We start from the raw sequence: 115,343 nt of genomic DNA, 5'->3' as shown, positions 1-115,343 counted from the left end.
GAATACGATACAAATTCATTGCAGCAGGAGTATCTGCGGGATCAGGAGAAAGGGCTGGATACGGCGCTGCCGCACAATTATTTTACCGATGATTGTGTGGACCAGAGGGTGGTCAATACTTGGCGGGGACATGCACACCTGTTGTATCACAATTGGCTAAATGATGTCTATCAGCTAACTCCTTATAAGCTGGAAGCAATAATCGATGAACAGCTAAAACGTTTGAACAGTCGTAAGAAGAGAGACTAGAGTGGTTTGAAAAGTAGAGAGGCATCCGATTTTTCAGGGCTTATTGTGGAAAACAAGCAAAACCACAATAAGCTCATTTCAGAGTAGTCATTTTTAATACTATTGATTAAAAAATGACGTTTACTTTCGTACGCATACCATTCTGTCAGCAAGTCTTTAGGCAAACAGAACTGGCAATGTGGCGCATAAGCGAAAATTTGTGCCGACGAGACGAGTTCCGTAACTATCTCGGAAATATTCGCCGCTAGGGTTTCAGATACGCTCTAAAATTAGGAAATGATTCTGTTGAGCAGATTCATAAGCGGATGCCGGTCATAACAGAAAAAAATGCTATCGATGCCTGGTTGAGTGATGAAGAATTTGCTGAAGAGTATATAAAGAATAAAATGCCAAAACTGATAAGTAAAGTTGTCTAAATAAAAGTCGATAAAAATGTTTTCGCCAATTAAATTGAATAGATATACAAAATGGACGTGTGAGAACAGTAGAAATACTGGATTCTTATACGTCCATTTTTTGTATGCTCTTATTAAACAAAAACTGGTTCAACGTATACACGCTTTCTGACTGAATCTCATGAACTTTAAGAAGACATGAAAAATCTGATAGTTAATTGTATTTTCTATATGGTAAGATAAATATACAAATAGTGTTTTTCATCTGTATAACAACAAGGGAGTGATTACTTAGTGAGCAATTTGAATGTATCAGGTTCTATTGCTGGAACAGTTTCGTCAAGATTTAGCCAAGCAGCTAGTGCCTTAAATAGTATGTCACAGCCAGGACCAGCTGCTAATAGAACAAATGTCTCCGGTCAGAGCAGCGCACAAAACGTTATAAGCCGGATGAGTGGTGTTGGTGGACAGATTTCAAATGCGTTAACCAGGGATGGAAACAACATTCATTCCGTTGCGAGTGAGTTTGCTGCTATTGACCAGCAGCTAGGTAAAGGATTTAATGGCTTAAGCATTCTTGCGGGACCAGGGAGAAGGTGAGAGAGTGACCATGAATGAAGGTCAAATTAATCGACAGCTTTCTCAGGTTTCGGAGGATCAGGAAGTAAATCGGAAGCAGCGGTGGCAGCTGGAGGAACTGGAAGAGGACTGTCAGCGCTTATCAAGCCAACACCAGGAATATCTTGCTGATGTTCTTCAGTTTAACGAAGAGGAAGAGATACGGCAGTATTTTAGTTTGGAAGAGGATGAAGTAACCGCTGCTCACAAGAAGAATTTCTTTGAACTGGAGGAGCAGAAAGACGCACTTTATAAGGAATCAAAGCAGCTGCTCGTCGCTGAAGAAGAATTACTTCAGGCGAGAAAAGATCAGGTGTTCGAGAATACGAAGGAAAAGGAGAAGGTAGATGGGACTTAGTTTTTTTGTTGGTGAAATTCAGGAACAAACCAATACCGCCGTGACCCTGGCAAACGAATATATTCAGGATGCCGGTCTGTTAAAAGACGCAATGAATGCTTATTTAAATGCACCCTTGTCCGGCAAAACCTATGATTCTGCGAGACGCTATTTTATGGCCGTCTATCCGCCGCTTTCTAATGCCTTAATCCTGGCAGCAGAGTCACTAAGTGAAGCCCACCAAAAATACCCGGCAAGGTTTCAGGAAATCGTCGGTGGCGGGGATATCGAAGAAGACCGGCTGCGTGAACAGATCCAACAAGGACAGAGCTTATTGCGCTCGTATGCAAATGTAATGGATAAGCTGGAGGAACAGAACGTACACCTAGAACGGTGCTATATGAGTGTTCAGGGAAGCATTGCTAAACTAGAAGAACGACTGCAGAAGTTGTATACTTTTGATCGTGTATCTGCCGGTATATTTACTGAAGCAGAGGCAAACATTGAAAACCTGGAGCGAGCGATTGCGGCACTGAATAAAGGTGGAGCATGGAATCCAGCTTCAGGAACCTTTGATGTGACCAGACTAGATATGACCTGGGTAAAACCGATTCAAGAGAAATGGCAAGAGCGGGAGCAGGATTATGGAAAAGAAGCGCAGTTAGAGGTAAGAATAGGTAAAAATGCTTTGGGTGGCACAACATATGAAGTTTACAATAATGGAATTTATGATGAAGATGCCACTGTGGTGTACAATGAACTCTTAAGAATAGAAATGACTGAATTGTTAAGACAACGGATTGCCGAAGATAAGTTTAGTCAAGTTGTTTCTTTCATTGGAACAATGGTCACGTTTAGTGGTGGTATAAAGAAAATTATAAGCGAAGTCGTTGGAGCTGTTGGTGAGCGGTTATTTGTACGATTCAATGATAACTCGTATGGTGTAGTTACGATTTCAGGTGGTGTAGCAATTGAGGGGAATGCAGTATTGTCAGATACGCTTACCTTAAAAGATTTTGTACAGTTTTCAAATAATGGGAAAATAACGAGTAAAACATTTGGAAAACCCATTGAAGTAACAATAAAAAATAAAAAGCTAAAAATTAGAGTTGATGCTGAACCAGATGGCGACAAGATTCAAATACAAGCTGGAGGTGGAAAGAAATCGGACTACGACGAAAGGATAATTGTAGAAGATATTAGTGACCGAGCAAGTATTTATGATCAAATTCCTAAAAATTTACAGCGCAAGTTAAGTAAAGGGAATTTAGAAAATCTGGTTGATTATATTTATCGTGCATGGGTTTGGCTAAAAGCAAAATAGAGAGGTATGAGTATATGCGAGCGTGGATTAAAATAAATCAGTCTGTTATTAATCTGGACTATAGAGAATTAGCTGAAAAGATGTGGTTTAATAGCTACCTTGGTAAAGAATTAGAACTGTCACACGGGGGAAACTCTGAATGGTTGAAAGATAGTTATGTCCTTGATTTAAAATGGGATAAATCACTGAATGATAAGCGATGGATTCAGAAAAAATTTGCCACAGAACACATTTCTTTAAATCCAATAAGAGATAAAAAATATCTATATTTTGAAACAGATCATATTGATATACTGACTGTAGACAAACGAGCTCTATACATTATGGTTCAAGAATTGGCAATAGCTGTCGAAGGTTTGATAAGTGAGGATGGAATGAAGACTTGGTTAACTTTAGAGGAATTTCAGAAAAAACATAAATATTTGCTCACAATCCCTTTTGAAGAAGCAAATGAAATAAGTTTGAAGGAAGCTGAAACAATGGATTGTATTGATGAACCTTGGGATAATGAAGTTATTTATGATTGAATCTAAATAGGCGCTGATTGGTAGTACTCGCCTGTTTGAATGTTGATTTATAATCGGGGTCCCAAGCGCCTGAGGGGAATTTGTATCGATAAGGAATTCTCTTCTATTTCTTTATTTAGGAATCTTTCTCTTTACTGATTTTATTTTGTCTAATATATGAATGTCATATTATAGAAATAGGAGTGGATATTTCCTTTCAAAAAAATGCCTAATGGTCTCTCATTGAATACCAAGGAACTCACCATTGCTTTAGATGGGGAGATACTATGAGCCGTTTAAAAAATATCAAAAGAATAGTGGAAATCAAAAGAGAATGCTGTGTTCAGAACAATGTGAAGTATTTGGAAATTCCTTGGAAAAGAAGATAACAGATGGGACTTAGCTTTTTTTGTTGGTGAAATTAAGGAACAAACCAATGTCACGGTAACCATGGCAAACGATACTTTAAGGAGTGATTCAATGTATAAAAATACCGGCAGTTGTGCATATTGATCAGGAATTCAATTATAAGATAACGTTTTTAGCGAAAAATTTCGAAAGCTTTGTATGCGGCTTAGAAGTGGGCGAGCAGTGAATAAAAACTGAAAATACCCAACTATTTACTGAATGTTTAGATATCCTATGCAAACCAGAAGATGAATAAATAAAATTTGGGAGATCAACGTTATGCATAGTGCGGAGTTACTAATATCGAGCCTCGATATGGCTAAAAGCAAAATGGAGGTGAGAACATGAGGATATATGTTGAAACGAACGGAAAGAAAACGTCTTGGGGATACCGTGAACTAGCTGAAGTCATGTGGTTTAAAGAAAAGAATGGAAAAGAGTTGGAAATATCTCATGTTGGAAACGATGAAACACTGAGAAATAGTTTCTATTTGAGTTTATCTTTAGATAAGTGGTTGAATGATGAACGTTGGGGATTGATTAAATCTCCGATGAAGTTTCAAGATATTGAGTTAGATTATCATAAAGAGAAAAAGATTATTGAAATTGTCTCAAAGCATGTAAAAATACTTACAGTAGATGAACGTGCTATGTATATTCTGACAATAGAACTAGCAAAAGATTTAGGCGGAAGAATAAGTGAAAATGGTTCGGAAAATTGGCAATCAGTAGCAGAATTTGAAAAAAATCATAAAGATATACTGAGCTTAACCTATGATGAAGCTAATGATTTAAGTTTAAAAGAAGCAGTAACAATGGTAGCAGAAGAGGAACCCTGGGAGTATGATGAGGATTTTGAGGACGAGGATGAATAAACATACCTAAATGAAAATTTTGGAGGTCAGCGTTATGTGAAACGTTGATTTGCTGGTGCTCTTTCAATTGATATGGAGTATTTAGATAGTAAAAAAATTGGTGTAAAAGTAGAGGGGAACATTTTGCCAATCTTGAAGACAGAAAAAGAAGCAGCTGTTCAAATCAAAAAACTAAAATAAATTTTTTGGCTGCTGTGTCAAGTTGTGTTGGCAAGGGAAAAACTGAATAAATTGGAAAGCTTGGAGTAAAGATCAGAGATTTACTGGTTTTGTACTGAGCTTCTTTATTAGCAAAAGAGGATTTACCAATCCTGCTGATATTGTTATTTTCATGAGCAGTCGACTTCAATTTAATATTTGAAATGAGTAGCTGCCTATTCAATCAATCACTGCTTGTTTACGATTCGACTAGAATTTTTCAGTTAAGTGGAGCTGGCTCAGTCAGTATTATTACATGTCTGTTATTTCACCGTCTCATTTTTTCGATAGTGTGATTATTTGAACTTTTTATTGCTTGAAGATAGTATTTGTGCCAAACTGAATGAAAGAGGTGATTGCATTGGAAAAGTTATTTATCAGCCCATCTAAATATGTGCAGGGGAAAGGCTGTTTAAAAGACAGTAGTAAATATATAGAAGAATTGGGAAATCGGGTTCTCATACTAACAGATGAGTTCGTCTGGGGAATGATTGGTGAAGGCTATAAGAACTACTTGACTGAAGGCGGATTGTTGGTTGGAACGGCTGTTTTTTCTGGCGAGGTTTCAGAGGAGAATATTCAGGAACTTTTGAAAGGGATAGCAGATAAAGAGATTGAGGTTGTAATTGCACTGGGCGGCGGTAAAGTTATCGATTTGGGAAAGGCTGTGGCGGCAAAACAAAATCTAAAGATGGTTGTATTGCCGACAACAGCTTCTACCGATGCTCCAACGTCTTCAATATCAGTGTTGTATGAAGAGGATGGCCGCTTTAAAGAGTATCAATTCTACCAAAAGAATCCTGACTTAGTTATTGTGGATACGGAAGTCATTGTCAATGCGCCGGCTCGACTGCTGGCAGCTGGGATTGCAGATGGACTCTCAACAGCTGTAGAAGCAAGAGCTGTTAAAAAGAAGCACGGAGAAAATGTTTTAGGGAAAAAACCGACGCTGACAGCGCTGGCAATTGCTGAGAAATGTGAAGAGGTTCTTTTCACCTACGGTTTGCAAGCATATGAAGACAATAAGAACAAGCAAGTAACAGAAGCTTTTGAGGCAGTTGTCGAAGCGAATACGTTGATGAGTGGATTGGGATTCGAGAGCGGCGGACTGGCAGCGGCTCATGCGCTGCATAATGGCTTTTCTGCTATTCACGGCAAAGTCAATCAGCTGATGCATGGAGAAAAGATTGCATATACAATATTAGTTCAATTGGTTCTTGAGAAGCAGCCGGAGGAAGTACTTAAACGCTATCTAGTATTTTTCCAGCAATTGAATCTGCCAACTACTTGTGAGGCACTGGGGCTAGATGTTCAGAATGAAAAAGAGCTTTCAAAAATAGCGGAGCAATCTCTTTCAATCGGAGACAGTTTACGGCAAATGCCATTTACATTGACTAAAGAAGATATTGTACAGGGGATTCGCCAATTGGATGCTTTTGTTCGCAGTTGTTCAGTTTAAAAAAATAAGTCGGGCTTATTGAAAATAGAGGTAGCCCGACTTATGCAGTTTGGATTTTTTCTAAGAACCTGGTGTTAGTACCAGGTTCTTTTTAGTTTAAGAAAAATAAAAATACAACAATCATTCCTGCCAGAAATAATAGATTAAGCAGAGAGAATTTAGTTAAGAATTGTTTGTCTTTACCAGGGTAATAAGCCCTGTAGATTTTAAAGCCAATTAAATTTGCCAGAGAAGCAATTAATGTCCCTAGACCCCCAATATTTACACCAAAGAATAAGGCCTTAATATGGCTGGTAAAAGGAGCAATCAGAATAACTGCTGGTACATTACTGATGATTTGACTAAGAGCAATGCTTCCTAAAAAAGTTCGATAACTGCTTTTAAACTGCTCTTTAATAAAAGCGGCAGCACCTGGAATTTGAGAAAAACCTCCTACTGCAATGAAAAAGAAGAGAAAGGTTGCCAATAAACGATAGTCAACCTGTTTCCCAGATTGAGGAGAGTAAAAAAGCAAAATAGTAACTGCCAAGGGGATACTAACCTCATAAGGAGATAAATTAAAAACTGCAGACAAAATCAAAAGACCAATCAGAGAGAGAAATAGCAGATGTTTTTGATTAAGCGACTTAAGCTTGACAGTTTTCTCAGTAAGTTTCTTTTTCTCAATAAATAGAAAAGAAAGACAAAGAAAGCCTAAAGAAGCAATCAGCAGGATAAAAGACCATTGGAAAAATTCACTAGCGGATAAGGAAAAATGAGACATCAGATATAAATTTTGGGGATTCCCAAATGGAAAGAAGCTGCTGCCCAGATTAGCTGCAATAATCAGTAAGACTGCTCCAGTAAGCGGATCTTTTAAAACCTTTAGCTTTTTGGTAATTTTTAAGTAAATCGGCATTAGAGTAAGGATAGCTACATCGTTTGTTAAAAGCATTGAGCTGAAAAACGAGAGCAGTGTGATGCTAATGATTAAGCTGCGTGTGTCTTTGGAAAAGTGAATAATTTTTTCAGCTAAAAAATTTAAAACTCCTAGATTTTCAATATTCTTGATTAGCAGCATTAACGCAAATAAGCAGCTAAGCATTTTATAATCAATAGTTTCCTTTCCCGGTAGACCAAAGCCTAAGCTAAGTAAAGCGGCTAGGAAAGAAATCGTAAATAAAAGGTCTGTTTTGAAAAACTGAATAATTTTTGTCATTAAGAGATACTCGCCTCGAATCAAAATAGGATAATTTATAGAGTAAAAAAACAGCAGCTGCTTTGACTTCTTTTATGATGCTGAGTTTCACAAAAGAGTTGTAAAATACTTTAGCAGATTATAGACTTAAGACCCGCTTAAATTAAATGTACGGCAGGAAAAAAGAAATTTCAAGCGAGACACTGTAACAGTTCAGAGAAAACTTAGAGGAAACAAACTAATCGAAATGAACTGAGAGAATATTCGGTGGCTGAAAGTAGTCAGAAGCTGAAATAAAAATCAGAAGCTGTTGGGAACTGAGGAATGTCTTGATTTTTTCAAATAAAAGAACTTGAAACAAAACCAGATATTTCCTGCTTTTTGTTCCAAGCTCTACGATTTTAATTAGCTTTTAATCCTGCCAACACTAGTTGATGTTGAAAACTTTTTATCAAATATTCAATACCTTATTCAGGAAGTCCTGAGTCCGTTCATGCTGAGGAGACTCAAAGATTTGCTGTGGCGTACCATCTTCAAGGAAGTTCCCGCCGTCGATGAACATTACGCGGTTTGCCACCTCTTTGGCAAAGCCCATTTCATGTGTAACAATCACCATTGTCATACCTTGTTTTGCCAGCTTTTTCATAACATTCAATACATCCCCAACCATTTCAGGGTCAAGTGCTGAGGTAGGCTCATCGAAAAGCATAATGTCAGGATTCATTGCAAGCGCACGGGCAATAGCTACACGCTGCTTTTGACCACCGGATAAAGATTTCGGATAGCTATCTTTTTTATCTGCCAGTCCAACTGTATCCAGCAGCTTAACAGCTTTTTCTTTTGCCTCGCTTGGAGACATACGGCCTAAATCAACTGGTGCAAGTGTAATGTTTTCCAAAACAGAGAGATGAGGAAAAAGGTTAAAATGTTGGAACACCATCCCGATGTGCTGACGCACCTTATTGATATCTGTATTTTTATCAGTCAGATTCGCACCATCAATAATGATATCCCCGCTGGTTGCCTCTTCCAACTGGTTCAGACAACGTAGAAAGGTACTTTTTCCAGAACCAGAAGGACCAATAACACAAACAACATCACCTTCATTAATTGATACGTTAATGTCTTTTAAAACGGTGTTATCACCATATTTTTTTACTAATTTTTCGACTAGAATTTTTTCTGTCATTTAGTTCACCTTCTTTTCAAGTACTTTAGCCAGCTTAGTTAATGAAGTGATTAGAATCAAATACATTACTGCAATAATCAGATACACCATTGTACTTTGCAGGTTACGGGCAACGATGATTTTACCAGTCTGCAGCAGTTCAATCAGACCAATTGCAGAAAGAATAGTTGTATCTTTCAAAGAAATAACAAACTGATTAATGAAAGAAGGAATCATGATGCGGATAGCCTGCGGCAAAACGATTTTTCTCATTGTTTTATTGTAAGAAAGCCCTAAGCTTCTGGAAGCTTCCATTTGACCAACCGGAACGGCATTAATACCGCCGCGGACAATTTCGGAGATGTAGGCACTAGCATTTAACGTTAATGTAATAATCCCTGCAATAAACACGGGGATGTTGAAGCCTAGAACCCCTGGTAAACCAAAGTAGATGAAGAAAGCAACTACCATCAACGGAATCCCTCGAATAAGATCGACATAAATGGTTGCGACTATGCGCAGGGCCTTAACCGGAGATACACTGAACAGACCAAAGATAACACCAATAATTAGAGCGAGAACAAAAGAAATCAATGTTAGCTGAATGGTCATCCAGAGACCGCTTAACAGTCGTTTCCAGTTGTTTTTAATCATTCCGGCAAATGTAGACTCATCAGCAGTTTCTTTTTTACTGCCGTCTTGAATGTACTTGCTGAGAATCTCGTCGTATTCACCAGTTCGTTTCAGCTCTGCGAGCCCTTCGTTGAACATCTCAACTAATTCCGGATTGTTGCCTTTTTTCACTGCAAAACCATAAGAGCCGCCTTCTTCCCGGGGAATCGGTGTAGCTAAAGGCTGCCCCTGAGCAATACCGTAGCCGATCACAGGGTAATCGTCCATCATGGCATCGATTTCTGAAATTTCTAATGCACTATACAACGCATCAGTAGTATCAAGATACGTGATGGAATACCCATATTTTTCTTTGTTCGCTTCAAGGAAATCAGCGCTTTCCGTTCCAATTTTCGCTCCTACTGTTTTCCCTTTTAAATCCTCATAAGAAGTAATGGAATCGTTATTCTCTTTAACAGCTATTTGGATGCCGCTGTCAAAGTAAGGTGTTGAGAAATCGAAAGCTTTTTCTCGTTCCTGTGTAATAGTCATTCCAGCAATCATTCCATCTGCCTGACCAGATTCTACGGCTTGAACAGCTGAACTGAAACCAATAAATTTAAATTCAATGTTGAAGCCTTGCAGCTCAGCAACGCGTTTCATTAAATCAACGTCGATTCCTTCGTATTCACCATCAGAATTTTGAAACTCAAATGGTGCAAAGGTTGAATCGCTAGCAATTGAATAAACCTCTTTCTTTGGCTCAATCTGCTGCATTTCTTTTCCGTCGTCTTTGGCACCGGAAGAGATATAAGTAGAAACTATTTTGTCATAGGTTCCATCTTCCTTTAGCTTTTTTAAACCTGCGTTGAACTGTTTAATCAGTTCTGGATTTTGTCCTTTTTTCACTGCAAAACCATAGGAGCTGCCTGTCTCTTTTTCTCCGACTAGCTGCAGCTTCTGTCCGTTAGTGATCGCGTATCCTAAAACTGGATAATCATCAAATATAGCATCTGCTTCACCATTTTGGAGAGCTTGATAAAGACCTGTTGCATCATCGAAGTTCTTAATTGTATAATCATATTTCTTTTGATTTTCTTCGAGGAAAGCAGCACTCTCTGTTCCAACTTTAGCAGCAACTGTTTTCCCTTTTAAATCCTTATACGAACTGATTGTATCATTTCCTTGCTTAACAGCCATCTGCAGACCACTGTCAAAATAAGGCTCCGAAAAATCAAATGATTTTTTTCGTTCGTCGGTAATACTCATTCCAGCTATCATTCCGTCAATCTGGTTTGACTGAACTGCTTGAATCGCTGAATCAAATCCTAAAGGTTTCAAATTAACTTTAAATCCCTGATCTTCTGCAATCGCATTAAGTAAGTCAATATCGATACCGATGTATTCATCATTTGAATCCTGAAACTCAAACGGCGCAAAAGTCAAATCCGTTCCGATATCGTATGTTTTTTCTTCAGCCGAGGCCGGCTTACCAACAGTGAAAACAAGCAGGCTGGCAATTACAGCAACTAAAGAAAATAAAAAATACTTCTTCTTCATAAAAGTCCTCCTAATATAATTACATATTCAGTAATTATATAGCAAAATTAAGGTCAAAAACAATTATTTTGACATAGAAAAATAAAAAAATATTTAGAAAGTAACATTTCGTGTGAGAAATCATGACATGTAAAAGAGTTTTTTTCATTAAAAAACGATAAAAGAATCTGATCTATTCAAGTGGCGAAAATATGTTCGGTATGTTAAAATAATTCAGGGAGTAAGAAATTACTCTTTTCCTTTTTTCTAGTGAGAAAAAACTGTATGAAGGGAGTAAGTCAGATGATTGAAAGAACAACAACAAACCAGTTTGAACTGGTCTCTAAGTATCAGCCAGATGGTGATCAGCCGGAGGCGATTGAACGATTAGTAGAAGGAATTGAAGGCGGAGAAAAGGCCCAAATTTTACTAGGCGCCACAGGTACTGGTAAAACTTTTACAATCTCAAACGTGATTAAAGAAGTGAACAAACCAACACTGGTGATTGCTCATAATAAAACCTTGGCAGGACAGCTTTACGGGGAGTTTAAAGAGTTTTTCCCAAACAATGCTGTTGAATATTTTGTCAGCTACTATGATTTTTATCAGCCGGAGGCTTACGTTCCTTCAAGTGATACATATATTGAAAAAGATGCCAGCATCAATGATGAAATTGACAAGCTGCGTCACTCGGCTACCAGTGCACTACTAGAACGAAATGATGTTATTGTGATAGCGTCGGTTTCCTGTATTTTTGGTTTGGGAAATCCTGATGAGTATAGTGATCAAGTTGTTTCGCTGCGGGTTGGTATGGAGATAGACCGTGGAACCTTACTTAGAAATCTAATTGATATCCAGTTTGAACGAAATGATATAGACTTTCAGCGGGGACGCTTTAGAGTACGAGGGGATGTTGTCGAGATATTCCCAGCCTCCAAAGATGATCATGCCTTACGGGTGGAGTTTTTTGGAGATGAAATTGAGCGCATTAGAGAAGTAGATGCTTTAACTGGAGAGGTACTTGGCGATACAGAACATGTAGCGATATTTCCAGCAACCCACTTTGTGACCAATGATGATCATATGGAGCATGCAATTGCTCAAATTCAGGCTGAGCTGGACGGCCGGCTTAAGGTTCTGCGTTCTGAAAATAAACTGCTGGAGGCGCAGCGGTTGGAACAACGGACGAATTATGATATCGAGATGATGAGAGAGATGGGCTATACATCTGGAATTGAGAATTATTCCAGACATATGGATGGACGAAAAGAAGGCGAGCCGCCTTATACATTAATCGACTTTTTTCCAGACGATTTTCTGCTGGTTATTGATGAGTCTCACGTAACCATGCCTCAGGTTAGAGGGATGTATAATGGGGACCGTGCCAGAAAGCAGATGCTGGTGGACTATGGTTTTCGTTTGCCGAGCGCGCTGGACAACCGTCCATTAAAACTGGAAGAATTTGAGAAGCATGTCCATCAGGTAGTCTATGTTTCTGCTACACCGGGACCGTATGAACATGAACAAACAGAGACTGTGATTCAACAAATTATTCGTCCAACGGGTCTGTTGGATCCATTGATTGAAGTTCGTCCGATTATGGGACAAATTGATGATTTAGTTGGCGAAATTAATGAGCGGGTGGCAAATAATCAGCGGGTCTTTGTCACGACTTTGACGAAAAAAATGTCGGAGGATTTGACTGACTACTTCAAAGAGCTGGGATTAAAGGTTAAATACCTGCACAGTGATATCAAGACGCTGGAACGTACGGAAATAATTCGTAATCTTCGTTTAGGTGAGTTTGATGTTCTAATTGGGATTAATCTTCTAAGAGAAGGCTTAGACGTGCCGGAGGTATCTCTAATTGCCATCTTGGATGCGGATAAGGAAGGATTTCTGCGAAGTGAACGTTCGCTGGTTCAGACAATTGGACGGGCAGCCCGGAACTCTGAGGGAAAAGTTATCATGTATGCAGATAAAATCACGGATTCCATGCAGAAGGCGATGGATGAAACTGCCCGCCGCCGTTCAATACAAGAGAAGTACAATGAAGAACACGGAATTGTTCCTAAAACAATTATCAAGGAAATTCGTGACTTGATTTCTATCTCTAAAGTCGCTGAAGATGAAGAAACTTATTCAATAAGCACATCTTATGACAAGCTGACTAAGCAGGAAAAAGACGATTTGTTGATGAAACTTGAGAAAGAAATGAAAGATGCTGCGAAAGCATTGGACTTTGAAGCAGCTGCAACATTACGGGATACGATTCTGGAGCTGAAGGCTTCAGATTAGGAGGTAGAATATGGCTAACGATAAAATTGTGATTCATGGAGCACGCGCTCATAACTTAAAGAATGTTGATGTGACGATTCCCCGCGATAAGCTGGTTGTAGTGACCGGCTTGTCTGGTTCCGGGAAAAGCTCGCTGGCTTTTGATACATTATATGCAGAAGGGCAAAGACGTTATGTGGAGAGCCTTTCGGCCTACGCTCGTCAATTTTTAGGTCAGATGGATAAACCAGATGTGGATAGTATTGACGGGTTAAGTCCAGCCATCTCCATTGATCAGAAAACAACCAGTAAGAACCCTCGATCAACAGTAGGAACGGTCACGGAAATAAATGATTACCTTCGTCTGCTTTTTGCACGCATTGGTCATCCAATTTGTCCGAACGACAATATCGAAATCACCAGTCAGTCTGTTGAACAGATGGCGGATAAAATTCTGGAATTTCCGGAACGTACAAAACTGCAGATTATGGCTCCAGTCATCGTTAAGAAAAAAGGACAGCATAAAAAAGTATTTGATTCTATTCAAAAAGAAGGATATGTCCGTGTTCGTGTAGATGGAGAAATCTATGATTTGAGTGAAGTACCGGAGCTGGAGAAGAATAAGAAGCATGATATTGCGATTGTAGTAGATCGAATTATTCTTAAAGAAGGCATCCGTTCCCGTTTGTTTGATTCAATTGAAGCTTCTCTTCGCTTAGCAGAGGGATACGTATTAGTAGACATTAATGGTGAAGAAGAACTATTGTTCAGTGAACACTATGCTTGTCCTTACTGCGGCTTTACCGTTGGCGAGCTGGAGCCGAGACTCTTCTCATTTAATGCACCATTTGGCGCTTGCCCAGACTGTGACGGCTTAGGTATGCGCTTGGAAGTAGACAAAGATTTAATCATTCCAGACCCTTCAAAAACATTGAAGGAAGGGGCCATCGCCCCTTGGAATCCAATTAGCTCACAATATTATCCTCAAATGCTTGAGCAGGCAGCAGCTGGTTTTGGCATTGATGCGGATACACCATTTAATGAACTGCCAAAGGAACATCAGGATATCATTTTAAATGGTTCAAACGGTGAAATTTTCCATTTCCATTATGAAAATGAGTTTGGCGGCGTGCGTGATGTGGATCTTGCCTTCGAAGGGATTTTAAAGAACATTAAACGTCGCTATCATGAAACCAACAGCGAATTTACCAGAGAACAAATGCGTTCATACATGACAGAGCTGCCTTGTCAAACCTGTAAAGGCTACCGTTTGAATCCACAAGCTTTAGCTGTGAAAATAAATGGTACCAGCATTGGTGAAGTAAGCGAGTTAACCATTCAAAACAGTGTACCTTTCTTTGAAAAACTGAGCTTAACAGAACAAGAGCAGATGATTGCCAAGCCGATATTGAAAGAAGTAAAAGACCGGTTGACCTTTTTGGAAAATGTGGGATTAAATTACTTAACCTTGAGCCGTGCTTCCGGTACGTTGTCAGGTGGAGAGGCACAGCGGATTCGCCTAGCTACCCAGATTGGATCAAATTTATCCGGCGTATTATATATTCTGGATGAACCCTCTATCGGTCTTCATCAGCGGGATAACGATCGTTTGATTGCTTCTTTAAAGAAAATGCGGGATCTTGGCAATACCCTGATTGTCGTGGAGCATGACGAAGATACTATGCGGGAAGCTGACTACTTGATTGATGTAGGGCCAAGAGCCGGAGAACAAGGCGGACAGATTGTGGCTGCTGGAACACCAGAAGAAGTAGCCGCAACCCCTGATTCACTGACAGGACAATATCTGTCGGGCAAGCTTGTGATTCCTGTGCCGGAAAAACGGCGGAAGGGCACCGGCAAGTCCATTAAAGTCACTGGAGCAGCAGAAAACAATCTCAAAAATGTTAATGTGGAGTTTCCTTTAGGGGAGTTTGTTGCAGTTACCGGTGTATCTGGATCAGGGAAAAGTACGTTGGTCAATCAGATATTGAAAAAGGCTCTTGCTCAAAAGTTAAACCGCAACTCAAATAAACCTGGTAAGCATAAAAGTGTAACTGGGTATAAACAGATTGAAAAAGTAATTGATATCGATCAAAGTCCAATTGGCCGAACACCTCGAAGTAATCCTGCTACATACACTAGTGTATTCGATGATATTCGGGATTTATTCGCTAAAACAAATGAGGCGAAAGTTCGCGGATATAAGAAAGGCCGTTTTAGTTTCAATGTGAAGGGCGGGCGCTGTGAAGCCTGCCGTGGTGATGGGATTATTAAGATTGAAATGCATTTTCTGCCGGATGTTTATGTTCCCTGTGAGGTTTGTCATGGGAAACGCTATAACTCTGAAACGCTGGATGTTCATTACAAAGGAAAAAATATTGCAGATATCTTAGAAATGACTGTTGAAGATGCTGTAGAATTTTTCCAGCCTATTCCTAAAATTCACCGCAAGCTGCAGACAATTTTGGACGTTGGTTTAGGGTATGTAACATTAGGACAGCCAGCTACCACATTGTCAGGTGGTGAAGCACAACGTATGAAGCTTGCCAGTGAGCTGCATAAGATTTCGAATGGCAAGAATTTCTATATCTTGGATGAACCTACGACCGGACTTCATACGGATGATATCGCCCGTTTACTGGATGTTTTGAACCGACTGGTTGATGCTGGAAATACTGTACTGGTTATTGAACATAATCTGGATATGATTAAATCAGCCGATCATGTTATTGACTTAGGTCCAGAGGGTGGCGACGGCGGCGGAACGATTGTCGGAATCGGTACACCGGAAGAAATTGCTGAAATTAAGGAAAGCTATACTGGTCAATATTTGAAGCGGGTTTTATAAATTGGTATACTCCATTTCTGTGAAAGTGTTTTCTTTTTTAAGAAATTCATAATTTTTAAGAATAGATTGAAAAATCTTGATTTATAATTTCTCATAGAGTAAAATCAAAGCAGATAGACAGATTATTGGTATGAATTGGTCTATATCTATCTCTCTATAAATAATCCGTTCAAAAAGAAAAGAAAAGCAGTTTGTCTTTTACGACAAACTGCTTTTCTTTTTGCTGTTAAGGATTAGGTAGGAAAAAGTCAAAAAAAAGGAAAAAACATCAGAATATTGAATGAGCATAAAATTTTTTTCATGCTATTCTATAGATAGAAAAGATGTCACAAGAAAGAAGGATAGACAAATGGATAGAGGAAACATTAGAGTCGGTGGTACGTATCTATGCAGTGCTGATCACTTATCTTGGTCATTTATTGGAAAAGCTCTTTCCAAGGAAGATCATGCAGTACAAGTGGAGTTGCTCAAATGTCATCCGATTGACCGTATGGCTTTAGAATCTGATAACCCTGTTTTGGACATCAACTACTTGAGCATTATTGACACAATATGATAAGTGAATTGGCAAGGAGGCGCAAGCCTTCTTTTTTTGCGCTTAGAGCTAAGGCTTCCTTTGACACGCCCGGAATGTTATAATAAGTAAAATGTGTTGGAGGAGCGGTGAATTTTATGGTCGATAATTTACAATTAGTCATTATTACAGGAATGAGCGGTGCAGGAAAAACAGTAGCGGTGCAGTGCTTTGAAGATATGGGATATTTCTGTATTGATAATATGCCGCCAAGTTTGATTCCCAAATTTTGGGAGCTGATTAAAGAATCTGGCAAAGTATCGAAAATTGCTTTGGTCGTGGATCTGAGATCACGTGCCTTTTTTAGAGAAATACAGAATATGCTTGTTGAAATAGAAAATACCAATGTCATTGATACCACTGTCATGTTTTTAGATGCGACCGATGAAGAGCTTGTTTCCCGCTATAAGGAAACCAGAAGAACTCATCCTTTAGCTATGGACGGGCTAGTCACTGAAGGGATTAGAAAAGAGCGGGCAATCTTGGAAGAAATTAAAGGAGATGCCCAACTAGTTATTGATACAACGGCACTTTCTCCAAGACAGCTTCGAGAACGAATCAGTAAGGAATTTAAATCTAGAGATACCCACGAGTTTCGCGTAGAAATGGTTTCCTTTGGATTCAAATATGGTCTGCCGATTGATGCAGATATTGTAATGGATGTACGCTTCCTGCCTAATCCCCATTACATTCCCGAACTGCGGCCGCTTACTGGACTGGACAGCGCTGTTTATGAGTATGTAATGAATTTTCCGGAAACAGAAGAATTCTATACAAAGTTTATTGATTTGGTAGAGTATGTGCTGCCAGGCTATAAAAAAGAAGGAAAATCTAATGTGACTATCGCTATTGGCTGCACAGGCGGACAGCACCGTTCTGTTGCGCTCACTGAACGGATGTCTCATGAACTGGAAAAAAATTATCATGTAAATGTAACTCATCGTGATAAGGACAAACGGAAAGAGACGGTGAATCGCTCATGAAAACCTATCGAATCCGTAAGCCTAAAATAGTCGTTGTCGGCGGTGGAACAGGACTACCGGTTATTTTGAAAAGTCTCCGTAATCAGGGTGCAGAAATTACAGCGGTGGTAACTGTTGCCGATGACGGAGGCAGCAGTGGAGAGATTAGAAAGTCAATGAATCTGACACCACCAGGGGATTTAAGAAATGTGCTGGTGGCACTTTCAGATATGCCCCAGCTGTATGAAGATATATTCCAATACCGCTTCAATAAAGATGATGAGTATTTTGCTAATCATGCCATAGGCAATCTGATTATAGCCGCTGTCTCTGAGATGAGAGGCAGTACCTATGAAGCGATTCAGCTTTTATCGAAAATGATGCATGTAGATGGGCATATTTATCCTTCTTCTGAGCGTCCGCTTACCCTGCACGCTGTATTTAAGGATGGTACTGGAGCTGTGGGTGAATCAAGGATCGGTTTAGCACGTAAAACGATTGATCACGTATTTGTGACAAATACGAACGATGATGAACAGCCAACAGCAGCACGAAAAGTTGTAAAAGCAATTGAAGAAGCAGATATGATTGTGCTGGGCCCAGGAAGCTTATTTACTAGTATTTTGCCGAATCTTGTTATTAGTGAAATTGGGGATGCTATTTTAAAACGAACTGGAGAAGTCGTCTATATTTGTAATATTATGACGCAAAAGGGAGAAACAGAACATTTCACCGATGCTGATCATATTCGTGTGCTCCATGACCATTTAGGAGAGAAATTTGTGGATACTGTTTTGGTGAATACTGAACCTGTACCAGATGGGTACATGGACTTTGAGATTTATGATGAATATCTAGTACAGGTAGTCCACGATTTCCAAGGCTTAAGAAATGAAGGCTGCCGTGTAATATCAACAGACTTTTTAGAATTGAGAAACGGCGGGGTTTTTCATGATGGAGACAAAGTTGTTGAAGAACTATTCCGAATAGTCTTTGGCGCAAAGTATTAAAAGCAACAGTGAAATAGAAAGGAGGCGTACATTCAAATGTCATTTGCCTCAGATGTAAAGAAGGAACTGACAACCTTAGAGGTTCACAGAGAACATGCACGGGCAGAGCTGGCTGCTCTGATTCGGATGAATGGTTCATTGAGTCTGGTGAATCAACAGTTTGTTTTAAATGTTCAGACCGAAAATGCGGCGATTGCCAGACGAATATATACCTTATTAAAGGATCATTATGATGTTCGTTCGGAGCTGCTGGTTAGACGAAAGATGAAGCTGAAGAAAAACAATGTATACATTGTTCGGCTAAAACAGGATACCAAATCTGTATTAGCGGATTTAGACATTATGGACGGCTTGGTTTTTCAGGATCATGTTTCCGATGAAATTGTCGGAAATGCTCAAAAGATGCGCTCCTATTTACGTGGGGCTTTTATGGCAACCGGGTCGGTAAATAATCCGGAAACCAGCCGCTATCATCTGGAAATATTCTCCATTTATGAAGATCATAATAACGATATTTGCGACATGCTGAACTATTATGGATTAAATGGACGAACCTTAGAACGAAGAAACGGCTATATTTCCTATCTAAAAGGAGCAGAAAAAATCGCTGACTTTCTGACCCTGATCGGAGCAACCAATTCTATGCTAAAGTTTGAAGATGTTCGAATTGTTCGTGATATGAGAAACTCAGTGAATCGATTGGTTAACTGTGAAACAGCTAATTTAAATAAAACAATTGATGCTGCCTCAAAACAGATAGAAAATATTCAATATATAGAAAATACAGTCGGTTTGCAGGCTTTACCGGGAAAGCTTCAGGAAATTGCCGAGCTGCGTCTAGAGCATCCAGAAGTTAGCCTAAAGGAACTGGGAGAAATGATTCCTTCTGGAGCGATTTCTAAATCTGGAATTAATCACCGTATTAGAAAAATCAATGAATTTGCTGAAAAGCTTAGAGAAAAAAGTGCATAAAAAAGGTTGGTAGATTTTCCTTTTGGAGTTTCCACCAACACAATATATTTTAGAGTCTAAAAACTGGTTTATTCTGATTACTTGGAGTAGGCCAGTTTTTTCATGTAAAAATCAGGTATATAAAATCATATTTTTAAGGTTTTGCAGGATCTCTAGCGTCTGATACTTGTTTGAAGTGTTTAAAATAACGAAAACTAATACTGGATGAATAAAAAGAGAGTAGAATAAAGACAATTACCTTAGTGACTAGCGCTGGAAGGGGCACATCAACGGCAGCCAGCAGCTGCATTACCGTTTGAAAAATAACCATGATGCCAATAAACGTACACATCAATGCTGTAACGGGCAGCAGCGTATACGCACGACTATCATCAGTTTTCACTAGATATAGTACTAGAAAAATGAAAGGGCTGAGAATGGCTAAGTCGATAACATAAGTAATTTCAGTAGTATAAATCTCAAGCATCGCTAATGGTGAATCTGATATCAAGGCGGATAAAATATCCGGCAGCCAGGCGATAAATAGTGAAAACCCGGAAAGAATCAGAAAAAAATGAACAAAGCGACTATTAAGACTCCGCTCTTGCTGCTGCTTCAGCCATTTATGATCTAATAAAAATAGGCAAGAAATAAAACTGAAAAAGCATAAAGAGAAAAATAAGATATAAATCAAGTGAAGTCGATTATAAGCCACACCGATTGCCAAACTAACAGCATAGTAAAGTAGTGCTGAGAGCAAGCCTGTTAGCAAAAGCAGTAGTTTCTCGCTCCCGCTTTTTTTGTATTTCAGCAAGAACCATGACATTGGCAGCAGCAAAAATAATAAAACAGACCAGTCTGAGCCAATGAGAATAGGTGCTTTAAAATATGAGTCATGGGCATAGATACCGAAGCCCCATAGTTCTACCGGTTCTCCGTATTGATTAAGAACTTCATAGGAGTCGCTGAAATCAAACGAAAAAATACCGGCTAATGTAGTAATGAATCCAAACAAGATTGTCAATCCAAGCAAGATTTCCGTTTTTTGTTTCATGTACTATATGTCCTCCCTTCTTGTTCATTGAGTGCTTGTACGATACTGTCCAGAGCAGATTTATCTAGGTAATGATCAGTTTCATGGCGTGGAAATTCTAAGCGCTGATCATGAAATATTTTTTTTAGAATCAGCTTTTCAAAAAAGTTTAGTTTATCTGGATAAATAATTGATCCAGCAAAAGCAGTCAATTCGGCATGCTCACGAAGAGCAGCGGGAAAAATAGCTTGAAGCTGCTGCGCAATCTTTTCCTCTGAGAACTGTAAACCAGTATTGACAAGAATTAGCGTTTTTTGTAGTAAAGCTTCTTGATGAGAAGCTAAGAATGCAGCAGCTTGTTTTCGCAGCTGACCAGCATAAGCCGGTGCTAAAAAGATAATTTGGTTAAAATCATCTGATAGACTGATAGGTTCCTGAATGTCAGAAAGCTGAACATCAAATTGGAGTTCGCAACCAATCATTTTAGCTATATGTGAGGTACTTCCATGTTTAGAATCGTAGATAATCATAGTTTTCATAGAACGGCTCTCTCCTTTTTTTGAACAATATTCATAAAATGAACATCGTTCATATTTGTGTTATAATAATAACATAAATCGGAAAAATGTAAAGATACTCTGTTGAAAATATCTTCTTTCTTTATTATGATTAGACCAACAGTAGCCAAAAGAGCTAACTATGTGGATTTCAAAAAAGCTTCGATGTTCAAAGCTAATAACTAGTCATGCAGAGTAATCAAGTATTTTTTGCGAAGCGACTTATTTCGCTCGATTATGTACAGACTCACTATAATTTTTTATTTTGACTTGCCTGGAGTGAGTTGACTTGCTAAAAGAAATTTTTCAGTAGTAATACAGATAAAAGCTACGGACTGATGCTGCACTTCTTTTATGGGATATTTAATAGATAGATAGAGGGTGAATGGGAATGGATAGTAAGTCAAGAAAACAAATAGAACGAATAGCAATAGAGGAAAAAATTGTAGATGCGGCTGTGGTAATTATTCTTGAAGAAGGAATCGAGAAGCTGTCAATCCGAAAAATAGCAGAAAGAATCGGTTATGCAGTTGGCACAATCTATAATTATTATAAAAACAAAGATGATATTTTAACAAGCATCTCAACTAGGGTTTTTCAGGAAGTTATGGAAGAGATTACTACGTTATTAGCAAAGTATCCTGAACAGACGCCAGTTGAAAAATTGAGAGCATGCAACAGGACGTTTATTCGAACAATGATAAAATATCCTGAGAAATTTAAAGCCGTAATGATGGCGTCCCGTAATGATCCTATTCCAGAGGAGGGCGAAGAAGAAGCAGGAATTGATTTACTGCAGGCATTAATCAATGAGGGGATAACAGAAGGCTGCTTTACGTCGGCGAATCAGCATTCAGCTGAGCTGATGCTAATTGGACTGATGGGTTTAGTCTATCATATTGTCAGCACTGGTTTATCTGGTGAATCAGCAGAAAGGATGGCAGAACAATATATAGAAATGCTTATTCAAGCATTAAATTAGACTATCAGTGATTTTTTTAAGAAATGTTTAGAGATAAATAGCTTGTATTATCTAATAGCAAATTGTTTTTAAAAGACTTTATATGGTTTGCGCTACTTGAAGAAATAATGAATGTTTTTTCCTGAAACGACTAGAAAGTTAACTGTTGGTCATTCTATTGAGATAGTTCATGACTGTTTTCATCAAGAGAAAAATGCAATTATCAGCAGCCGCCAGCAGTAAAATAAACAAATAAATAGCAATGCCTAATATAAAACAGCTTTCAATTCGTTCTCTAAAAATTGAGGCTTTTTTATTTTTCAGAAAAAAATAAAACTTGGTGATTACCAAATTTTAACAACTTTGCCGAAAATATTCTGTTTTTTTATCCAGCCATTCACATAATTATGATTGTTGGAAATTTGAAACTTCAGTTGATTGTTTCGATTTCTAACAGCTGTTATTAAGTGTGTGTAGTAGTTACCTTTGACTTTGCAAAAAACAATATCATTGACTGCTAACTCAGTATTCATCGTTACTGGTTCTAAGCTCACAGGCTGATTTGATTTAATAATCGGCAGCATGGAATTTCCTGCTTCTTTATATTTTTCAACGGGAATTCCCTGTTGAAGCAATGAAGCAAAATAGCTTGCTTTAGACAAAATAACCCCTCCTTTAATAAAAAGAATAACATAGTTTAGGATTTTCTCCTAGTTAAAATAGGCAGGAGAGCGGTTTGTCGGTATACTAGTTAATATATAGAATTCGACGAGTAATCAGCATTAAATGCTCCAACAAGTAAAACTCCAAAGCGCAGAAAGGATGAAGGATAGAATGAAAAAACAAATACCGGATATAATGACTCAAATGGACGCATTGTCAGTTACTAAAGAAAACGGAACTGCAGTCGGCTATTTTTTGTTTGATACCTTTGAAGTGCATACGAATACTATTCCAGCTGGCTGTGTTCAGGATTGGCATGCCCACAAAGAAATTGAAGAAATTATTGTAGTTAATAAAGGAAGTCTGTGTGTAGAATGGATTGATGACTTATTGCAGTGTCGTCAGGTAGCAGCGGGTGAACTGATTCGAATGAACAAAAGCATTCATCGGATATCAAATCCAGGAAAAACTATCGCTGAATGTACTATCTTCAGATTTGTTCCACCAAAAGAAAATCAAGCAGCAGTTATTAAAAATGATAAGCAGGTTTTTTCTGAGGCAGAAGCAGCAAGGCTGCTAAGAAGAAACAAGGATGAAAAATAAGGCGATTAAAAAAATAGAATTATCATGAACTAATCTTGGGTTGATTTGAAAAGAGTAATTGAATAAAAAACACAGCTAAATAGATGGAAAACAGAATAATAAATGGTGGGTAAGATATTCAATCGAATATCTTACCCACCATTTATTCGGAGCAAGCACAACTAAAGAGCTGAAAATTTATTTATATCCCAGACCTCATAAAACGAATATTTATTTCAGTTGATTTTTTTAACTCCAAATTTTTTAAATGATTGTTACTCTCTGTGTTCAATATAGGCAATTAACTCTTCTTTTGTAACTGATTCATCAAAAATATGCTGGTCAATAATGATGGTTGGCACAAACTGGATATTAGCAGCAACAGCTTCATCAATAACTGCCTGTGAAACTGCCCGATTATCCATTTCCTGCAGTCCCAGATTATTTTGAGCAAATTCCGCAACATGAGTCAGGGACATATCCCCCCATTTATCCTGCGTGGCATAAATTTGCCGTAAGTCTGTCAAACCTTTTAACGGAAGGTCGTAATTGATAAAGCGGTGCATCATATTTCCCCGCTGCAGGCTTTCCTTTTCTTTATCGAACAGTTTGATAATCCGCTGCAGTTTTCCATTGTTCACATAAGTCGTAAGCATATCGTCATATTCATTAAACCACTGTCTACAATAAGGGCAGCGGACATTCATAAACTCAATCATTTTCACTGGAGCGGAGTCTCTGCCGATGATTAAACCATTTTCTTCTGTAACTTTGGAGGCATCGATTTGAGAAATATCCATCATCAATAATCCTTTCTTCCTTTAATTTTCTTTCAACTATTAGTGTACTATTGTTTGTAAGTTAATTTCAAAGAAAAAAGCCTGAAATCTAATGATTTCAGACTTTTGAGATTCTGATTATTAATTCAGAGAACTGCTGTTTTCCATCACTTCATCAATCAGCCCATAATCTTTTGCCTGCTGTGCAGTCATAAAGTTATCGCGATCTGTATCTTTCTCAATCACTTCAATTGGTTGCCCCGTACGTTCAGCTAAGATTTTATTCAAGCGTTCACGTGTATCGAGAATGTGTTTAGCAGCAATTTCAATTTCAGTTGCCTGACCTTGTGCTCCTCCTAATGGCTGGTGAATCATGATTTCAGCATTCGGCAACGCAAAGCGTTTGCCTTTTTGACCGGCTGTCAGCAAGAAGCTGCCCATAGAAGCTGCCATCCCTAATACGATTGTCTGTACATCAGCTTTAACAAAGTTCATTGTATCAAAGATTGCTAATCCAGCAGAAACACTGCCGCCCGGAGAGTTGATGTATAGATAAATATCTTTTTCAGAATCCTGTGCATCAAGGAACAACAGCTGAGCGATAACGGAGTTAGCTACATTGTCGTCGATTGGTCCGCTCAACATAATGATTCTGTCTTTTAATAAGCGTGAGTAAATATCATAGGCTCTTTCGCCGCGAGATGATTGTTCTATGACTGTTGGTATTAAATTCATAAGTTATGTCCTCCTATATAAAAAGCTCATAAAAACATTCTAACATATCCCTGATTGGAATGCCTAAAAAAAGTATACTCTAATGGTCAATAAAGGTCAATTAAATTGCATTGAAATTATGCACCTGTTTTTACACAGAAAAATAGGAGAAGCTATATCAATTATTTTATATAAAGAGAAAAAATCTGATAAGTTGATTTCCAAGGGTTATGATAAACTATATGTAATGAAAAGAATTTTTAATTGGTTATTTTGTCATTTTTATTATGAGACTATTTAGGAGGAAAGTTAATGAGTGATAAAGAGGTTGGATTTGTATCAAGCAGAGAAGGCAAATCATTATCCAGAAAATTGCAGGGCGTGTAAATGGATAGAAAGAAGATTAACCAATGGGATGGCCTGCTGCTGGAAGAGCGAAATGTCGAAAACGCATTAGACGAAGCTATAGAAACACAGAGAAAAATGGACAAGCTTGAGGATAAATATAGTGAACTGTTCTACCGGGTGAATCATCTTGTCAGCCGTTTAGATCAGTTTATCGGCAACGATCAGGAAAAACAAATGACCGAGGAATTGCGATGGCAGGTTCAGCAAAAGAAAAAAGCTGTATTCTTTCATTTGGAGGAGGAAAAAGAAAAGTTTCTTAAAGAGACTAAGGAGCTGCAGGATCAGGAAGACTTAATTTATTATCAAAAGAAACGTCTTCTAATAGAAGAAAAGGTGTAGTTGATTAGAGTAGACAGGTTCATTGGATAAGGAGCAGCAGATGAAAAATTACATGAAGCGAGACAGTCGTTTTATGCAGCAGTACTACGCACTGTTTTCTGATGAGAATATAATGAGCAGTCATCAAGCCTATTACGCAGCACTAGCGGCTTTTGTCAAAAGAAATAATCGATATTTCAGAAAAGAGGTTTTGCAAAACTCGCGCTTGGATATGCTAATCGAGCTTGATCCGGCAGTCTATGTTAATCCAGAGACAACTCTCTCTTTGGAAACAGAGAAAAACATAGTAAGTCAACGTGAATAAAATAAAATCGGCGGGTTAGCGATGATCATCAGCAGTACGTTATGGGAGCTGGCGGCGGTTCCTACAGGCAATGACTGCCCAAAAATTAATCAATATACTATGTATTATGTTCTTGCGAAGCAGCCGAACGGGAAAATTCATTTTTGGGAAGAATGTGAGCAGTGCGGCTATCTGATGGACAGTTATGGAAATGAGTATGAGGGACTAGCTGGCATTATTTTTCCAGCAACGAGAGAATAAATTGCCGTCCACCTCTCTAAAAAAGGTATATTGTAGAAAGTAAAAGAATTATTTGCGGCTAAATGAACACGAAAAAAGGAGTAGTATGATTTGAATGATGTAAATGATATTGAAGAGCTTTATCCGTTGTTGAGAAAGCAGTTGGAAGACTATGTGATTACAGGAGATGTCATAGAGCGGTTGTCGTTTTTGTATAGTCAATGTCTGGATAACACCTCACAATTTGCCTGGTATCTGGGAGGACCGCTTTTTTGGATTATTCATTGGCGGGCGGTGAAGAAAACGGACAAGAAGACAGGTATCTGTCCCACGGAACGAAAGATTATTCATATTCTGCAGGAATATGAAGCTCAATTTGAAAAAGGTGTGACAATCCTAATACGTCGTGAAGCATAACTATAAGTTAGTTCTGCTTTCTATGGTAATTGCTGGAAAATTTGATTTCTACTGAGAACTTGGATAGAGCAAGGATATACCGAGGTGTGTAGCCGTAGTTTTTAATTTCTCTAGAAAGCAGAATGTGCTATACTAATTTACAGACAAACTAACGTAAGAGGTAAATCCAATGCTTGTTTTTTTTGTAGGAATTATAGGGGTTATCGTAGGGGCGGCAATTGTGGTCTTATCGATGGCTTTTCGGCTTTCATATGAAGAACGCAGATATATTCGCCACCGCGAATTGGAAAATTATGTGAAGGAGATTGAGAGTTTAAATCTTCTGAATAAAAAAATTAATGAGATTTTACAGAAGAGAGATATCTATATTGACCGGTCTGTTCATTTTCTGTCAGTTGATGACTGTTATATCAGTATTGATGATTTTATTTATCTGGAATCTTTTTCAGCACAGAATAATTTTTATCTGCCAACTTACCTGATTGATGTGTTTTTTAAAAAAATTACCCATCGAAAGGTAATACTTACGCCAGATGAGGTTGCTTCAATTGGCGGAAACACGTATAAAGGCGGTCGAGTCATTCTTGAAAATTTCTCTGATGAGCTTTTATCAATTATTGAAGATAAAAAACGTCAGATGAAACGTCTGACTAAAAAACCGTTATATTATTTTAGAAATAATTAAACTGTCAACACTAGAACAAAAGTCAAATTTTGTTCTAGTGTTTTTTTATTTCGCAAAACAGCTCCTGTTCCCAAATAGCTTTTTATAACTAAAAGTTAGAAAAGAAAATTGAAAATGTTTTTCGAATTTTCTGAATTTTCTATTGACATTCTCATTTTAAAAGTTTATAGTTAACAAAAGCTTTTCTGATTCACATTAATTTTTAATGTTATGTACCTATGTACAGCGAATAAAGGAGAATCCACTTATGAGAAAGACAGCGAATATTGAATTAGTCATTATTTTATTATCGAGGACTTAGAACACTGAGATTTTTGCAGATGTTTGAGTCCTATTCGTCTTTAGTGAATGGGATTCTTGCTAAAGCATCCCATTTGATGGGATGCTTTTTTTGTAGAAGAAATAGGTGAAGCAAGACTGAAGAGACCGAAAACCAGAATTGGAGTGATAAAAATGCGAAGTGATATGATCAAAAAAGGAATCGAAGCAGCTCCGGCAAGAAGTCTGCTATACGCAACAGGCCAAGTAAAAAGTGCCAGAGATATGGAGAAACCATTTATTGCTATCTGTAATTCTTATATCGATATTGTTCCTGGACATGTCCATCTGCGCGAGCTGGCGGATATTGCGAAGGAAGCGATTCGTGAAGCTGGCGGAATTCCGTTTGAGTTCAATACAATCGGGGTTGATGACGGCATAGCGATGGGGCACATTGGAATGCGCTATTCATTACCCAGCCGGGAAATAATTGCAGACGCGGCGGAAACCGTGATTAATGCTCACTGGTTTGATGGTGTTTTCTACATTCCAAACTGCGATAAAATCACACCGGGCATGTTAATGGCAAGTGTCCGTACGAATGTACCAGCTATCTTTTGTTCCGGCGGTCCAATGAAAGCTGGAGTTGATCCTCGTGGACACACAGCGACGTTATCGTCTATGTTCGAAGCGGTAGGAGCTTATAAAGATGGACAAATGACAGAAGAAGAATTTACCTTTATGGAACAAAATGCTTGTCCGACCTGTGGTTCTTGTGCCGGAATGTTCACTGCAAACTCAATGAATTGTCTGATGGAGATTTTAGGTATGGCACTGCCGGGGAATGGCACAATTTTAGCTGTTTCAGAGGAGCGCAAAGAATTGGTTCGAAAATCTGCATTTCATTTAATGGATTTAGTTAAACAGCAAATCAAACCAAGAGATATTATCACTAAGGAGGCAATTGATGATGCTTTTGCCTTAGACATGGCAATGGGCGGCTCAACCAATACCGTTCTTCACACCTTGGCAATTGCAAATGAAGCAGAGATTGAATATGATCAAGAATCAATCAATGAAATTGCCAAGCGAGTCCCTTACCTTTCAAAAATTGCTCCTTCATCCGCTTATTCTATGCATGATGTACACGAAGCTGGTGGAGTTCCAGCAATCATAAAAGAACTGGTTGATTTAGGCGATGCGATTCATCCTGATAGAATAACTGTATCAGGGAAAAGTCTTCGGGAAAATGTAGCAGATGCATCAATTAAAAATGAGGAAGTCATTCATCCAAAGGAAACACCGTACAGCCCTGTCGGCGGTCTTTCAATTCTATATGGAAATATTGCACCAAAGGGCAGCGTTATTAAAGTCGGTGGTGTAGATCCGTCTATTCAAGTGTTTACAGGAAAAGCGATTTGTTTCAACTCTCATGATGAGGCAGTTCAAGCAATTGATAATCATACGGTGACCAAAGGACACGTGGTGGTTATCCGCTATGAAGGACCAAAGGGCGGACCGGGCATGCCTGAAATGCTGGCGCCGACTTCAAGTATTGTCGGTAGAGGTTTAGGCAAAGATGTTGCTTTGATTACAGATGGACGCTTTTCCGGTGCTACTAGGGGAATTGCTGTAGGACATATTTCTCCTGAAGCTGCTGAAGGCGGACCGATAGCGCTAATTAATGATGGAGACACGATTGAAATTGATTTGACTAATCGAACATTAAATGTTCAAGTTCCAGAAGAAGAACTACAGCAGCGGAAAGAAACGCTGCAGCCGTTTAAGGCTAAGGTTAAAACTGGGTATTTAGCTAGATATACAGCCTTGGTTACTTCTGCTCATACAGGCGGTATTATGCGTATTCCTGATGATTTGCTTGACTAAAAAAATGGGTATGACCAAAAATGCAATGGGTACTTCTTTACTATAATATCCTTTTTTAAAAGAACTGGTTTGTACAGGTTAGTAGGAAAATAATCAAAGAGGATTGGCTTTAGCCAGCAAATAAAGGAGCTATAGAATCAAAAGTTAGGAGGAACGCGTATGACAAATGCAAAGAGCGGTTCAAAAATATTGATTGATGCGCTGCTTCGTCAGAATGTAGAAATGATTTTCGGGTATCCGGGAGGCGCAGTCCTCCCGCTCTATGATGCCTTGTATGATGGAGAGATGCCGCATATATTAACACGGCATGAACAAGGAGCTGTACATGCCGCGGAGGGATATGCAAAGGCAACTGGCAAGCCGGGAGTTGTAGTGGTGACAAGCGGACCAGGTGCTACAAATGCAGTCACAGGAATTGCGGATGCAATGAGTGATTCGGTTCCCCTCGTGGTATTCACCGGACAGGTAACGACTAATGGTATTGGTAAAGACGCCTTTCAGGAAGCTGACGTGGTAGGAATTACGATGCCGATCACTAAAAATAATTATCAGGTAAGAGATACGAGCGAGCTGCCGAGAATCATTGATGAAGCTTTTCATATTGCTTCTACAGGAAGAAAAGGACCAGTAGTAATTGATTTACCTAAGGATATGACAATTATTGAATCAGATGCCGAACACCCGCCTGCATTAGCACTGCCAAGCTATCAGCCGACAGTCTTTCCTAATAAGCTTCAGGTTAAAAAGCTGATGGAGGAGCTGAAGGAAGCGAAGAAGCCGCTTGTATTAGCGGGAGCGGGTGTAGTTCAAGCGAATGCTAGTGAAGAATTAACCGCGTTTGTTGAAAAGCACAAGCTGCCTGTATTAAGTACGCTACTTGGTTTGGGTGCAGTACCTTCTGAGCATGAGCTGTTTTTGGGAATGGGTGGTATGCATGGTTCCTTTGCGGCGAATATGGCACTGACAGATTGTGATTTGCTGATCAACATTGGTTCGAGGTTTGACGACCGCCTAGCAAGTGCGCCGCAGGAATTTGTTCCGAATGCAGTAGTTGCTCATATTGATATTGACCCAGCTGAAATCGGTAAAATAATTGAAACCAAGATTCCGATAGTTGCCGATGCAAAGGAAACATTGAAGGAAATGTTGACTTATGAGCTGTGTGAAAACGGAGACTGCTGGTCAGACTGGCGGAAAATCAATCAGTCAAGGAAGAAATTGCATCCATTTAAATATGACGCAGAACAACAGAAAGAAATCAAACCGCAAAAGGTAATTGAGTACATCGGAAAACTGACAGCTGGTGAAGCAATCGTGGTAACAGATGTTGGACAGCACCAGATGTGGACAGCACAGTTCTATCCATTTAAAAATGAAAAGCAGTTCATTACGAGCGGTGGTTTGGGAACGATGGGGTATGGTATACCGGCAGCGATTGGCGCCAAGCTGGGCTGTCGCGAAAAGGAGGTTGTCCTGTTTGTTGGAGACGGCGGGTTTCAAATGACGAATCAGGAGCTGGCAATTTTAAATGACTACGATTTGCCAATTAAGATTGTTCTCTTGAATAATCAATCGCTGGGAATGGTCCGACAGTGGCAGGAAAGCTTCTTTAACGAACGGCGGTCGGAGTCTGTATTTGCCAGTCAGCCGGACTTTGTTAAGCTGGCTGAAGCTTATGGAATTTCTGCTGTTCGCATTACTGATCCGCAAAAGGTCGAAGCAGAGCTGACCGAAGCATTTAAAGAAAAAGGTCCGATACTGATTGAAGTAGCAGTATCACAAACTGAACATGTACTGCCAATGGTGCCGGCAGGCAAACCAAATTATCAGATGATGGGAGTGGACTAAGATGAGACGAATTATAACAGCTGCAGTTCATAATAATTCAGGTGTCCTGAATCGTTTCAGTGGTGTTCTGACCAGGCGTCAGGTAAATATCGACAGTATTTCAGTAGGACCTACAGAGCAAAGCAATATCTCTAGAATAACGATTATTGTGCAAGTGGAAGATCTCAATGAAAGTGAGCAGATAACCAAACAGTTGAACAAGCAGATTGATGTGATTAAGGTTTCCGACATCACTGATGAACCACATCTGGAAAGAGAGCTGGCTTTGATTAAGCTAAATGCGCCGGCTGCTGTTCGTTCAGAGCTTTTCTCAGTCATTGATCCATTTAGAGCCAATGTCATCGATGTGGGCACAAAAACAGTAGTCATTCAGGTAACTGGTACCAGTGAGAAGATTAGCGCCTTTGTTGATGTTGTTGCTCCTTATGGGATAAAGCAGCTGGCAAGAACAGGTGTGACAGGATTTACCAGAGGAAATAATAGCTGAAGGAGAGACCGACAGCTAGCCGCAAAAAAATATATTTTCACTTTACTAATAACGTCTGGCATTACAGATTCCGCTTGCTGAATAGATAAGAAGGTTGTAAAACAGTCTTTCACAAAAAGGCAGCTAAATTTGGATTGCTTTTCTAATAAAAATATGGAGGGTTTATGATTATGGCAAAAGTATATTACAATGATTCAGTTGAAAAAAATGTGTTGGAAGGAAAAACAGTAGCAATTGTGGGCTATGGCTCTCAAGGACATGCTCATGCTCAGAACTTGAGGGATAATGGTAATCAGGTAGTTATCGGAATTAGAGAAGGAAAATCAGCTGAAGCAGCTAGAAATGACGGCTTCGAAGTACTGCCGGTTGGAGAAGCTGCTAAAAAGGCACAGGTTGTCATGATTTTAGCTCCCGATGAAATTCAAGGTGCGTTATATGAAAATGAAATTGCACCAAATCTGACAGCAGGAGATGCACTGGCTTTCGCTCATGGTTTTAATATCCATTTTGATGTAATCAAGCCTCCCAAAGATGTTGATGTCTTTCTGGTTGCTCCTAAAGGACCCGGACATCTGGTTCGCCGGACATTTACGGAAGGATTTGCTGTACCTGCTTTATTTGCTGTTTATCAGGACGCAACAGGAACTGCATCAGATGTCGCTCTTTCTTATGCCAAAGGAATTGGAGCTACTCGTGTAGGTGTTCTGGAAACAACCTTTAAAGAAGAAACTGAAACAGATCTTTTCGGAGAGCAGGCTGTTTTATGCGGAGGCTTGACTAGCTTGATTGAAGCGGGCTTTGAAACACTGACAGAAGCTGGATACCAGCCTGAGCTGGCTTACTTCGAGGTATGTCATGAACTGAAGCTGATTGTCGACCTGATCTACGAAGGAGGCTTCGAGAAGATGCGTCATTCTATCTCTAATACGGCGGAATATGGCGATTATGTATCTGGACCTAGAGTAGTAACAGAGCAGGCAAAAGCAAATATGAAAGATGTTCTGACTGATATCCAAAACGGGAATTTTGCTAAAGGCTTTGTGGATGACAATAAGAACGGCTTCAAGGAATTTTATAAAATGAGAGAAGAAAACGCCGGACATCCGATTGAAAAAGTTGGTGCAGAGCTTAGAAAAATGATGCCCTTTGTTTCAAGAAATGACTAATTGTTCGTTAATGAGGTGAAATGATGGCAAAGCTCACAAAAGAAAAAATAGAAGACGCATATGGACTACTTAGCAAAGTAGTGATGAAGACGCCGCTGCAGTATGATGTATACCTGTCACAGAAATATCAGTGCAGTGTATATTTAAAGAGAGAAGATCTGCAAAAGGTACGCTCATTCAAACTTCGAGGCGCGTATTATGCGATTTCGCAAATTGCACCTGAAACGTTAGCGAATGGTGTTGTATGCGCCAGTGCGGGAAATCATGCTCAAGGAGTGGCTTACACCTGTCAGGAAATGAAGGTTCCTGCAACGATTTTTATGCCGACAACTACACCTCAGCAAAAAATTACTCAGGTTCAGTTTTTTGGTGGAAATGAAGTAACAATCCAATTGGTAGGAGATACCTTTGATGCCTCGGCGGCAGCAGCAAAAGCATATGCTTTAAAGAACGGTCAAACGTTCATTGATCCTTTTGATGATTTGGATATCATGGCAGGGCAGGGAACGGTGGCTGTAGAAATCTTTAACAAGGCACGGGAAGAAGACATTCAAGTGGATTACTTGATTGCTGCGATTGGCGGCGGCGGTTTAATTAGCGGAACAGGCGTCTATACTAAAAGCGTCAGTCCTGTAACTGCTGTAATCGGAGTAGAGCCTAAAGGTGCTCAGTCGATGAAAGCGGCCTTTGATTTAGGAGAGCCAATTGAATTATCTCAGGTTGAGAAATTTGTCGATGGTGCAGCAGTAAAAAAAGTTGGCGGGAAAACATACGCTCACGCAGTGGAATCAGTCGATGAGTTGTTGGCGGTTGACGAAGGTCAGGTATGTTCAACAATTTTAGAGCTATACTCCAAACAGGCGATTGTAGCAGAACCAGCGGGTGCACTGAGCGTTGCGGCACTTGAACAGATGAAAGACGCAATTAAAGGGAAAAATGTCGTTTGTATCATTAGCGGCGGAAATAATGATATTAATCGAATGGCTGAAATTGAAGAGCGTTCGCTGATATTCGAAGGACTGAAACATTATTTTGTAATTAACTTCCCTCAGCGTCCGGGAGCGTTGAGAGAGTTTGTAAATGATGTTTTGGGACCTGCTGATGATATTACACGGTTTGAGTATACCAAGAAAGTGAACCGGGGAACTGGACCGGTTATCTTAGGGATTTTGCTAAAAAATCCAGAAGATTTGGCTAAACTTACTGAAAAGCTGAATGAATTCGATCCAACTTACATTGATTTAAGTCAAAATCCTTCACTGTATACGTTATTGGTTTAAATGTTCCAAAAGAAAATGCAGAATCATAAAAAAGACTCGTGAAATATATATAATATTTTTCGAGTTTTTTTGTTATTTAAAAATATAAACATAAAATTAAATTTCATGAAATTTAACAGTTCCTAGGAAAAAGAAAAATATCAAATTCGGTAAAAATTTTTTTAGTTGAAAATTTATTTTCAGCTACTATAAGAATTTGTAAAATTTTTAAGAAAATCGTAAAACTATTCTTGCCATTTCTATAGAAAGGACGTATATTTAATTTATTGCTTTAAAAAGCATCTTAAAATTAAAAATAACCTTTATAAAAATAGATTATAGTAAAGTTGGTATATAGATGGAACAGAAACAAAGGCTGAAAAACAGCCGTTATATCACTGGTTTCGATGGCATTCGAACACTTGCAGTTGTCGGGGTTATCCTCTATCACTTATTTCCTCCTATCATGAGTGGAGGCTATCTGGGGGTCCCGATATTTTTTACTCTTTCGGGCTATTTAATCACCGATTTACTTCGCCAGGAATGGCTTCAAAATAATGAGATAGATGTTAAAGGATTTTACATACGAAGGATGAAGCGACTCTATCCAGGACTAATTTTTATGCTTATCTCCACATCCGCTTACATCGCTCTGTTTCAGAGGGATCTGCTCAATAATCTTCGGGGCGTTGTAGCCAGCAGCATGTTATATTATAACAACTGGTGGCAAATATTTCACGGTTTTTCCTACTTTGATCGTTTCGCAACACAATCACCATTTACCCATATCTGGTCTCTGGCTGTAGAGGCTCAAAACTACCTAATCTGGCCACTCATATTTATTCTTTTAAAGAAATATTTGAAGAACAGAGTAAAAATTACCACAGCAATTTTCGGTGCAGCACTTGGTTCGGCGCTGTTAATGGCTATCTTATACACACCAGGCGCAGATCCTACAAGAGTCTATTATGGAACGGATACGCGATTGTTTTCAATACTGCTGGGCAGCGGGCTAGCATTCGTCTGGCCGACCTTTCGATTAAAAAAAGAAATACCTGAAAAAGCTCGTTATCTTTTGAATATCGTTGGAGGTGTTTCACTGGCGGCAGTTATTCTTTCGTTTATCTTCTTAGCAGACCATTATACCTTTGTCTACAGAGGAGGCATGCTGCTGGTTACTGTATTTGCCACATTACTTGTTGCAATCACTGCTCATCCAGGCGCAGATGTCAATAAGTGGCTGACAAATCCAGTCTTCACCTGGATTGGCAAACGGAGTTATGGCATTTATCTGTATCAGTTTCCAGTGATGATTTTCTACGAAGCAAAAATAAAAAATATTAGCGAACATCTGATTATTCACTCGCTGATTGAACTAGCGTTGATTTTAGGTATTAGTGAACTCTCTTATCGATTTATTGAAAAGCCCCTTGGCAAGTTCTATTACAAATATATCTGGTACGCTCTGAAGGATTTGGTGAAAAGACCATGGATTACTATTCCTAAAGCTACTTTTCTAATTGGCACAGTTTTATTTGGTTTTGCAGTATATGGCTGGGTTGAAGCACCGGTTAATTATGTGACGGCGGAACAAAAGCAGCTTCAAGAAACCATTGCCAATAATAAGAAGAAGGCGGAAGAACGAAAGCAAGCAGAAAAAGATAAGACAGCAAGCTCTTCCAGCAGCGAAGCAGAACCTGTAGATCCGACGCATTATGGACTAACCGAGGACGAATGGAACCAGGCCCAGGCTCTAGAGGTAACAGCATTTGGTGATTCTGTTATTTTGGACGGCGCGGCTGACCTGCAGGCGATTTTCCCTAAGATGATTGTAGATGGCGAAGTTGGACGGCAGCTGTATAGCAGCGAGGAACCACTGGAAAAATTGAAGACGGACAATCAGCTGAAGGAGACTGTCTTAATCGGTTTGGGAACAAATGGCTCTTTTACCGAAGATCAATTTGATAATCTAATGAAAATTATTGGAGAAGAGCGACAAGTCTTCTGGCTGAACGTTCGGGTACCAACGAGGCGTTGGCAAAATGAAGTCAATGCCATGCTTGAATCCATGACAAACAAATACAAAAATCTGACAATTATTGATTGGTATAGTCTTAGTAAAGATCATGACGAATGGTTCTACGAAGATTTAGTCCATCCTAATATAGATGGTCAGGTGGAATACGCCCAGCTGATTGCTAAAAGTCTAGTAGCTGGCAGTCAAGCCAAGCAGGACAAATAAAAAAAAACGCACTTATTCTGTAGCTGTTCTAAAACCAGCACAAAATAAGTGCGTTTTTTTTCATTTCAGCGTACTCTTATCAGTAAGAGCTTGAATTATTGTGAGGAGGAAAAGTTATGAAGACGATGAAAGCTGTTGTATTAAGAGAAACCAATCAGGAAAATCATTTTGAAGATGGATTACTGTCTGTTCCAGAGCTGCAAAACCCTAAGGATGTATTAATTGAAGTGAAGGCTGTATCAGTGAATCCTATTGACACAAAGACGGCAAAACAAAAGATAGATAATGACTATCGGATTTTGGGCTGGGATGGTGCGGGAATTGTGAAGGAGACTGGAGCAGAAGTCACTTCTTTTAAAATCGGAGATGAGGTTTTTTATGCTGGAGACTTTAGTAGAGCCGGCAGCAATAGTCAGTATCAGTTAGTGGATGAAAGACTGATAGCTAAAAAGCCCAAAAACCTTAGCTTTGAGGAGAGTGGCGCAATTCCTTTAACTGGTTTGACTGCGTGGGAATCTCTTTATGATCGTTTAGGAATTAGTGAAGCAGACAAAGGTAAACAAATTCTGATTATTAACGGAGCCGGAGGCGTAGGTTCAATAGCTATTCAGCTGGCAAAAAAAGCTGGATTACAGGTAATTACTACAGCTTCCAGAGAAGAAACAATGACTTGGGTTCAAAAGATGGGTGCCGATTTTGTCATTAATCATCGGAATGCTCTTTCAGATGAGTTGGAAAAAATAGGCATTAGAGAAGTACCATATATTTTATGTTTGTATAATACTAGTATGTATTGGCAGGAGATTGCAAAGATAATTCAGCCTCAAGGGAAAATATGCTCTATCGTTGATGGCGGAAGCCCGGTTGATTTAGATTTGCTGAAAAATAAAAGCGTGACATTCAGCTGGGAGTTCATGTTTACCCGGTCCCTCTACCAAACCGCAGATATGAGTCGTCAAGGTGAAATATTGAAGCAGCTGGCTGAGCTGTATGACTCGCATGAATTGGAAAGCACTGTAACGGAGTCTATTCAGCCGATAAATGCAGAAAATTTGGAGAAGGCACATCAGCTGGTAGGAAGGGGTAAAATGGTTGGCAAGCTTGTACTAAGCGGGTGGTAAAAGGAGCAACCTAAGTAATAGAAAAAAGTGATGGGGATATAACTCAATGAGTTATACCCCCATCACTTGGAATCTGGATAAATGGTGGGTGCAGAAGCAACCTCTTCGGAAATAAACACTTCTGCCCATCCTCGCCTTAAAGTCAAATTTTACCGACATCTAGTCATCCAGCTTTAATTTATAAATCTTTGAAGGACGGCCAATCCCAACAGGACGTTCACCAATCTCTTCAAAATATTGAAGCATGGCCTTTTTAAAGTTGGAATGATCGATGGACTTGTAGTCCACCCCTAAAAATTTGGCAAATACTTTACGTGCTTCTGTTATTGTAAAGTCCTTTCCTAAAACCTGCAGCACCTGCGGTTCATGCTCCATCTTGTTAGCTACTCGATTAAAGGCCTTTAAAAGAATCTCACTATGGTCAAAGGCTAACAGATGATGATCACTGGCACTTGAATCGTTTAGGTCAAGGGTTATTTCGGCTTCTCCGTTTGCCAAAAGCAGCTTGCTTCCCACCCGCTGCATAGTGAACCAGCTGACTTCTTTCGCATCGTCTCCGGCAATCAATGGTTCTTCACCGATAAACGCCAGATAGCTGACCGTTACAACCCAGCCGCGGGGATCACGATTAGGTGTACTAAAAGTATGGAGCTGTTCAATATTCTGTTTAGAGATTACGACGCCGGTTTCTTCCTTTGTTTCTCTCAGAACACTTTCGCCTGTGGATTCATTCGGCATAACAAATCCGCCTGGCAGTGCCCATGAGTTTCTATAGGGGTGACCTTTTCGCTTAATTAGAAGCAGCTTTAACTGATCCTCTTCTTTGTTATAGCACATCAAAACAATATCAACTGTCAATGAAGGCTTTTCATACTCAGGATGATCCTGCTGGTGATACCACTTTAAGAACTCTACTTCACTGGCTATCTGCTCATAATATTGGCGTTCTTCTTTTTTAGAAGCAAAGTGAGACAAAAGCACTCATCCTTTCTATATTAATGGTAATAGTAATTTTTACTTTATTGTATCACGAAGAAGAATAAAAACAACTATAGGCAGAAAGTATTGAAAAAATAAAAGAAATTTGTTAGACTATGGTTAATGTTAAGAAAGGGAAAGGTATTCAGACTATGCGTATTACATCTACTATTCAATAATTTAATACAATTATTAAATTCTGTAGTGGATGAGTGTGCCTAAATAGTCATGACAAAATATCTTTCGTTATTCAAAGCCGGACCTAGGGTTTATTTTGGTTGGTTTTTGAGTGTTCGTTATATTTAGGTCAATAAGGCATCTTCTTCAGGATTGAAGGAGGTTTTTTTGTTATGTCAATAGAATTAAAAAATATAAAAATGTACTTTGGAGATAAGGATTTGTTTACAATCGACCATTTGGTAATTCCTGATGGAAGTAGAGTGGGAATTGTAGGAGACAACGGTTCAGGAAAAACAACACTCTTTTCTCTTATAAAAGGCGAAATTGAACCAAACCAAGGGCAAGTGTTCTGTAGTGACCAGACAGCGTCTATTGAACAGTTGATTGATACTGAAACAACAGATAGCGGCGGTGAACAGACAAAACGGCGAATACAAGAGGCGCTGAAATCACCTACCAATATTTTGCTTGCTGATGAGCCGACGAACCATTTAGATAAAAAAGGAATTGCCTTTTTAGAAAAGAAACTAAAGCGATATGCAGGAACACTGCTGGTTATCTCTCACAATCGTTCTTTTTTGAATAAGGTTGTTAATAAAATTTTAGCAATAGAAAATGGTAGAGTGAAGCTGTATGAAGGAAACTACGATACGTACTTTGCTCAGAAAAAAATTGAAGAGACAGAGCAGCAGAGAGCATATGATAGCTATCAACAGGAAAGGCGGCGGTTAACTCAGTCAGTCGGCGTGGTGCAGGAAAAGAGCCGCCAGACTAGAAAAGCACCAAAGCGTATGGGAAATTCTGAGGCAAGACTTCATAAAATGGGAGATCAGAGAGCGAAAAAAAACTTAGATGATCGGGCAAAAATTATGGAAACTCGTTTAGCCAAGCTGGAAAAAGTAGATAAGCCAATTGAGAAAAAACAGCTGATTATTCCGTTTTCTCCTGCTCAGAAGCTGCATACAGCATATCCCTTGACCGCTGAGGGCTACAATTTGATAGCAGGAAATAAAGAACTTCTAAAAACAGCTGCTTTTCGTTTGGAAACAGGTTCTAAAACAGCTTTAATAGGAGTGAATGGTTCAGGAAAAACGACTCTGCTTAAAGAAATTCTCAATAGAGGACAAGGGATTACTTTTGCGAAAGGTGTTCGTATCGGTTATTTTAGTCAAACCTTTGAAACCTTGAACGAAGAAAAGACAATCTTTGAATCCGTAAGTGAGTCTTCTATGCATAGTGATCAGTCGGTTCGGGATTTACTGGCTCATATGCAATTCCTTGGAAATGCTGTGTTTAAAAAGATTGGTGTATTAAGCGGCGGTGAGCGAAGCAAAGTAGCAATCAGCAAGCTTTTGTTAAGCGATTATAATCTGCTGTTGCTGGATGAGCCAACCAACCATTTGGATATTTCTTCGATTGAGGTTTTAGAAGAAGCATTAAATGTATATCAAGGGACAATTCTCTTTGTTTCTCATGACGATACCTTTATCCGTAATGTAGCTACTGAAACCTGGCTGATTTCAGGGAAAGATATTCAGTCTGAGCAGGATCAAAACCGTTTGAGCGAATTAGAAGAACAGGAGAAACAGCAAAAGCTGCTGCTGGAGAACCGTAAAACGGTGATAATTAGTAGACTGAGTTCGGCAGATGAGCTGGAAAAACGAAAGCTTGAAGAAGAATTCCAAGAGGTTTTAAAAAAATTACAGAAAATGAACAGCTGATTTTAAAAGGTTGATTTAGATCGATAAGTATAGAGGAGTATCCTCAATTGGATTTCCAAATAGGTATTCAAATCAACTAAATCTTGCGTTTTTATCAGATTAAGTAAGTAGTAGTTTTATCTGATAAAAATAATTTTTGAATAGCTGAGGTTATGACAAAAGTGTTCAGCTTCGAGAAATAAGAAGAATAATCCGAAAATAGTTTCTCATATTTTCGAGATTATTCGACTTATTTCCGAGAAAGCTGCTTTTGGAATACCGTTTATTCGGTTTTAGGGATGTCAAAAGTCTGGGATTTTGTTTATGTCCCAGACTTTTTTTTAGAATCCACCGCAATAGGTAAAATAGTAATCTTTAAGCAGGCTAAAAATATAATTGACAGAAAATCTAGAAAGTTATAAACTGACTATGTAGTCAGTTTGTGACAAGGGCTAAAAGAGTGTAGAATTTTTATAGTTGTAAAATCGGTCATATCAAAGATTACCCAAGGAAACATTTGACTAGTATCTAGCTTCACGAGCCAGCTATTTTAGGAACACCGTTTATTCGGATTCTAGATAAGGCAGAGTTCGATCATTTAGTTATGTCCCACTGACTTTCTAATTGGAGGAAATATGAAAAGAGCAGAAAAAAAAGCAATGACTCGAAAGAAAATATTAGCTGCAGCTACTGTTTTATATGGTAAAAAGGGCTTTGTTGAGGTATCAATTGAAGAGATTAGCCGCCAGGCAGAAGTTGGCAAAGGAACGGTTTTTCTGCATTTTGTCAATCAGGACAGATTGATGGAAGAAGTGATTTCTCAACTACTAAAGGATTTTGATTATCAAATGCAGACCGGTATGATAGCCTCATTGGAGGACTATCTGTTTCTTCATCTATCTGTTTTAGAACAATATGAAGATTTATATGTTTATTTCATTACTCAACGGCTGCTGCTGAATCAAGAGGTTAGCTATTTGTATGTAAGTATTCAAGCTGTCTTTGCTCATCATTTTGAACGAGCAGTCAATGATACACTTAGCCTGCCGTTGGCGGTGCTTTTTACAAACTGGTTAGGGTTTATTCACTATTATCTGGAAAACCGGGATTTATTTGGTGGAAAAAATATCATAAAAAGAAATAAGGCCTATTGGATTGAACAATTTCTGACATTAGTTTACAAAGGAGGAATAAAAAAATGAAACATTGTATTGCTTGCGGTATGCCGATGCGAAATAAAGCAGACTTTGCCGCTTCCGATATGACAAAAGAGTATTGTGTCTATTGTGAAAAAGAAGATGGAACGATGAAAAATTTTTCTGAAATGGTAGCTGGGATGACTGATTTTATTGTTTCTACACAAGGTTTGGATCGAAAGGCTGCAGAGAAAGCCGCTGTCTATCAATTAGGACAGCTGCCGCATTGGCAGAGTAAGGAGGAACTGTGATGAAGCTGGAGGAAGCACAGGGAATTGGACCAGTAACTGTAGAAAAGCTCAGTCAGGTTGGCATTGATACATTGGAGGAACTGGAAGAGAAGGGGAGTATGGCGGCATTTCTCTTAGTACGGGAACAAGTAGATAAAGGCGCCTGTCTATCTTTTCTTTATGGGTTAGAAGGGGCGATTCAAAAAAAGAGAAGTAAAGAGCTCTCTAAAGAAACGAAGGAAGATTTACGTCTTTTTTATCATTCACTGGAGTAGCCAGCTTTTTGAGTCATTGAATGTAAATAAGTTGAGAGGCAGATTACTTCCGTCGCTGTTTGTCACTTATCTCAAATATTTGAAGCATAAACAAGCTTTGAAACATCGTTTATTCAACTTTCAGCATACTAAAAGTCTGGGAATATAGTTATATCTCAGGCTCCTTTTTTCTATAGGAAAGACTTAGTTAAAATAGCTGTTTCCTCCACACCGTAATCCCCATTTTCATAAAGAGCGGCGTACTCTTCCCGTAAAAAAGCAGACATTTTTTTCTCAGTTTTTTTAAAACCAGCCTTTCCATATGCTTTAAGTGCCCAAGTATTTTTAATTGAAGGGGCGATGATTATTTGTTTACTGCCGATTGTCTGATTCAGATAGTCACTAAGTACATTTAAGGCATCAACACCAAATCCTTTGCCGCAATTTACCTCACAATTCATCCAAATATCGAGTTCTGCAAGTGCTGGTTTTAAATGAAAAGTAGAGTAGCTAATATAGCCAATGGCTTCATCAGCATTTAGAATAAGAAAGCCCTGACCATCACTAGGTCTGGTTCCAGTAAAAAAATAGTCTTCATAATAAGCAGTGCAAAATTCTTCATAAGTCGGAATTTCTTTTTCTGGATAATCAGGTGGTCCGCTATGGAATTTCGTTGTTTCTGAATGAAAGCACCAGTCATATACTTTCGCCCTATCTGTCAGTACAGCAGGGATTAAGCAAATTTTTTTACCCTGTAACATAGTCATTTCTCCTCCATAGTTAATCAGATAGTGCTTATTTGTAAATTTGAGTAGTCAGCATAATCTGCTATTTCATTATATCAAACAAAAAAGAAACTAAAATTAAAGTATAAACCAATTAATTTTTTGTTAGCAAGGGGAGTATAAAATTTTTATAGTTGTAAGCTCGGTGATATCAGGAAATAGTGAGAGAGCTGTCCAGGTAATGTCCAGCTTCACCAGCAAGCTCTCTTCAACATTAAATCAAGTCGGCCGCCTCATGATAAGATAAAAGGCATTATGCGCTGGACTCACCATAATACGTTAAAATAGCTTTGGCGATAAACACAGTAATTCCAGTACCATATTGCGCTTCAGTTGCCTGATTTTGCTGAGAAGGATCTAGGTACCCCTTCGCCAGCTCTAAAAGTAAGCGTCTAGCATTTATCAGTTTGAAAAAATTTTTATAGTTTTCGGCCAGCTTTATGACAGCCTTTTCGGCCAAAGCTGAATTATTTGTATCCATCGCTAAAGAGAATTGAGCATAGATTTGATTGATGGCTTCTTTTTGCTTTTGCAGCGACTGGATACTCTCTGATCTTTGTAGGCTAGTCTCTAGAGCTTTTGATTTGCTGCCGTAAAGCTGAACAAAGCGGGAGCTTAATTGACCATCCTTTTTAAACTCCGCTAATAAAAAGCTGCGGTATTCTGTAAGACTGCCGAATTTACTGATAATTAATTTTTCATCAGTAACTTTTAGTGAATGAGTAATAAGTTTAGTAAAATCCTCCTCGTTAAATGCTTCGAAATCCATCGTCCTCACCCCTGCCATTACATCGGAAATTAGTTCAATAAGACCATTTAGCCGGTTTCTTTTAGCCTCCAATAGAATTTTTTGTGCAGCTAAGGCAGCGTCACTGTTAAAATCCGGATTGCTGAGGATTCTTTTAATCTCTGTTAATGGAATATCAAGTTCCTTAAAAAACATAATACGCTGCAGCTGTTGGACAGAACAATCATCATATAAGCGATAGCCGGCTTTCGAAAGCTTCACAGGCTTCAGCAGGTCAATTTCATCATAATAGCGCAGTGTACGAATACTTACCCCGGTTAATTCTGCTACTTCTTTGACAGTTTTCATTTATATTCCTCCTCACGAATCCAGCATAAGCCCTCACGCTGCGTCAGGGTCAATAACCTATCAGAAAAAATACTGAAATTCTCTTTTTATTGTGATTATATCATGAGGAATGCAAGCCTATAGCAAGCACTATATTTCTCGAGCTGCTCCAAGTATGAGTGTTTGTCAAAACCTCATGGACTTATTACTTGAGAGCTGAATGAACTCGTTCAGCTTTTCTAAACTGCATAACTTTTCTAGGATTATCCTCATATTTATTATAGAAGATGGACTGTTAAAACTACATAAAGAATAGTTTGGTAGTAGTCACAGGTCCATTACAGGTTTTGTCCATTGTCGGGTGACAAAACTGTCTTTTCATTTCCTTGTGAATAGGATAGGCAGCGTTTACAATGAAGTTGACAGCAAGAGCTGGTCACGAAAAAATTCGGCTGCGCAGCCAAAAAGAAATGCTTTTAAAAACTAAGGACTTTTCAAAATATGAGGAGGAAAAAGTCATGGAACAAACACAGGGGAATATGAAAGTGAAGATCCAGCAGTTCGGCAGCTTCTTAAGTGGAATGATTATGCCGAATATTGGAGCATTTATTGCGTGGGGAATTTTAACAGCTTTATTTATTCCGACCGGCTGGATGCCAAATGAACAGCTGAACGAGATTACTGGACCAACAATCAATTATTTATTACCAATTCTGATTGGATTTACCGGCGGACGGCTGGTTTACGATATTCGCGGTGGTGTCGTCGGCGCAATGGTAACGATGGGGGTAATTACAGGGGCGAACATTCCAATGTTCTTAGGAGCAATGATTGTTGGTCCGGCGGGTGCCTTTTGTATTAAAAAGTTTGATGAGCTGGTTGATGGAAAAATCAAACCGGGATTCGAAATGCTGGTCAACAACTTTTCTGCAGGTATTTTATCTTCTGTTTTAGCTATTCTAGCATTTTTAGTTGTTGGACCTGCTGTAGAAGGCTTGAACACTGCTTTGGCTTCCGGCGTTAGCTTTTTGATTGAGCATTCACTACTGCCTGTAGCAAGCGTATTTATTGAACCGGCTAAGGTTTTGTTTTTAAATAATGCCATCAATCACGGAGTAATCAGCCCAATCGCTATTGAACAAGCTGCGGAGACAGGTAAATCACTGTTGTTCCTGCTGGAAGCAAATCCAGGACCAGGGCTAGGAATTTTATTGGCTTATACATTGTTTGGTAAAGGCTCTGCAAGACAGACAGCACCAGGTGCGATTATCATTCATTTCCTTGGAGGGATTCATGAGATTTATTTCCCTTATATCTTAATGAAGCCTGCACTAATTTTATCAGCAATTGCCGGCGGTATGACAGGTGTTTTAACCTTATCAATTTTCAATTCAGGACTAGTAGCGCCTGCTTCACCGGGAAGTATCTTTGCTATTTTGGCAATGACGCCTCGTGATGGCTACTTAGGAGTAATTCTAGCGATTGCAGCAGCAACTGCTGTATCATTCGGAATTTCCAGTTTAATTTTAAAAACGTCAAAAGAGTCTGCTGAAGACTTAGAAACAGCAACGGAAAAAGTAAGTGCTCTGAAAGGAAAACAAATAGTTACTCAGAACATTACTGCGAAAGAAGAAGCTGCGGACCACGGGGCTGCTTTGACTAATGTACAAAAAATTATTTTTGCTTGCGACGCAGGCATGGGATCGAGCGCAATGGGGGCTTCAGTATTAAGAAATAAGGTGAAGAAAGCCGGGCTTTCCATTGAGGTAGTGAATTCTGCGATTGCTCAGCTGCCGACGGATGCCGATATTGTTGTTACACATAAGGATTTGACATCGAGAGCAATGGAGAAATTGCCTAACGCTTATCATGTTTCAGTTGAAAATTTCTTAAATGGTGATCAATACGACCAGCTAGTAGAAAAGCTTATCGGACAAGGGTAGCAGCCTGATTCAGTTAGTCCCAAGAAAAAAAGGAGGAAGCAGCTATGTATCTTTCAGCAAGAGCTCGACTTATTTTGGAGCAATTTCTTAATCATGCGCTCCCAGTGTCTCTTAAGCAGCTGGCTCGAGAACTGAACGTCAGCGAGCGCACTGTTCGCCGTGATATGAAAGAGGTGGAAGATACACTGCACTCCTATGACTTACAGTTAAATAAAGAAAATGGTCTGATGAGAATAGATGGCACAGAAAAGGCAATTCAAAATTTTCGTTGGTATCTGATGGATCTTTCCTATAACGAATACAGTCCGGAGGAGCGTCAGCTAAGAATTTTAAAAGCACTTGTGCAGGAAGAAGATGTTGTTAAGCTGGTAGGTTTAGCGAATGATTTAAACGTAACAGTTTCGACAGTAAGCGGCGATTTGACTAAAATTGAAGAGCAGCTTCCAGCTGGAGTGGTCATCGAACGAAAACGAGGCTCTGGAGTATCCTTGAAGGCTGGAGAAATTGAGCGGCGCCATCTAATGAGTGGAATCGTTGGTGATCAGTTTCCTAATTACCAGCTGCTTAAATATTTTCAGGAAAAGGAAAAAAGTGAGACAACATCGGTTTGGATCGAAGAACGTCTGCTCAATCTGTTGGATGAACAGGTTTTAAAGAAAGTAGAAGCACGAATCCGCAGCTGGCGGGAAAACGAACTGCCGGAAATCAGTGATGAAGCTTATATGAATTTAATCGTTCATCTGGCGATTGCAGCAGAACGTATTATTAATGGCAGCTTTGTCAAGGATAGCCAAGCTGCGGAGCTAACCGGCACAGCGGAATATGAGACAGCAGCCCGGCTGCTGGGAGAGATTTTAGAAATCGACAAAGAAGTTGTACCAGAAGGGGAAGCCGTTTATGCGGCAATGTATTTGCGGGGACTGAAGAGCAGCAAAGCAGATCAAAAGCTTATTGAAAATGAAGATATTCAAGTAATGTTATTTGCCAAAGAGCTGATTGCCGGAGTTGAGGCAGAGCTGGATAAACAGCTGCCCCAGGAGCAGCTGCTTAAAGGACTGATTTCTCATTTAAAACCAACTATAAGAAGATTACAGCAGCATATGCGAATATATAATCCCTTAATACATTCAATCAAGCAGGACTACCCTGAGCTTTTTCAAATTATTCGCCGAGTGTTTGATCAGCTGTATCAGGAAGAAATAGCTCCAGATGAAGAAATCGGCTATCTAGTTTTACATTTTGGCGCAGTTCTGCTGCAGATGGAAAGTGAGAACCTGTTTTCAGGACTAGTTGTTTGCGCCAGCGGGATTGGGACTTCAAGAATGCTGGTAACACGCTTAAAGCAAAAGATTCCTCAATTGAAAGAGCTTCAGACGGTTTCACTATTTGAACTGACAAGAAAACGGCGTGAAAAAGAGGTAGATATCATTATCTCCACAATTGACTTGGGAAAGGTAGATTTTGATTATTTCCTTGTTTCACCGATTTTGTCAGAACAGGAAATCACACAAATTGATTTATATCTGAAAAGTATTCGTCATGAACCAGAGAAGCGAGCTGCTAAAGATATGACAGCCTCTCAAATCACTATAGCGGAAGCTGTTGACCTGCTTGAAGAACGGCAGCTTTACCACGAGGTTGTCCTTTCAATGTTAAAGAATTTCAACTATGGTTCTTTGGAGGGGCAATTGGGAAACACGGAAGATATACTACGGGCAGTATGCACACAGCTTCTGGAAAAAGATCCAACAATAAATGTCGAACTGTTGATTGGACTGCTGATGAAGGAAAATTGGAGCGGATTTGGGATTCCTAACACTAGGATTGCAATGTTTCATGGACGTGATGAAATGATTCGACAGCCCTTTTTTCAAGTCTTTCAGCTTTCTGAGTCGCTAACAGTAAAAGGAATGGATCAGTCTGACATGCAGGTGAATAAGCTGATTCTGCTTTTAGCTCCGGAAAAGTATTCTCAGCAAGGACTAAAAGTTATGAGCTACATTAGCACGTTATTTGTGGATGATCCTCAGCTTGTTGAGGTTTTGGAAGGGAAAGAAGAGAAAGAGATATCCAACTATTTTGTTCAGAAGTTAATGGACTTTTTAACACTAAGGACAGAAGAATAAATAGTCATTTGGAGGTAAGGAATAGATGAAATTAAGAGAGCAAGACGTACAGTTAAATCAAACATTTGAAAATAAAATAGAAGCAATCACTGCAGCCGGCAAATTATTAGAAGAAAGAGGTTACGTAACAGAGGCCTACATACCAAAAATGATTGAGAGAGACGAGATGACCTCAACATTTATTGGAAATATGGTTGCTATCCCCCATGGAACAGAGGATAGCAAAAATGATATTTTGCAATCAGGAATTGTTGTGATGCAGGTGCCTGAAGGCGTAGAATTTGATAGCCATCCAGTTAAGCTAATCATAGGTATAGCAGGAGCGGAGAATGAACATTTGGAGCTGCTATCAGAAATTGCAATGGTTTGCTCTGAAATGGAGAATGTCGAAAAACTAATTAATGCCCAAAGTGAAGAAACGATTATTTCGCTTTTTGAAGGTGGTGTAGCAGTATGAAAAAGGCTGTCCACTTTGGTGCAGGAAATATTGGACGCGGCTTCATCGGCTGGCTGCTGTCGAATGCCGGCTATAACGTTATCTTTGCAGATGTGAACCAGCAGATTGTAGACGCAATTAATGATAAAAGAGAATATCGGGTGATTCTGGCAAACGAACAGCAGGAGAGCTTTCTAATTGAACACGTTTCGGCTCTAAGCAGTATTTCTGATGAAACACAGCTGATTCGCGAGATTGCTGCAGCAGAAATTTTAACGACGGCAGTTGGTCCGACAATTTTACCACGATTGGCTGATACGATTGCTAAGGGGATTCGCTTAAGGAGTGTGGCAGAAAAGCCGCTTACTGTGATTGCATGTGAAAATATGATTGGCGGTTCAGCTCTACTAAAGGCTGAGGTATATAAGAAGCTGTCAAAAGAAGAGCAGCGGTACGCAGGTGAATTTGTGGCATTTCCTAACTCAGCAGTAGACCGCATTGTACCAGATCAGCAGCATGATGATTTATTAACTGTGACAGTTGAACCTTTTTATGAATGGGTGGTGGAGGAGCTTCCCAACACGGCATCTGCACCTAAAATAGCTGGGATGACATATGTTCCAGATTTAACGCCTTATATTGAAAGAAAGCTGTTCACCGTGAACACGGGGCATGCAGTAACTGCTTATTTTGGCTATATTAAAAACATTGATTCTATTGAAGACGCCATCCATAATGAAAAAGTACTATTTATTGTTCGAAGTGCATTAGAGGAAACCGGAGCCTTACTGGAAAAGAAATTCCAGTTTTCTCACAAAGATCATCAAGAGTATATTGATAAAATAATTGACCGTTTTAAAAACCCATATGTATCTGATTATGTTACACGGGTTGGACGTTCGCCAATCAGAAAAATTGGCGAAAATGACCGCTTTATTCAGCCGGCCCGCCAATTTGTAGAAGCCTTTAATGAAACGCCAAAAGCATTAGCGATAGCAATTGCTGCTGCTTTGAAGTTTGAGAATCCTTCAGATGAGGAAGCCTGCGCACTACAGCAGGCTATCGAAGAAAGCGGACTTGATGCTACAATCGAACAATACACGGGGTTGAAGCCCTATACTAAGCTGTTTGAGAAGGTTAGAGACTCTTATCATGAATTAGTGTAGTTGAATAAAATAAAGAAGATGTTAAGAAAAAGATGAGCCGGGTAAAAATTGGAAAAGCAATTTTTACTTGGCTCTTTTTATTTGGAGAATCTGATTTATACTGACCCCATAAATGGGAAGGTTTTCTGTTAGTCAGCCGTATGCTTTCAAAAAAATGGATAAGCGGATTCAAATATGGTGGAAAGTTGTTCTTATGGTAAAATAAGAACAAAAAAGGAGGAAACTCATGCCTAGTACAGCTGCTATAGAAGCAAGTAAAAAGATGATGGAAAGCAAAAATCTAGACGAGATTTTGTACACCCCTTTGGAGGAACAGCGGAAACAATGGGAGGATTCCTGTAAGAATGTGGAGCTGCCGGAAGGTATGAGAGCAGTTCCGGAAATAATTGTCGGATTAGAGACGAAGTGGCTGATTCCAAAAGATACACAGGAAAATCAAGTCATTGTATATTTTCACGGGGGAGGCCTAAACCAGGGCTCTATTATTACCCATCGTAAGCTGGGGACGTATGTTGCCGTACATACCAATCGAAAGGTATTGCTTTTTAACTATCCGCTAGCGCCTGAGCATCCTTATCCGGCAGCAGTGGAGGCGTCAGGGAAGCTCTATCAGGGATTATTGGAAAAAGGCTATTTACCGCAAAACATCATTTTTGGCAGCGATTCTTCGGGGAGTACTTTGTCATTAGCAACGATGCTGCGCCTAAAAACCCAAAATGCAGAATTGCCAAAAGCCTCCTTTCATTTTTCACCGATGATTGACTATAGCTTATCTGGCAAATCTATCGATGAGAATAAAGAAAAAGATCCTCAGCTTTTTAAAGAGGATTTGGAGTTGACTGCGGATTATTACTGCAGCTCAGAGCTGCGTAAAGCATCAGATGTGTCGCCGTTATTTGGTACCTTTGAAGGTTTCCCGCCAATATTGATCCACGTGGGAAGTGATGAGCTGTTATGGAGTGATGGTGAACGTCTTGCTGAAAAAATGAAAGCAGCCGGCGTTCAGACAGAATATAAGAAGTGGGAAGGACTTTGGCATGTTTTTCAGTCAAAAGCTGCCACTGTTCCAGAAGCAAAGTCATCACTAGTGGAAATGGCTGATTTTCTTAATCATATAATCTAAAAAAAGACCTGTTCCTTTTAAAAAAGAGGTACAGGTCTTTTTGCTTATTGTGTTAGTTCTAAAAGCTTGTTCTTCAAGTCTTCTTCCATATTGCCTAATTCGATTTCAGCAGCACGGCGTTTTTCTTTTCCTTCCTGCTGAATACGAAGTGTTTCCTGAATTGTTTCAACCAGATCATTTTGAGTTTTCTGTAGTGTTTCGATATCCACAATCCCCCGTTCGTTTTCTTTGGCAGTTTCAATAGCAGAAATCTTCAGCATCTCAGAGTTTTTCTTCAATAGGTCATTGGTTGTTTCAGAGACCTGACGCTGAGCAGTTACTGCATCCTTTTGACGAAGCAAGGTCAGTGCAATAACTACTTGGTTTTTCCATAATGGAATCGCAGTATTAATGGATGCTTGAATTTTTTCAGCGAGTGCTTGATTTGTATTTTGAATCAAGCGGATTTGAGGTGCCTGCTGAATTGTGATCTGCCGAGCTAAGCGCAAATCATGGGTTCTCTTGTCCAGACGGTCAAGAAACTGTGTATAGTCATTAGCAATTTGCACGTCCATCTGATCGCCGGTTTCTTCCGCTTTTTTCATCGCTTCCGGAATTGTTTTTAAGTTTAGTTCCTCAATTTTCAATTCTCCGGCAGCAATGTAGATATTTAAGGCATCAAAATAGTCTTTGTTCTTGTTGTAAAGCTGTTCCAGCATTAGATTATCTTTCAAAAGACCTTCCTTTTCACGGTCTAGCTTGACAGCAATCTTATCAATCTGTGCACCAATTTTTTGATATTTTGCAGTGATTTCAAAAATTGACTGTTTTACCTTGCCAAACATTTTTTGAAAAATATTTCCTTCTCCAGCACGAAGCTCATCAGGGTTTGCTTCATTCAGACGGTACATTAAATCCGTCAGAGAATCGCCAATCGGACCGATGTCTTGAGCCTGTACATGATTCAGCATAGACTGAGAGAATTCGCTAAGCTTGTTTTGAGCATTAGAGCCGTAAGTGATTACAGCCTGTGAATCCTGAATATCAATTTTTGAAGCCAGTTCTTGAGCCTGACGCTTCCGATCTTCCGGCAGCTTATCAACCAAACGGACTGCCGCCTGCTGGTCACGCAGTGCCGATATCTCATTTTGCTGCGTAGTTGTTAATGTATCGATTGGTGTAGAGAACGGATTATTCAATAAATCATCTAATGCGTTGTCTACGGATACGGTTTCTTTTTGTTTATTATCCATCCATATAACCTCCTGTGTAAGTAGCTATTTATTCGCTACCATTATTATCTCTTTTCAAACTGTTTTTAGCAATCGAAATCTCAACATCTAAATCTTCCAAATCTTCAGCTACAAACTGTTCATAATCCTTTTTAATCAGCTTGGACACCTGGTCGATAATCTGAGCACTCTCCTCTAGTTTTTCATACGCCTGTTTACTCTTGATTTCGTGACTGTCAATTTCCAAATACTTGTCAGTCAGGTCTACTAGATTCGGCAAATGAGTATAGAGAAAATGATTGGCAGAATGAAGCTTAGTTGGATTTTTTACCAATTCCTTGAACATAGCTTTTGCTACCCGCAAGGTATCATTCCGCAAATCGATTGCTTTCAGTTTTGTTGAACGGTTGATGTTTTCCTGAAGCTTTTCAACTTGACGTTTGGTTGTGTTCATGGTGTCGCGGAAAAACATGATTTCGTTGTCGCTCATTCCTAGCTGTTCATAGTGCTCTTCTTTTGCTTTTGTCAGATTCGGCAGTGCCGGCGCAGCTTTATCTTTTTTACGTCCGACAAAAAGAGTTATGAGGATAGCTGCTACTAAAAGAAACGCAATCAATTCGATATTGATATAGGTGAAGTTGACAAGAACAGCAGCTAAAACTATATAAGCGATTATTTGTAAAATTTTTCTTCCAATCATATGAATACCCTCCATTTTCTAATCAAAAGATTTCTCTCTTGCTACATAAGTCATTTTAACACAATCCCTATTAGAAAAAATATCCGTCCTAAGGTTGATTTTGATATTTACAAAAAACATAAGAAACAGCGAAAAAAGTTTATTATTATGGAAAATATGGTATTTTTTAAGAAAGTTGTAAATCTGGGCGGTATCATCTAAAATAATGAAGAGCTCGTCCACAGCAGCAGAATATGCTGAACTACTGAAAGCAGGGTGAAAACATGTTGAATTATGAGGATTTTGAAGAAAAAACAATAACGAGACAGGAGATATTTAAAGGTCATATTATAGAAGTTGTTGTTGATGATGTCCGTTTACCAGATGGATCAACAGGAAAAAGAGAACTGGTTTTTCATCCGGGCGGCGTAGCAGTCATTCCAATTACAGCTGATAATAAAATGGTTATGGTTAAACAATTCCGCAAGCCTCTGGAAAAAGTTATTTTAGAAATTCCAGCCGGAAAGATTGATCCGGGTGAACAAAATCATCCTATAGAAACAGCCAAACGGGAGCTTGAAGAAGAAACGGCTTATCGGGCAGAAAAACTGATTCCAATAACAGGAATGTATGTATCTCCGGGCTTCGCTGACGAGATTCTTCATATTTTCTATGCAGAAAATCTTGAAAAGGTGGAAAATCCGCTGCCTCAGGATGAGGATGAAGTGATTGAATTGTACGAGCTGACTTTAGAAGAAGCAAAACAAGAGGTTGCCAATGGCTTGATTTGTGATGCCAAGACATTGTTTGCTGTTCAATATTGGGAATTAATGGAATTAAAGAAAAATGCTAAGGAGGCACACTGATGGGAAAAGGTCCGTTAATTACTCGGACAGAGCTGCGTAAGCGCAAGGCAGCTGCTGAAGCTGAGCTGGAGCAGCGCCAGGAGCGTGCTGAACAAGAGTATCAGGAAAAGGAAAAAGAAATTTCTGATTTTTATAGAAAAGAACGGAAAAAAAGTCAGGAGATCGTTAAGACGCGTTCAGGAGAACAAAACAAAATTAGACAGCGAAGTACAACACTGACGAAGGCAATTATTATTGTTGCTGTACTTTTAGTGATTGTTATGCTGATTGTATTGAATTTGTAGAAATGAGGAATAATAAATGAAAATCGGTATTATTGGTGCGATGGATCAGGAAATTGAAGAACTGAAAAAAGTATTAGTAGAAAAGAAATCATGGGAACGGGCGGGTGCGGTTTTTGTTTCAGGTTCACTTGGCAATCACGAGGTAATCGTTGTGCGTTCAGGTATCGGCAAGGTCTTGTCTGCTGTAACTACGGTGCTGCTTATTCAGGAGTATGGTGTTAACATGGTTATCAATACAGGCTCTGCCGGGGGAATTGGCGCAGGCTTGGCTGTAGGGGATATTGTCATTGCAGATAAACTGGCATATTTTGATGTTGATGTTACAGGCTTTGGCTATGAAAAAGGACAGCTGCCGGGAATGCCGTTATATTATGAGTGCAGCACGTATTTAAAAGCCGAAATGAAAAAAGCAGTTGAAAAGATTGGCTTACCTGTACAGCATGGACTAATCGTAACTGGGGATTCCTTTGTAAATGGAAAGGAAAAAACCGCTGGGATACTTAAGGATTTTCCAGAAGCCTTGGCTTGTGAAATGGAAGGGGCAGCTATTGCTCAAGCGGCAGCTCAGTTCAATATTCCCTTTTTAGTCGTTCGTGCAATTAGCGATACGGCTGACCATGAAGCTACACAGTCCTTCGATGAGTTTATTATAGAAGCTGGAAAGAAATCTGCTGAGATGGTTATCCAGTTTGTTAGACATTTGGTATAAAAACAGGTAATGGCTGGGACACTAATGAAACAAAGGAGTGAAGAGAATGAAAGCATTAATTTCTATCGATTACACTAATGATTTTGTTGCTGCTGATGGTGCTTTGACAACAGGAGAACCAGGACAGGCGATTGAGGAAGCTTTAGTAGAGATTACCAGAACCTTTACAGAGAACGGCGACTTCGTCATATATGGTATAGACAGACATGACAAGGATGACGCTTATCATCCGGAAAGTAAGCTGTTTCCCCCACATAATCTTGCAGGGACAAAGGGCCGGGAGTTATTTGGCGGCTTAAAACCACTATACGAAGAAACAAAAAATCAGGAGAACGTTTATTGGATTGATAAACGGCACTATTCCGCTTTTAGTGGTACAGATTTGGATATTCGGCTGCGGGAACGCCAAATCACGGAAATACATTTGACAGGAGTCTGTACGGATATTTGTGTTTTGCATACAGCTGTAGATGCTTATAATCTAGGCTATCAACTGGTGATTCATAAATCTGCTGTAGCAAGCTTTGATCAGGCTGGGCACGAATGGGCATTGCGGCATTTTGCTAATACATTAGGCGCGGAAATTGTCGACTAAAGATAAAGAAGTCTTAGGTACTGAAGGTCAGAAGAGGGAGTGGGACATAAATAAAACATTCGCTCTTGCTGCTCCTGAAAGACAAAAAGACGGTGCTCAAAAAGCTGCATTTTCTAAAGAAGAATGTGAGCCTGCGGTTGCTCGTCGCAATTAAGTGCCAGTATAGATTGTCTCACCGTTTATTCGGATTTCCACATACTAAAAGTCTGGGACGTTATTTACGTACCAGACTCTTTTGCTTCTCCATTTGGATGTAGCCAAGCTCATTTTCAGGATGAGCTGGATTTTTTAGCTGAAAGCCAAGGCGCTCATAAAAGCCTCTAGCAGTTCGAGAGGCTGCGACCTCTATTCTAGTTGCTCTACTATAGAATGGGTCGTTTTCGATGGTTTGGAATAATGCCGTGCCGATTCCCTTTCCGTGATAATCTGGTGAAACGAAAAAGCTTAGCAGTATACTTTCAGTTAACGAATTGTAGTAGGGGCTGATACCGGCAGCTCCAATAATCGTATCCCCTACTTCAGCAACATAGGTATTTGTAGTTTTTGTCTGTTCCAGAAGTTTTAGCGGAGTATAGTGCTTCGCCAAATCAAGCATTTGATTTTCAGGATAATCTTGACTGTTAATCTCTAAAAAGTTTTTTTTCATTAGTACTGAAACGGCAGCAGCATCACTCTCTTCGAATGGGCGGATAGTAAAGGCTAAAGCTGCCGCTGACAAATACCGTTCTTTTTGTTTGCGTGTTAGCTTTTTGAAGCGATATTCGGCCTTAGTTGCTTCTGTTCGGGAAGAAAATGCTTCCAAGTGAATCATTTTGACAGGTCGTCTTGAAGGAACACGAGTATATTTTGCTCCAGTTCCTGAATTGTGTTCAGCAACTCTACGTTTAGGTTCAGTTGTATAGCCGCCGTAGAAGCTGCCGTCACGGCAATGAAGAACATAAAAATAATGCTTATCTGCCATAGAGCAAGGCCGCCATTTCTGGGTGATAGTTTCCGGCATTATCCTGGATATAAAATGGAGGAAGGACTCGAAATCCATCTTTCTTCCCCCGTAGAATTCCTTCAACCAAAAGGATATTAGCTTCTTTTTCTGGTTTTGGATAGACAAACTGTATTCTTTTTGGAGCAATATTGAAGGACTGCATGAAATCAAGGATATCAAGAAAACGGTCAGGTCTATGAACCATAGCCAGCCGTCCATTTGTTTTCAGGAGCTTTGCAGAAACCGCAATTACTTCTTCAAGAGAGGTATGGATTTCATGACGGGCAGCTGCTAAATAAGGGTTTGGATTTGTTTTTCTGTCCGGCTGCTCTTTAAAATATGGAGGATTGCAGAGGATAAGGTCAACAGAATCTGGTTTAATAATGGAAGGAGCCTCTTTTAAATCCAATTGAATCATTTCCATTTGATTTTCTAGTTTATTTATTTGAATACTCCGCTCGCCCATGTCTGCCAAACGGGGCTGCAGCTCAATTTGTTTAATCTGAGCAGTGGTTTTTCGACTTGCGAAAAGGCCGACAGCACCATTGCCTGCACACAAGTCAACAATCAGTCCTTTCTTTGGTAGGGAAGGGAAATTTGCCAGCAGTACGGCATCCATTGAGAAGGAAAAAACCTCTTTGCTCTGAATGATTTGGATATCATCAGCATATAATTGATCGATACGTTCGCCTTCCAGAAGCATATACTATTCCTCCTTTTTTATTTTCTAATCAAAGCATATCTATCATACAAGGTGTTTCTTTGTTTCGCAAGCTGAAAAACGATTTTTTGAAAACAGATAAAGATTATTTTCAGGAAATTATATCTATGGTATTATGAGGGGAGACTGAAAGCTGGATAAGACAGTTTATCAGCCGAGGTCATCGTGTCACCGAACACAGGAAGAAGGAGAATGAGCGATGTTTTTTACATTTATGCGGGGAGTTGTCCGCGTTGTTCTGTTCATACTTAACGGACGAACACATCTTGTTGGAAAAGACAGATTACCAGAAAATCAAAACTACATTTTAGTAGCGCCTCATAGAACTTGGTGGGAGCCGCTTCATTTAGCAGTAGCAGGATCACCGAAAAAATTTAGCTTTATGGCAAAAAAAGAATTGTTTAAAAACCCAATTTTAAGTTTTATTTTGAAGCATGCAAATGCATTTCCGGTGGATAGAGAGAAACCAGGTCCAAGTGCTATTAAAACACCGATTAAAACGTTAAAGGATACGGAGCTAAGTCTGATTATGTTTCCGAGTGGAACGAGACATTCTTCGGAGCTTAAAGGCGGAGTGGCATTGATTGCTAAACTGGCAAAGGTTCCTATCGTACCTTCTGTTTATCAAGGACCGCTGAAATTTAAAGATTTGTTAAAACGTAAGAGAGTTACTGTTGCTTTCGGCGACCCGATTGATATCAGTGACATTAAGAAAATGGATAAAGATGGGATTGCCGAAGTTGAGCGGCGAATGAATGAAGCCTTTGCTGCCTTAGATCAGGAAGTGGATCCAAGCTTCAAATATGAAGCACAGTAGTAAGAACGTTTGTGTTAGCGGGTGGTTCATGCTGAAAGAGCAGCGGACTCTCGGGCGGTTTTCAGACGAATTTTAAGTAAGGATGACTGCCAATTATCCAAATTGCAGATGGTGGGATGTGACTCAATGAGTTATGTCCCATTCATTTTTTTATTGAGCAGACAACATGCAGAAAGCTGGGAAATTCATCCTGAAAACTGGGAAGAAAAGCGTATTTTGATATGTAGAATTTTCATGTTAGAATAAGAAGCTATAGAAGAGAATGATGCTCAGTTATAATTTTTATGAGGGAGAAAAGCAGCTATGCACAAAATAATATGCCCACATTGCAGTACGACCTTTACAATTGATGAAGCGAGTTACGCGGATATTTTGAATCAGGTACGGACAAAAGAATTTAATGAAGAAGTTCATGAGAAGCTGGAACAAGCCAAGCTCCAGCAGAAGAGTGAAGTGGCACTTGCGGAGGAAAAAGCTAAGAGCTCCTTTGATCGGCTGTTGTCTGAAAAAGAAAAAGAGATTGCCGAACTGCAGGCTAAGATTAGTGCAGGCGGTCAGGAGCGGCAAATAGCTATTGCTTCAATAGAAAGTAGTATGAAAGAAAAAATTGCTGAACAGGATAAAAAAATAGCAGAGCTGGAAGCAAAGGCTCAGGCTGCTGAAAATGAAAAGAAGCTGGAAATCACACAAGTGGTTTCAGCAAAAGATAAAGAGCTAATGGAGCTCAGCTCGAAAGTTATTCTTCAGGAAAAAGAGAATGAGCTGGAGAAGAATTCTATCAAAGAAAAATATGAAATGGAATTAAAGCAGAAGGAAGAAACTATCGCTTTTTATAAAGATTTTAAAGCCAAGCAGTCTACAAAAATGGTTGGGGAAAGCTTGGAGCAACATTGTGAAATTGAATTTAACCGGTTGAGAATGACCGCTTTTCCGAATGCTGAATTCGGTAAGGATAACGATGCCAAAACAGGTAGCAAAGGCGACTACATTTATCGGGAGTTTGACGAACAGGGAACTGAGATTATTTCAATCATGTTTGAAATGAAAAACGAAGGCGATGAAACAGCAACGAAGAAGAAAAATGAACACTTCTTTAAGGAGCTTAATAAGGACCGTCAGGAAAAGAAATGCGAATATGCTATTTTGGTTACAATGCTGGAAGCTGACAATGAGCTGTACAATAATGGCATTGTCGATGTTTCATATGCGTATGAAAAAATGTACGTTATTCGTCCTCAGTTTTTTATTCCGATTATTACCTTACTGCGCAATGCAGCAATGAACTCCCTGAAATACAAGCAGGAAGTAGCTTTGATGCGGGAACAAAATATTGATATCACAAATTTTGAAGAGGATTTAGATACCTTCAAATCAGCCTTTGCAAGAAATTATGAGTTAGCCAGCCGGAAATTCCAGACGGCGGTTGATGAAATTGATAAAACAATAAACCACCTACAGAAGACCAAAGAGGCGCTGCTGTCATCAGAGAATAATCTGCGGCTTGCTAATAATAAGGCTGAGGATTTGACGGTTAAAAAACTAGTACGAAAGAATCCAACAATGAAAGCAAAATTTGATGCATTAGATTAGTGCATCAAATTTTCAGTTCGAAGTTAGCTGCTGTTTTAACTGTAGAGGCAGTTGAAAAGAATGATTGAGTTAGTAAAAAAAAGAATATTCCAGTGATCTTTGAGCGATTAGTCGCTAATCTTTAGGAGTTTGTGAATGTCAGCTTATTTTCAAAAGAACGGCTTCTGAGAGTATTTGATATATGCTCGGATTTGGAAGGCACAGCAAAACGGATAATGCCGTTTTGCTGTGTTTTCTTTTTTGACTTGAAATAGAAAAAATGTTTGCTGATTAATAAATAATTATGAGGTGAAGCTGAGGATTTTGATTCATGAGATGAAGATAAGATAGCCGGTGATTAGAACGAGGCAGACAACCTGCTCATATGCTGTTCTATATCCTTCTTTCTGTGGTAAAATAGAGAGATGTAGATTAGACATGATGGGGTGAGAACATGAAGTGGAGCATACCGGATCGAATCATCAGTCGGGGACGGGAATATTTAAATGAAGGCAGAGTACTCTCGGTTGTTCCAGATTGGGAAAAGCAGATATGGTACGGTGAAGTGCTCGGCAGTGAGCTTTATTTAGTCGAGCTGGATGGCGGACCAAAAGAACAGGACCGTTGTGAATGCCCTTATTGGATGGAGCAAGGCTACTGTAAGCATACAGTAGCTGTTGAGCTTTACTTGAGAGCAAAGGGTGTTCCTAGAATAATGAAAAATCAGCAGCCGCTTATAGGTGTGGAGAAAAAAGCATCAAATGCAGAAATGTTTACAAAAGGGTTTGCTAAGCTGCAGCCGCTGCTGGAAGAGAAAACAGGAAAATCGCTAGTCATTGATTATCTCATTGAAGGTATTGAAACAAATAATTATTATCCCGAGCTGGCACTTTTAGGCCTTGCCTTACGTATTGGTATAAATGACGGGAAAAGACGAACCTATGTGGTAAAGAATATTGGCGATTTTTTTCAAAAATTTCAAAAAGAGGAAAGCTTTGGTATCAACAAACAGCATAGCTTTTCGCTGATTCATGAAGCCTTTTCTTCGGAAGATCTCCTGATTTTAAGTCGGTTGGCAGATATTTATCAAACGAGTCAGCTTATGGGAGCTAAGGGTGTTCAGGTTAAGGGGAAAATCGATAAGCGCTATTTGATTCTGCCTGTAGAGCAAGCTCAGGAATTAGTTAGTCAAATGAGTCAGTCTGGCTCGCTTCAGCTGAATACCGGAATTCAAAAATTGCGTAAAGTCAGCTTTTCCAAAGAAAAATTCCCGTTGCGGTTCACAGTTGAAAAGGCTGACAGCGGCCGTTTTATTTTGAAAATCAAACAGCTTTTTAACCCATTTCTGAGTCATTACCATTGGGGAATTTTAGGAGAAACCATCTATTTGTTTACAAGAGAGCAGGAAGAAATCTATAGTATGCTGCTTCAGCTGCTTAAACGGATGGAAAAGGCGGAAATCATCTATGAACGCCAACAGCTTTCTGATTTATTTAGCTCTGTAACCCCTCTTTTAAAAAAAATCGGACATCTTTCTATTGAAGCTGCTGTTGACAAGGAGCTGCTGATTGAACCGCTGAAATTGAAGTTTGTTTTTAGAAAGCTAAAAGATAAAGTCAATGCGCAGGTTGAGTTTCATTATGGTGAGACAATTTTTACAGAGGAAAACGCTGATCAAAACGAGCTGGAGGGGAAAGAGGTCATTCGAGACATCCGCGGAGAACAGACTGCTGTTGAGCTTTTTGAAAAGTTTTCCTATAAAAAAACTGCTGCAGGATTTGAGAAAAAATTGCCTGCTGGAGAACGTTTATATTACTTTTTCAAAGTAGAAATTCCGGCGTTTCGTCGTCTTGGTGAAGTGCTGATGGGGAAAAAGCTTCGAGAGATGTACCTAGACGCTCAAAGTCATCAGCCTCTTATTGAAGTAGCTGAGTCGGATTCATGGCTGGATGTACGTTTTGATATTGCCGGAGTGGATGAGAACGAAATTGATGCGGCTTTAGCCAGTCTATTGAGAAATGATTCATTTTATACACTGGAATCTGGGGAAATTCTGTCCTTTGATTCTGAAGAATTCCATCAAACGAGTGAAGTTCTTGCAAGGCTTCGCGAGACGATGAAAAATGTGCAGGGAACGGTTCGAATGCCGAAAAGCCAAGGAATGATTTTGGAACGTATGTTGGAAGGGAACAGCCGGGCTGTTTTTTCAGAGTCGTTCCAACAGCTGGTGGCTGATTTGATTCATCCGGAAGCCTTTGATGTATCCCTTCCTGAAAAACTGCAGGCGACGCTGAGAGCCTATCAGGTTGAAGGATACAAGTGGCTGAAGATGCTGAGTCATTATGGGTTTGGTGGTATTTTAGCTGACGAAATGGGTCTTGGCAAGACAGTTCAGATGATTACCTATCTTTTATCTGAGAAGGAAGAACAGCGTTTGAAGCATCCGGCATTGATTGTGGCACCTGCCAGTTTAATTTATAACTGGTCTGCAGAGCTTAAGAAGTTTGCCCCCAGCCTGAAGGAAGTGGTAGTTACTGGACAAAAAGAAGGACGTCAAGCAATTTTAGCTACTGCAGACCAGCAGGATATTCTTATAACGTCTTATAACAGCTTTCGACAAGATGTCGAGCTGTATGAAAATGCCGCTTTTGATTATTTGATTCTTGACGAAGCTCAAATGGTTAAAAACAGTGGGACAAAGACTGCACAAGCGTTGAGAAAGCTGATGATTCCACAGCGTTTTGCGTTGAGCGGGACCCCAATCGAAAATTCTCTGGATGAGCTTTGGTCTGTCTTTCAGATTATTCTGCCGGGATTATTGCCGAAAAAACTGTCTTTTCGTGAAATGAAGCCGGAGGAAGTTGCCAGAATTGTACGTCCCTTTATTCTAAGGAGAGATAAGAAAAACGTTCTGGCGGATCTTCCGGAGAAAATCGAGAATAATTTATATAGCACACTGACAGAGGAACAAAAAGCTGTTTACATTGCTTACCTTAGAAAGATGCAGGATGATGTCAGTCAAATGGATCAGGATGCGTTTAAAAAGAATCGAATCAGTATTTTAGCCGGTTTGACCAGACTGCGGCAAATTTGCTGTGATCCGCGTCTGTTTCTAGATGATTATCAAGGAAGTTCTGGAAAACTGGAACAAGTGAAAGTCTTCTTGGAGACAGCAAAAGAAAATAATCGGAAAGTTCTGCTGTTTTCACAGTTTACTAGTATGCTGACTATTTTGGAACGGGAGCTGCATGAGATGGGATTGGAAACCTTCTATTTGAGAGGAAGCACCAATCCAAAGGACCGGTTAGATATGGTGAATGCCTTTAATGCAGGTGAAAGAGATGTTTTTCTAATTTCATTAAAAGCTGGCGGAACAGGACTGAATCTTGTCGGCGGCGATACGGTTATCTTATATGATCTTTGGTGGAACCCGGCAGTTGAAGAACAGGCAGCAGGAAGAGCCCATCGGATGGGGCAGAAAAAAGTCGTTGAAGTCTATCGAATGATTGCCGAGGGAACGATTGAAGAGAAAATGGATCAGCTTCAACAGGAGAAACGAGAGCTGTTTCAGAAGGTTATCCAAGGAAATGAGCAGCAGCTTAGTAAATTGACTGAAGAAGATATTCGGGCAATTCTGAGTATGGGAGACGAATAGCTTCAGCATGTTTGATAAAGCTTTCAGAAAAAAGCTGGATGAAAAAAAGTCACTGGCCAAGTGGACTATGTCCCTTAGTCTAAAAACAAACCGGAATATACTGAGGCTAGCCAACAGTATATTCCGGTTTGTTTTTTGAAGGTTGCAGCAGTCTTGCCTGCCCTTCTTTAAAAATCTGCTATATTCAGAGCTGCATAGCAGGATGTTTTTAGACGAATGATTGAACTGTATCAAATAAATCTTCAAAGGTGCGTACCTCTTTTAAAAATGAAATACCGGTATTTTTGGGCACAGTTCTCAGCCGATGATTGAACCATAAAGACTGCCAGCCGCCGTTATGTGCACCAACCACATCATTTTCAAAGCTATCGCCGATGTAAAGTGTTGTCTCAGGCTCCATGCGAAATTGTTTGGCTGCCAGTTGGAAAATTTCTTTGTCAGGCTTCTGATAGCCAGTGCTTTGAGAAATAATAATATTATCAGAAGGCACCCAGTTTTCTAATTGAAGCTGCTTTACTTTTTTATACTGATGATCTGTAGGTCCATTAGTAATGATACCAAGAGGAATTTGTTTTTCACTTAGGTAATCAAACACTTTCTTCACTTCAGGATGCATGCAGATATTGTCCAACTCATCTTCATAAGCTTCTTGGAAACGGCTGCTTACAGCTTCAGTTGTTGAGGGATAACCTAGGTCCTTCATCGATTCATCCAATCGGAAAAAACGCATATAGGCCAAGGTCCATTCTCCGGTGATACTCTTTTCAAAAGTGACATCGCTATGATGGCGAAAGCGAATGTACAGCTCGTGCATCTTCTCACATGGAAAAGCCGGGAAGATTTTTTTTATAGCAGCTCTAAATGGCTGCTGCTGATCGTATACGGTGTCATCCACATCAAAAACAATTGTGTTAATCAAAAAAAGACAGCTCCTTATGATAATTTTCAGAAAAAATTCAACAGCTTCATTGTAGCTGATTTAGTCAGTGTTGAATAGGCAATTTCCGTAATTTAATTCAGTAAATATTACTGATTTTATCTTTTAAATATTCAACTTCTTTTGCATATAGAATTTTCTTTTCGTATAATAGGAGAAGTGCGTCGAAGAAGGAGGGGAAACATGTTAAAACGATTTTTTAGCTATTATAGACCATATAAAGGGTTATTTATTTTGGATTTTAGTTGTGCTGTACTAGCGGGGCTGTTGGAGCTGGCTTTTCCAGTTGTCGTCAATCAAGTGATTGATAAACTGATGCCTCAGGGGAATTTTCGTCTAATTGCTTTGGCGTGTTTTGGTTTGTTTGCTTTTTATATATTGAATACTATCCTGCAGTTTATAGTGGTTTATTTCGGTCATAAGCTTGGTGTGAATATCGAAACAGATATGCGCCGGGAATTATATCAACATTTACAGACACAGCCGTTTGAGTATTATGACAATCAGAAAACAGGAAAACTAATGAGTCGTCTAACAACAGATTTATTTGAAATTTCTGAAGTCGCCCATCATGGTCCTGAGGATGTTTTCATTACTATAATGACACTGCTGGGATCATTTCTGCTGATGTTGGGCTATCATGTGAAGCTGGCTCTGGCAACCTTTGCCCTACTACCGTTTATCGCTGTAGCATTAATCATTTTTAATAAAAAGATGACAAACATCAATACGAAAATCTACGATAATCTTGGCGATTTCAACGCCGGAGTAGAGGCATCTGTTAGTGGAATTCGTGTTACTCAGTCATTTGCAAATGAGCCGTTTGAACGGGTCCGTTTTGAAGGCCTCAATCAGGCGTATAGAAAATCTAAGATTATGTTCTACAAGCTGATGGGAATCAGCTCGGCATATAACTATTTAATGATTCGTCTCATTAACTTGTTTACATTGATTTTCGGTGGTTATTATACAATCAATGGCGAGCTTTCAGAAGGTGCATTCGTTGCCTTCATCTTGTTAGCTAATGTGTTTGTCCGCCCAATTGAAAAGGTTAATAACATGATTGAAAGCTATCCAAAAGGAATTGCAGGGTTCAAACGTTTTACTGAAGAAATAGACAAAACGCCAACTATTCAGGATCGCCCTAATGCTGAAGCTGTTTCTCATCTAGATGGAGATATTCGTTATGAGGATGTATCATTTTCCTATGCAGATTCAACTAAGGTATTAAATCATATAAATCTTCATATCAAAAAGGGTGAGACGGTCGCCTTTGTAGGACAAAGCGGTTCGGGAAAAACAACCTTGTGTAATCTATTGCCGCGTTTTTATGAAGTAAGTGATGGCAGAATTACCATTGATGACAAAGATATTCGGGATATGACATTAGCTTCACTAAGAGGTCAAATAGGAATTGTTCAGCAGGATGTTTTTCTCTTTCCGGGAACAATTCGAGAAAATATTGCTTATGGTAATTTAGATGCAGATGAAGAACTGATTCAACAGGCGGTGAAACTTGCCCATTTGGAGAAAGTAATTGATTTATTGCCGGAAGGCTTAGATACAATTATTGGCGAGCGTGGCGTCAAACTATCTGGAGGACAGAAGCAGCGGGTGGCAATTGCCAGAATGTTTTTGAAGAATCCGCCTATTTTGATTCTTGATGAAGCAACCTCGGCCCTTGATACGGAAACTGAACAAGTTATTCAGGAATCACTGAACTCCCTTGCTTCAGGTCGTACGACATTAATCATTGCTCATAGACTAGCAACTATCAAACATGCAACTCGTATTATTGTTGTGAGTGAAAATGGTATTTTGGAAGAGGGCACTCATGAACAGCTGCTTGAAAAAGGCGGTCATTATCGCCGGCTGCATGATGCTCAATTCAGGCAGTAAGCATAATAAAGCACATTTCTGTGGAAACTAAGTAGAGAGGTTCTCATAGGCGCGCTGATAATAGGACGCATAACATAATTTATAAGCTATAGCTTGTCTTTAGTGGAGCTGTTTCCAGCGGTTTGGTGTCGGAAACCACTTCAGCAGAGAATAAATAAAAGGACTATAACACCGTAAAAAGATGTTATAGTCCTTTTGTATATATTATTTTCTACGAGGCTTTCTTCCTAAGCCGATACCGTTTTTCATACGCTGCAAAGTTTTATTTGCAACAAGGCGTGCTTGTTCAGCACCTCGATCAAGAATGTCATCCAGCTCATCAGAAGCGAGCAGTTCTTCATAGCGGATTTGAATTGGTTCGAGTAAATCAACAACAGCCTCTGCCAAGTCGGATTTAAATTCACCGTAGCCTTTGCCGGCGTATGCTTCTACCAGCTCAGGAATTGAACGGTCACTGACCGCAGAGAAAATGCTCAGTAGATTTGAAACACCAGGTTTATTTTCCACATCATATTCAATAATTCCTGTTGAATCAGTAACAGCAGATTTAATTTTTTTGCGGATAACGTCAGGCTTATCCAGCATAGAAATATATCCTTTTGGATTTGAATCAGATTTACTCATTTTACTTGTAGGAGTCTGCAGGCTCATGATTCGACTTCCCTGTTCAGCAATTTTTACTTCCGGCATTGTCAGAATTTCTTGATTTGGCTGGGCATAGCGTTTATTAAAGCGTTCCACAAAATCACGTGTCAATTCCAAATGCTGTTTCTGATCATCTCCCACTGGAACCAAGTCTGCATTATAAAGGACAATATCGCCAACCATCAATGGAGGATAGGTTAATAGTCCTGCACTAACACCAGTTCGGCCGTTCTTCTGGGACTTATCTTTAAACTGCGTCATACGCTCCAGCTCACCGATAGTTGTGTTGCACTGGATAATCCAAGCTGCTTCAGCATGTGCAGAAACTTCTGACTGAATAAAAATTGTTGCTTTCTCTGGATCAAGTCCAACTGCAAGATAGAGAGCAGCTAGGCTTCTTGTTTGTTGTCTCAGCTTTTGAGGTTCCTGCTGTACTGTAATGGCGTGTTCATCTACAATACAATAGTAGCCTTTATAGTTATTCTGTAAGCTGATAAACTGTTTCATGGCGCCAATGTAGTTACCGATAGTCGGCGTACCGCTTGGCTGGATACCTGAAAAAATTGTCTTCATAATTACCACCTTATTTTTAATAATACTTCTAAAATAGTATACAATTAATAACTGCAAAAGAACAGAATTTATTAATGAAAAAAAAAATCTGTTTTTTTAACGTTCATTTGTTAGGGAGTAGTACAGTTTTTTAAACTGTTGTAGTTTTCAGATAATTTAGAAAAAAACTAAATTAGTTATAATGTTATTACTAAAAGAAATTATTTATTTGTTATTAGTTAGTTAAATGACAATGAAATTACAAAAAATGTGATTTTTATTTAAAATACCCTAGTATTTCTATTAGAAGTTCGGTATACTGTAAGTGGATGGGAAAACAGATGATATTCCTGTTCTAAATAAAATAACTAACTCATAAAGAGGAGTGATGCGCAATGTTGACACTGTATACTTCCCCAAGTTGTACGTCATGTCGAAAAGCTCGTGCGTGGTTACAAGAACATGAAATTTCTTTCAAAGAAAGAAATATCTTCTCTGAACCGTTGAATATTTCTGAATTGAAAGCAATTCTTAGAATGACAGAGGATGGTACTGAAGAAATCATCTCAACTCGTTCGAAAGTATTCCAAAAACTGAATATGGATTTAGATGAACTTCCATTGCAGGATTTATTGGAATTGGTTAAAGAAAATCCAGGCTTACTGCGTCGACCAATCATGATTGATGATAAGAGATTACAGGTTGGTTTTAATGAAGACGAAATTAGACGTTTTTTACCTAGAGATGTTCGTCAGCTTGAACTACGTCAAGCTCAGTTGATGGCTGGATTATAAGCTTTCAATCACGGATTTTCAAAAGATGAAATCCGGAGAAATCTCACATAATTAATGAATAAAATTAGCATAGCAGAACAAGATACACTTTCTTGAAGGTATTCAGTTCTTGCCGAGTTTTTAAAGAGCTCCTTCACATTTATTCAGGTAAATGCTGGAAGGCTCTTTTTTTGGTTGCAATTACTCAAGCTAGAGTGTACTATTCTATAGTATAAATATAGAAAAGGTCCTTTATTATGAAAACTATAATATGGATTGCTAATTTTCAAATAAATGAACTTTTCTCTTTACTTTTGAAGTGATTGCTATACAATTAATCTATAAGAAGTAGTTTCCTGACTTGAGCAAAAAGCGAGGTGGAACCAGATGGAAATGGAACATATTAACGAAAATACGATTCGTGTATTGATTGGCAATGAAGACCTGGCTGATAGAGGGATTACCTTTCTCGACTTGTTGGGGAATCATAAAGAGGTAGAGAACTTCTTTTATAGCATTTTAGAAGAAGTGGATATTGAGGATGAGTTCCAGGGCAGTGAGGCTGTTACTTTCCAAGTCTTGCCTAAAAGCGACGGCTTAGAGTTGTTCATCAGTAAAAATGCTTCTGTAGAGGATGTACCGAACATTGGCAGCTTCAACGACTTAAGTTCTGAAGAAGCGAGCGAAATGATTAGAAAGCAGCTGGAAGCAAGCTACACTGATGAAACCAAGGATTTGGTTGATGACAGTATTCGCAGTTTTGTTCTTGAGCTGAGCAGCTTTGATGGAATGATTCAATTGGCAAATGAAGTATATGTTAAATCTATGCTGGCTAACCTGTACAAATATAAGGACAAATATTTTTTACAAGTAATGTTCTTTTTAGATGAAATTTCTATTAATGAAATCGAAAATGAATGGTCAAGACTCCTTGAATTCGGACAAGCCTCCACAGTAACACCAGAGGTTCTTAACGAATATGGAGATTGTATCATGGAACGAAATGCAATTGAGCTAACAAGATACTACTTTCACTAAAATATGATAGACATCGAAACAGAATTCAATTCTAATCGATGTCTATTTTTTATAATCAAATAGTGTTGGTTATTAATCTCAATGTTTTTTAGATACTTTGACTTAAAGTAGAATACCTTTGATTATCGAAAGAAGCTAGTCTTCTTTTTTTTGCTTATTCGGCAGTTTTTCCAACTCTGTTAGATCAATCAATTTATCCGCTAGATCTTCTATACTGGGAACGGCATTTTCTCCGTTGACTAGGTCATCTATATCAATACTTGAAGCTTTGTTAAAATTATATAAATAGATGCTTTTACCTAAATTGAGATTTGGGTCAAAAACATTTTTTTCCCTCTCGCTTTGAATCCAGATTTTACTTTCTTTATTCCAGCTGTATAGATGATGTTCACCAATAATATCTACCATAATGTTATTGTCATCGTAACGTCTAACCTCACCAGATATATTAACCAGGTTAACTAAAAAACGATTTGTTTTAAAATAGATAGTGTATTCAACATCTTCAGGTAGAGTGACTGTTTCACCTGTTCTTTCTATAACTACTTCTTTTTCTGGGAGTATTTCTTTCTCAATTTTTGTTATTTCAATATCATCATAGTCTAATAAGACAATATCAATCCACCAGATAAGCCCTAAAAAAGTAATGATTCCAATAATGAGAACAATAGGCAAAATAATTAAAAATTTAAACCACTTTTTCTTCTTTGTATCGAATTTTAATTCCTTCACCATCTCATGATCTTCACGCAGCAGCTCATCTAATGAAAGTTCAAAAAGTTCGCTTAACTTTACTACTTGCTCTAAATCAGGATAGCTTCTTCCATTTTCCCATTTTGATATTAATTGTCTTGTGACAAAAAACTTTTGAGCCAAATCCTCCTGAGTAAGATTTTTTTCTGTCCGTTTTTCTTTTATGATTTTTCCAATATCCATTGCCTACCCCCTAACACGGCTCTTTTCCATTTTAGCGGAAAATCGAAAAATGAAAAGGACTTTAGGTGAAATCAATGATGCAACAAAGCGTAACATGCTGATATAGCAATGGTTTCATTCGTTGCAGTAATTAGTTATCGATGTTCTATTTTGTTTCTCGCTTAGTTCTTTATTCCTAAATAAAGTAAATATATAACTCTTGTTAAAGGGATATTTTTACTCATAGCTACAGATGCAGAGAGTAGAAGAATCTGACTATAAATCATTTTTGGGAGTTATATATGCTATAAAAGAGGGGAATAATATGGAAAAGAAAATGAGCTCCGAGCAAAGATATCCTTTGCTGGATATTGGGCAGTTTGCTGCTTCACTTTTAGTAATTTTAGTTCACTGCGGAAGGTTGGCAGAAAATGATGGCCTTCATTTTATTCTAAAGTCTCTTCTAGGGCGATTGGCAGTTCCGCTATTTTTGGTTTCTACCGGTTATTTTTACCGCCGTAAGCTGCTTTTTTCAGCCGCTTATTCTAAAATATATTTTAAGAAACAAATCAAAGTATATTTATTCTGGAGTTTATTCTATGTGCCTTATGGTCTTTGGTTTTTACATACACAGGGGCTTCCGCCGGCCGTTTATCCAGCCGCCTTGGCTGTAGGCTTATTATATACTGGCTTATGTTATCAGCTTTGGTATTTTCCAGCTCTGTTCAGCGCTCTTTATCTGGTAAAGAAATCATTACTAAAGCTTGGCTATCTTAAAACCTTCTTTCTATCCTTTGTTTTGTTTGCATTAGGTGCGGTTGAAACCTATTCCGGCTATTTGAGCGGAACGTTTATTGAAAAGCCGTTTCGCTTATATCAGTCTGTTTTTGCAACCACTCGAAACGGTTTGTTTTATGCGTTTATCTTTGTTTTACTAGGCTTTTTTCTGGCTGACTATCAACAGTCTCCACTGCTTCAAAAAAGAGTAGGTGCAAAATTGGGTTTTAGCGGTATTCTCTTACTTGTTGAAGGCTGGCTGATTTTTAATAATCAGGGAGCAGACAAGAACTTTTTATTTAGTCTGATTCCTGCGGCTTTCTTTCTTGTAGCTGTACTGATTCAGTCTGATAAATGGCAGACAAGAGATTTTAGTAATTTGCGAATACTTGGTCAGTATTTGTTTTTCCTACATCCGTTGTTTTTGGAAGTAATTAAGGAGCTGTTTTCTTTGACAGGAATTCGAGAATTTCAAGGAATACCTTTATTTATACTCACTCTGTTTCTAAGTCTGGCAGTGTCGCATGTAATCGTTAAGCTTAAGAATAACAATCAAGGTTCTAAAGTTCAAATGCAGAAGAAGCAACTGACCGCTATCAGAGAAGACAATCATGGTTAGCTATAAAAGTTGAATTGGGTAGAACATTATTTTTGTTTAGGATTCTAACGAATGATGGAATCGTTCAAAAAGTGCGTAGCTTTAATAGAGGTGATGACCATGCTTACAGCAAAAAACAAGCAGGGTGATTTAGTTCAGTTGGTTCATTGTTCAGATGAGGAAATGGAGATGCACCGGGAACAGCAATTTTTTTGCCCCGTCTGCGGCCAAGAGGTTCAGCTAAAAGCGGGACATATTAGGATTCCTCATTTTGCCCACCGTTCACTTTGCTCATTTGCCGGCTCTGTGGATAATGAATCAGAGGAGCATTTAGCTTTGAAAGAAATGTTTATTGATTGGTGTGAGTCTTATAAAATCTCCTATCAGGTAGAAGCTTATCTACCTGATTTAAAACAGCGTCCAGATTTACTCATTGGAAATATAGCTATAGAAGTTCAATGCAGTTCACTAGGTCTGGGAAAAATAATGAAGAGAACAAGAACCTATTTAGCTAACGGCTATATCCCATTATGGATTTGCGGTGAACATTTCTGGCATAAACAAGAAATGGGCGAGAATATAAAGGCATTTACTTTATTCAGTAAAACACTAGGTTTCTACTTTTGGGCAGCAAACTGGCGTCAAAAGACCTTAATGCTCTATTATCATTTAGAAGAAAATCTGAAGGGACAGGTATACTATGGGAGGAAGGTTTGGCCGTTCTGTAGTATCCCATTGAATCAGTTGTTTCATAATCAGCATGAATTAAAGCTGCATCACACGAGAAGCTACGATTTAAAAACAGAGCTTTTAAACAGTTACCGCTACTTAGCTAAGAAGCTGCTAATAAAGGATAAGAAAGTTCTAAGCTTTCAGGAATGCTGCTATAAAAATCACCAACATCTATTGCAGCTTCATCCCTGGTTCTATTATGAGGTCAGTCAGCGTTTTGTTTATACACATTCTTCTTTTTATCTACTCTGCTCACTCTGGCAGTTTTTGAAAGAACAACAGGGGGAACGCATTCAGTTTGAAGTGATTAGTCAGTTTTGTCAGCAGCTAATTATTCGGGAAAAGCTGCTTTATACGTTTCCCGCTATTTCTGCAGACTGTATAGCCTGCTGGCTAATCAATCAACTGGTAGAAAGTCTGATAGTATTCAGGATTTTAGCTCGCCGTGCTGGAGAAACGTTCGTTATCAAACTGCCTGACGACCAATTTGCTTCTTTAAATCAATCTAATCCATTCAAGAGCTTAGATTTTCCACAAGCTATTATTACTAGCACTCCATTGAAAATATGATACTATAGATATATAAATTCTGTTAAAGAAATGAGCTTATAATAACTCGCCCTTTATCTATATTTAGGATGAGAATCATTTCATGGGTAATGAAAGCTTTAAAGGATTTATATGGTATGTATGAAGGGAGTAGAAGCTATGAGTGAAGCAAAACAATTACCAAAACGCGACGAACTAGCAACAGAACTGACATGGGATTTGACTGCGGTATTTAAAGATAATACAGCATTTGAAGAAGCCTACGATCAGCTGTCAAAGGAAATAAAGGAAGCAGAACAAAAAAAAGGGACCTTAAAAAACGGCAGTACAGCGTTTTTAGAAGCAATTGAATATTTATTGGTGATGTATCGGAAAATTGAGTTGATTTATGTATACGCTCATTTGAAAAATGATCAAGATACAACTAACTCGGAATATCAGGCTTTATATGCAAGAGCAGCATCTTTATACTCTCAGGTTGGGGAAGCCGTTGCTTGGTTTGAACCTGAAGTTCTTTCTTTGTCAGATGAGGAGATTTGGGCTTATTTTGATGAGGAACCTAAATTGAACATCTACAAGCATTTTGTTGATAATATTTTAGATAGCCGGGCGCATGTATTAAGCGAAGAACAGGAGTCGCTGCTGGCTGGAGCGGGAGAAATATTTAGCGCCTCAAGCAATACATTCTCTGTTTTAAACAATGCTGATTTGAAATTCCCAGTTATTGAAGATGATAAAGGTGAAAAAATCCAATTGAGCCACGGCATGTACGGTCAGTTGATGGAAAACACTTCTAGAAATGTGCGGGAAGCAGCATTTAAAGGGCTATACAGTGTTTATGAACAGTTTAATAATACATTTGCTTCAACCTTGTCTTCTCATGTGAAAGCACATAATTTTAAAGCAAAAATTAGAAAGTACGGCTCAGCAAGAGCAGCAGCGTTAAGCAGCAATCATATCCCTGAAAGCGTTTATGAGACGTTAGTAGAAGTAGTTGACCATCATTTGTCTCTGCTTCACCGGTATGTAGGACTGCGGAAAAAGCTTTTACAGCTTGATGAGCTTCATATGTATGATATGTATACACCGATTTTGGGTGATGCTCCAATCAAATTTACTTATCAGGAAGCAAAAGAGAAAACACTGGCAGCTTTAGCTCCGCTGGGTGAAGAATACTTGAATATTGTTAATCAAGCATTTGATCAGCGCTGGATTGATGTTGTGGAAAATCAAGGAAAAAGAAGCGGTGCCTATTCATCAGGGGCGTATGATACCTACCCATATATTCTGTTAAACTGGCATGATAGTGTTGATCAGCTGTACACCTTGGTTCATGAAATGGGGCACAGCGTCCACAGCTACTTTACTAGAAACAATCAGCCCTATGTATACGGGGACTACTCTATTTTTCTTGCAGAAATCGCATCAACAACCAATGAAAATATTTTGACTGAATATTTGCTGGAAACAGAAACGGATCCTAAAGTTCGGGCTTATGTCTTAAATCATTATCTGGACGGCTTCAAAGGAACGATTTTCCGTCAGACTCAGTTTGCAGAGTTCGAGCACTTCCTGCATACAGAAGATGCAAAAGGTATTCCATTAACAAGTGATCATCTGAATAAAAGCTATGCGGCATTGAATGCGAAGTACTATGGCCCTGAAGTAGTACCAGATGAAGAAATTGCTTTGGAGTGGTCTAGAATTCCGCATTTTTATTACAATTATTATGTATATCAATATGCTACAGGCTTCTCCGCAGCTTCTGCGCTGGCTGATAAAATTATTAAAGAAGAACCGCAGGCGCTGGAAAATTATTTAAGCTATCTGAAGTCCGGCAGCAGCGACTATCCGATTGAAGTAATGAAAAAAGCTGGCGTAGATATGACAAAACCAGCGTATATTGAAGATGCTATGAAAGTTTTTGAGGCGCGCTTATCTGAGCTGGAAGCTTTGATAGAGACATTTGACAAAGACTAAAAGGTCTTTGTCAAATCAGGCTGATAAGAAAATTGAATAAAATTATAGGACTTGAAACAAAAAGCAGAAAATTTTAGCTTTTGTTTTAAGTTCTTTTATTTGGTGAGGGAGAACTTGATTACTGTAAAATAATAGAAAGTACAAAAAAACAGGAAGCAGGCAGATACTGGCTGTTTCCTGTTTTTCTATAGTAAGTGTAAATGTCCCTTTGGTACGCTTTGTTCATGAGCCTTTGCAATCTGGACTGGATCGTGAAAATGAATATAATTTTCTTCAGAAGTCTCACACAGCTGTTTAATATGATCAATAGACAGATAGTCTTCAACGAGTACGCCGAAATCTCTATCACAGGCATAATTATAGATAACAGCCGACGGATGTTTAGAAACACCCATTTCTCTGGCAATTTGCTGATCAATCTGGAAGGATTCCTTCACGAATGGCGATTGACGGTCAGAGCGGAACATTTCCAAGTCGCCGCCTGAGTCAACAATCAGCTTTTCAGCCAAATCAGGAGAATAAACGGTTCCCGCTTCTCCCACTATTTCCTGTAGATTCAAAAGGATGTGACGTCCTTTCTTTTTTCCTTGCAGCTGAGCTGCTTTAAAATCAAGCGAAGCAGAATAAATCTCTTCAAAAAGCTGATTCCTTCTATTGATGTCACGGGAAGGAATATTGTACAAACTTAGCAAACCGTCAATAGTTTTCATATTTACTAAGGGGATTAAACGTAATTGGATCTTTTTATTTTCTGCTTGAGCGAACGATAAGATGTCCCGCTCAATGTCCAAGCAAATACTCCCTAATGGATTTACGAACAAATATATTTCAATCATTCATACTTCCTCCAATTCGATTCTTTGCCAATATCGCGACTACGACCAATTTCTGTACTTTACCAAAAAAACAGAAGAAATTGAAGCATTCTGCTCATTAGTCTGTATCAGAGGAATAAGAAGGAGAAGACAACAACATCCGTTGTATCTTATTCAATCCGCTGATTTCTTTGATATTCAAAGTATTTAGCAGATTATAAAATGCTTTCTTTCCAGTGAAAGCATCTGCAACTTCTAATTCCAGTTCATAATCGTGATTTTGGTTATACCAACTTTCATCAAGAGCTAATAAACCTTGGGGAAGATTTTTTTGTGCTCTCTTGGTTTTAAGTTGACCAATCACATGTAATGGAGTATTGATTGTAAGATCCTGCAGTTTTTGAGAAACTTCACTATTTTTTGGAAAAATCCGAGAACGGATTATTTCTTCTGCCTGTTCAGGTGTGATGGGATCAGTGATTTCCAGCAATCCGTCTTTAGCGGGAACCTTTAGAGTAATCTCAGCAGCATCAGGCAAGGTTCGAATTCTTAAGCCGATATTCATTTGCTTTAGATGAAATGCAGATGTATCGAAATAAGTATTTACTTGTAAGAAAAAATCCTCTTCTTTTAATTGAAAATAGTCAGTGATTCGAATAAAGTCCCTTTCTGAGAGCATGGTCTTATATTCAATTTCTAAGTTTTCACTCAACCGAAACTCACCTTCTTTTATACCTAATTTTCACACATGTTACATGGTTTCGTCAAGAAAAGTGATGGTCTGGACCTTTTTTTTTATAAAAGGCGAATAACAGAATAAAAAATCCAATTTTTCATCGGACTATGGTAAAATAAGCAGTGGATCAAATTCAAGGAAATTGAGGGAAAAATATGGAGAAAGATTGGGAACTTTTTCTTGCGCCATATGAACAAGCTGTTGGAGAGATGAAAGTCAAGCTGCGGGGAATCCGCAAACAGTTTAATGAAAGCAACAGACATACCCCCATCGAGTTTGTAACAGGCCGGGTAAAGCCTGTGGACAGTATTCTTACTAAAGCAGCTTTAAGAAAGATTTCGCTGGACCGGCTGGGTGAAGAAATGCAGGATATTGCGGGACTGAGAATTATGTGTCAGTTCGTTGAAGATATTTATCAAGTAGTGGATATTATAAGGAATCGCAGAGATTTTGAGATTGTCCAGGAAAGAGACTATATCACTAATAAAAAAGAGAGCGGTTATCGTTCTTATCACCTAGTTATTGCTTATCCGGTTCAGCTTATTACCGGAGAAAAGAAGATACTGGCTGAGATTCAGATTCGTACATTGGCAATGAATTTCTGGGCGACGATTGAACACTCTCTAAATTATAAGTATCAAGGTGTTTTTCCAGAAGAGCTGAATGACCGGCTGCAGCGGGCCGCCGAAGCTGCGTATCAGCTGGATGAGGAAATGTCCAGTATCCGTGAAGAAATTCAAGAGGCACAGCATCTGTTTTCACACGGCAGAAAAAAGGCAACAAATGAGTACTACAAGAAAAAAGACACTCAGAAATAATGCAGGGGGAGAGCCATGAAGGTAGCGATCGTCCATAATATTGAAGAAAAATCAAGAAGTGTAGCGAAGCAGCTGCGTTTGCTTTTGGAGCGGAAAGAAATTGAAGTGTCCGACAGCGATCCTGAATTGATTATTTCAATCGGGGGAGACGGGACACTTCTTTCTGCGTTCCATCGTTTTAGCCACATGTTGAATGATGTGAAATTCTTGGGTGTTCATACGGGACATCTGGGGTTTTATACAGATTGGCGCGACTATGAGCTGGAAGAGCTTGTTGAAAGTCTGCTGAGAGAACAGGAAAAAAGTGTTAGTTATCCGTTGTTGGATGTGCGGATTACCTTTTGTGATGATAAACCTGACAAGCATTTTTTGGCATTGAATGAATCAACAATCAAGCGTTCCAACCGGACGATGGTTGCCGATGTTTATATTAAAGATGAATTATTTGAACGGTTTAGAGGGGATGGACTATCTGTTTCAACCCCGACAGGTTCGACAGCATACAATAAAAGCGTAGGCGGAGCAGTCATTCATCCGAGTATTAATGCTTTTCAGCTGGCAGAAATAGCTTCTCTGAATAATCGTGTTTTCCGTACTCTAGGCTCGCCTATGGTGATTGCAAACAGCGAATGGGTTTCTATTGATTTGCAGGAAAGCAGTGATTATCTGATTACAGTAGATCAGCTGAACATTTATCAGGAAAATGTGGACACCATCCATTACAGGATTGCGGATGAGCGGATACACTTTGCATCGTATAAGCATATGCATTTTTGGTATAGAGTGAAGGATGCATTTATTAGTGAGGATTAAGTAAGCAATGGAATTTCAATGGGTATATAATAAAGAATCTTCCCAGCAGATAAAGTCATATTTGAAAGAGCAGGGCGTTTCAAAGGGCTTGTTGGCAAAGATAAAGTTTCAAGGCGGTTCAATTAAAGTGAACGGCAAGGTGGAGAACGTCCTTTATCAGCTTTCTATGGGAGAACAGCTAACGATTGTTGTTCCAGATGAAGGCGAGCATGAGACGATGCTTCCGTCGGATGAGCCAATCGTTATTTTGTATGAGGATGAACATTTTTTAGTGGTTGATAAGCCGGCAGGAATTGCGACTATTCCAGCTCAGTATCATCCCAACGGTACAATGGCAAACCGGGTAAAGGGATATTATCAGCGGATGGGCTATAAGGATCAGGTAATCCATGTAGTTACAAGACTGGATCGGGATACTTCTGGAGTTATGCTGTTTGCCAAACATGGATTTGCTCATGCGATGCTGGACCAGCAGCTGCGGCAGAAAAAGGTAACGAAAATCTATCATGCACTGGTTTCAGGCGATATTGCTAAGCTGTCTGCCCATGGTCAGATTATTGCGCCAATCAGCCGGGAGCGGACCTCTTTGCTGAAACGCACAGTTTCTGAAGATGGGCGCTATGCAGAAACTGAATACTGGCTGACTGCAGTGTCTGATAAAAATCAGGGAATTGCCTTTGTGAGAATCCAGCTTCATACAGGTAGAACGCATCAGATACGGGTTCATTTTGAAAGTATCGGATGTTCGCTTCTGGGAGATGAGCTTTACAATGGCGCCTTGGATAAAGGAATAGAGCGGCAGGCGCTGCACTGCAGTCACTTAAGTTTTAAGCATCCATTTACCAATGAAGAGCTGTTTTTTGACTCCCCATTGGCAGAAGATATGCAGCGGCTGATTGATAGAAAATAAGAAAGAAGGAGGTTGGGAAAAGTGAATGAAGGACAGGAAATTGAAGAGCAGTTTGAAAGTTTGCTGGATTACTTGAGAAATGACCAGATGAATGAATTCCGGGAAGCCTTCTTAACGCTCCATATTTATGAACAGGGTCAATTTTACCAATCTCTGGAAGCGCAGCAGCGGGAGCAGATATATAACTATCTATCGCCTAAAGAGCTGGCGGATATGTTTGATGTTATTGAAGAAGATAATGAAGATATGAAAGACTACATCTCGGAAATGCGCCCAAGTTACGCAGCGGAAATGCTGTCTGAGATGTACACAGATAACGCAGTAGACTTGCTGAATATGCTGGATAAAAGTGAAATGGCGAAATACCTTAGCTTGATGAGTACAGAAGACGCTAGCGAGATTAAAGAGCTGCTGCACTATGAAGACGATACTGCCGGCTCCATCATGACGACAGAATACGTGTCGATTGTTGCTAATCAAACGGTCCGCTCTGCGATGTATGTGTTGAAAAATCAGGCGGATGTAGCAGAAACTATTTACTACGTGTATGTTGTGGATCAGGAAAACCATCTGGTGGGGGTTATCTCTCTTCGTGATTTGATCGTGAATGATGATGATACACTGATCAGTGAAATTCTAAGCGAACGTGTTATTTCTGTTCACGTGGGAGATGACCAGGAGGATGTTGCTCAAACGATTCGGGATTACGACTTTCTGGCGCTGCCGGTTATTGATTATGATGAGCATTTGCTGGGGATTGTTACTGTAGATGATATTATTGATGTTATTGATGATGAAGCAGCCAGTGATTACTCCGGACTGGCTGGGGTTGACGTGGAAGAGGTTAGTGAAAATCCCCTCAAAGCGGCTTCCAAAAGACTGCCATGGCTAATTACCCTGCTGTTTCTGGGAATGTCTACAGCGACTTTAATCAGCCATTACGAAGCTTTAGTTAGTGAAGCAAGTATCCTAGCTGTTTTTATCTCGCTCATTACTGGTACTGCTGGTAATGCGGGAACACAATCGCTGGCAGTAGCAGTACGCCGGCTAGCAGTAGCAGATGATAAGGACAGCAATTTTAACCGCTTGATCATCAGTGAAGTATTGACTGGTCTTGTTACTGGCGCAATTACTGGTCTGACAATAATGATTGTCGTGGGTATTTGGAAGCAGAATTTTCCCTTAGGGTTTGTCATTGGAATGGCGATGCTTTGTGCAATTACAGTCGCAAATCTGGCTGGAAGCTTAATTCCAATGCTGATGGATAAGCTGGGCTTTGATCCGGCAGTCGCCAGCGGACCGTTCATTACAACATTGAGTGATTTAACAAGCGTCTTGATTTATTTTAATATTGCCAGTATTTTTATGGCATACTTTATTTAAAAACTTCTATGTCCAATTGTGTTGGCAGGAGAAAAACTGAATGAAATCTTAGAACTTGAAACAAGAAGCAGGAAATGACTGGTTTTTTTTCAGGTTCTTTTTTGCATAAGAGGTATTTCGCTCCATAGCTGGATAACTAAGTGTTGTTTTACCCAAGTAATGGACGGAATATGTGCTGTCGAGATTCACGAAGTTCAGCTGTCAATTTCACGTTTGCCTGCGGAGGGATTGGCAACGTTCTTTCTATTTATATTTAAGTACTTAAAATTTCGCTGGCAAAAATAGTATGTCACTATTTAAAAAACACAGAATCAGTCCGCTCTCGAACTGATCCTGTGTTTTTTAGTTAAGTGAAACGATTTTTGTGCCATGTGCTTCGCTAATAGCCAAAGCGCTGACTATTTCATCAACATTAGCGGCAGTAATTCCGCCGCCCGGCAAAATGATAATACGGCCGTCTGCATAATCAATGAGTTCTTTAAGATGAGCAAGATTTTTGGTGATTGGGGTACCCGCTGGACCGCCATGAGTTAAAATGCGCTGAACATTTCGCTCAGCCAGCCAATCAATTGCTTTGAACTGATTTTCTTTTGAAAGCTGGTCAAAAGCCATATGGAAAGTAATCTGCAGTCCTTCTGAAGTTTCTATCAGAAGATCAAGAGCTTCCTCATCCAGCCAGTTATCATCAGTAAGGCAACCAAAAACCACGCCATCAGTTCCGATTTTTTTTGCTTCAATTAAATCTGTATGCATAATTTTTAGTTCTATATCATTGTAGACAAAATCACCACCACGGGGACGAATCATGGTCATGATGGAAACAGGATGTTCTTCTGCAAAATGAACAGCTTCTTCAATAACTCCTGTGCTAGGTGTAGTTCCGCCTACCGCCAGATTATCACATAATTCAATTCGTCCAGCACCATTTCTCACAGCTGCGGGAATATCCGTAAAATTTTCTGCACAAAATTCTTTAATCACAGGTACCACTCCTTTAATTTCTTCATAGGCATTGTAACATATTTTCAAGTGTTGCCAAAGGAACTCTTCCATTGTAAGATAGAGCAGATGAAACTAGTTGAAGAGAAGGAGCCGGTTATGCTTAAGAAAAGAGATAAGGCTAGAGAATTTCTGGAGGCGAATAGTTCGCTGTTCCGCTGTCCGTTGTGCCATGAAGCAACGGATGTAAATGACTACACATTGACTTGTAGAAAAAATCATCAGTTTGAGCTTTCAAAAAAAGGGACACTGTACTTTTTAAAAACGCATACTCAAACCGAATATAATCAGAAAATGTTTAGTCACCGTCAGGCGATGATTAAAAGCGGTATGTATAAAAATATGCTGGCAGCAGTCTTGCCTCAAACAGCTGAAGGCAAAGTGATTTTGGACGTGGGCTGCGGCGAAGGTAGTTTTCTTTCTGAGTTAGCATTTCTGGGGATGGAAGGAACTAAAATTGGTTTTGATATTTCTAAAGAAGGGGTCTATTTAGCCAGTAATCAGCCAATAGATGCGTTTTGGTGTGCCGCAGATTTAACCAACCTGCCCTTTGCAGATCAGTCTGTAGACTGTATTTTGAATATTTTTTCTCCTTCTCACTACGGAGAGTTCCAACGGGTGCTGACACCAAAAGGACGTGTGATTAAGATAATTCCGGAAGAGGGATATTTAAAGGAATTGAGAGCCGGGTTTTTCCCGGAAGATTTGGAAAAACAACATTATTCCAATCTGAAGGTAGTTGAAAAGTTCTCGCAATCTATGAAGCTCATTGAGAATCAGCGGATTACTACCATTTTTGATGTCCCACAAGAACGTCGCTTAGACTTACTGGAAATGTCGCCATTGGAATGGCAGGCTACAACGGAAAGAAAAGCGCAGCTTCAAGAAAATCCTCTTGAAAAAATAACGGTTGACCTGCGCATGTTAATAGGAGAGATAAGATAACGCTTACAAAAAAGAATTTCACAAAAAACTATTGCAAAGCTCTGATATTGGTGTTATATTACATACAAGTTGTTTTTTCATTGGTTTTTATCAGGTTCCTGTTCTGATAAAAGTTAGTGAAAAGAATCTTCACTAACGTAGTGGCTCGCAGTGATTAACACCGAGACGGTACGTTTTTTTGTTGTTCTAAATAAGTTTTTTAGTGAAGGAAAGGAATAATAAAATGACAAATCATATTGTTTTATTTGAACCTCAGATTCCTGCAAATACAGGCAACATTGCCCGGACATGTGCGGCGGTTAATGCGCCCTTACATCTCATCGAGCCGTTAGGTTTTTCAACGGACGACAAGCAGCTTAAAAGAGCAGGGCTGGATTACTGGCATGACGTAGCAATTACCTACCATAAAAGTCTGGAAGATTTTCTTGCATTTTTAGGAGATCAGCCGCTGCATTTGATTACTAAGTTTGCTAATAAGATATACAGTGACGAGAATTTCTCAGACGGACAAGACCATTATTTTATGTTTGGTAAAGAAACAACTGGATTGCCAGAGACGTTTATGAGGGAGCATTCAGACAAATGTTTAAGAATTCCGATGAATGATGAACACGTCCGTTCTCTGAACCTTTCTAATACGGCAGCTTTAGTCGTTTATGAAGCTCTGCGTCAGCAGTCTTTTCCAAACTTGGAGCTGCAGCATCACTATGATAATGATAAGCTGGATTAAAGGTGTGTTATCAGGACAAACAAGTAAATAAAATTGTAGAGCTTGAAACAAAAGCAGGAAAAATGGCTGCTTTTGTTTCAAGTTCTTTTTTCAGAAAAAAAGAGTGAAAGATCTGTGGCTTTAGAAAAGATTTCATTCATCAGTCAGTCGTTCTCTGATAGTGCTTGAACACTTAGAAAAGAGCTCCTAGCGTTTTTCTTTTAAATTTTTACTAGGATCTGTCTGAAAAATAGAGTGACATCCGAATTTTTCAGGGATTTTTGTGGAAATCAAGCAAAACCACAAGCTAGCTCATTTCAGAGTAGTCATTTTTAATACTATTGATTGAAAAATGACTTTTACTTTCGTACGCATACCATTCTGTTAGCAAGTCTTTAGGCAAACAGAACTGGCAATGTGGTGCATAAGCGAGTATTTCTGCCGACGAGTTCCATAACAATCTCGAAAATATTCGTCGCTAGAGTTTTCAGACACATTCTAATACAAAATAGTATCATTTAAAATTAAAAGCTACCCTAAAGCGTTCCATTGCTGGATTCCTTTAGGGTAGCTTTATTTTTTCAGTAAAGCAGTTTGACAGCTGCTATTTTTGCAGCTGAGAGTACAGATTACTTAATTCTACGCTTTTTGTCAGCATATCTGTATAGATTTTTAATGCTGCAGAAGCAGTCATGTTGTCGCCCGCATCGCTTATTACACCGCTTAGCTCAGTATACTCAGCCATCAATCCCATATAGTCAGCGGCAAAAGTCAGGCTAGTAGAATCAGTATAAGTACTAGGATTGTCTACATATCCCTGAGCTTTTTCAATCATTTCATCATACTTTTCATCAACTTTTTTGATTGCTGCTTCTACATCTTCGATACTCTTCGTTGAACCAGAGCTTTTCTGTTTGGTACTGGAAGGCGTTGTGCTAGAAGAACTGGATTCTTTTGTTTTTGAACTTGAGCTGCTAGAACTGCTGGAACTAGAACTGCTGGAACTAGAAGAGCTGGATGAACTAGAAGAACTAGCTTTAGAATTGTTTTTTCCACCAGTTCCGTCAAAATCATGGTCGGAATAGCCAACAATAACTGTTGCTCCTTTGTCGGCGTAAAAACCATGACGATCACCAACTTCTTTTGTACCATAATACGTTACTGCAGGCTGATCGCTTGAAATATCATCACATTCATCCTTACGAAGATAACGCTTGTTTGTTGTTGCTTTGTGGTCAAAATTCGAAACAACAAATTTGACCTTTAATCCAGCAGCATCAAATTTTGCTTCTACCTCTTCTTTTGTATCAAAGTACGTATTAGGCACTTCGACTTTACCTGCTAGAAGTTCATCTGCCCTTTTTTCTTTTTGCTTCTCAGATTTACTAGCTTCACAGCTGGAATAACTAACCAGAAGGATAACCACCAAAGCAATCCCCAAAACCACTTTCCCCAACCTACCTAATGATTTTTTCATTTTTTTCTCCTCATTTCTATGATATAATTTTTTCATCATATGGCTTCATGTAAATGAGGCAAGCCGGCTGATTAGTATCTCCCATACTAATCAGCTTTTTTGCATTACCAATACTGTAGCATAATTCTATAAGGAATAGAAGCAGAGATTCGCAGCTATAGGATAAGGAGAAAATTATCTATACAATAGATACAGGATTACCTCAGAGAGAGAATCGTTATATTCGTAACCCCTTTTTTCCTGCTATATAATAAAGATAACAGGCTTGTTAAGGAGGAAATAACTTATGGAAAATCAATTTGATGTAATCATCATCGGCAGTGGTCCGGGAGGAATGGCAGCAGCCTACGATTTGGCAGCGGCAGGGAAAAAAATTGCTGTAGTAGAAGCTGACAAATGGGGAGGAACCTGTCCAAATAGAGGCTGTGATCCTAAAAAGATTCTGTATCATGGCGTTGCTGCCGGAGAAGCTGTTGCACAGCTAAAGGGTGCAGGCTATGCTGGAAAACCTGCTGTAAATTGGGAGGAGCTGATGGCCTTTAAAAAAGACTTTACAGATGCTGTGCCTAAGGAACAGAAAGGTGGTTTGGAAAGCGCTGGAATTACCGTTATTGAAGGAACTGCTGTATTTGAAAATGAGCATACAATTATAGTTTCTGAAAAAAGCTACACAGCGGATACATTTATTTTAGCGACTGGTCAGCATTCAGCTTTGCTTGATATTCCTGGAAAAGAGCATTTAGAAACCAGTACTGAATTTTTGGAACTGCCTTCACTTCCTGAAAAAATGGCATTTATTGGCGGCGGATATATTGCTTTTGAATTAGCAAATATTGCTCACAGCAGCGGCAGTGAAGTACATATCATTCACCATAATCAAAAGCCGCTGAAAGGATTTGAACAAGAACAAGTAAATGCATTGATTCAGCTCATGAAGTCCAAAGGAATTATTTTTCATTTTGATGAAGAGGTTGAAAAAATCGAAAAGACCGATGATCTTCTTAAAGCCACGCTTGCTTCTGGTGATATGCTGGAGGTCAATCGTATTTTCTGCAGTACGGGGAGAATCGCAAATGTAGAAGGAATGAATCTCGAGGGAATAGGAATTAATTATTCTGCAAGAGGGATTGAGGTTGACAGCCGGCTGCGCACTAGTGTGAAGAACATTTATAGTCTGGGAGATTGTTTGGCCAAGAAAAAACCGAAGCTGACTCCAGTATCCAGTTTTGAGGGCGGCTATTTGGCTAAACTGCTGAGTGGAAAGATAGATGAAGAAATCAGCTATCCTGAGATTCCAACTATTTTATTTGCTTCACCAAAGCTGGCCCAGGTTGGAAAGACCGAAGTTACACCAGATGAAACTGAGCACTATGAGGTGCAGGACTTAGATGTTTCCCAATGGTTCACTTATAAATACAGAAAAGAGCCTTTGGCTATGGCAAAAGTTGTTGTAGATAAGCAAACAGGTTTATTAGCGGGAGCGTCCGTATTGAGTAATGAAGCAGATGAGCTAATTAATTTACTTACTTTAGTTATTAATCAAAAGCTGCCTAAAGAAAACATCAACCAGCTAATCATGCTTTATCCGACCGTTGCCAGTGATATCAGCTATTTGTATTGAAAATTAAAATCCATAAAAAAACGACGAGTTTCCAGTATCTTTGGAAATTCGTCGTTTTTCAAATCATCGTACGCATTGAGCTAGTATTATTCAATAGGCAGTCTTTTTTCAAGATAGTATTTTGTTGTCCCGTGAAAGGGAGAATCAGTTAGTTGACCAAAAACTGAATAGCCGTGCATTTCATAAAATGTTTTTGCCTGATAATCCTGTGTATGGATAGTAATAATCTCTGTGTTCTGGCTCTGAGCAAAAGCTTCGCCCTCTTTTAACAGCATCGTACCCAAACCGCTCTTACGGTAATTTTTATCCACAGCGAGGAGGGAGATATGGGTAGTATTCATCCAATTGCTGGCAGTAATGCCTCCAATATAGCGGTCATCATCAAAAAGACCCTTAGAAAAATTGCTTGATTTCTTTTGAGCTATACCAGTATTTTCCAGCTGATGTTCTTCCAGAAAGCGAATCAGCTTATCTTCATTTTCTTTGAGCTCAAGATTTTTAAAGTGAATCATGGTTTACCTCCTTTTATTAAGTATTATATAAAAGGAAGTAATAAATAGGAAGCCGCTTATTTGGAGGTATTTTAGCTAAAAGTTAGTGGAAAGGGAAAATAGCTAGGATAAAAGCACGAAGAAAAAAGAAAGTGAAAAAATATGAAAGACTTTCTTTTCCTGTTGGTAGTAATGAACTAGGCTGAAACTATCAATCCAATGTAGAAGGGCACTTTTTCATGAAGGTCCCTATCTCAAGTCACCGATTCTCGTCAAACACACAAGGTGGTTCATTCATTATCAGCTAGTGTGATGTTTGTTTTTTTCGACCACTGGGCAAATTGTAACGAATGGGAAGAAAGTCATTTTTTCACTTTGCATAATAAAACGATTTTGAAACACTTCATTGCTCTGGAAAATGATGCTCCTTCAAAAGACACCATTTGTCGAGTTATAGGAATGATTTATCTTTATCGAGTCCAGTGTTTTCTCCAATAGGAAGGAGCCAGTAAAGAATTGAAGCAGCTGTAGAAGCAAATAGGGAATTACTTGCTGTTAGCATAAGAAATACAGCGAGTTTGACGCTATTTAGGAATGGAATCGGCACGATTTTAGCCGAGTCGCTTCCGGCTAGCTGTCTCAATTCATTAGTGTGGTCTCCGGATTTCTGTTTGACCCTTGACTAAGTATCTATAATCAAGAGAGTTATTTTCATGCTTTTGTCGTGGTGAATGGTCGGGAAACATAGAAATTTTTCATTGAAAATGATAAACTGAAAAGGATTGAAAATCGATAATGTTCATTGATGGAGGTATTTAAGGTATGAAGCTGTACTTTACTAGACATGGAAAAACAGAATGGAATAAAGAATTACGCTTTCAAGGGATGACAGGCGATTCGCCCTTGCTTCCATCAAGTTATGATGAAATAAAAAAATTGGGAGAACAGATTAGAGAGGTGCCTTTTGAAAAGATTTATTCAAGCACTTCCCTGCGTGCCCGTACCACAGCTGAAGGAATCAATGCCGAGCTGATTAAGCCTGTAGAAATAGTGTATACAGACGATTTAAAGGAGCTGGGATTAGGGAAGCTTGAAGGACAGTCGATTGCCGAAATGCGGAAAATTTATGGTGAACAGCTGGACAACATGAGATATCATCTTGATAAATATGAACCGGAAATCTTTGAAGGAGAGCGGATTGAAGCAGCGATAGAACGTATTTCCAAGGTAGTAAGAGAAGCAGTAAGTAATGGAGAAGGCCCCTATCTGTTTGTGGGGCATGGTGCATCAATGACCGCTAGTGTTCAGCATTTGTCCGGCAAAGAAAAGAAAGAGCTTCGGAGTATGGGCGGGCTGATGAACAACAGCTTGACTATTTTGAAAACTCAGGAACCTGAAAATGGATTTCCCTATGAACTGCTGCTTTGGAACGATGATTCTTTCCTTCAGTAGTAAGAAATCAACGGTAGAAAGGCGGTGAATAGAATGTTGATGCAGGAGGAAGAAGCGAAATTCATAGTCGGAAAAGTTGAGGCAATCTTTTTTCAAAATCCCAGCAATTTTTACAAGGTGATGCTGGTGACGGTAACCGATACGAATACAGATTATTTGGAAAAAGAAATTGTCGTAACCGGCAGCTTTGGAGACATTCAGGAGGAAGAGCCCTATCGTTTTTTTGGTGATTTTGTAGATCATCCCCGCTATGGCCGACAGTTTCAGTCGGAAAGCTACCGGCAGGAACGTCCAACCTCAACAAACGGAGTCATTGCTTATCTTTCAAGTGATAAGTTCCCAGGTATTGGGAAAAAGACTGCTGAGAAAATCGTTGAGCTATTGGGAGATGAGGCTATTGACCGAATCATTGAAAAACCAGAGCTTCTAGAACAGGTTCCGCAGCTAAATGAGAAGAAACGGGCTCAGATACTTGATACGATTCGTCAGAATCATGGTATGGAGCAAGTCATTATTGGCTTGAGCCGCTATGGGTTTGGGAGCCAGCTGTCTTTTACGATATATCAGACATATAAAGAAGAGACGTTAACTATTATTCAGGAAAACCCTTATCAACTAGTTGAAGATATCGAAGGAATCGGCTTCAAGCGGGCAGATACAATAGCTGAGCAGCTGGGGATACGGGCGGATTCTGACCAACGGATTCGAGCTGCTGTTACCCATGAAGTCTTTCAGCATTCTGTACGAACCGGCGACACCTATGTGGAGGCTGAGGAACTGCTGAAGAATACTATCCAAATACTGGAAGCCAGTCGGCCTGTTGAAATTTCGATGGATCAGGCAGCGACACAAATCATTCATCTTGTTGAAGAAGGAAAAATTCAGCAGGAAGGCACAAAGCTGTTTGAAAACAGTCTCTATTTTGCTGAATGGGGGATTGGCAGTTCGATTCAGCGGCTATTGGCAAGAAAAAAAGAAATCTCCTATGACCAAGAGGAAATTGAAAAGACCATCCGAATTGTTGAAAAACAGTTGGGGATTGTCTACGGAGAGTCGCAGCAGAGAGCAATTGAAGCTGCTATAAAATCGCCGCTGTTTATTTTAACTGGAGGACCAGGTACAGGGAAAACAACTGTTATTAATGGGATTGTTTCCTTGTTTGCTGAGTTGAATGGTTTATCTTTGGATATCAAAGATTATACTCAGAACATGTTTCCAATTCATCTGGCAGCACCAACAGGGCGGGCAGCAAAGCGGATGAATGAAACTACGGGACTGAACGCCAGCACCATCCATCGTCTGCTGGGCTTGACAGGAAGAGAAAAGAATCCTTCTGCCAGTGCAAAAGAGCTGGAGGGCGGCTTACTGATTGTTGATGAGCTGTCAATGGTTGATACCTGGCTGGCTAATACCTTGTTTAAGGCAATTCCGACTAATATGCAGGTGATTTTGGTAGGGGATAAAGATCAGCTGCCTTCGGTTGGTCCCGGACAGGTACTTCATGATTTACTACAGATTGAAGAACTGCCTAGTGTAGAACTAACGGAGATTTACCGTCAAGGGGATGGCTCAAGCATTGTGCCTCTAGCTCATGAAATTAGACAGGGACGCCTTCCAGCAGACTTTACTCAAAATCAAAAAGACCGTTCGTTCTTTCCAAGTGATGCCTACCATATTGAAACCTACGTACGGCAAATCGTAACCAAGGCTAAGCTCAAAGGCTTTACGGCTCAGGATATTCAGTTGCTGGCTCCTATGTATCGGGGACCGGCGGGGATTGATGCTTTGAATAAGATGATGCAGGAGATCTTTAATCCCAATGATGGTACAAAGAAGGAAGTAGCCTGGAATGATACGGTTTATCGAATTGGCGATAAGGTGCTTCAGCTGGTGAATACGCCTGAGTTAAATGTCTATAACGGTGATATGGGTGAAGTTGTCGGCATCATTACAGCGAAAGAGTCCGAGGATAAAGTAGACGAGCTGGTTCTGCAGTTTGATGCAACAGAGGTCAGCTATAAGCGGAATGAGTGGAATAAGATTACCTTGTCTTACTGCTGTTCTATTCATAAAGCACAGGGTAGTGAGTTTAAAATGGTTATTTTGCCGATTGTCAAGCAGTACTATCGTATGCTTCAGAGAAATTTGCTCTATACAGCAGTAACAAGAAGTAAGGATTTGCTGATTTTATTAGGAGAAACCAGTGCATTTCAGGAATGTGTCAGCCGGGAATCTGCAAGTCGAAAAACATTGTTGAGCAACCGGATTAGTGAAGCTGGTAATATGACAATTTCAATCAGAGCTCAGCTTGAAGCATATGAAGAGGGGCGGCTGAAAGACTCGCCTTTCGCTGGAACAGAGCTTCCGGAAGTAGTTAATGAAAAGAAAGAAAAGACACCTGTTATTGAAGAAGCACCATCAGCTTATCAGTCGTCTGCTGTTATAGATAGAAAAAAGAATCAGCAAAATACAGCAGCAGAAATGTCATTATTTGAAGTGGATTCAGAAATGGTGGAGCAGCAGATAGAAACAGAAATGGACTGGCTGTTGACACCGCAGAAGGCCGCTGAGCAGACTATTGATCCGATGATTGGAATGGACGACCTTAAACCAGAAGATTTTATGTGAAAATTTGACTAATGTTGAGCTTTGAGAAAAGAAAGCACATTTGAAAAAGCTTTTTCTTATTTTGAGTGTGTTAGCTTATCTTCGGGAGAACTGAGTTTACGATTATCTATGCAAACCGCTTTTTTGAGGTCAGCAATACGAACAGCTATTTTATAATAAGAAGATCAGGTGATTAAAAGACAAGAGTGGGAATTTAAATCCCGCTCTTTTTTTATAAATAAACGGTGAAAGTTGAGACATAGCTACACCCGCTTTTGTTATACTTAAAATAGTAAAAAGAAGCTTGTTTTTTTCTGTTGCATTAAGTAGATATAAATATAAGTAGAGAGGGATGAATATATTGGTAAGTGAATGTCTAATTTGTGAGAAGCATAAGGTTGCTGCTGCTCCTGTTTATCAAAATGATATGCTTTATGTAAGCCATCGTCAGGCGTGGAGAGAAGGAGACACCGTATATTTAGGCTATTATTTTATAGAACCAAAACGGCATTTTCGCGGGATGTATGATGCGACAGACGAGGAAATGGCGGCACTAGGCATTATGATGAAGAGGCTGGCTCAGGCATTGACTAGCTTGCCTGAAATAGAGCATGTCTATTCGTTTATCATGGGAGAAGGAGTCAATCATTTCCATATCCATCTAGTGGCTCGATACGCAGGAGCACCGAAGGAGTACTTGGGAGCAAAAGTTGATGAGTGGCCAAATGCACCTAGAGGAGATAAAACAGCGATTGCTGTATTTGATGAAAAGGTACGAAGCAATTTGCAGAGATACATTGAAAATGATTTTGCATAAAGAAAGCCGCTAAAAAGAGGAATGAATATGAGCCTTGTTATGATGATTTAATAGAATAAAAAAGCAATGGAAAAGCTGTAAGTATTGCAGCTGCTGTTTGTTCCAAACGCCTATTAGCTGAAATGAAAAGATGAAATCCTTTGATAAGAAGATGAAGGGCCGTAACGGCTTGATAGAGCCCTACTTGAAGAACACAAAAAAGAGCGGGAAAATCCGCTCCAGTAAGCTTTACTATAGAAAATGCCTTAGTTGTAATAATTAATCATTTGTAAACCAAAACAACCGTTGATCAAGAGTGTAGGTGATATCAAGATTCCGTTGGCCTAATATTTCACCATCTGCATGGACGTATTCGGGAATAGTCGAAACAATTCTAAATTTACTTGATTGATAATGATGAAAATACTTGGATTCCATATGTTTTTTGCGTGTAAGTAAGAAAATCAGCCAAAAGATTTTGAAAATATTAACACGTTCTACTAAAACTAAATCAAGAACTGGTTTTCTAGGGTCAGCTTGCGGAGCGATAGCAACACCGCCGCCAAAATAGGGATGATTCGTGATGGTGCATAAAAATGCCTTGCTAAATTCCACACCTTTGCCATTAATGTCAACTAGAATTGGAAATCCTTTTTGAGTGAATAATACTCTTAAAATAGCAAACAGATAGGATAAAGAACCCATATTGAATTTGTTCAGTGCCTGTTTTGCTTTAGAAGTATTCGCTGCCTGAACAATCGCTGCATCCAGTCCGATGCCAATATTGTTAACTGCGATTCCTTGTTCTGCCTGAACATCATCCTTGTAGGCGATTACTTGAATTTTCTGAGGCTCATCCGCCCGCAGAATTTGGGACAGGGCCTTTTCAATTTGACGATCAATTCCTGTGCCTCTGGCAAAATCATTTCCTGAACCACAGGGCAGATAAGCTAGCGGAATTTCGGGATTAATGCGGGAAAGAGCATTTGCCGCACTATGCAGCGTGCCGTCACCGCCCATAAGGACGACCAGGGGAAAGAGTTCCCCAGCAAAATCGTCGGTCCATGGAATGAGTGTTTTCTCAGCCAGCTGTTGAACAAGCTCCTTCTCATGTCCGGCGTATTTAGTATAAAATATTGTATGCTGTACATTTAATAGCTGTAGTTGTTTTTTTAGTTTGGCAGCCGCTTTTTTTCCATTTCCGCTGCCGGCATGTTCATTAATAATAAGGTATAAGTGCTTTTCCATAACAGCCTCCTTCTACAAATCTTTATTATAGCAGACCGGAGGGAGATTGAAAGCAGAAGTTGCTCAGGGTATACTTGATTCAGAGTAAGTAGGAAAGGAAAAAGACTATGATAAGGTTAGAGAAATTTACAGCCTCGGACTTTTCAAAGTACTATCAGCTGGTTTCTGATATTCGGGTAATGGCTCAGATTACTGAGCGTGCAATACCAGGGACTGAAGCAAAAGAAAAATTTGAAAAGCTGTTGAGAAGAAACCAGCAAGTGGATAAATTTGGCTCATTTAAGATTTATAGTGAACAGACAAATACGTATATTGGCTTAGCCCATATTACACCGGATGAGCAGCAGGCAGGCAAAGCTGAAATCGGCTATATGCTGCTTCCTGACTATTGGCGGCAGGGGTATGGGCGTGCAGCCGCGGAAAAATTAGTAGAAATGGCTGTTGCTGCTCAATTAAAAGAAATAACTGCAATCATTGACCCGGAAAATACTGCTTCTAAAAAAATATTGATCCAAAATGGTTTTCATTCAACTTTTAAAGGGGTAATGGATGGATTGGCTACAGAAATACTAACAAAACAACTAATTAGTTAGGAGAAAAGAGAATGGAAATACAGATTCAGTATTATCAAGAAACAAATTGGCCGGACCTGCTTCAGTTGATGATTAATGAAGGATCGGAATGGAACGACTACACAAGTGAAACAAGGCAAGCGGCATACCAAACCGCTGTGAAGGAATCAAAAACATATTTAGCAACAGTTGATGGTAAGACTGTGGGCTTTTGCCGTTGCCGGATAGATGGAATTTTTGGTGTATATATTTATGATTTATTAGTAGATAAGCAATTCAGAGGGCAAGGAATTGCACAGCGGCTGATGGAGCAGCCTTGTCTGGAATACCCGGAGCAAACAGTGTATGTTATGTCGGATGTGGATGATTTTTACGAAGGAAAAGGCTATCGTAGAGAGGGTTCGATTTTTGAAGTGAGTATTGCTAAACGGTAATAGTTGAGAGAACGGAGCACTTTCAAACCCTAGATTAGATCCCTAATAGTAGTGCTGGATCTGAACTGAACATTTAATTGGTGAGAGACTGCGGCATTTGATTTTAAATTTGTGCAGTCTTATTTGTGTTGCTATTTTATATCATTTGTATTATTATATATAATACAAATGATATAAAAGAAGGTGTAAAAATTGAATGAACTTATAGAGTATCTACCGTATTTAATTCCCTATTTAGCAGTGTCGCTAACCTTGTCGCTTGTTGCACTGGTTCACATTTTAAAACATAAGCGTGTTCGATTTGTGAGCGTCTGGATCTGGTGTCTGATTGTGTTATTCTTTCAGGTCATTGGACCAATCATCTATTTTCTGTTTGGAAGGGAAGAGGAACTATGAATGTATTGGAAGTAAAAGGAATTCAAAAGTCATTTGGGCAAACAAAAGTACTTGAAGACGTTAGCATCACTGTACCGGAGCATGCCATTTATGGCTTCGTTGGAGAAAATGGCGCTGGGAAGACCACTACAATGAATATCATTCTAGGCTTACTTCCTGCGACAAAAGGAGAAATACTTGTTTATGGAAATAAAGTTTCTTACAACGACTCTGCTACAAATGAGGCGATTGGCTACCTGCCTGATGTTCCGGCATTTTATTCTTATTATTCGGCAAAGGAATATTTATTTTTAGTTGGAGAATTGACAGGTATCAGCAAGACTGAATTATCTAATCGAGTAGAGGAGCTGCTCCAGTTAGTGAATTTGCATAGCGGCAATCGCCGAATTGGCCATTTTTCCCGTGGTATGAAGCAGCGATTAGGCTTGGCTCAGGCTTTGCTGAACCGTCCCAGGTTAATTATTTGTGATGAACCGACTTCAGCGTTGGACCCGTTAGGAAGAAAAGAAGTATTGGAGCTGATGTTGTCGCTGAAAAAAGAAACGACTATTTTGTTTTCCAGCCATATTCTGGAAGATGTTGAAAAAATTAGTGACTATGTAGCGATTCTTCACAAGGGAAAAATCCGCTGTTCTGGAAGCATGGATGAAATAAAAAAATCCTACCACACAAAACAGCTGACTATTGCGTTTGCCAAAGAAAACGAAGCGCTGAATTTTATGCATAAATTTTCTAACGACTTCGAAATTAGGCAGCAAGATAACGAACTTACGATTGAGATAAAGGATATTCAGCTGGATGGGCAACAATTTCTTCAGTATCTAACAGCACAGTCGATTCTTCCTAAAACGTTTCAGCAAGTAACACCGTCTTTAGAATCAATATTTATGGAGGTGACAAAAGAATGACTTACTTAATTTTAATTAAAAAAGAAGCTGTGGAGGCCTTTCGAACGTATCGATTTTTTATTATCAGCATTTTATTTCTTTTATTCGGATTGGCGGCGCCAGCTACAGCTAAATTACTACCGGAAATTATTAAAAATCTAGGGACTGGAGAAAGCTTGATGATTCAGGTTCCTATGCCAACTGTTTATGACAGCTGGCTCCAATTTTTCAGTAACCACAGTCAGATGACGTTAATTATTTTTATGATTACCTTTGGCCAATCTTTAGGAAAAGAATTAAGTGATGGTACTATGGTTTTACTGGTAACCAAAGGAATCAATCGAAATACGGCAATGCTGGCGAAGTTTAGCTATCAAGCTGGTTTATGGTTGGCAGGGCTGGCTGGCTCAGCTTTAATTACCTATCTATATAATTTTGTACTGTTCTCAGGAGAAAATCAGCCTGTTGGAACTATACTTTGGTACGTATTTTCACTTTGGTTATTCGGTGTGTTTTTTATTGGTGTCAGCCAGCTGGGTCAGGTTTTGCTTCCAAAGGCATCAGGCGGACTGCTGTTAAGCTTTTTAGCGATAGCAGGTCTTTTGATTTTGAATATTTTCTCAGCAATTGAGAAGGTGAGTCCGCTCAACTTAATAGGAGTGACTTCCGAAGGTTTGAAAAATGGTATAGATATAAGCAACAGTCTGCTTCCTTTGCTAATCACACTCGGATTAGTTATTCTTGCGGTGTGCTGTGCCGGCCTGCGCTTTAAAAAAGTGCCTGTGTATTAACAGGTATCTGCAACAGTCTATTAGCAGTTGGTTTTGTGCGGGATATAATGTTTAATCAGTTGTTCAATCAAATAAAATCTTAGTTATTTTTAAACTAAAAGAGTTATCGGAAAGCGACCGTTAACTCTTTTGTTTTATTGTAATGGCGGGATGCTTGAATATCGAGCTTGCATATTCTGTGGTTTGCCAGTAAGATTAGCTTGTCATTTATAGGTTAATTTTTTAAAGTTGGATGAAGGAGGAATAATCAGATGTCGCTTGGAGAAAAATTAAAGGAGCAGCGGGAAAATCTTGGCTACACACAACAGGAGGTTGCCGATCAGATCCATGTGTCTCGGCAGACAATTTCAAATTGGGAGGTTGGTAGAAATTTTCCTGATATTCCCACGATTATTTTGCTGAGTGATTATTATGGTATTTCTCTGGATTTATTACTTAAAGGAGATGACCATTTAATGAAAAAAATGAATGAGGATGCAAAAAAACTGGAACAGCTGAAAAAAAGAAAAGTGTTAGACGGTTTCTTGATTAGTGTTGTGCTGCTGTTCCTATTAGGTATCTGGGATAAAATTAATTTTACACCGAATTGGCTGCCGGTTGTTCTAGTTGCTGTGATGTATATTTTAACAGTTGCCCGTTATTTTATTGTGACACCTAAAGATAGCTTAAATAGCGGCTGGCACTCACCAGTTGTTATACCTAAAAGCCTTGGTGTTGGCTGGGCGCTTAATCCTAGAAATCCCATAGGTATGCTGCTATATGTTCTTATTTTTATTGGTTTTATGTGGCTGCTGATTACCGGCTGGAGAGACCGAAGTTTATTTCAATAGGCATAGAAAAACGTTGTTGTGGAAATATTGTGTCTTAAAAAAATTAGACAGATGATATAAAAATGGGAGATACCATTTTTATATCATCTGTTTTTTTTAAGAGTCAGCTTCTGTTTCCAAGGTTCTTGTTTTGTTCTAATCTTTAAAGCATGGAGAATGTCAGCATACCGTTTATTTAGTTTTGTGAGTGGGACATAAGTAAATGCCTGAACTCTTCTTTCTCTAAAATCCAAATAAACGGCGTTCCAGTCTTTGTATGCTTCGAGGATCGCAACAGAGTGAGAACCGTAGACGCAAAAGTAGCTCACTACACTTTGTTCCGATAGCATCAACTTCTAAGTGCTAAAAGCACTAAGAGTTGAAGTTCTCGGAAATAAGCCGAACGATCTCAAAAATATGAAAAGCTCCAGGTAGGTATCAATCAACATCTACTCGGTTCCCTCGTAGTGTTTCTTGACAATTTCCGGATAATTCGTCTTATTGCTGTGAAACACAGCGAGGGATGAGCTGATGTTGAACAGTACCTACTTGGTTCTCGGAGCTAAACACTTTTGTCTCGACCTCAATCCAGGCGTGATAATATTCAACATAGCTGGCCGTTTTTGGATCAGCTGCACTCATAAGGTAATAGCCTGCCGTATTCCCAGGTTGATAGCCTTGGCTTATTATATCATTTCTAATGGTCTCGATATTCATTTGCTCTTCTTGTCCTATTTCCAGAAGAAACTCATAATAGTCTACATTTTCAGAGCTTTTTTGCCAGATGTGCGGGATTTCAGCAGCTGGTTCTGTTACTGCATAGCCAAGGCTGAGCTGTTTACCGCTTTCATCCAAAAGAAAACCTAAGCGTGCTGGATTTTTCAGGATAGATTGATGAACCTGATTATCTGTCAAGTCAACCTTATTAATTTGGCTGATAGTCGGGTTAGACAATCTAAGACTACTTGCATCTAGTTCTATGAGATGTGTAATTTGTCTTTTTTTCCTCTGAAGCTGCTCCTGTCTTAATTGCAGCTGAACCATCTGTTTCTTCATTTCATCCTCTGTTTTATCTAATATAGCCAATTTTTCAATAACCGTTTTACTTTCCAAATCCTTGATTTGTTTAACTGGTGTTCCCAGCTTTCTATAAAAATCAATATCGCTAATTAAGATAACATCTTCCAGAGAAAAGAGACGATAATCATTTTCAGGGTGACGGGTGGAATGGATTAATCCCTGATCATCCCAATATCGAATCATAGAGGCAGGCAGTTTCAACATGTCGGCAACTTGACTAACTGTATAAAAATTTCGTTCTTCCATAAAAAAACTCCCTTCAATGGTTGACCTTCAAGGGACTTGAAGGTTTATACTCTCCTTATTCACATGTAAAAGCTGAGGAAAGGGGATTTGAAATGAAAAACATTCAAGAATACATTCAAAAACGACTGAAGCAATCCACAGGAAAGGAGCAGCAGTCTGATCTACTCTTAGGCAGTCATCCTGCCAGTATTCTTCATTTTATCACATGGAAAGAGCTTTTGCTTGACCCTCTAAAACAGCTTAAAGGGGTAAAGGAAATGATTCGCAATCAATCAGTAAAGCTGGTCATTGACGGCAATTTAAGCGATACATTTATTCGTTTATTTATGGAGGCTGCCGTCAAATCCAAACGATTGTTTTCAATTGTTGTTCCTGATGGTTATAAAGGAATGAGGAAGGAACTGGACAACGGTGATAAGCTGGCGGTTTTAATTATAAAACATAAAATTTAACTAAGATGGAAAGAGAAGGAACAGGTGAGGCGAATGCTTCGTAATGATTATGCACAAGAAGTTGATGGAAAGCTGTTGACCGCTTTGAAGCTGTTGACAAAGAGAAAAAATTTTTGGCATATTTCCCAGACTGAGCTGCTAATAAGATCCGGTATTAGCCGTGAACTATTTCAGAAGCTATATGGAAATAAGTATCAATTTTTAGAACAGTTAAATCAGCGGTTTATCCATACGATGATGGTAGAATTTCCAATTGTCGTTGATAAAGAAAGCTCTGATTTGTTTCAAAAAAAATTGTCCTTATTTATTAATGCCCCAGAAAAAGTAAAGCAATTGAAACAGCTGTTGATTTTTAATGAGGGAGAAAAGCTGCCTAGTTTTCAAGGATTGGACAAGCAACTGATTAAGAGCTTTAACCTGCGTTTAGAACAACGACCAAAAGCGGATAAACATGAAGAACAGGCTGTGCAGGAAACGATGGGAGAATTGATTGCCAACACGCTTATTTATGCTGTGAAAACTGATAATTTACCTATTTTTTCTTTATTGATTGCTATGTTGGATACATTTTCCAAAGTTTATCAATAGGTGATGAAGTAAACGGTTCCGAAAAATAATTTAAAAAAAGATAGAAAAAAGATTTGACAGACTAAAAAAATTTCGATAGAATGCTAATCAACACTTAAATAAAAAAATTCATTGAAGAGAAAAGTATGTTTGGATTATCTTTTTAGAGAGTCTCCGTCTGGTGAAAGGAGATAAGGTAGAAAAGCAGAAGATGGCCTCTGAGAATAAGCTGCTGATAGGTAAGCAGCTGCGGGCGGCACCCGTTATCAATGCAGCAAGTTAAACAATGACTTGAATGGAGAGAGGCAGATAGAATCTGTTTCAAAAAATAAGGTGGTACCGCGATTATTCGCCCTTTTACTGAACAACCAGTAGAAGGGCTTTTTTTATTTTTTAAGTCCGGTCATAGCAGCAATAATAAAAACAAAACAAACGCATCGAGATGGAAAGTACATATGGATGTCATCCAACAGAGAACCCGAAGAGCTGAGAACGGGTGTTGACAGAATTATGGAAAATGGCCATTGAGCAGCGCCCCGAGTGAGCAATCATAAGACGGCGACGGTTGCACCCGTTAACGTGCCAGGGTATAAGCGAGCAGTTGTCGCCGTACCTGAAGAGGATACTTATGTGAATAAGTATCAAAATGAGGTGGTAACACGCAGAAGGCGTCCTCAAGTGTATGAAAATCATACATTTGAGGATGCCTTTTTCTATTTTTTCTAATAGGGTGTATCTATTTTTGAAAAGAGCATAGTATAGCAGATTTTCCGGCGTTCATTGCTATAGCGATTGAATTGCCTGTCTAAATAAACTGAGGGGTGAAAAACATGATTGAATTAAAAAATATTGATGTTGTCTTTCAAGAAAAAAAGAAAACAATTGAAGCAGTGAAAAACGTTTCGCTGCAGATTAATAAAGGAGATGTGTTTGGCATCGTTGGATACTCCGGAGCTGGAAAGAGTACGTTGGTTAGAGTGATTAATCTACTGCAGCGTCCAACTGCTGGAGCAATAACAATCAATCAGGAGAATATACTCACACTTTCTCCGAAAAAGCTTAGAGAACAGCGCAAAAAAATAGGAATGATTTTTCAGCATTTCAACTTGATGAATGAGCGTTCAGTCTTCGATAATGTGGACTTTTCATTAAAATATTCCGGCTTGAAAAAGAGTGAACGCAAAGCAAAGATTGAAAAGCTGCTGCAGCTGGTTGGGCTGGAGGAAAAACAGGAAGCCTATCCCAGCCAGCTGTCTGGCGGGCAAAAGCAGCGGGTCGCAATTGCCCGAGCACTTGCAAATGATCCGGAAATCCTCTTGTGTGATGAAGCAACCAGTGCTTTGGATCCTAAGACAACTGGTCAAATACTAAAGCTATTGAAAAAGCTGAATTAGGAGTTAGGATTGACGATTGTTTTGATTACCCATGAGATGCAGGTGGTAAAGGAAATCTGCAATCGGGTCGCGGTCATGGAAAACGGCAGAGTAATCGAAGAAGACGACATTGTGAGAGTATTTAGCAATCCCAAAGAAGCGTTGACAAAAGATTTTATTCGGACCGCAGCTCATATTGATCAGGCCTTACAAACAATTATTGAACATCCAACGCTGACAAACCTAAAAGAAAATGAAGAACTAGTTGAGCTGTCTTATGTAGGAGAACAAACTAGTGAGCCATTGATTGCGCAGCTGTTCAGTAAATATCATGTCATTACTAATATTTTATACGGTGATGTTGAAATTGTGCAGCAGGTACCGATTGGTCGTCTGATTGTGGTATTGTCCGGAGAAGAGAAGCAGCGGGAAAAAGCCAGAGAATATCTGGAAAAGCAGCAGGTGAAAATTACTACGCTGCAGGCTAAAGTACAGCTGCAGGAAAAAAGAGCCTTTCAGGTAATCTAAGGAGGAGCAAGAATGGGAAGCTTATTACAAAACTATTTTCCAAATGTCATTCAGCTAAAACAGGAATTTATCAGCAGTACTTGGGAGACTCTCTACATGGTTTTCTGGACAGCTTTGGGGGCTGGAATTTTCGGTATACTTTTAGGAGTGGTCCTGGTAACGACTGCACCAGGAGGAATCTTTGCCAATACAGCGATTTATAGTATTTTGGATAAAATCATCAACCTTTGCCGTTCAATTCCGTTTATTATCATGCTGGCGTTGATTCAGCCGATTACTCGCTTTCTAACCGGAACAACCATTGGTACAACGGCGGCATTGGTGCCGTTGATTGTAGGAGTCACCCCCTTTTTTGCCAGACAAATAGAAAACGCACTGCTGGAAGTAAATCAGGGAATCATTGAAGCTGCTGAGGCAATGGGAACCAGTCCCATCGGGATCGTTTTCCGTGTCTATCTGATTGAAGGCCTGCCAAGTATTATTCGGGTATCTGCGGTAACAGTGATCAATCTAATTGGCTTAACAGCTATGGCTGGAGCAATTGGTGCCGGCGGCTTAGGCAACTTGGCAATTACTAGAGGATACAATCGTTTTCAGACCGATGTCACAATAGCCGCAACAGTTATTATTCTATTATTCGTTTTTCTAAGTCAGTTTATCAGCAACGTGTTAATCAAAAAAACATCACATTGAGGAATGGGGAATTTAAATGAAAAAAACAGTAAAAATTTTGGCCGCTTTGGCTTTTGTAGGCTTGGTATTAGCAGGATGTACTTCCGGGAATGCGAAGAGCACTAAAACCGAGGTCGTGAAATTGGGTGTCGTTGGAGCCAATAACGAGGTTTGGGAATCAGTCAAAGAAGAGCTGAAGAAAGAAGATATTGATTTAGAAATTATCGAGTTTTCCGATTATACCCAACCTAATGCCGCATTAGCAGAAAAGGAAATCGATTTGAATTCGTTTCAGCATCAGATTTTCTTAGACAATTACAATGAGGAGCATCATACAGAACTGGTTTCTATTGGAAATACGGTCAGTGCACCTTTAGGTATTTATTCAGACAAACTAAAGAATATTGAAGATATTGAAGACGACGGTGAAATAGCCATTCCTAATGATACGACAAATGGCGGTAGAGCCTTGCTGCTGTTGCAGAGCGCAGGATTAATTAAAGTAAATCCGGATAAACAGCAAACGCCAACGGTTAATGATATTACCGAAAACAAACATAATCTGAAAATTACAGAGCTGGATGCTGCTCAAACCGCTCGGGCTTTACAAGATGTTGACGCTTCTGTTATTAACAGCGGCATGGCAGTTGACGCTGGCTTCATTCCAACAGAAGATGCGATTTATCTGGAGCCGGTTGATGACACCTCTAAGCCATATGTCAACATCATTGTGGCGAGAAAAGAAGATGAGGATAATAAGCTGTATCAAAAAATAGTGGATGCCTACCAGCAGGATGCAACAAAAAAAGTGATTGAAGATACATCAAAGGGCTCAAGCGTGCCAGCATGGGAAACTTTCGGACGTAAATAAAAAAGGAGATGGACTAAATGAGTATTGTAAAAGAAAAGACAATTAGAGAAGAGATTCTAGACATAGAAGAGGAGATTATTACTCTGAGAAGACATTTTCACCAATATCCGGAAGCTAGTCTAAAAGAATACAAAACAATTGAAAAGATTAAAGCAGAATTAACTAAGCTAGCTATTCCGTATGTAGCGGTGGGCGAGACCGGCGTTCTGGCAACCATTGAAGGGAAAAAGGCTGGAAAAACCATTTTATTGCGGGCGGATATTGATGCATTGGAACTGGCAGACAAAACCGGGAAAGACTATCAATCGAAAAATCCGGGATTAAATCATGCCTGCGGTCATGATGGTCATGCGGCAGCTCTGCTGGGAGCCGCAAAGATTTTAAAGAATCATGAAGAGGATTTTTCGGGAACGATTCAGCTGGCTTTTCAGCCTGCTGAAGAAATTGGAGCCGGTGCTTGTCAGTTTGTAGACGGCGGCTTTGTCGAGCAAGCAGATCGAGTATTCGGCATCCATCTTGATTCCAGTGTAGCTGTGGGCAAGCTAGTGGCAACGCCGGGACCAACCAACGCATCCTGTGATATCTTCAAGATAGAAGTGACAGGATTTAGTAGTCATGTAGCTCAACCAGAGGTAGGAAGAGATGCAGCTCTGACCGCAGCGAGCATTGTGGTAGAGCTGCAGAAAATTGTCGCAAGGGAAGTCTCGCCATTAGATCCAGTAGTTGTTGGGATTGGCGTTATCAAGGCGGGGACACGCTACAATATTGTTGCCAATCATGCAGAGATTGAAGGAACAGTTCGGGCATTCACTCATGAGACACGAGCATTTGTTTTGGCAAGGGTCGAAGAGATTGCCAGACAAGTGGCTCAGGCTCATCGAACAGAAGTTTCGGACTTTTCTATTTATGATGCAGCTGCTCCATTGATCAACGAGGCAGAATCCACCCAACTGGCTCAGAAAGTCGCTGCAGACATTGTCGGTTCTGAAAATGTGATTACCAATCATCAAAAAAGCTTGGGAGCAGATGATTTTGCAGACTTTTTAAGTAAAGCACCCGGAGTTTATGGTCGTGTAGGAACCAGAAATCCGGAGAATCCCGCTACTCATTATGGGCATCACCATGAAAAATTTGATATCGATGAAAGAGGACTGCTCTTGGCTGCTGAGTATCATGTACAGTACGCTTTGAACTATTTAGCTGAATGAGTAGCAAAAAAATAGTTTGATAAAAAAGGTTTATATAAGAGTGCTTCTTCGAATTTAGAGTCTGGAACAAAACGAATCTTTCGTTTTATTCCAGACTTTTTTTATTGATAACTAAGTTAAAAAAATTCATAGTTGTAAATTCAGTAATATCACTATCCAACAGTTATTTATAAAAAAACAGCAATTAATTAAGACCTGTCTGAAAATTTTAGTAGTAAAAATTTTCAGACAGGTCTTAGCTGCTGACATGAATATTGTTTATTCTTTTACGACAAGAACGGTACATGGCGCATTTTGCACAACATAAGTCGTTGTTGAACCAACGGTTTTTTCGCTGAGGCGACCTTTCCCAGTTGCACCAATTACAAGTAAATCAATATTTTCTTCATTTGGTATGAGTGTAGCAACCCACTCTTTCGGATTGCCGATTTCAATAATCGAAGTAACAGTTGATAAATCATGTTGAGCAGCATAAGTAAGGTGCTGCTCCATTTCATTTTCAGCTAATTCTTTTTCTTCCTCCATAACTTTAGAAAAAGCAAAGGAGCTATGACTGATTGCCTGTTCATCGATAATTCTCAAAATATACAGCGCCGCTTGATTTTGAGCAGCGATATCAACAGCGTGTTCTAAAGCGAGTTCAGCATTTTTGGATCCATCCACAGCAACTAAAATTCGTTCATAGTTTTTCAGCATAATAAGCATCTCCTTCTTCATAGACTAAGGCATTGAAAATAACGACAAAATCTTAAACTTATCTAGCATAGGAGCTCTCTGGTTCACCTTAAGTATAGCATGAACAAAAAGTAAAAAGAAATGGAAGACCGTGGTTATATTGGAAGTCATAATCATATGTATGGGCAAGTAGCCTTTTCTAAATAAAAGCTGAAACGCTATTTTTTAGTTGATAAAAAAAGCAAGATGTATTAGAATGGTTAAAAAGTTAGGTATGCCTAAAAATAAAAAGAGGTGAAGCTAAATGGACAAGAATTTAGTCATTGAGAATTTAACAATCACTTATAAAAATAGAACTGCTTTAGAAGCGATTGATGTCGTAGTAAAGGAAGAGCAGTTAACTGGAATTCTAGGACCAAATGGTGCCGGAAAATCAACTTTTTTAAAAGGGGTTCTCCAGTTGATTCCAGCCTTAAGCGGCAAAAGTACGTATCTGGGGCAGCCGATTAAGAAACATCTGGAGCGTTTTGCTTATGTGGAGCAGCGGCAAAATATCGATTTAGCTTTTCCGATTAGTGTAATCGATGTCGTTTTATTGGGAACCTATCCTAAACTAGGAATGATTAAACGTCCTGGAAAAAAAGAAAAGCAGCTAGCTTGGAAATGTCTGGAAAAAGTCGGAATGACAGATTTTGCACAAAATCAAATTAGCGAGCTGTCAGGCGGCCAGCTGCAGCGGGTATTTATCGCTCGAGCATTGGCACAGGAAGCAGAGTGGATTTTTCTAGATGAACCCTTTGCAGGGATTGATGCAGCAAGCGAGAAAATAATTATTCAGCTGTTAAAGCAATTAAGGGATGAAGGGATTTCGATGATGATTGTCCATCATGATTTGCATAAGGTTCAGGACTATTTTGATCAGGTGATTTTACTTAATAGAGAGCTGATAGCCGCCGGACCTGTAGCAGAAGTCTTCACTTTAGAAAATATGAAGCAGGCATATGGGGAAGAAATCGCTGAAATGCTGAAGTTGGGAGGAAAATAAATGCTATCAAATTTTATTGACGGACTGGTAAACTATCAATTTTTGAAAAATGCTTTATTTACATCCGTTGCAGTGGGAATTATTGCCGGTGTCATCGGCTCCTTCATTATTTTACGGGGGATGTCTCTGATGGGAGATGCAATTTCTCATGCAGTATTGCCGGGTGTAGCGGTTTCCTACCTGCTCGGCTCTAGTTATATTATTGGCGCAACTGTTTTCGGATTGTTCTCTGCTTCGCTGATTGGCTTTGTGACCAAACACAGCCGATTAAAAACAGACACCGCAATAGGAATTGTTTTTAGTTCCTTTTTTGCCCTAGGTATCATTCTAATTTCCTTTGCGAAAAGTGCAACAGATCTTTATCATATCTTGTTTGGGAATGTATTAGCCGTTCGGGATTCTGATATGTATCTGACTGCTGGGGTAGGAGTGGTTGTCTTGCTGGCTGTGCTGCTTTTTTATAAGGAACTGAAAATCACTTCATTTGATCCCACGATGGCGCAGGCCTATGGTCTGAATGTGGGCTTGATTAACTACCTGCTGATGTTTTTATTGACTTTAGTTGCGGTGACTTCGCTGCAGACGGTAGGAACAATTTTAGTGATTGCGATGCTGATTACACCAGCGGCAGCTGCTTATCAGCTGACGAATAGTCTGCCAAAAATGATTGGGCTATCCGTCCTAATCGGTGTAATAAGTTCGATTGTAGGGCTGTTTTTCAGCTATAGCTATAATTTGCCTTCAGGAGCGACGATTGTTTTAACAGCAGCAGCGATTTTTATTTTGACCTTTTTATTCTCACCGAGTAAAGGACTGCTGTCTGAATGGAGAAGGGAGCAACGATAAATGAGAAAAATAATGAAATGGCTGACTTTGACAGGTGTACTCTTTATCATAGGTGCCTGCGGAAGTAAAACAGCTAATGAAAATAAGAGTGAAGAAACAAAGCAATCAGCGAAGCTTGAGGTAGTTGCGACTAATTCTATTTTGGCTGATATGGCTGAGCAAGTCGGAGGCAGTCATATTGAGCTGCACAGCATCGTCCCCGTGGGAACCGATCCCCATGAATACGAGCCCTTGCCGGAGGATATTCAAAAGACCAGCACTGCAGATGTTGTCTTATACAATGGCTTAAATCTTGAAACTGGGAATGGCTGGTTTGAAAAGCTGATGGAGACCGCAAAGAAAAAAGAAAATCAAGATTACTTTGCGGTCAGCAGACAAGTAGAACCGCTGTATCTTAGCGGCGGAGCAGACAGCGGTCAGGAAGATCCCCATGCCTGGCTGGATATCACAAACGGCATTGCTTATGTAGAAGCCATCACGCAGATTTTTGTTGAAAAAGATCCAACGAACGCTGCTGAATATCAGGCAAACTCAGAAAAATATCTCAATCAGTTGAACGAATTAGATCAGAAAGGGAAAAAAGAATTTGCCGATATTCCTGAAGAAAAGAAGCTGCTGGTGACGAGTGAAGGAGCGTTTAAGTATTTTTCCAAAGCATATGGGTTAAAAGCAGCCTATATCTGGGAAATTAATACGGAAAGTCAAGGAACGCCAGATCAGATGAAGACAATCATTGATACAGTTAAAGCTTCTAAAGTCCCCGTGTTATTTGTAGAAACTTCTGTCGATTCAAGAAGTATGGAGCGTCTTGCCAAAGAAACCGAATTGCTTATCTTCGGCAAAATATTTACTGATTCGTTAGCTGAAAAAGGAGAAAATGGGGATACGTACTATGACATGATGAAGTGGAATCTTGAGAAAATCCATGAGGGTTTGTCTGAGAAATAAAAAAAGTAAGACTCATTGTAGCAGTATAAGAGATTTTGACTTTTTCAGTCATGCATAAAAAGTTTGCGCCAGAAATGCATACTATTTATAAAAATAAGAAGAGGCATGAGGTAGAGGAGAAGGGTGCGCATCCTAACAAACAGACATTTTTCTATTTCAGCGTTCTATCTAAAGGGTGTGTACCAGATCTCCCGGGCTCATTTTACTTGAAAAACAGGATTTGACAAACCCCTCTATCGCGTCTACAATAAGCACTGTTGCCAATTATTATTTAGCAGAAGATATAAAGGGTCTAATGCAGATAAAGCTTGGCTGCCTGGGTTCATCAACCATCCCCAGTAAAAAAACTCGGAGAAAGAAGGAGATAGAATGCAATCATCTGTATCAACCGGCAATAAAGTAAAAGTACTAACTCTTAATGCAATGATCGTAGCAGCGTATATCGTTTTATCCATGCTATCCTTTGGTTTTGCATCAGGAGCGATTCAATTCAGAATTTCAGAAAGCCTGAATCATCTAGTTGTGTTTAACAAAAAGCTGATGTGGGGCGTCTTAGGCGGCGTAATTATCTTTAATTTCGTCTACGGCGGTTTTGGAATTGTAGATGTGATTTACGGAGGGGGACAAACCTTCCTGTCACTTGGACTAACAGCTATTCTTTCCTATTTTATTAAGGATAAGAAAACCCTGCTTGTACTAAATACTATATTCTTTACCGTATCTATGGCATTGATTGCCTTAATGCTGATGAATATGGGGGCTGCTGACAAAGGCTTTTGGGAAACCTATTTATTCCTAGCCTTAAGTGAACTGATAATAATGGCAGTTTCAGCACCGATTATGTACTATGTAGACAAAAAGGTCCATTTTGAAGCGAGAACCTAAACAATAAATCAGGAAATGATTTCAACCAGTTATATACAGTCATTGAGACTAGTATATAGCTGGTTTTTTAGTTGTTCAGAATGAGGATTTATAGAGGGACAGTCTGCTGAAAAAATTTGTCTAAAGAGATGTGTGTTTATTCAAAAAATAAATCATGAAGAATGCGCCTTATGCTATACTATTATTACAACGAGTTAGTTGTTGCTGGCGATTACGGAATTAAAAAGGAGTGGAAACAATGAGTAATTTAAATGTTAATCCCTTGGAAGCACAGAATCAGGCAACCAAGCTGTCACAGGCGGCTGATCAGCTGGACATTACGGTACCAATCACGTTTTCCAGTGAGACAACAATCAGCGGCAATGCTGAGGCAAAGAAATCTGTAGAAACACTAAAACGATACACGGAAACTGTACAGGCGGCGGTTCTTCGAGATGTAAGCAGTGTCCAAAGCATAGTAAGCACCTTTGTCAGAAAAGATCAGAAAATGGGGCAGAATATACAGAAGTCAATGATTGATTTGCCTGGACCAGGCAAGAATTTCGGAGGCAGCTGATGATGACGGAAAAAATAGCGAAAGCACAAAAAAAAGTTCGCCTGCAGCTGGAAGAAAATGAAGACAGGCAACGCCAGTTATCCAAACAGATGGAACGAATTGAGTCTCTTTGTAGGGCAGAGCTGCGTCAGGACCAGCGGTTGACGGAAATGTTTCCAACTAGTGAGACAGGCAGCCATATACAGGATTTGAGTTATGAAAATCAACAATTAGGAAGAGAACTGTTGGGCGATTTGGAAGAGGCACGAGAACAGCTGGTCAAAGAACAGCTGGATTTAGAAAGTGAAGAATCAGAGTTGTATTATCAGGCTCGGTTGGAAGCTGAAAAGGAGGAAAAACATGGTTAAGATGGAGATTGGTCAGGAGCAAACACAAACCAGCGGGATTGTCAGCTATGCTTCAAAGGTACAAAGTGCAACTAGCGGTTTGGCTTCTGCTGGAGCAGGAATGGGGATTGCTGTTGGTCTAAGCGGGGCAGCCTTTGATTCAATAAAAAGCTATATGGGCGAGGTTTATCCTGCTTTAGCCAAAGGACTGGAGTTGTTGGGGGAAGCTGTGGAAACGGCAAACAAAGAATATACAGAAGGCTATCTAGCAGAAGTAGGCAGTGATTCCCTAGATTCAGAGGAGCTTGATCGGGAAATTACAGAAGCAAAAAGCCGTCTGGATGCCTGGAAGGGTGAGAAAACAAAGCTGCAGGCAATGAAGAAGGAAGATAAAAAGTTTGATAGTCTGGGGATTGGCATGGGAATTATCAACCGAATGATTGGGAACAATCAGGACAAGGTGAATGAACTAGAGAAAAAATTGGAGAAGCTGTTAAATTTTGAAGCAAAATCAACTTCTTATTTCTCAAGCGTAAACTCAGAAATAAGCATAATGACCACTGCATTAACCTCTATTGGGATGAACGACGACGGTACGTTAGGATCTGGTGGCTGGAATGGTCAGGGCTTTGATTTGGAAACAAACTATTGGATTAACGTCATTAATAGAAAATGGGATACGAAGTTTAAGAAAGAGGAAGTTTTTGGAGATACGTTAGGAAAGTTTGGTGCGGATCAGGGGAGCTTGGCGGCTCGATTGGAGGAGTTATTAAAGCTTGAAACAGATGGACGAAATGACCAAGTTCGACAGGCAGCTAAAAAAGATATAGAAGAACTCTTAGCAATGGCAGAACGGGTGACAGGGGTAAAAAGAACTAAGGAAGAATTATTCGATTACTTTTCTCGATTAAATAGTGAGGGTTGTGGCTATGCTGCTGCAACCAATATTATTTTATTGAAGCACTATGGAAATGAACAAGAATTTAAAAAGAAATATGGTATTGACTATTATGATTCATATGGAAGAGTTAATTTTGATGAGTTATTACTATCATTTTATGCGTTAGAAAACGATATGCGAAGCTTACCATTTACTGATAAGCAGATAAAAATTCCATATGATGGTTCTTTGGGAGGAGCTATTTGTTCCAATATTAAGGATTATGCACTTCAACATGGGGATCAAATAGAAGGGGAAAAATTTAATGTACCTTCGGAACCTATTGCTCATGGTGTTGGAAAAATGGTTACATTAAATTCAGAAGCAATAAATCGTCAGCTTGAGAATGGAAAAGTTGTGACTATGACGTGTTTAGTAGAGTCAATGCATTTGTTATCTTCAAATCAGGAAGATGATCCAGGTAATGTGTATTTCCATACAGTAATAATAACAGGATACGATAAGGAGAGACAACAATTTGTTGTGAGTTCATGGGGGGAGAAATATTATCTCAAAAATCTTCCAAAAGCAGCATCATATTATACTTACTAAAAGGAGAAAGATTATGGAAGCAATCATTATAGCAATGTTTTTACTGTTGTTTATATATTTGCTAATAAAGTATAAATGGAAAGGTCTCATAATTATTGGATTAGTTATCTCTTTTCTAGGGGGGAGTTACTATTATTTCATTTATGTAGCTCCTTTGAATAAAAAAAAGGAGATGGTTAATGACTATTTCAATTATTTTGAAGAAAATTTTGATTTTCATGATAGTCTAGATAACTATGGTTGGAAGGACGATCGGACTAAGCAACCAAAGTTAAGATTTACTTTTGAAGAGTACGGAAATGAATATGATTTAACAAATAGTGCAGTTAAGACACTTCCAAAAGAATCTGGAATTAGAGTACTAAGAAATCATATATATTATCATTATGCAGCGTATATAATCGAACGTTTTGCTTATGATAAAAAAATTGGAAATGATTTTTTGAGGGTTGAAGAGTATTTTTCAGAGAAAGGCTATGAATGTGGCTTGGATATAATGATTTATTTTCCTAAAGAGAATGAGGGTTATGAACTATATATAGATAAATCGATTCAGCCGAATATCCGAATCAACCGTAGTAATAAAAAGGTCTCCTTAGAGGAAGAGATGAACTTCTATAAAGGAAAGTCAATGGAAGAGTTTGATTATCAGAAATACATGGAATATTTTGATTATAGAGTTGTTCTTATAGGTTACTATTCACCATTAGAAGATAAAAAACAAGAGCCTCTTAATAAAAAAGAACTAGATAAGGTAGTAAAGGAAGCTATGCAAAATGAGCGGATAGAAATTGTTCTGAAAGAATTTGATGAACAGTAATAACTCTATTTTTAATAAGTTGAGATGAAGAAAATAGTAGACTGATTTGTTTTTATCTAACGAATTTGGAAATAAGAAAGAGGTAAAATGGTTATAAGTCTATATTTAGCTATATTGATCATAATAAATAGATAACGATTTTTTCTTGAGTCTTATGAAGAATAAGTAGCTGAAAAAACTTTGATAATTAAGGAGACAATAAATGAATTTTTTTAATCGAACTTATCAGTTGAAGAAGGATTTAAAAAAATGTCTTTTAACCCTTGGTCTATCAGTTATAGCTATTTCAGCGGTGTTCATTTTCTTAGTAACTTATTATATGAAAATAAGTAATGAGAATAGAATAGATAGCTATTTTCATTACTTTGAAGAAAAATTTGATTTTTCTGACAAGAAAGAAAACTACACTTATGGGGAAAGTAATGGGAGAACCCCAACATTAATATTTAAGTTTTCAGCATATAATAAAGAATGGAGTTTAATTAATCAGTCATTAAATGATACTACAAAAGAAAGTGTAGGTATTGAACGTTTGAGAACCCATATTTTTTCACACTATTCCGCATATATAATAAATGAATTTTCTTTTGAGAATAGTCTGGAAAACAATCTTTTTAACGTTAAAAAATTTTTAGCTGATAAAGGTTATGAATTGAAATGGGATCAAGAGGTTTATGACACAGTAGATAGTAATGAGTTGTATATCGATTCTTCTATAAGCCCAAATTTACGAGTGAATCGCAGCAATAAAACTATTTCTTTAGAAGAAGAAATGACTTTCTACAAAGGAAAATCGATGGAAAGTTTTGACTATCAGGAATATATGGAGTACTTCGATTATGGAGTGGTACTAACTGGAACGTATGCACCAAAGGAAGGGGAGGAACCAGAGCCTATTAATCAAAGAGAACTGGATAAGGTAGTAGAGGAAGCCATGCAGAATGAACGGATAACGGTTTTGCTTACACCTAAGGAACCAGAGTAGTAACTGAAAGAGGTATTTATGGAAGTAATCATTATTGTAGTATTATTGTTGTTGTTTATATTTTTACTTAAACAAAAGAAATGGAAAATATTGCTAACTATTGGTGTATTCTTGACTTTTCTTGTGGGTAGTTACTATTATTTTATGCATGTAGAACCATTGAATGCAAAAAAGGAAATGGTACGGAACTATTTTAATTATTTTGAAGAGAATTTTGATTTTCATGATAGTCTAGATAACTATAGTTGGGAAGATGATTATACTAAGAAACCAGAGTTGAGGTTTACTTTTGAAGCATATGGGAGTACACATAGCTTAACAGCTGATTCGATTAGTGAACAAGTCTATCCAAAAAAGCAGGGAATAAAACACTTAAGAAATCTTGTTTATCCACATTATACAGCGTATGTAATGAAACATTTTATTTATGATACAACTGCTGGAAATGATTTTTCAAAGGTTAAAGAGTACTTTTTAGAAAAAGGTTATGAGTGTGGGTTTGATGGAGGAATTTATCAGCCTTACGAAAGTGAGGGCTATGAATTATATATAGATAAATCTATTCAACCTAATGTAAGAATTAACCGAAGGAATAAAGCAGTTTCTTTGGAAGAAGAAATGAGCTTTTATAAAGATAAGTCGATGAATGATTTTGATTATCAGGAATATATGGAATATTTTGATTACGGAGTAGTCCTTATAGGTTATTATTCATCATTAGAAGAAAAAACAGAGCCTCTTAATAAAAAAGAACTAGATAAGGTAGTAGAGGAAGCCATGCAGAATGAACGGGTAGAAATTGTTCTGAAAGAATTTGGTGAGCAGGAATAACTCTATTTCTTATCATGAGATGAAGAAAACAATAAATTGGTCTATTTTTATCTTACAAATTTGGCAACAAGAAAGAGGTCAAATGGTTATAAGTCTATATTTAGCTATATTGATTCTATTAATCTTTTTTGTCTTTCGGAAGTATAAGAAAAAAGGACTAATAATCGTAGGTATTTTGCTAGCTCTGATTGTTGGGGGAAGTCAGTATATTTTTTATATCCAGCCATTGATGGGAAAGAAGCAGGAGGTTAAGGATTATTTTTTGTATTTTGAGGAAGTATTTGATTTTCATGATAGTTTAGCTAACTACGGTTGGGAAAAAGATTATTCGAATACTCCTGTACTTTACTTCACATTTAATGAGTATGGACAAGAGCAACGGCTGAATAATTATTCAGTTTTGAGAAATACTAAAAAAGATAAAGGCGTTAGGATACTGCGTAACCATATACTTGCTCATTATTTTGCTTATATAGATAATAAGTATGTATATGAAACGGAGTTAAACAATGATTTTTCTCAGGTAGAAGACTATCTTGAAGAGCTAGGCTATATTTGTTACTGGGACTATGGTAAGTATTTTGAGACTGAAGAAGGGTTTAAATTATACTCTGATAAATCTGTTCGCCCCAATTTACGAGTGAATCGCAGCAATAAAACAATTTCTTTAGAAGAAGAAATGGCCTTCTACAAGGGAAAATCAATGGAAAGCTTCGACTATCAGGAATATATGGAATACTTCGATTATGGGGTGGTACTAACTGGAACGTATGCACCAAAGGAAGGTGAGGAACCAGAGCCTATTAATCAAAGAGAACTAGATAAGGTAGTCGAGGAAGCCATGCAGAATGAGCGGATAACGGTTTTGCTTACGCCTAATCAGGAAGTAGAATGATTGTTCACAAAAAAAACTTGAGAAAATTTTCTCAAGTTTTTTTACGTATATTACTTTACAGTACTAGTTCAGTATTAGACATTTCTGGAATTTGTGGTAATTCCCTGCTCAATAAAAAGACTATTTAAATACTTGGAGACTTCTTTTTCATAGGCCATGTAATTTTCCGGATAAATTCCGTCGCCATGTGCTCGTAAGAGTTGCTTTTCGTCTTCAATGATTTCTAAAGTAAAGCCGTGAGAGCCATCCATTTGCTTTGATTCATCAAAGTTATTCCAAGACCAAATCTTATATTTATCAAAAATAGCTTCAAGTTTTTCATAGTCTTTTGAGGAAATAATTATTGTCTCCTCTTGTGAAACCCCACCATTAAACAAGGTCATTGTTAATAGCCATTGTTCTTCAGATTCAGTGAGAATGAAACAAGTAGAAACGCTGCTGCTGCCGAAACGGATAGTAATCTGTTTATCGATATTTGGATAGGTGATTTCAGGGATTGATTTTGGGCTGTTTTTTGGTGGACTTTTGAGATTCATAACAAAGAGAAGTGCGCCTAAAGCAACTACAACCATTACAACAATTTTTATTTTTCCTTTTATTTTCATACATCGTCTCCTTTTTATTTCTCCTTTCATTATACTGGATAATAGTCGATGTGATAACCTAAAAATGCCTAGTTAAAGCTCTTATTTGGAGAAAGAATGTTTTCAATTCTTTACAAAGAGCATGGGAAGGGTTAAAATTAATGACTGTGGATTATCGTTTCTAGCGGCTGTAAAAAAAGCTATTATTTTATGACTGCAGCTGATAAGTGAATGAATAATATCTAGCGGAAGAGAGACTTTTTCCGACTGGCAGTTTATGATAAGGTAATGGGTAAGAAGAAGTAGAGGGGATTAGCAAATGTACGAATTTAAAATAGGTATTGATCCAACTGAACATGACCGATTTGTTCAGGGGCATCCATTGTGTAACCTGCTGCAGTCCGCTTCATGGGCTAAGGTTAAGGACAATTGGGGTTCCGAAATTGTAGGTGTTTATAAAGAAGGGGAGCTTGTGGCCTCTAGTCTGGTATTGGTGCGACCATTGCCGGCTGGATTTTCAATGCTGTATACGCCGCGAGGTCCAATCATGGATTACTCAAATAAAGAACTGGTTCAGTTCTTCATGGATAATTTAAAAAAGCTTGGCAAGCAAAAGCGGGCTTTATTTGCGAAAATGGATCCGACGATTATCTATAAAGATATTCAAATGGATCGGGAAGAAATTCCTAATCCGTTAGCCCAAGAGGTCATAACAAATTTAGAACAAGCGGGAGCAAAATATCAGGGGCTGACAATGGAGATGAGTGCAACGATTCAGCCGCGTTTTCAGGCGAATATTTATAAAGCTGATTTCAGTGAAGAACAGCTATCTAAAAGCACTCGGAAAATGATGAAGCAGGCACAGAAAAAAGGTGTAACAGTTCGTATGGGACATGTAGAATTGGTCGAGGACTTTGCTAAAATGATTCAGCTAACGACTGAACGTCAGCAGATATCCTTGCGTGACGGCGACTACTTTAAGAAACTGCTGAATATTTATCCTGAGCAATCCTTTATTATGCTGGCTGAGGTGGACTTGAAGGCTCGCTATGACGAAACGAAGGCTCGTCACGATAAGAATCAGCAAGATTTAGCAAATCTGAAGGAAAATCAGGTCAAAAAACGTCATAATCTGGAAGAGCTGGAATTTTCATTAACGAGGGAATTAGCTGAGCTGGAGGAGAATATTGCTGCTTCAGGTGAAAAAGCAGTAGTTGCCGGTGCACTGGCGATTACCTTTGGAACAACTAGTGAAATTCTTTATGCTGGAATGGATGACCGTTATAAGCGCTATATGCCGGCGTATCTGACTTGGTATGAAGCGATTAACGAGTGCTTTGAACGAGGCTGTGAGTCTTGTAATATGGGCGGCTTGGAAGGTAGTTTAAACGATGGACTGATTAAGTTTAAGTCCAATTTTAATCCTACAATCAATGAGTTTATCGGTGAGTTTGATTTGCCGGTGAATAAGCTGTTGTTTAAAGCTAGCGAGTACGCATATAAGCTGAAAAAAGGGAAAAAATAAAAAGATGGGAGTGGGACAATAGTCAGAAGAAAATCTGATTATTGTCCTACTTTTTTGATTTTAGGGTACACAAAAAGCACGCAACCGTGTAAGATTAAAGTGACTAAACCAAATCAAAAGGAGCGTGCTTTTA

Annotated in this window: 110 protein-coding genes, 3 pseudogenes and 2 other annotated features (1 of these 115 running past the window's edge); of the genes and pseudogenes, 85 read left to right on the top strand and 28 right to left on the bottom strand. The window is 39.1% G+C overall.

Annotated features, from left to right (window positions below; genetic code table 11):
• From AC1Z3K_RS10540 to AC1Z3K_RS10510, 7 genes are all read left to right on the top strand, one after another.
• A protein-coding gene (locus tag AC1Z3K_RS10540; RefSeq protein ID WP_461732703.1) for a homoserine O-succinyltransferase crosses the window boundary here: on the top strand, positions 1–249 show its end. It extends 702 nt beyond the left edge of the window; only the last 249 of its 951 coding nucleotides appear in the window; the start codon falls outside the window, past its left edge; its stop codon occupies positions 247–249.
• A gap of 689 nt (positions 250–938) precedes the next feature.
• Complete coding sequence (locus AC1Z3K_RS10535; protein WP_426083465.1) at positions 939–1,244, top strand: TIGR04197 family type VII secretion effector; 306 nt, start codon at positions 939–941, stop codon at positions 1,242–1,244.
• Between the two features lie 4 nt (positions 1,245–1,248).
• Positions 1,249–1,620, top strand: coding sequence for a hypothetical protein (locus tag AC1Z3K_RS10530; protein ID WP_461732702.1), 372 nt, complete (start codon positions 1,249–1,251; stop codon positions 1,618–1,620).
• The gene (locus AC1Z3K_RS10525) at positions 1,610–2,923 is read left to right on the top strand and encodes a T7SS effector LXG polymorphic toxin (protein WP_461732701.1); all 1,314 of its coding nucleotides are present in this window, start codon (positions 1,610–1,612) and stop codon (positions 2,921–2,923) included. Before AC1Z3K_RS10530 ends, AC1Z3K_RS10525 begins: the two co-directional genes overlap by 11 nt.
• Positions 2,905–3,450: a hypothetical protein gene (locus AC1Z3K_RS10520; protein WP_461732700.1), complete on the top strand. Its 546-nt coding sequence runs from the start codon at positions 2,905–2,907 to the stop codon at positions 3,448–3,450. The genes AC1Z3K_RS10525 and AC1Z3K_RS10520 overlap by 19 nt, the downstream gene beginning before the upstream one ends.
• A 731-nt stretch (positions 3,451–4,181) precedes the next feature.
• Complete coding sequence (locus tag AC1Z3K_RS10515; RefSeq protein ID WP_461732699.1) at positions 4,182–4,712, top strand: hypothetical protein; 531 nt, start codon at positions 4,182–4,184, stop codon at positions 4,710–4,712.
• A gap of 559 nt (positions 4,713–5,271) precedes the next feature.
• Positions 5,272–6,369 carry a glycerol dehydrogenase gene (locus AC1Z3K_RS10510; protein ID WP_461732698.1) on the top strand — a complete coding sequence of 366 codons (1,098 nt, stop codon included), beginning with the start codon at positions 5,272–5,274 and terminating at the stop codon, positions 6,367–6,369.
• Positions 6,370–6,460: 91 nt separating this feature from the next.
• Here AC1Z3K_RS10510 and AC1Z3K_RS10505 read toward each other — a convergent pair whose 3' ends face one another.
• From AC1Z3K_RS10505 to AC1Z3K_RS10495, 3 genes are all read right to left on the bottom strand, one after another.
• A complete protein-coding gene (locus AC1Z3K_RS10505; RefSeq protein ID WP_461732697.1) occupies positions 6,461–7,567 on the bottom strand; it encodes an SLC13 family permease in 1,107 nt (368 codons plus the stop codon).
• 430 nt (positions 7,568–7,997) lie between these two features.
• Complete coding sequence (locus tag AC1Z3K_RS10500) at positions 7,998–8,735, bottom strand: amino acid ABC transporter ATP-binding protein (protein WP_426084632.1); 738 nt, start codon at positions 8,733–8,735, stop codon at positions 7,998–8,000.
• Positions 8,736–10,886, bottom strand: a complete 2,151-nt coding sequence (locus tag AC1Z3K_RS10495; RefSeq protein ID WP_461732696.1) for an amino acid ABC transporter substrate-binding protein/permease — start codon at positions 10,884–10,886, stop codon at positions 8,736–8,738.
• 282 nt (positions 10,887–11,168) lie between these two features.
• Here AC1Z3K_RS10495 and uvrB point away from each other — a divergent pair, with 282 nt between their 5' ends.
• The 6 genes from uvrB to whiA all read left to right on the top strand — a co-directional run bounded on the left by uvrB (position 11,169) and on the right by whiA (position 19,508).
• The gene (gene uvrB, locus AC1Z3K_RS10490; RefSeq protein ID WP_461732695.1) at positions 11,169–13,163 is read left to right on the top strand and encodes an excinuclease ABC subunit UvrB; all 1,995 of its coding nucleotides are present in this window, start codon (positions 11,169–11,171) and stop codon (positions 13,161–13,163) included.
• Between the two features lie 10 nt (positions 13,164–13,173).
• Positions 13,174–15,990 (top strand): excinuclease ABC subunit UvrA, encoded by a 2,817-nt coding sequence (gene uvrA, locus AC1Z3K_RS10485; protein WP_461732694.1) that lies wholly within the window; start codon positions 13,174–13,176, stop codon positions 15,988–15,990.
• Positions 15,991–16,339: 349 nt separating this feature from the next.
• Positions 16,340–16,546 carry a hypothetical protein gene (locus AC1Z3K_RS10480; RefSeq protein ID WP_426084628.1) on the top strand — a complete coding sequence of 69 codons (207 nt, stop codon included), beginning with the start codon at positions 16,340–16,342 and terminating at the stop codon, positions 16,544–16,546.
• 116 nt (positions 16,547–16,662) lie between these two features.
• Positions 16,663–17,547 (top strand): RNase adapter RapZ, encoded by an 885-nt coding sequence (gene rapZ / locus AC1Z3K_RS10475; RefSeq protein WP_426084627.1) that lies wholly within the window; start codon positions 16,663–16,665, stop codon positions 17,545–17,547.
• Positions 17,544–18,536 carry a gluconeogenesis factor YvcK family protein gene (locus AC1Z3K_RS10470; RefSeq protein WP_461732693.1) on the top strand — a complete coding sequence of 331 codons (993 nt, stop codon included), beginning with the start codon at positions 17,544–17,546 and terminating at the stop codon, positions 18,534–18,536. Before rapZ ends, AC1Z3K_RS10470 begins: the two co-directional genes overlap by 4 nt.
• Before the next feature lie 36 nt (positions 18,537–18,572).
• Positions 18,573–19,508, top strand: coding sequence for a DNA-binding protein WhiA (gene whiA / locus AC1Z3K_RS10465; RefSeq protein ID WP_461732692.1), 936 nt, complete (start codon positions 18,573–18,575; stop codon positions 19,506–19,508).
• Between the two features lie 133 nt (positions 19,509–19,641).
• On the opposite strand, the gene AC1Z3K_RS10460 is transcribed toward whiA, so the two are convergent.
• Both AC1Z3K_RS10460 and AC1Z3K_RS10455 read right to left on the bottom strand, forming a co-directional pair.
• On the bottom strand, positions 19,642–20,541 hold the full coding sequence (locus tag AC1Z3K_RS10460; protein ID WP_461732691.1) for a hypothetical protein: 900 nt from the start codon (positions 20,539–20,541) through the stop codon (positions 19,642–19,644).
• Positions 20,538–21,059 carry a flavodoxin domain-containing protein gene (locus AC1Z3K_RS10455; RefSeq protein ID WP_461732690.1) on the bottom strand — a complete coding sequence of 174 codons (522 nt, stop codon included), beginning with the start codon at positions 21,057–21,059 and terminating at the stop codon, positions 20,538–20,540. Before AC1Z3K_RS10455 ends, AC1Z3K_RS10460 begins: the two co-directional genes overlap by 4 nt.
• Positions 21,060–21,468: 409 nt before the next feature.
• Between AC1Z3K_RS10455 and AC1Z3K_RS10450 the strand changes: the two genes are divergently transcribed.
• The gene (locus AC1Z3K_RS10450) at positions 21,469–22,059 is read left to right on the top strand and encodes a TetR/AcrR family transcriptional regulator (protein WP_426084622.1); all 591 of its coding nucleotides are present in this window, start codon (positions 21,469–21,471) and stop codon (positions 22,057–22,059) included.
• A gap of 323 nt (positions 22,060–22,382) precedes the next feature.
• Here AC1Z3K_RS10450 and AC1Z3K_RS10445 read toward each other — a convergent pair whose 3' ends face one another.
• On the bottom strand, positions 22,383–22,700 hold the full coding sequence (locus AC1Z3K_RS10445) for a hypothetical protein (protein ID WP_461732689.1): 318 nt from the start codon (positions 22,698–22,700) through the stop codon (positions 22,383–22,385).
• Between the two features lie 172 nt (positions 22,701–22,872).
• On the opposite strand from AC1Z3K_RS10445, the gene AC1Z3K_RS10440 reads away from it, so the two are divergent.
• Positions 22,873–23,304, top strand: a complete 432-nt coding sequence (locus AC1Z3K_RS10440; RefSeq protein WP_461732688.1) for a cupin domain-containing protein — start codon at positions 22,873–22,875, stop codon at positions 23,302–23,304.
• Positions 23,305–23,558: 254 nt separating this feature from the next.
• On the opposite strand, the gene AC1Z3K_RS10435 is transcribed toward AC1Z3K_RS10440, so the two are convergent.
• Both AC1Z3K_RS10435 and clpP read right to left on the bottom strand, forming a co-directional pair.
• On the bottom strand, positions 23,559–24,083 hold the full coding sequence (locus AC1Z3K_RS10435) for a DsbA family protein (RefSeq protein ID WP_426084634.1): 525 nt from the start codon (positions 24,081–24,083) through the stop codon (positions 23,559–23,561).
• A gap of 120 nt (positions 24,084–24,203) precedes the next feature.
• Positions 24,204–24,797, bottom strand: a complete 594-nt coding sequence (clpP, locus tag AC1Z3K_RS10430; protein ID WP_209558463.1) for an ATP-dependent Clp endopeptidase proteolytic subunit ClpP — start codon at positions 24,795–24,797, stop codon at positions 24,204–24,206.
• Between the two features lie 366 nt (positions 24,798–25,163).
• On the opposite strand from clpP, the gene AC1Z3K_RS10425 reads away from it, so the two are divergent.
• The 12 genes from AC1Z3K_RS10425 to AC1Z3K_RS10370 all read left to right on the top strand — a co-directional run bounded on the left by AC1Z3K_RS10425 (position 25,164) and on the right by AC1Z3K_RS10370 (position 37,416).
• Positions 25,164–25,523, top strand: coding sequence for a DUF3958 family protein (locus AC1Z3K_RS10425; protein ID WP_461732687.1), 360 nt, complete (start codon positions 25,164–25,166; stop codon positions 25,521–25,523).
• Positions 25,524–25,563: 40 nt separating this feature from the next.
• The gene (locus tag AC1Z3K_RS10420) at positions 25,564–25,827 is read left to right on the top strand and encodes a hypothetical protein (protein WP_461732686.1); all 264 of its coding nucleotides are present in this window, start codon (positions 25,564–25,566) and stop codon (positions 25,825–25,827) included.
• 21 nt (positions 25,828–25,848) lie between these two features.
• Positions 25,849–26,067 (top strand): hypothetical protein, encoded by a 219-nt coding sequence (locus AC1Z3K_RS10415; protein ID WP_461732685.1) that lies wholly within the window; start codon positions 25,849–25,851, stop codon positions 26,065–26,067.
• A gap of 90 nt (positions 26,068–26,157) precedes the next feature.
• Positions 26,158–26,463: a hypothetical protein gene (locus AC1Z3K_RS10410; protein ID WP_461732684.1), complete on the top strand. Its 306-nt coding sequence runs from the start codon at positions 26,158–26,160 to the stop codon at positions 26,461–26,463.
• Between the two features lie 169 nt (positions 26,464–26,632).
• On the top strand, positions 26,633–27,148 hold the full coding sequence (locus AC1Z3K_RS10405) for a hypothetical protein (protein WP_461732683.1): 516 nt from the start codon (positions 26,633–26,635) through the stop codon (positions 27,146–27,148).
• A 453-nt stretch (positions 27,149–27,601) separates the two neighbouring features.
• The gene (ilvD, locus tag AC1Z3K_RS10400; RefSeq protein ID WP_461732682.1) at positions 27,602–29,293 is read left to right on the top strand and encodes a dihydroxy-acid dehydratase; all 1,692 of its coding nucleotides are present in this window, start codon (positions 27,602–27,604) and stop codon (positions 29,291–29,293) included.
• A 159-nt stretch (positions 29,294–29,452) separates the two neighbouring features.
• Positions 29,453–31,141, top strand: a complete 1,689-nt coding sequence (gene ilvB / locus AC1Z3K_RS10395) for a biosynthetic-type acetolactate synthase large subunit (protein WP_461732681.1) — start codon at positions 29,453–29,455, stop codon at positions 31,139–31,141.
• A gap of 1 nt (position 31,142) precedes the next feature.
• Positions 31,143–31,628 carry an acetolactate synthase small subunit gene (gene ilvN / locus AC1Z3K_RS10390; protein ID WP_426084613.1) on the top strand — a complete coding sequence of 162 codons (486 nt, stop codon included), beginning with the start codon at positions 31,143–31,145 and terminating at the stop codon, positions 31,626–31,628.
• A 170-nt stretch (positions 31,629–31,798) separates the two neighbouring features.
• Positions 31,799–32,794 carry a ketol-acid reductoisomerase gene (gene ilvC, locus AC1Z3K_RS10385; RefSeq protein WP_461732680.1) on the top strand — a complete coding sequence of 332 codons (996 nt, stop codon included), beginning with the start codon at positions 31,799–31,801 and terminating at the stop codon, positions 32,792–32,794.
• 23 nt (positions 32,795–32,817) lie between these two features.
• Positions 32,818–34,074: a threonine ammonia-lyase IlvA gene (ilvA, locus tag AC1Z3K_RS10380; protein ID WP_461732679.1), complete on the top strand. Its 1,257-nt coding sequence runs from the start codon at positions 32,818–32,820 to the stop codon at positions 34,072–34,074.
• Between the two features lie 337 nt (positions 34,075–34,411).
• Positions 34,412–36,295 carry an acyltransferase family protein gene (locus AC1Z3K_RS10375; RefSeq protein ID WP_426084610.1) on the top strand — a complete coding sequence of 628 codons (1,884 nt, stop codon included), beginning with the start codon at positions 34,412–34,414 and terminating at the stop codon, positions 36,293–36,295.
• Positions 36,296–36,411: 116 nt separating this feature from the next.
• Entirely contained in the window at positions 36,412–37,416 is a 1,005-nt protein-coding gene (locus AC1Z3K_RS10370; protein WP_461732678.1) for a zinc-binding alcohol dehydrogenase family protein, read from the top strand.
• 159 nt (positions 37,417–37,575) lie between these two features.
• Here the strand turns inward: AC1Z3K_RS10370 and AC1Z3K_RS10365 are convergent, their stop codons facing one another.
• Positions 37,576–38,391, bottom strand: a complete 816-nt coding sequence (locus AC1Z3K_RS10365; protein WP_426084608.1) for an NUDIX hydrolase — start codon at positions 38,389–38,391, stop codon at positions 37,576–37,578.
• A gap of 353 nt (positions 38,392–38,744) precedes the next feature.
• Here AC1Z3K_RS10365 and abc-f point away from each other — a divergent pair, with 353 nt between their 5' ends.
• The 4 genes from abc-f (at position 38,745) to AC1Z3K_RS10345 (ending at position 41,975) form a co-directional block, all read left to right on the top strand.
• Positions 38,745–40,295 (top strand): ribosomal protection-like ABC-F family protein, encoded by a 1,551-nt coding sequence (abc-f, locus tag AC1Z3K_RS10360; RefSeq protein WP_461732677.1) that lies wholly within the window; start codon positions 38,745–38,747, stop codon positions 40,293–40,295.
• Positions 40,296–40,909: 614 nt separating this feature from the next.
• On the top strand, positions 40,910–41,476 hold the full coding sequence (locus tag AC1Z3K_RS10355) for a TetR/AcrR family transcriptional regulator (RefSeq protein WP_461732676.1): 567 nt from the start codon (positions 40,910–40,912) through the stop codon (positions 41,474–41,476).
• On the top strand, positions 41,473–41,721 hold the full coding sequence (locus tag AC1Z3K_RS10350) for a zinc ribbon domain-containing protein (RefSeq protein WP_461732675.1): 249 nt from the start codon (positions 41,473–41,475) through the stop codon (positions 41,719–41,721). Before AC1Z3K_RS10355 ends, AC1Z3K_RS10350 begins: the two co-directional genes overlap by 4 nt.
• Positions 41,721–41,975, top strand: a complete 255-nt coding sequence (locus AC1Z3K_RS10345; protein WP_426084604.1) for a TfoX/Sxy family DNA transformation protein — start codon at positions 41,721–41,723, stop codon at positions 41,973–41,975. Before AC1Z3K_RS10350 ends, AC1Z3K_RS10345 begins: the two co-directional genes overlap by 1 nt.
• Positions 41,976–42,145: 170 nt before the next feature.
• Here the strand turns inward: AC1Z3K_RS10345 and AC1Z3K_RS10340 are convergent, their stop codons facing one another.
• Together AC1Z3K_RS10340 and AC1Z3K_RS10335 are read right to left on the bottom strand one after the other, a co-directional pair.
• The gene (locus AC1Z3K_RS10340) at positions 42,146–42,721 is read right to left on the bottom strand and encodes a GNAT family N-acetyltransferase (RefSeq protein WP_461732674.1); all 576 of its coding nucleotides are present in this window, start codon (positions 42,719–42,721) and stop codon (positions 42,146–42,148) included.
• 271 nt (positions 42,722–42,992) lie between these two features.
• Positions 42,993–43,835, bottom strand: coding sequence for a MerR family transcriptional regulator (locus AC1Z3K_RS10335; RefSeq protein ID WP_461732673.1), 843 nt, complete (start codon positions 43,833–43,835; stop codon positions 42,993–42,995).
• 497 nt (positions 43,836–44,332) lie between these two features.
• Between AC1Z3K_RS10335 and AC1Z3K_RS10330 the strand changes: the two genes are divergently transcribed.
• From AC1Z3K_RS10330 to AC1Z3K_RS10310, 5 genes are all read left to right on the top strand, one after another.
• On the top strand, positions 44,333–45,757 hold the full coding sequence (locus tag AC1Z3K_RS10330) for a PTS mannitol transporter subunit IIBC (RefSeq protein WP_426084601.1): 1,425 nt from the start codon (positions 44,333–44,335) through the stop codon (positions 45,755–45,757).
• Positions 45,758–45,801: 44 nt separating this feature from the next.
• Positions 45,802–47,883, top strand: a complete 2,082-nt coding sequence (locus AC1Z3K_RS10325; protein WP_461732672.1) for a BglG family transcription antiterminator — start codon at positions 45,802–45,804, stop codon at positions 47,881–47,883.
• A 25-nt stretch (positions 47,884–47,908) separates the two neighbouring features.
• Positions 47,909–48,340, top strand: a complete 432-nt coding sequence (locus tag AC1Z3K_RS10320; protein WP_426084599.1) for a PTS mannitol transporter subunit IIA — start codon at positions 47,909–47,911, stop codon at positions 48,338–48,340.
• Positions 48,337–49,485 (top strand): mannitol-1-phosphate 5-dehydrogenase, encoded by a 1,149-nt coding sequence (locus AC1Z3K_RS10315; protein WP_461732671.1) that lies wholly within the window; start codon positions 48,337–48,339, stop codon positions 49,483–49,485. Before AC1Z3K_RS10320 ends, AC1Z3K_RS10315 begins: the two co-directional genes overlap by 4 nt.
• Before the next feature lie 226 nt (positions 49,486–49,711).
• Positions 49,712–50,608, top strand: coding sequence for an alpha/beta hydrolase (locus tag AC1Z3K_RS10310; protein ID WP_461732670.1), 897 nt, complete (start codon positions 49,712–49,714; stop codon positions 50,606–50,608).
• 44 nt (positions 50,609–50,652) lie between these two features.
• Here AC1Z3K_RS10310 and AC1Z3K_RS10305 read toward each other — a convergent pair whose 3' ends face one another.
• Positions 50,653–51,840: a toxic anion resistance protein gene (locus AC1Z3K_RS10305; RefSeq protein ID WP_426084596.1), complete on the bottom strand. Its 1,188-nt coding sequence runs from the start codon at positions 51,838–51,840 to the stop codon at positions 50,653–50,655.
• Between the two features lie 28 nt (positions 51,841–51,868).
• The gene (locus tag AC1Z3K_RS10300) at positions 51,869–52,519 is read right to left on the bottom strand and encodes a 5-bromo-4-chloroindolyl phosphate hydrolysis family protein (RefSeq protein ID WP_426084595.1); all 651 of its coding nucleotides are present in this window, start codon (positions 52,517–52,519) and stop codon (positions 51,869–51,871) included.
• A 263-nt stretch (positions 52,520–52,782) separates the two neighbouring features.
• On the opposite strand from AC1Z3K_RS10300, the gene AC1Z3K_RS10295 reads away from it, so the two are divergent.
• Genes AC1Z3K_RS10295 through AC1Z3K_RS10275 form a run of 5 tightly spaced genes read left to right on the top strand, consistent with a single transcriptional unit; the run spans position 52,783 to position 55,106 of the window.
• Positions 52,783–53,364, top strand: a complete 582-nt coding sequence (locus AC1Z3K_RS10295) for an NUDIX hydrolase (RefSeq protein WP_426084594.1) — start codon at positions 52,783–52,785, stop codon at positions 53,362–53,364.
• Positions 53,364–53,648: a cell wall synthase accessory phosphoprotein MacP gene (macP, locus tag AC1Z3K_RS10290; protein WP_426084593.1), complete on the top strand. Its 285-nt coding sequence runs from the start codon at positions 53,364–53,366 to the stop codon at positions 53,646–53,648. Before AC1Z3K_RS10295 ends, macP begins: the two co-directional genes overlap by 1 nt.
• A gap of 16 nt (positions 53,649–53,664) precedes the next feature.
• On the top strand, positions 53,665–54,357 hold the full coding sequence (locus AC1Z3K_RS10285) for a 5'-methylthioadenosine/adenosylhomocysteine nucleosidase (RefSeq protein ID WP_461732669.1): 693 nt from the start codon (positions 53,665–53,667) through the stop codon (positions 54,355–54,357).
• Positions 54,358–54,403: 46 nt separating this feature from the next.
• On the top strand, positions 54,404–54,952 hold the full coding sequence (locus AC1Z3K_RS10280) for a cysteine hydrolase family protein (RefSeq protein ID WP_426084591.1): 549 nt from the start codon (positions 54,404–54,406) through the stop codon (positions 54,950–54,952).
• Positions 54,942–55,106, top strand: a complete 165-nt coding sequence (locus AC1Z3K_RS10275; RefSeq protein ID WP_461732668.1) for a hypothetical protein — start codon at positions 54,942–54,944, stop codon at positions 55,104–55,106. The genes AC1Z3K_RS10280 and AC1Z3K_RS10275 overlap by 11 nt, the downstream gene beginning before the upstream one ends.
• A gap of 60 nt (positions 55,107–55,166) precedes the next feature.
• Here AC1Z3K_RS10275 and AC1Z3K_RS10270 read toward each other — a convergent pair whose 3' ends face one another.
• From AC1Z3K_RS10270 to AC1Z3K_RS10260, 3 genes and pseudogenes are all read right to left on the bottom strand, one after another.
• Entirely contained in the window at positions 55,167–55,670 is a 504-nt protein-coding gene (locus tag AC1Z3K_RS10270) for a GNAT family N-acetyltransferase (protein WP_461732727.1), read from the bottom strand.
• Positions 55,668–55,913: pseudogene (locus AC1Z3K_RS10265) on the bottom strand (GIY-YIG nuclease family protein); the annotation flags it as partial. The gene AC1Z3K_RS10270 and the pseudogene AC1Z3K_RS10265, both read right to left, overlap by 3 nt.
• A complete protein-coding gene (locus AC1Z3K_RS10260; RefSeq protein WP_461732667.1) occupies positions 55,903–56,637 on the bottom strand; it encodes a tRNA1(Val) (adenine(37)-N6)-methyltransferase in 735 nt (244 codons plus the stop codon). The pseudogene AC1Z3K_RS10265 and the gene AC1Z3K_RS10260, both read right to left, overlap by 11 nt.
• A gap of 217 nt (positions 56,638–56,854) precedes the next feature.
• On the opposite strand from AC1Z3K_RS10260, the gene AC1Z3K_RS10255 reads away from it, so the two are divergent.
• From AC1Z3K_RS10255 to AC1Z3K_RS10245, 3 genes are all read left to right on the top strand, one after another.
• On the top strand, positions 56,855–57,472 hold the full coding sequence (locus AC1Z3K_RS10255; RefSeq protein WP_426084390.1) for a lysophospholipid acyltransferase family protein: 618 nt from the start codon (positions 56,855–56,857) through the stop codon (positions 57,470–57,472).
• A gap of 303 nt (positions 57,473–57,775) precedes the next feature.
• Positions 57,776–59,062, top strand: coding sequence for a DUF2130 domain-containing protein (locus AC1Z3K_RS10250; RefSeq protein ID WP_426084389.1), 1,287 nt, complete (start codon positions 57,776–57,778; stop codon positions 59,060–59,062).
• 433 nt (positions 59,063–59,495) lie between these two features.
• Positions 59,496–62,696 carry a DEAD/DEAH box helicase gene (locus AC1Z3K_RS10245; RefSeq protein WP_461732666.1) on the top strand — a complete coding sequence of 1,067 codons (3,201 nt, stop codon included), beginning with the start codon at positions 59,496–59,498 and terminating at the stop codon, positions 62,694–62,696.
• Positions 62,697–62,904: 208 nt separating this feature from the next.
• Here AC1Z3K_RS10245 and AC1Z3K_RS10240 read toward each other — a convergent pair whose 3' ends face one another.
• Positions 62,905–63,612, bottom strand: coding sequence for an HAD family hydrolase (locus AC1Z3K_RS10240; protein ID WP_426084393.1), 708 nt, complete (start codon positions 63,610–63,612; stop codon positions 62,905–62,907).
• Positions 63,613–63,816: 204 nt separating this feature from the next.
• On the opposite strand from AC1Z3K_RS10240, the gene AC1Z3K_RS10235 reads away from it, so the two are divergent.
• The gene (locus AC1Z3K_RS10235) at positions 63,817–65,532 is read left to right on the top strand and encodes an ABC transporter ATP-binding protein (protein WP_426084387.1); all 1,716 of its coding nucleotides are present in this window, start codon (positions 63,817–63,819) and stop codon (positions 65,530–65,532) included.
• A 204-nt stretch (positions 65,533–65,736) separates the two neighbouring features.
• Here the strand turns inward: AC1Z3K_RS10235 and trpS are convergent, their stop codons facing one another.
• Complete coding sequence (gene trpS, locus AC1Z3K_RS10230; protein WP_461732665.1) at positions 65,737–66,750, bottom strand: tryptophan--tRNA ligase; 1,014 nt, start codon at positions 66,748–66,750, stop codon at positions 65,737–65,739.
• Positions 66,751–67,124: 374 nt separating this feature from the next.
• On the opposite strand from trpS, the gene spxA reads away from it, so the two are divergent.
• Positions 67,125–67,523, top strand: coding sequence for a transcriptional regulator SpxA (gene spxA / locus AC1Z3K_RS10225; RefSeq protein WP_426084385.1), 399 nt, complete (start codon positions 67,125–67,127; stop codon positions 67,521–67,523).
• Positions 67,524–67,889: 366 nt separating this feature from the next.
• Positions 67,890–68,540 carry an adaptor protein MecA gene (locus tag AC1Z3K_RS10220; protein ID WP_426084384.1) on the top strand — a complete coding sequence of 217 codons (651 nt, stop codon included), beginning with the start codon at positions 67,890–67,892 and terminating at the stop codon, positions 68,538–68,540.
• A gap of 135 nt (positions 68,541–68,675) precedes the next feature.
• Here AC1Z3K_RS10220 and AC1Z3K_RS10215 read toward each other — a convergent pair whose 3' ends face one another.
• Complete coding sequence (locus AC1Z3K_RS10215) at positions 68,676–69,476, bottom strand: helix-turn-helix domain-containing protein (RefSeq protein ID WP_426084383.1); 801 nt, start codon at positions 69,474–69,476, stop codon at positions 68,676–68,678.
• Between the two features lie 304 nt (positions 69,477–69,780).
• Here AC1Z3K_RS10215 and AC1Z3K_RS10210 point away from each other — a divergent pair, with 304 nt between their 5' ends.
• From AC1Z3K_RS10210 to pepF, 3 genes are all read left to right on the top strand, one after another.
• Entirely contained in the window at positions 69,781–70,851 is a 1,071-nt protein-coding gene (locus AC1Z3K_RS10210) for an acyltransferase family protein (protein ID WP_461732664.1), read from the top strand.
• Positions 70,852–70,950: 99 nt separating this feature from the next.
• Positions 70,951–72,132 carry a competence protein CoiA gene (locus tag AC1Z3K_RS10205; protein WP_461732663.1) on the top strand — a complete coding sequence of 394 codons (1,182 nt, stop codon included), beginning with the start codon at positions 70,951–70,953 and terminating at the stop codon, positions 72,130–72,132.
• A 138-nt stretch (positions 72,133–72,270) separates the two neighbouring features.
• Positions 72,271–74,091: an oligoendopeptidase F gene (gene pepF / locus AC1Z3K_RS10200; RefSeq protein WP_461732662.1), complete on the top strand. Its 1,821-nt coding sequence runs from the start codon at positions 72,271–72,273 to the stop codon at positions 74,089–74,091.
• A gap of 185 nt (positions 74,092–74,276) precedes the next feature.
• Here pepF and AC1Z3K_RS10195 read toward each other — a convergent pair whose 3' ends face one another.
• Both AC1Z3K_RS10195 and AC1Z3K_RS10190 read right to left on the bottom strand, forming a co-directional pair.
• On the bottom strand, positions 74,277–74,927 hold the full coding sequence (locus tag AC1Z3K_RS10195; RefSeq protein WP_461732661.1) for a DsbA family protein: 651 nt from the start codon (positions 74,925–74,927) through the stop codon (positions 74,277–74,279).
• A gap of 97 nt (positions 74,928–75,024) precedes the next feature.
• Positions 75,025–75,618, bottom strand: coding sequence for a CYTH domain-containing protein (locus AC1Z3K_RS10190; protein WP_461732660.1), 594 nt, complete (start codon positions 75,616–75,618; stop codon positions 75,025–75,027).
• A gap of 179 nt (positions 75,619–75,797) precedes the next feature.
• On the opposite strand from AC1Z3K_RS10190, the gene yjbM reads away from it, so the two are divergent.
• From yjbM to mgtE, 4 genes are read left to right on the top strand one after another with little or no spacing between them, the layout of a single operon-like run.
• Complete coding sequence (yjbM, locus tag AC1Z3K_RS10185) at positions 75,798–76,460, top strand: GTP diphosphokinase (RefSeq protein ID WP_426084377.1); 663 nt, start codon at positions 75,798–75,800, stop codon at positions 76,458–76,460.
• Positions 76,461–76,475: 15 nt separating this feature from the next.
• Positions 76,476–77,273, top strand: a complete 798-nt coding sequence (locus AC1Z3K_RS10180; protein ID WP_426084376.1) for an NAD kinase — start codon at positions 76,476–76,478, stop codon at positions 77,271–77,273.
• 7 nt (positions 77,274–77,280) lie between these two features.
• Entirely contained in the window at positions 77,281–78,183 is a 903-nt protein-coding gene (locus tag AC1Z3K_RS10175; RefSeq protein ID WP_461732659.1) for an RluA family pseudouridine synthase, read from the top strand.
• A gap of 21 nt (positions 78,184–78,204) precedes the next feature.
• On the top strand, positions 78,205–79,566 hold the full coding sequence (gene mgtE, locus AC1Z3K_RS10170) for a magnesium transporter (protein WP_426084374.1): 1,362 nt from the start codon (positions 78,205–78,207) through the stop codon (positions 79,564–79,566).
• 342 nt (positions 79,567–79,908) lie between these two features.
• On the opposite strand, the gene AC1Z3K_RS10165 is transcribed toward mgtE, so the two are convergent.
• Positions 79,909–80,547, bottom strand: a complete 639-nt coding sequence (locus AC1Z3K_RS10165) for a copper homeostasis protein CutC (RefSeq protein ID WP_426084373.1) — start codon at positions 80,545–80,547, stop codon at positions 79,909–79,911.
• A gap of 117 nt (positions 80,548–80,664) precedes the next feature.
• Here AC1Z3K_RS10165 and AC1Z3K_RS10160 point away from each other — a divergent pair, with 117 nt between their 5' ends.
• On the top strand, positions 80,665–81,510 hold the full coding sequence (locus AC1Z3K_RS10160; RefSeq protein ID WP_461732658.1) for a methyltransferase domain-containing protein: 846 nt from the start codon (positions 80,665–80,667) through the stop codon (positions 81,508–81,510).
• Between the two features lie 223 nt (positions 81,511–81,733).
• Positions 81,734–82,240: a tRNA (uridine(34)/cytosine(34)/5-carboxymethylaminomethyluridine(34)-2'-O)-methyltransferase TrmL gene (gene trmL, locus AC1Z3K_RS10155; protein ID WP_426084371.1), complete on the top strand. Its 507-nt coding sequence runs from the start codon at positions 81,734–81,736 to the stop codon at positions 82,238–82,240.
• 583 nt (positions 82,241–82,823) lie between these two features.
• On the opposite strand, the gene AC1Z3K_RS10150 is transcribed toward trmL, so the two are convergent.
• Entirely contained in the window at positions 82,824–83,696 is an 873-nt protein-coding gene (locus AC1Z3K_RS10150; protein WP_461732657.1) for a hypothetical protein, read from the bottom strand.
• Positions 83,697–83,982: 286 nt separating this feature from the next.
• On the opposite strand from AC1Z3K_RS10150, the gene AC1Z3K_RS10145 reads away from it, so the two are divergent.
• Positions 83,983–85,317, top strand: a complete 1,335-nt coding sequence (locus AC1Z3K_RS10145; RefSeq protein ID WP_461732656.1) for a dihydrolipoyl dehydrogenase family protein — start codon at positions 83,983–83,985, stop codon at positions 85,315–85,317.
• Positions 85,318–85,403: 86 nt separating this feature from the next.
• Here AC1Z3K_RS10145 and AC1Z3K_RS10140 read toward each other — a convergent pair whose 3' ends face one another.
• Positions 85,404–85,829 carry a GNAT family N-acetyltransferase gene (locus AC1Z3K_RS10140; RefSeq protein ID WP_461732655.1) on the bottom strand — a complete coding sequence of 142 codons (426 nt, stop codon included), beginning with the start codon at positions 85,827–85,829 and terminating at the stop codon, positions 85,404–85,406.
• A 237-nt stretch (positions 85,830–86,066) separates the two neighbouring features.
• On the opposite strand from AC1Z3K_RS10140, the pseudogene AC1Z3K_RS10135 reads away from it, so the two are divergent.
• The 4 genes and pseudogenes from AC1Z3K_RS10135 to AC1Z3K_RS10120 all read left to right on the top strand — a co-directional run.
• Positions 86,067–86,306: pseudogene (locus AC1Z3K_RS10135) on the top strand (transposase family protein); the annotation flags it as partial.
• Positions 86,307–86,630: 324 nt separating this feature from the next.
• Positions 86,631–87,260 carry a histidine phosphatase family protein gene (locus tag AC1Z3K_RS10130; RefSeq protein WP_426084366.1) on the top strand — a complete coding sequence of 210 codons (630 nt, stop codon included), beginning with the start codon at positions 86,631–86,633 and terminating at the stop codon, positions 87,258–87,260.
• A gap of 39 nt (positions 87,261–87,299) precedes the next feature.
• Entirely contained in the window at positions 87,300–89,888 is a 2,589-nt protein-coding gene (gene recD2 / locus AC1Z3K_RS10125; RefSeq protein WP_461732726.1) for an SF1B family DNA helicase RecD2, read from the top strand.
• A 331-nt stretch (positions 89,889–90,219) separates the two neighbouring features.
• Positions 90,220–90,684 carry an HIT family protein gene (locus tag AC1Z3K_RS10120; RefSeq protein WP_461732654.1) on the top strand — a complete coding sequence of 155 codons (465 nt, stop codon included), beginning with the start codon at positions 90,220–90,222 and terminating at the stop codon, positions 90,682–90,684.
• A 258-nt stretch (positions 90,685–90,942) separates the two neighbouring features.
• Here AC1Z3K_RS10120 and AC1Z3K_RS10115 read toward each other — a convergent pair whose 3' ends face one another.
• Entirely contained in the window at positions 90,943–91,911 is a 969-nt protein-coding gene (locus tag AC1Z3K_RS10115) for a diacylglycerol/lipid kinase family protein (protein ID WP_461732653.1), read from the bottom strand.
• A 107-nt stretch (positions 91,912–92,018) separates the two neighbouring features.
• Here AC1Z3K_RS10115 and AC1Z3K_RS10110 point away from each other — a divergent pair, with 107 nt between their 5' ends.
• The 6 genes from AC1Z3K_RS10110 to AC1Z3K_RS10085 all read left to right on the top strand — a co-directional run bounded on the left by AC1Z3K_RS10110 (position 92,019) and on the right by AC1Z3K_RS10085 (position 95,821).
• Entirely contained in the window at positions 92,019–92,504 is a 486-nt protein-coding gene (locus tag AC1Z3K_RS10110; RefSeq protein WP_461732652.1) for a GNAT family N-acetyltransferase, read from the top strand.
• 11 nt (positions 92,505–92,515) lie between these two features.
• On the top strand, positions 92,516–92,917 hold the full coding sequence (locus AC1Z3K_RS10105; protein WP_461732651.1) for a GNAT family N-acetyltransferase: 402 nt from the start codon (positions 92,516–92,518) through the stop codon (positions 92,915–92,917).
• A gap of 192 nt (positions 92,918–93,109) precedes the next feature.
• Complete coding sequence (locus AC1Z3K_RS10100; protein ID WP_426084361.1) at positions 93,110–93,313, top strand: PLDc N-terminal domain-containing protein; 204 nt, start codon at positions 93,110–93,112, stop codon at positions 93,311–93,313.
• Positions 93,310–94,221, top strand: a complete 912-nt coding sequence (locus AC1Z3K_RS10095) for an ABC transporter ATP-binding protein (RefSeq protein ID WP_461732650.1) — start codon at positions 93,310–93,312, stop codon at positions 94,219–94,221. Before AC1Z3K_RS10100 ends, AC1Z3K_RS10095 begins: the two co-directional genes overlap by 4 nt.
• Complete coding sequence (locus AC1Z3K_RS10090; protein ID WP_461732649.1) at positions 94,218–94,991, top strand: ABC transporter permease; 774 nt, start codon at positions 94,218–94,220, stop codon at positions 94,989–94,991. Before AC1Z3K_RS10095 ends, AC1Z3K_RS10090 begins: the two co-directional genes overlap by 4 nt.
• Positions 94,992–95,242: 251 nt before the next feature.
• Positions 95,243–95,821, top strand: coding sequence for a helix-turn-helix domain-containing protein (locus AC1Z3K_RS10085; protein ID WP_461732648.1), 579 nt, complete (start codon positions 95,243–95,245; stop codon positions 95,819–95,821).
• Positions 95,822–96,298: 477 nt separating this feature from the next.
• Here AC1Z3K_RS10085 and AC1Z3K_RS10080 read toward each other — a convergent pair whose 3' ends face one another.
• On the bottom strand, positions 96,299–97,126 hold the full coding sequence (locus AC1Z3K_RS10080) for a MerR family transcriptional regulator (protein WP_461732647.1): 828 nt from the start codon (positions 97,124–97,126) through the stop codon (positions 96,299–96,301).
• A 92-nt stretch (positions 97,127–97,218) separates the two neighbouring features.
• Between AC1Z3K_RS10080 and AC1Z3K_RS10075 the strand changes: the two genes are divergently transcribed.
• The 6 genes and pseudogenes from AC1Z3K_RS10075 to AC1Z3K_RS10050 all read left to right on the top strand — a co-directional run bounded on the left by AC1Z3K_RS10075 (position 97,219) and on the right by AC1Z3K_RS10050 (position 102,797).
• The gene (locus tag AC1Z3K_RS10075) at positions 97,219–97,578 is read left to right on the top strand and encodes a hypothetical protein (protein ID WP_426084356.1); all 360 of its coding nucleotides are present in this window, start codon (positions 97,219–97,221) and stop codon (positions 97,576–97,578) included.
• A 33-nt stretch (positions 97,579–97,611) separates the two neighbouring features.
• Complete coding sequence (locus AC1Z3K_RS10070) at positions 97,612–98,166, top strand: hypothetical protein (protein WP_461732646.1); 555 nt, start codon at positions 97,612–97,614, stop codon at positions 98,164–98,166.
• Between the two features lie 102 nt (positions 98,167–98,268).
• Positions 98,269–98,505: a binding site (T-box leader), on the top strand.
• Between the two features lie 68 nt (positions 98,506–98,573).
• Positions 98,574–98,824: a binding site (T-box leader), on the top strand.
• Between the two features lie 151 nt (positions 98,825–98,975).
• Positions 98,976–100,046 (top strand): annotated as a pseudogene (locus AC1Z3K_RS10065) (methionine ABC transporter ATP-binding protein).
• 12 nt (positions 100,047–100,058) lie between these two features.
• Entirely contained in the window at positions 100,059–100,739 is a 681-nt protein-coding gene (locus AC1Z3K_RS10060; protein WP_461732645.1) for a methionine ABC transporter permease, read from the top strand.
• A 16-nt stretch (positions 100,740–100,755) separates the two neighbouring features.
• The gene (locus AC1Z3K_RS10055; RefSeq protein ID WP_461732644.1) at positions 100,756–101,589 is read left to right on the top strand and encodes a MetQ/NlpA family ABC transporter substrate-binding protein; all 834 of its coding nucleotides are present in this window, start codon (positions 100,756–100,758) and stop codon (positions 101,587–101,589) included.
• A 17-nt stretch (positions 101,590–101,606) separates the two neighbouring features.
• Positions 101,607–102,797 (top strand): amidohydrolase, encoded by a 1,191-nt coding sequence (locus tag AC1Z3K_RS10050; RefSeq protein ID WP_461732643.1) that lies wholly within the window; start codon positions 101,607–101,609, stop codon positions 102,795–102,797.
• 258 nt (positions 102,798–103,055) lie between these two features.
• Here AC1Z3K_RS10050 and AC1Z3K_RS10045 read toward each other — a convergent pair whose 3' ends face one another.
• Entirely contained in the window at positions 103,056–103,493 is a 438-nt protein-coding gene (locus AC1Z3K_RS10045) for a universal stress protein (RefSeq protein WP_461732642.1), read from the bottom strand.
• Positions 103,494–103,776: 283 nt separating this feature from the next.
• Between AC1Z3K_RS10045 and AC1Z3K_RS10040 the strand changes: the two genes are divergently transcribed.
• The 11 genes from AC1Z3K_RS10040 to AC1Z3K_RS09990 all read left to right on the top strand — a co-directional run bounded on the left by AC1Z3K_RS10040 (position 103,777) and on the right by AC1Z3K_RS09990 (position 113,101).
• Entirely contained in the window at positions 103,777–104,517 is a 741-nt protein-coding gene (locus AC1Z3K_RS10040) for a metal ABC transporter ATP-binding protein (RefSeq protein ID WP_461732641.1), read from the top strand.
• Positions 104,518–105,363, top strand: coding sequence for a metal ABC transporter permease (locus AC1Z3K_RS10035; RefSeq protein WP_461732640.1), 846 nt, complete (start codon positions 104,518–104,520; stop codon positions 105,361–105,363).
• On the top strand, positions 105,364–106,311 hold the full coding sequence (gene efaA, locus AC1Z3K_RS10030; protein WP_461732639.1) for an Mn/Fe ABC transporter substrate-binding lipoprotein EfaA: 948 nt from the start codon (positions 105,364–105,366) through the stop codon (positions 106,309–106,311). It abuts the gene before it with no gap.
• Between the two features lie 369 nt (positions 106,312–106,680).
• Positions 106,681–107,196 carry a QueT transporter family protein gene (locus AC1Z3K_RS10025; protein WP_461732638.1) on the top strand — a complete coding sequence of 172 codons (516 nt, stop codon included), beginning with the start codon at positions 106,681–106,683 and terminating at the stop codon, positions 107,194–107,196.
• A 238-nt stretch (positions 107,197–107,434) separates the two neighbouring features.
• Positions 107,435–107,752: a TIGR04197 family type VII secretion effector gene (locus AC1Z3K_RS10020; RefSeq protein WP_461732637.1), complete on the top strand. Its 318-nt coding sequence runs from the start codon at positions 107,435–107,437 to the stop codon at positions 107,750–107,752.
• 2 nt (positions 107,753–107,754) lie between these two features.
• A complete protein-coding gene (locus AC1Z3K_RS10015) occupies positions 107,755–108,099 on the top strand; it encodes a DUF3958 family protein (RefSeq protein WP_461732636.1) in 345 nt (114 codons plus the stop codon).
• A complete protein-coding gene (locus AC1Z3K_RS10010; protein ID WP_461732635.1) occupies positions 108,092–109,570 on the top strand; it encodes a hypothetical protein in 1,479 nt (492 codons plus the stop codon). The genes AC1Z3K_RS10015 and AC1Z3K_RS10010 overlap by 8 nt, the downstream gene beginning before the upstream one ends.
• Positions 109,571–109,583: 13 nt before the next feature.
• Positions 109,584–110,390 (top strand): hypothetical protein, encoded by an 807-nt coding sequence (locus tag AC1Z3K_RS10005; protein WP_461732634.1) that lies wholly within the window; start codon positions 109,584–109,586, stop codon positions 110,388–110,390.
• A 202-nt stretch (positions 110,391–110,592) separates the two neighbouring features.
• Positions 110,593–111,375 (top strand): hypothetical protein, encoded by a 783-nt coding sequence (locus AC1Z3K_RS10000; RefSeq protein ID WP_461732633.1) that lies wholly within the window; start codon positions 110,593–110,595, stop codon positions 111,373–111,375.
• Between the two features lie 18 nt (positions 111,376–111,393).
• Positions 111,394–112,206, top strand: coding sequence for a hypothetical protein (locus tag AC1Z3K_RS09995; protein WP_461732632.1), 813 nt, complete (start codon positions 111,394–111,396; stop codon positions 112,204–112,206).
• A gap of 82 nt (positions 112,207–112,288) precedes the next feature.
• Positions 112,289–113,101: a hypothetical protein gene (locus tag AC1Z3K_RS09990; RefSeq protein ID WP_461732631.1), complete on the top strand. Its 813-nt coding sequence runs from the start codon at positions 112,289–112,291 to the stop codon at positions 113,099–113,101.
• Positions 113,102–113,175: 74 nt separating this feature from the next.
• Here AC1Z3K_RS09990 and AC1Z3K_RS09985 read toward each other — a convergent pair whose 3' ends face one another.
• A complete protein-coding gene (locus tag AC1Z3K_RS09985) occupies positions 113,176–113,706 on the bottom strand; it encodes a hypothetical protein (protein ID WP_461732630.1) in 531 nt (176 codons plus the stop codon).
• 298 nt (positions 113,707–114,004) lie between these two features.
• On the opposite strand from AC1Z3K_RS09985, the gene AC1Z3K_RS09980 reads away from it, so the two are divergent.
• Positions 114,005–115,210, top strand: a complete 1,206-nt coding sequence (locus AC1Z3K_RS09980; protein ID WP_461732629.1) for an aminoacyltransferase — start codon at positions 114,005–114,007, stop codon at positions 115,208–115,210.
• Positions 115,211–115,343 lie beyond the last annotated feature (133 nt).

It is taken from the genome of Enterococcus sp. LJL128, assembly GCF_056924295.1.
The sequence above is the reverse complement of the archived record's forward strand: the minus strand, read 5'-3'. Positions and strand labels throughout refer to the sequence as shown.

Coding starts and splice junctions, on each gene's coding strand:
- AC1Z3K_RS10525 (WP_461732701.1), top strand. CDS start 1,610: ATGGGACTTAGTTTTTTTGTTGGTGAAATTCAGGAACAAACCAATACC.
- AC1Z3K_RS10515 (WP_461732699.1), top strand. CDS start 4,182: ATGAGGATATATGTTGAAACGAACGGAAAGAAAACGTCTTGGGGATAC.
- AC1Z3K_RS10505 (WP_461732697.1), bottom strand. CDS start 7,567: ATGACAAAAATTATTCAGTTTTTCAAAACAGACCTTTTATTTACGATT.
- AC1Z3K_RS10500 (WP_426084632.1), bottom strand. CDS start 8,735: ATGACAGAAAAAATTCTAGTCGAAAAATTAGTAAAAAAATATGGTGAT.
- AC1Z3K_RS10495 (WP_461732696.1), bottom strand. CDS start 10,886: ATGAAGAAGAAGTATTTTTTATTTTCTTTAGTTGCTGTAATTGCCAGC.
- uvrB (WP_461732695.1), top strand. CDS start 11,169: ATGATTGAAAGAACAACAACAAACCAGTTTGAACTGGTCTCTAAGTAT.
- uvrA (WP_461732694.1), top strand. CDS start 13,174: ATGGCTAACGATAAAATTGTGATTCATGGAGCACGCGCTCATAACTTA.
- AC1Z3K_RS10480 (WP_426084628.1), top strand. CDS start 16,340: ATGGATAGAGGAAACATTAGAGTCGGTGGTACGTATCTATGCAGTGCT.
- rapZ (WP_426084627.1), top strand. CDS start 16,663: ATGGTCGATAATTTACAATTAGTCATTATTACAGGAATGAGCGGTGCA.
- AC1Z3K_RS10470 (WP_461732693.1), top strand. CDS start 17,544: ATGAAAACCTATCGAATCCGTAAGCCTAAAATAGTCGTTGTCGGCGGT.
- whiA (WP_461732692.1), top strand. CDS start 18,573: ATGTCATTTGCCTCAGATGTAAAGAAGGAACTGACAACCTTAGAGGTT.
- AC1Z3K_RS10460 (WP_461732691.1), bottom strand. CDS start 20,541: ATGAAACAAAAAACGGAAATCTTGCTTGGATTGACAATCTTGTTTGGA.
- AC1Z3K_RS10455 (WP_461732690.1), bottom strand. CDS start 21,059: ATGAAAACTATGATTATCTACGATTCTAAACATGGAAGTACCTCACAT.
- AC1Z3K_RS10450 (WP_426084622.1), top strand. CDS start 21,469: ATGGATAGTAAGTCAAGAAAACAAATAGAACGAATAGCAATAGAGGAA.
- AC1Z3K_RS10440 (WP_461732688.1), top strand. CDS start 22,873: ATGAAAAAACAAATACCGGATATAATGACTCAAATGGACGCATTGTCA.
- AC1Z3K_RS10435 (WP_426084634.1), bottom strand. CDS start 24,083: ATGGATATTTCTCAAATCGATGCCTCCAAAGTTACAGAAGAAAATGGT.
- clpP (WP_209558463.1), bottom strand. CDS start 24,797: ATGAATTTAATACCAACAGTCATAGAACAATCATCTCGCGGCGAAAGA.
- AC1Z3K_RS10425 (WP_461732687.1), top strand. CDS start 25,164: ATGGATAGAAAGAAGATTAACCAATGGGATGGCCTGCTGCTGGAAGAG.
- AC1Z3K_RS10420 (WP_461732686.1), top strand. CDS start 25,564: ATGAAAAATTACATGAAGCGAGACAGTCGTTTTATGCAGCAGTACTAC.
- AC1Z3K_RS10415 (WP_461732685.1), top strand. CDS start 25,849: ATGATCATCAGCAGTACGTTATGGGAGCTGGCGGCGGTTCCTACAGGC.
- AC1Z3K_RS10405 (WP_461732683.1), top strand. CDS start 26,633: ATGCTTGTTTTTTTTGTAGGAATTATAGGGGTTATCGTAGGGGCGGCA.
- ilvD (WP_461732682.1), top strand. CDS start 27,602: ATGCGAAGTGATATGATCAAAAAAGGAATCGAAGCAGCTCCGGCAAGA.
- ilvB (WP_461732681.1), top strand. CDS start 29,453: ATGACAAATGCAAAGAGCGGTTCAAAAATATTGATTGATGCGCTGCTT.
- ilvN (WP_426084613.1), top strand. CDS start 31,143: ATGAGACGAATTATAACAGCTGCAGTTCATAATAATTCAGGTGTCCTG.
- ilvC (WP_461732680.1), top strand. CDS start 31,799: ATGGCAAAAGTATATTACAATGATTCAGTTGAAAAAAATGTGTTGGAA.
- ilvA (WP_461732679.1), top strand. CDS start 32,818: ATGGCAAAGCTCACAAAAGAAAAAATAGAAGACGCATATGGACTACTT.
- AC1Z3K_RS10375 (WP_426084610.1), top strand. CDS start 34,412: ATGGAACAGAAACAAAGGCTGAAAAACAGCCGTTATATCACTGGTTTC.
- AC1Z3K_RS10370 (WP_461732678.1), top strand. CDS start 36,412: ATGAAGACGATGAAAGCTGTTGTATTAAGAGAAACCAATCAGGAAAAT.
- abc-f (WP_461732677.1), top strand. CDS start 38,745: ATGTCAATAGAATTAAAAAATATAAAAATGTACTTTGGAGATAAGGAT.
- AC1Z3K_RS10355 (WP_461732676.1), top strand. CDS start 40,910: ATGAAAAGAGCAGAAAAAAAAGCAATGACTCGAAAGAAAATATTAGCT.
- AC1Z3K_RS10350 (WP_461732675.1), top strand. CDS start 41,473: ATGAAACATTGTATTGCTTGCGGTATGCCGATGCGAAATAAAGCAGAC.
- AC1Z3K_RS10345 (WP_426084604.1), top strand. CDS start 41,721: ATGAAGCTGGAGGAAGCACAGGGAATTGGACCAGTAACTGTAGAAAAG.
- AC1Z3K_RS10340 (WP_461732674.1), bottom strand. CDS start 42,721: ATGACTATGTTACAGGGTAAAAAAATTTGCTTAATCCCTGCTGTACTG.
- AC1Z3K_RS10335 (WP_461732673.1), bottom strand. CDS start 43,835: ATGAAAACTGTCAAAGAAGTAGCAGAATTAACCGGGGTAAGTATTCGT.
- AC1Z3K_RS10330 (WP_426084601.1), top strand. CDS start 44,333: ATGGAACAAACACAGGGGAATATGAAAGTGAAGATCCAGCAGTTCGGC.
- AC1Z3K_RS10325 (WP_461732672.1), top strand. CDS start 45,802: ATGTATCTTTCAGCAAGAGCTCGACTTATTTTGGAGCAATTTCTTAAT.
- AC1Z3K_RS10320 (WP_426084599.1), top strand. CDS start 47,909: ATGAAATTAAGAGAGCAAGACGTACAGTTAAATCAAACATTTGAAAAT.
- AC1Z3K_RS10315 (WP_461732671.1), top strand. CDS start 48,337: ATGAAAAAGGCTGTCCACTTTGGTGCAGGAAATATTGGACGCGGCTTC.
- AC1Z3K_RS10310 (WP_461732670.1), top strand. CDS start 49,712: ATGCCTAGTACAGCTGCTATAGAAGCAAGTAAAAAGATGATGGAAAGC.
- AC1Z3K_RS10305 (WP_426084596.1), bottom strand. CDS start 51,840: ATGGATAATAAACAAAAAGAAACCGTATCCGTAGACAACGCATTAGAT.
- AC1Z3K_RS10300 (WP_426084595.1), bottom strand. CDS start 52,519: ATGATTGGAAGAAAAATTTTACAAATAATCGCTTATATAGTTTTAGCT.
- AC1Z3K_RS10295 (WP_426084594.1), top strand. CDS start 52,783: ATGTTGAATTATGAGGATTTTGAAGAAAAAACAATAACGAGACAGGAG.
- macP (WP_426084593.1), top strand. CDS start 53,364: ATGGGAAAAGGTCCGTTAATTACTCGGACAGAGCTGCGTAAGCGCAAG.
- AC1Z3K_RS10285 (WP_461732669.1), top strand. CDS start 53,665: ATGAAAATCGGTATTATTGGTGCGATGGATCAGGAAATTGAAGAACTG.
- AC1Z3K_RS10280 (WP_426084591.1), top strand. CDS start 54,404: ATGAAAGCATTAATTTCTATCGATTACACTAATGATTTTGTTGCTGCT.
- AC1Z3K_RS10260 (WP_461732667.1), bottom strand. CDS start 56,637: ATGCTTCTGGAAGGCGAACGTATCGATCAATTATATGCTGATGATATC.
- AC1Z3K_RS10255 (WP_426084390.1), top strand. CDS start 56,855: ATGTTTTTTACATTTATGCGGGGAGTTGTCCGCGTTGTTCTGTTCATA.
- AC1Z3K_RS10250 (WP_426084389.1), top strand. CDS start 57,776: ATGCACAAAATAATATGCCCACATTGCAGTACGACCTTTACAATTGAT.
- AC1Z3K_RS10245 (WP_461732666.1), top strand. CDS start 59,496: ATGAAGTGGAGCATACCGGATCGAATCATCAGTCGGGGACGGGAATAT.
- AC1Z3K_RS10235 (WP_426084387.1), top strand. CDS start 63,817: ATGTTAAAACGATTTTTTAGCTATTATAGACCATATAAAGGGTTATTT.
- trpS (WP_461732665.1), bottom strand. CDS start 66,750: ATGAAGACAATTTTTTCAGGTATCCAGCCAAGCGGTACGCCGACTATC.
- spxA (WP_426084385.1), top strand. CDS start 67,125: ATGTTGACACTGTATACTTCCCCAAGTTGTACGTCATGTCGAAAAGCT.
- AC1Z3K_RS10220 (WP_426084384.1), top strand. CDS start 67,890: ATGGAAATGGAACATATTAACGAAAATACGATTCGTGTATTGATTGGC.
- AC1Z3K_RS10215 (WP_426084383.1), bottom strand. CDS start 69,476: ATGGATATTGGAAAAATCATAAAAGAAAAACGGACAGAAAAAAATCTT.
- AC1Z3K_RS10210 (WP_461732664.1), top strand. CDS start 69,781: ATGGAAAAGAAAATGAGCTCCGAGCAAAGATATCCTTTGCTGGATATT.
- AC1Z3K_RS10205 (WP_461732663.1), top strand. CDS start 70,951: ATGCTTACAGCAAAAAACAAGCAGGGTGATTTAGTTCAGTTGGTTCAT.
- pepF (WP_461732662.1), top strand. CDS start 72,271: ATGAGTGAAGCAAAACAATTACCAAAACGCGACGAACTAGCAACAGAA.
- AC1Z3K_RS10195 (WP_461732661.1), bottom strand. CDS start 74,927: ATGATTGAAATATATTTGTTCGTAAATCCATTAGGGAGTATTTGCTTG.
- yjbM (WP_426084377.1), top strand. CDS start 75,798: ATGGAGAAAGATTGGGAACTTTTTCTTGCGCCATATGAACAAGCTGTT.
- AC1Z3K_RS10180 (WP_426084376.1), top strand. CDS start 76,476: ATGAAGGTAGCGATCGTCCATAATATTGAAGAAAAATCAAGAAGTGTA.
- AC1Z3K_RS10175 (WP_461732659.1), top strand. CDS start 77,281: ATGGAATTTCAATGGGTATATAATAAAGAATCTTCCCAGCAGATAAAG.
- AC1Z3K_RS10160 (WP_461732658.1), top strand. CDS start 80,665: ATGCTTAAGAAAAGAGATAAGGCTAGAGAATTTCTGGAGGCGAATAGT.
- trmL (WP_426084371.1), top strand. CDS start 81,734: ATGACAAATCATATTGTTTTATTTGAACCTCAGATTCCTGCAAATACA.
- AC1Z3K_RS10150 (WP_461732657.1), bottom strand. CDS start 83,696: ATGAAAAAATCATTAGGTAGGTTGGGGAAAGTGGTTTTGGGGATTGCT.
- AC1Z3K_RS10145 (WP_461732656.1), top strand. CDS start 83,983: ATGGAAAATCAATTTGATGTAATCATCATCGGCAGTGGTCCGGGAGGA.
- AC1Z3K_RS10140 (WP_461732655.1), bottom strand. CDS start 85,829: ATGATTCACTTTAAAAATCTTGAGCTCAAAGAAAATGAAGATAAGCTG.
- AC1Z3K_RS10130 (WP_426084366.1), top strand. CDS start 86,631: ATGAAGCTGTACTTTACTAGACATGGAAAAACAGAATGGAATAAAGAA.
- recD2 (WP_461732726.1), top strand. CDS start 87,300: ATGCAGGAGGAAGAAGCGAAATTCATAGTCGGAAAAGTTGAGGCAATC.
- AC1Z3K_RS10120 (WP_461732654.1), top strand. CDS start 90,220: ATGAATATATTGGTAAGTGAATGTCTAATTTGTGAGAAGCATAAGGTT.
- AC1Z3K_RS10115 (WP_461732653.1), bottom strand. CDS start 91,911: ATGGAAAAGCACTTATACCTTATTATTAATGAACATGCCGGCAGCGGA.
- AC1Z3K_RS10110 (WP_461732652.1), top strand. CDS start 92,019: ATGATAAGGTTAGAGAAATTTACAGCCTCGGACTTTTCAAAGTACTAT.
- AC1Z3K_RS10105 (WP_461732651.1), top strand. CDS start 92,516: ATGGAAATACAGATTCAGTATTATCAAGAAACAAATTGGCCGGACCTG.
- AC1Z3K_RS10095 (WP_461732650.1), top strand. CDS start 93,310: ATGAATGTATTGGAAGTAAAAGGAATTCAAAAGTCATTTGGGCAAACA.
- AC1Z3K_RS10090 (WP_461732649.1), top strand. CDS start 94,218: ATGACTTACTTAATTTTAATTAAAAAAGAAGCTGTGGAGGCCTTTCGA.
- AC1Z3K_RS10085 (WP_461732648.1), top strand. CDS start 95,243: ATGTCGCTTGGAGAAAAATTAAAGGAGCAGCGGGAAAATCTTGGCTAC.
- AC1Z3K_RS10080 (WP_461732647.1), bottom strand. CDS start 97,126: ATGGAAGAACGAAATTTTTATACAGTTAGTCAAGTTGCCGACATGTTG.
- AC1Z3K_RS10075 (WP_426084356.1), top strand. CDS start 97,219: ATGAAAAACATTCAAGAATACATTCAAAAACGACTGAAGCAATCCACA.
- AC1Z3K_RS10070 (WP_461732646.1), top strand. CDS start 97,612: ATGCTTCGTAATGATTATGCACAAGAAGTTGATGGAAAGCTGTTGACC.
- AC1Z3K_RS10060 (WP_461732645.1), top strand. CDS start 100,059: ATGGGAAGCTTATTACAAAACTATTTTCCAAATGTCATTCAGCTAAAA.
- AC1Z3K_RS10055 (WP_461732644.1), top strand. CDS start 100,756: ATGAAAAAAACAGTAAAAATTTTGGCCGCTTTGGCTTTTGTAGGCTTG.
- AC1Z3K_RS10050 (WP_461732643.1), top strand. CDS start 101,607: ATGAGTATTGTAAAAGAAAAGACAATTAGAGAAGAGATTCTAGACATA.
- AC1Z3K_RS10045 (WP_461732642.1), bottom strand. CDS start 103,493: ATGCTGAAAAACTATGAACGAATTTTAGTTGCTGTGGATGGATCCAAA.
- AC1Z3K_RS10040 (WP_461732641.1), top strand. CDS start 103,777: ATGGACAAGAATTTAGTCATTGAGAATTTAACAATCACTTATAAAAAT.
- AC1Z3K_RS10035 (WP_461732640.1), top strand. CDS start 104,518: ATGCTATCAAATTTTATTGACGGACTGGTAAACTATCAATTTTTGAAA.
- efaA (WP_461732639.1), top strand. CDS start 105,364: ATGAGAAAAATAATGAAATGGCTGACTTTGACAGGTGTACTCTTTATC.
- AC1Z3K_RS10025 (WP_461732638.1), top strand. CDS start 106,681: ATGCAATCATCTGTATCAACCGGCAATAAAGTAAAAGTACTAACTCTT.
- AC1Z3K_RS10020 (WP_461732637.1), top strand. CDS start 107,435: ATGAGTAATTTAAATGTTAATCCCTTGGAAGCACAGAATCAGGCAACC.
- AC1Z3K_RS10015 (WP_461732636.1), top strand. CDS start 107,755: ATGACGGAAAAAATAGCGAAAGCACAAAAAAAAGTTCGCCTGCAGCTG.
- AC1Z3K_RS10010 (WP_461732635.1), top strand. CDS start 108,092: ATGGTTAAGATGGAGATTGGTCAGGAGCAAACACAAACCAGCGGGATT.
- AC1Z3K_RS10005 (WP_461732634.1), top strand. CDS start 109,584: ATGGAAGCAATCATTATAGCAATGTTTTTACTGTTGTTTATATATTTG.
- AC1Z3K_RS10000 (WP_461732633.1), top strand. CDS start 110,593: ATGAATTTTTTTAATCGAACTTATCAGTTGAAGAAGGATTTAAAAAAA.
- AC1Z3K_RS09995 (WP_461732632.1), top strand. CDS start 111,394: ATGGAAGTAATCATTATTGTAGTATTATTGTTGTTGTTTATATTTTTA.
- AC1Z3K_RS09990 (WP_461732631.1), top strand. CDS start 112,289: ATGGTTATAAGTCTATATTTAGCTATATTGATTCTATTAATCTTTTTT.
- AC1Z3K_RS09985 (WP_461732630.1), bottom strand. CDS start 113,706: ATGAAAATAAAAGGAAAAATAAAAATTGTTGTAATGGTTGTAGTTGCT.
- AC1Z3K_RS09980 (WP_461732629.1), top strand. CDS start 114,005: ATGTACGAATTTAAAATAGGTATTGATCCAACTGAACATGACCGATTT.